At 53.9% G+C, this 94,193-nt stretch carries 88 protein-coding genes, 5 tRNA genes and 2 riboswitches; of the genes, 72 read left to right on the forward strand and 21 right to left on the reverse strand.

Translation table 11 applies throughout. The annotated features are described in order from the left end of the window. Positions 1–41: 41 nt before the first annotated feature. Entirely contained in the window at positions 42–797 is a 756-nt protein-coding gene (locus HMPREF3201_RS04950; protein ID WP_062412022.1) for an exodeoxyribonuclease III, read from the reverse strand. 202 nt (positions 798–999) lie between these two features. Between HMPREF3201_RS04950 and HMPREF3201_RS04955 the strand changes: the two genes are divergently transcribed. The 24 genes from HMPREF3201_RS04955 to HMPREF3201_RS05070 all read left to right on the forward strand — a co-directional run bounded on the left by HMPREF3201_RS04955 (position 1,000) and on the right by HMPREF3201_RS05070 (position 23,141). Continuing rightward, entirely contained in the window at positions 1,000–2,637 is a 1,638-nt protein-coding gene (locus HMPREF3201_RS04955; protein ID WP_062412023.1) for a phosphoglucomutase, read from the forward strand. A gap of 135 nt (positions 2,638–2,772) precedes the next feature. Continuing rightward, positions 2,773–3,045 carry an ACT domain-containing protein gene (locus HMPREF3201_RS04960; protein ID WP_062412024.1) on the forward strand — a complete coding sequence of 91 codons (273 nt, stop codon included), beginning with the start codon at positions 2,773–2,775 and terminating at the stop codon, positions 3,043–3,045. 11 nt (positions 3,046–3,056) lie between these two features. Next, entirely contained in the window at positions 3,057–4,415 is a 1,359-nt protein-coding gene (locus HMPREF3201_RS04965; protein ID WP_062412025.1) for a PFL family protein, read from the forward strand. A 30-nt stretch (positions 4,416–4,445) separates the two neighbouring features. Beyond that, entirely contained in the window at positions 4,446–5,483 is a 1,038-nt protein-coding gene (locus HMPREF3201_RS04970; protein ID WP_062412026.1) for a glycosyltransferase family 4 protein, read from the forward strand. Positions 5,484–5,523: 40 nt separating this feature from the next. Further along, complete coding sequence (wecB, locus tag HMPREF3201_RS04975; protein ID WP_062412027.1) at positions 5,524–6,675, forward strand: non-hydrolyzing UDP-N-acetylglucosamine 2-epimerase; 1,152 nt, start codon at positions 5,524–5,526, stop codon at positions 6,673–6,675. Between the two features lie 175 nt (positions 6,676–6,850). Continuing rightward, complete coding sequence (locus tag HMPREF3201_RS04980; protein WP_062412028.1) at positions 6,851–7,129, forward strand: AtpZ/AtpI family protein; 279 nt, start codon at positions 6,851–6,853, stop codon at positions 7,127–7,129. Between the two features lie 21 nt (positions 7,130–7,150). Beyond that, positions 7,151–7,519 carry an ATP synthase subunit I gene (locus HMPREF3201_RS04985; RefSeq protein ID WP_062412029.1) on the forward strand — a complete coding sequence of 123 codons (369 nt, stop codon included), beginning with the start codon at positions 7,151–7,153 and terminating at the stop codon, positions 7,517–7,519. Between the two features lie 19 nt (positions 7,520–7,538). Further along, positions 7,539–8,210: a F0F1 ATP synthase subunit A gene (gene atpB / locus HMPREF3201_RS04990; RefSeq protein ID WP_062412030.1), complete on the forward strand. Its 672-nt coding sequence runs from the start codon at positions 7,539–7,541 to the stop codon at positions 8,208–8,210. Positions 8,211–8,276: 66 nt separating this feature from the next. Beyond that, positions 8,277–8,534: a F0F1 ATP synthase subunit C gene (atpE, locus tag HMPREF3201_RS04995; RefSeq protein ID WP_044503966.1), complete on the forward strand. Its 258-nt coding sequence runs from the start codon at positions 8,277–8,279 to the stop codon at positions 8,532–8,534. A 39-nt stretch (positions 8,535–8,573) separates the two neighbouring features. Continuing rightward, the gene (gene atpF, locus HMPREF3201_RS05000; RefSeq protein ID WP_062412031.1) at positions 8,574–9,071 is read left to right on the forward strand and encodes a F0F1 ATP synthase subunit B; all 498 of its coding nucleotides are present in this window, start codon (positions 8,574–8,576) and stop codon (positions 9,069–9,071) included. 4 nt (positions 9,072–9,075) lie between these two features. Next, entirely contained in the window at positions 9,076–9,645 is a 570-nt protein-coding gene (atpH, locus tag HMPREF3201_RS05005; protein ID WP_062412032.1) for an ATP synthase F1 subunit delta, read from the forward strand. Then, the gene (gene atpA, locus HMPREF3201_RS05010; RefSeq protein ID WP_062412033.1) at positions 9,642–11,177 is read left to right on the forward strand and encodes a F0F1 ATP synthase subunit alpha; all 1,536 of its coding nucleotides are present in this window, start codon (positions 9,642–9,644) and stop codon (positions 11,175–11,177) included. Before atpH ends, atpA begins: the two co-directional genes overlap by 4 nt. Positions 11,178–11,180: 3 nt before the next feature. After that, positions 11,181–12,044, forward strand: coding sequence for an ATP synthase F1 subunit gamma (atpG, locus tag HMPREF3201_RS05015; RefSeq protein WP_062412034.1), 864 nt, complete (start codon positions 11,181–11,183; stop codon positions 12,042–12,044). A 58-nt stretch (positions 12,045–12,102) separates the two neighbouring features. Continuing rightward, positions 12,103–13,521: a F0F1 ATP synthase subunit beta gene (gene atpD / locus HMPREF3201_RS05020; RefSeq protein ID WP_062412035.1), complete on the forward strand. Its 1,419-nt coding sequence runs from the start codon at positions 12,103–12,105 to the stop codon at positions 13,519–13,521. 3 nt (positions 13,522–13,524) lie between these two features. Beyond that, positions 13,525–13,947 carry a F0F1 ATP synthase subunit epsilon gene (locus tag HMPREF3201_RS05025; RefSeq protein ID WP_062412036.1) on the forward strand — a complete coding sequence of 141 codons (423 nt, stop codon included), beginning with the start codon at positions 13,525–13,527 and terminating at the stop codon, positions 13,945–13,947. Between the two features lie 358 nt (positions 13,948–14,305). Continuing rightward, positions 14,306–15,184: a glycine--tRNA ligase subunit alpha gene (gene glyQ, locus HMPREF3201_RS05030; protein WP_062412037.1), complete on the forward strand. Its 879-nt coding sequence runs from the start codon at positions 14,306–14,308 to the stop codon at positions 15,182–15,184. Position 15,185: 1 nt separating this feature from the next. Beyond that, positions 15,186–17,234, forward strand: a complete 2,049-nt coding sequence (glyS, locus tag HMPREF3201_RS05035) for a glycine--tRNA ligase subunit beta (protein WP_062412038.1) — start codon at positions 15,186–15,188, stop codon at positions 17,232–17,234. Positions 17,235–17,367: 133 nt separating this feature from the next. Further along, the gene (locus HMPREF3201_RS05040) at positions 17,368–17,928 is read left to right on the forward strand and encodes a hypothetical protein (protein ID WP_062412039.1); all 561 of its coding nucleotides are present in this window, start codon (positions 17,368–17,370) and stop codon (positions 17,926–17,928) included. 183 nt (positions 17,929–18,111) lie between these two features. Then, positions 18,112–18,453, forward strand: coding sequence for a 50S ribosomal protein L19 (gene rplS, locus HMPREF3201_RS05045; protein WP_044503957.1), 342 nt, complete (start codon positions 18,112–18,114; stop codon positions 18,451–18,453). A 207-nt stretch (positions 18,454–18,660) separates the two neighbouring features. After that, a complete protein-coding gene (bioB, locus tag HMPREF3201_RS05050; protein WP_062412040.1) occupies positions 18,661–19,665 on the forward strand; it encodes a biotin synthase BioB in 1,005 nt (334 codons plus the stop codon). 354 nt (positions 19,666–20,019) lie between these two features. After that, on the forward strand, positions 20,020–20,580 hold the full coding sequence (locus HMPREF3201_RS05055; protein WP_082709396.1) for a shikimate kinase: 561 nt from the start codon (positions 20,020–20,022) through the stop codon (positions 20,578–20,580). Continuing rightward, complete coding sequence (gene pfkA / locus HMPREF3201_RS05060) at positions 20,577–21,539, forward strand: 6-phosphofructokinase (protein WP_062412041.1); 963 nt, start codon at positions 20,577–20,579, stop codon at positions 21,537–21,539. Before HMPREF3201_RS05055 ends, pfkA begins: the two co-directional genes overlap by 4 nt. Before the next feature lie 230 nt (positions 21,540–21,769). Continuing rightward, the gene (locus tag HMPREF3201_RS05065) at positions 21,770–22,435 is read left to right on the forward strand and encodes an amino acid ABC transporter permease (protein WP_044503954.1); all 666 of its coding nucleotides are present in this window, start codon (positions 21,770–21,772) and stop codon (positions 22,433–22,435) included. Further along, a complete protein-coding gene (locus HMPREF3201_RS05070; RefSeq protein WP_062412042.1) occupies positions 22,422–23,141 on the forward strand; it encodes an amino acid ABC transporter ATP-binding protein in 720 nt (239 codons plus the stop codon). The genes HMPREF3201_RS05065 and HMPREF3201_RS05070 overlap by 14 nt, the downstream gene beginning before the upstream one ends. Positions 23,142–23,243: 102 nt before the next feature. Here the strand turns inward: HMPREF3201_RS05070 and hemL are convergent, their stop codons facing one another. The 7 genes from hemL to HMPREF3201_RS05105 all read right to left on the reverse strand — a co-directional run bounded on the left by hemL (position 23,244) and on the right by HMPREF3201_RS05105 (position 30,624). After that, complete coding sequence (gene hemL, locus HMPREF3201_RS05075; protein WP_062412043.1) at positions 23,244–24,533, reverse strand: glutamate-1-semialdehyde 2,1-aminomutase; 1,290 nt, start codon at positions 24,531–24,533, stop codon at positions 23,244–23,246. Positions 24,534–24,545: 12 nt separating this feature from the next. Next, positions 24,546–25,814, reverse strand: coding sequence for a glutamyl-tRNA reductase (gene hemA, locus HMPREF3201_RS05080; RefSeq protein ID WP_062412044.1), 1,269 nt, complete (start codon positions 25,812–25,814; stop codon positions 24,546–24,548). A 3-nt stretch (positions 25,815–25,817) separates the two neighbouring features. Beyond that, positions 25,818–26,807 (reverse strand): porphobilinogen synthase, encoded by a 990-nt coding sequence (hemB, locus tag HMPREF3201_RS05085; RefSeq protein WP_062412045.1) that lies wholly within the window; start codon positions 26,805–26,807, stop codon positions 25,818–25,820. Further along, positions 26,804–28,324, reverse strand: a complete 1,521-nt coding sequence (gene cobA / locus HMPREF3201_RS05090; protein WP_062412046.1) for a uroporphyrinogen-III C-methyltransferase — start codon at positions 28,322–28,324, stop codon at positions 26,804–26,806. The genes hemB and cobA overlap by 4 nt, the downstream gene beginning before the upstream one ends. 12 nt (positions 28,325–28,336) lie before the next feature. Next, positions 28,337–29,272, reverse strand: coding sequence for a hydroxymethylbilane synthase (gene hemC / locus HMPREF3201_RS05095; protein ID WP_062412047.1), 936 nt, complete (start codon positions 29,270–29,272; stop codon positions 28,337–28,339). Further along, a complete protein-coding gene (locus tag HMPREF3201_RS05100; RefSeq protein ID WP_062412048.1) occupies positions 29,262–29,909 on the reverse strand; it encodes a precorrin-2 dehydrogenase/sirohydrochlorin ferrochelatase family protein in 648 nt (215 codons plus the stop codon). Before HMPREF3201_RS05100 ends, hemC begins: the two co-directional genes overlap by 11 nt. Before the next feature lie 151 nt (positions 29,910–30,060). Continuing rightward, on the reverse strand, positions 30,061–30,624 hold the full coding sequence (locus HMPREF3201_RS05105) for a flavodoxin family protein (RefSeq protein ID WP_062412049.1): 564 nt from the start codon (positions 30,622–30,624) through the stop codon (positions 30,061–30,063). Between the two features lie 285 nt (positions 30,625–30,909). On the opposite strand from HMPREF3201_RS05105, the gene HMPREF3201_RS05110 reads away from it, so the two are divergent. The 6 genes from HMPREF3201_RS05110 to HMPREF3201_RS05135 all read left to right on the forward strand — a co-directional run bounded on the left by HMPREF3201_RS05110 (position 30,910) and on the right by HMPREF3201_RS05135 (position 38,248). After that, the gene (locus HMPREF3201_RS05110) at positions 30,910–32,469 is read left to right on the forward strand and encodes a gluconokinase (RefSeq protein WP_062412050.1); all 1,560 of its coding nucleotides are present in this window, start codon (positions 30,910–30,912) and stop codon (positions 32,467–32,469) included. Positions 32,470–32,495: 26 nt separating this feature from the next. Beyond that, the gene (gene gnd, locus HMPREF3201_RS05115; protein WP_062412051.1) at positions 32,496–33,908 is read left to right on the forward strand and encodes a decarboxylating NADP(+)-dependent phosphogluconate dehydrogenase; all 1,413 of its coding nucleotides are present in this window, start codon (positions 32,496–32,498) and stop codon (positions 33,906–33,908) included. Between the two features lie 14 nt (positions 33,909–33,922). Then, complete coding sequence (locus HMPREF3201_RS05120) at positions 33,923–35,242, forward strand: gluconate:H+ symporter (RefSeq protein ID WP_062412052.1); 1,320 nt, start codon at positions 33,923–33,925, stop codon at positions 35,240–35,242. A 35-nt stretch (positions 35,243–35,277) separates the two neighbouring features. After that, a complete protein-coding gene (locus HMPREF3201_RS05125; protein ID WP_062412053.1) occupies positions 35,278–36,138 on the forward strand; it encodes a MurR/RpiR family transcriptional regulator in 861 nt (286 codons plus the stop codon). A gap of 431 nt (positions 36,139–36,569) precedes the next feature. Beyond that, on the forward strand, positions 36,570–37,331 hold the full coding sequence (locus HMPREF3201_RS05130) for a dihydroorotate dehydrogenase electron transfer subunit (protein ID WP_062412054.1): 762 nt from the start codon (positions 36,570–36,572) through the stop codon (positions 37,329–37,331). Continuing rightward, positions 37,331–38,248 (forward strand): dihydroorotate dehydrogenase, encoded by a 918-nt coding sequence (locus tag HMPREF3201_RS05135; protein ID WP_062412055.1) that lies wholly within the window; start codon positions 37,331–37,333, stop codon positions 38,246–38,248. Before HMPREF3201_RS05130 ends, HMPREF3201_RS05135 begins: the two co-directional genes overlap by 1 nt. Positions 38,249–38,479: 231 nt before the next feature. Here the strand turns inward: HMPREF3201_RS05135 and HMPREF3201_RS05140 are convergent, their stop codons facing one another. The 7 genes from HMPREF3201_RS05140 to HMPREF3201_RS05170 form a co-directional block, all read right to left on the reverse strand. After that, on the reverse strand, positions 38,480–39,133 hold the full coding sequence (locus HMPREF3201_RS05140; RefSeq protein ID WP_062412056.1) for a methionine ABC transporter permease: 654 nt from the start codon (positions 39,131–39,133) through the stop codon (positions 38,480–38,482). Then, the gene (locus HMPREF3201_RS05145) at positions 39,114–40,157 is read right to left on the reverse strand and encodes a methionine ABC transporter ATP-binding protein (protein ID WP_062412057.1); all 1,044 of its coding nucleotides are present in this window, start codon (positions 40,155–40,157) and stop codon (positions 39,114–39,116) included. Before HMPREF3201_RS05145 ends, HMPREF3201_RS05140 begins: the two co-directional genes overlap by 20 nt. Positions 40,158–40,240: 83 nt before the next feature. Next, positions 40,241–40,338: riboswitch (SAM riboswitch) on the reverse strand. A 59-nt stretch (positions 40,339–40,397) separates the two neighbouring features. Beyond that, on the reverse strand, positions 40,398–41,630 hold the full coding sequence (locus tag HMPREF3201_RS05150; protein WP_062412058.1) for an aminopeptidase: 1,233 nt from the start codon (positions 41,628–41,630) through the stop codon (positions 40,398–40,400). Positions 41,631–41,652: 22 nt separating this feature from the next. Then, positions 41,653–42,990, reverse strand: a complete 1,338-nt coding sequence (locus HMPREF3201_RS05155; protein ID WP_062412059.1) for an MATE family efflux transporter — start codon at positions 42,988–42,990, stop codon at positions 41,653–41,655. A 62-nt stretch (positions 42,991–43,052) separates the two neighbouring features. Further along, complete coding sequence (gene rpsT / locus HMPREF3201_RS05160) at positions 43,053–43,319, reverse strand: 30S ribosomal protein S20 (RefSeq protein WP_044503935.1); 267 nt, start codon at positions 43,317–43,319, stop codon at positions 43,053–43,055. 90 nt (positions 43,320–43,409) lie between these two features. Continuing rightward, positions 43,410–44,375 (reverse strand): class II fructose-1,6-bisphosphate aldolase, encoded by a 966-nt coding sequence (gene fba / locus HMPREF3201_RS05165; protein WP_062412060.1) that lies wholly within the window; start codon positions 44,373–44,375, stop codon positions 43,410–43,412. Positions 44,376–44,412: 37 nt separating this feature from the next. Beyond that, the gene (locus HMPREF3201_RS05170; protein ID WP_062412061.1) at positions 44,413–45,294 is read right to left on the reverse strand and encodes an RluA family pseudouridine synthase; all 882 of its coding nucleotides are present in this window, start codon (positions 45,292–45,294) and stop codon (positions 44,413–44,415) included. Positions 45,295–45,615: 321 nt separating this feature from the next. Here HMPREF3201_RS05170 and dnaG point away from each other — a divergent pair, with 321 nt between their 5' ends. From dnaG to HMPREF3201_RS05195, 5 genes are all read left to right on the forward strand, one after another. Next, a complete protein-coding gene (dnaG, locus tag HMPREF3201_RS05175) occupies positions 45,616–47,409 on the forward strand; it encodes a DNA primase (protein ID WP_062412062.1) in 1,794 nt (597 codons plus the stop codon). Between the two features lie 24 nt (positions 47,410–47,433). Next, the gene (gene rpoD / locus HMPREF3201_RS05180) at positions 47,434–48,684 is read left to right on the forward strand and encodes an RNA polymerase sigma factor RpoD (RefSeq protein WP_062412063.1); all 1,251 of its coding nucleotides are present in this window, start codon (positions 47,434–47,436) and stop codon (positions 48,682–48,684) included. A gap of 60 nt (positions 48,685–48,744) precedes the next feature. Continuing rightward, entirely contained in the window at positions 48,745–49,557 is an 813-nt protein-coding gene (locus HMPREF3201_RS05185) for a dihydrofolate reductase family protein (protein ID WP_062412064.1), read from the forward strand. Between the two features lie 12 nt (positions 49,558–49,569). Continuing rightward, positions 49,570–49,944 (forward strand): pyridoxamine 5'-phosphate oxidase family protein, encoded by a 375-nt coding sequence (locus HMPREF3201_RS05190; protein WP_062412065.1) that lies wholly within the window; start codon positions 49,570–49,572, stop codon positions 49,942–49,944. A gap of 234 nt (positions 49,945–50,178) precedes the next feature. Then, on the forward strand, positions 50,179–51,438 hold the full coding sequence (locus tag HMPREF3201_RS05195; protein ID WP_062412066.1) for a hypothetical protein: 1,260 nt from the start codon (positions 50,179–50,181) through the stop codon (positions 51,436–51,438). Positions 51,439–51,515: 77 nt separating this feature from the next. On the opposite strand, the gene HMPREF3201_RS05200 is transcribed toward HMPREF3201_RS05195, so the two are convergent. Then, positions 51,516–51,590 (reverse strand) — tRNA-Ile (locus HMPREF3201_RS05200). A 277-nt stretch (positions 51,591–51,867) separates the two neighbouring features. Between HMPREF3201_RS05200 and HMPREF3201_RS05205 the strand changes: the two genes are divergently transcribed. From HMPREF3201_RS05205 to HMPREF3201_RS11390, 4 genes are all read left to right on the forward strand, one after another. Continuing rightward, entirely contained in the window at positions 51,868–53,988 is a 2,121-nt protein-coding gene (locus HMPREF3201_RS05205; RefSeq protein WP_062412067.1) for an ASKHA domain-containing protein, read from the forward strand. 12 nt (positions 53,989–54,000) lie between these two features. Continuing rightward, on the forward strand, positions 54,001–56,472 hold the full coding sequence (locus tag HMPREF3201_RS05210; RefSeq protein ID WP_062412068.1) for a homocysteine S-methyltransferase family protein: 2,472 nt from the start codon (positions 54,001–54,003) through the stop codon (positions 56,470–56,472). Between the two features lie 17 nt (positions 56,473–56,489). Next, positions 56,490–57,470 (forward strand): Gfo/Idh/MocA family protein, encoded by a 981-nt coding sequence (locus tag HMPREF3201_RS05215; RefSeq protein ID WP_062412069.1) that lies wholly within the window; start codon positions 56,490–56,492, stop codon positions 57,468–57,470. A gap of 136 nt (positions 57,471–57,606) precedes the next feature. Next, entirely contained in the window at positions 57,607–58,530 is a 924-nt protein-coding gene (locus HMPREF3201_RS11390) for a metallophosphoesterase family protein (RefSeq protein WP_082709397.1), read from the forward strand. A 105-nt stretch (positions 58,531–58,635) separates the two neighbouring features. Here HMPREF3201_RS11390 and HMPREF3201_RS05225 read toward each other — a convergent pair whose 3' ends face one another. Continuing rightward, the gene (locus HMPREF3201_RS05225; RefSeq protein WP_062412070.1) at positions 58,636–60,246 is read right to left on the reverse strand and encodes a peptide chain release factor 3; all 1,611 of its coding nucleotides are present in this window, start codon (positions 60,244–60,246) and stop codon (positions 58,636–58,638) included. A 234-nt stretch (positions 60,247–60,480) separates the two neighbouring features. Here HMPREF3201_RS05225 and HMPREF3201_RS05230 point away from each other — a divergent pair, with 234 nt between their 5' ends. From HMPREF3201_RS05230 to HMPREF3201_RS05300, 15 genes are all read left to right on the forward strand, one after another. Further along, the gene (locus tag HMPREF3201_RS05230) at positions 60,481–60,918 is read left to right on the forward strand and encodes an RrF2 family transcriptional regulator (protein WP_062412071.1); all 438 of its coding nucleotides are present in this window, start codon (positions 60,481–60,483) and stop codon (positions 60,916–60,918) included. A 46-nt stretch (positions 60,919–60,964) separates the two neighbouring features. Then, the gene (locus tag HMPREF3201_RS05235; protein WP_062412072.1) at positions 60,965–61,429 is read left to right on the forward strand and encodes a hypothetical protein; all 465 of its coding nucleotides are present in this window, start codon (positions 60,965–60,967) and stop codon (positions 61,427–61,429) included. 143 nt (positions 61,430–61,572) lie between these two features. After that, positions 61,573–62,391 carry a Cof-type HAD-IIB family hydrolase gene (locus HMPREF3201_RS05240; protein WP_062412073.1) on the forward strand — a complete coding sequence of 273 codons (819 nt, stop codon included), beginning with the start codon at positions 61,573–61,575 and terminating at the stop codon, positions 62,389–62,391. Positions 62,392–62,500: 109 nt separating this feature from the next. Next, complete coding sequence (locus tag HMPREF3201_RS05245; RefSeq protein ID WP_062412074.1) at positions 62,501–64,012, forward strand: phosphohexomutase domain-containing protein; 1,512 nt, start codon at positions 62,501–62,503, stop codon at positions 64,010–64,012. 86 nt (positions 64,013–64,098) lie between these two features. Beyond that, positions 64,099–64,176, forward strand: a riboswitch (ZMP/ZTP riboswitch). A gap of 44 nt (positions 64,177–64,220) precedes the next feature. After that, positions 64,221–65,900: a formate--tetrahydrofolate ligase gene (locus HMPREF3201_RS05250; protein ID WP_062412075.1), complete on the forward strand. Its 1,680-nt coding sequence runs from the start codon at positions 64,221–64,223 to the stop codon at positions 65,898–65,900. Between the two features lies 1 nt (position 65,901). Then, positions 65,902–66,522, forward strand: a complete 621-nt coding sequence (locus tag HMPREF3201_RS05255; RefSeq protein ID WP_062412076.1) for a cyclodeaminase/cyclohydrolase family protein — start codon at positions 65,902–65,904, stop codon at positions 66,520–66,522. A gap of 113 nt (positions 66,523–66,635) precedes the next feature. Next, positions 66,636–67,262 carry a site-2 protease family protein gene (locus tag HMPREF3201_RS05260; protein ID WP_062412077.1) on the forward strand — a complete coding sequence of 209 codons (627 nt, stop codon included), beginning with the start codon at positions 66,636–66,638 and terminating at the stop codon, positions 67,260–67,262. 12 nt (positions 67,263–67,274) lie between these two features. Next, complete coding sequence (locus HMPREF3201_RS05265) at positions 67,275–67,820, forward strand: hypothetical protein (protein WP_062412078.1); 546 nt, start codon at positions 67,275–67,277, stop codon at positions 67,818–67,820. Positions 67,821–67,915: 95 nt separating this feature from the next. After that, the gene (gene htpX / locus HMPREF3201_RS05270; protein ID WP_062412079.1) at positions 67,916–68,773 is read left to right on the forward strand and encodes a zinc metalloprotease HtpX; all 858 of its coding nucleotides are present in this window, start codon (positions 67,916–67,918) and stop codon (positions 68,771–68,773) included. Between the two features lie 137 nt (positions 68,774–68,910). After that, a complete protein-coding gene (locus HMPREF3201_RS05275) occupies positions 68,911–70,440 on the forward strand; it encodes a cobyric acid synthase (RefSeq protein ID WP_062412080.1) in 1,530 nt (509 codons plus the stop codon). Beyond that, a complete protein-coding gene (gene cbiB, locus HMPREF3201_RS05280) occupies positions 70,437–71,396 on the forward strand; it encodes an adenosylcobinamide-phosphate synthase CbiB (protein ID WP_062412081.1) in 960 nt (319 codons plus the stop codon). Before HMPREF3201_RS05275 ends, cbiB begins: the two co-directional genes overlap by 4 nt. Beyond that, positions 71,387–72,244, forward strand: coding sequence for a GHMP family kinase ATP-binding protein (locus HMPREF3201_RS05285; protein ID WP_062412082.1), 858 nt, complete (start codon positions 71,387–71,389; stop codon positions 72,242–72,244). Before cbiB ends, HMPREF3201_RS05285 begins: the two co-directional genes overlap by 10 nt. Before the next feature lie 6 nt (positions 72,245–72,250). Then, a complete protein-coding gene (gene cobD, locus HMPREF3201_RS05290) occupies positions 72,251–73,354 on the forward strand; it encodes a threonine-phosphate decarboxylase CobD (RefSeq protein WP_062412083.1) in 1,104 nt (367 codons plus the stop codon). 155 nt (positions 73,355–73,509) lie between these two features. Further along, positions 73,510–74,850: a branched-chain amino acid transport system II carrier protein gene (gene brnQ, locus HMPREF3201_RS05295; protein ID WP_062412084.1), complete on the forward strand. Its 1,341-nt coding sequence runs from the start codon at positions 73,510–73,512 to the stop codon at positions 74,848–74,850. A gap of 18 nt (positions 74,851–74,868) precedes the next feature. After that, positions 74,869–76,263, forward strand: coding sequence for an amino acid permease (locus tag HMPREF3201_RS05300; protein ID WP_062412085.1), 1,395 nt, complete (start codon positions 74,869–74,871; stop codon positions 76,261–76,263). A gap of 50 nt (positions 76,264–76,313) precedes the next feature. On the opposite strand, the gene HMPREF3201_RS05305 is transcribed toward HMPREF3201_RS05300, so the two are convergent. Continuing rightward, complete coding sequence (locus HMPREF3201_RS05305; protein WP_062412086.1) at positions 76,314–77,213, reverse strand: fumarylacetoacetate hydrolase family protein; 900 nt, start codon at positions 77,211–77,213, stop codon at positions 76,314–76,316. Positions 77,214–77,449: 236 nt separating this feature from the next. On the opposite strand from HMPREF3201_RS05305, the gene HMPREF3201_RS05310 reads away from it, so the two are divergent. From HMPREF3201_RS05310 to gatB, 8 genes are all read left to right on the forward strand, one after another. Continuing rightward, positions 77,450–79,132, forward strand: a complete 1,683-nt coding sequence (locus HMPREF3201_RS05310; RefSeq protein WP_062412087.1) for a glutamine--tRNA ligase/YqeY domain fusion protein — start codon at positions 77,450–77,452, stop codon at positions 79,130–79,132. 95 nt (positions 79,133–79,227) lie between these two features. Continuing rightward, entirely contained in the window at positions 79,228–79,503 is a 276-nt protein-coding gene (locus HMPREF3201_RS05315; RefSeq protein WP_062412088.1) for a DUF4321 domain-containing protein, read from the forward strand. A gap of 17 nt (positions 79,504–79,520) precedes the next feature. Further along, the gene (locus HMPREF3201_RS05320; RefSeq protein ID WP_062412089.1) at positions 79,521–80,081 is read left to right on the forward strand and encodes a Maf family protein; all 561 of its coding nucleotides are present in this window, start codon (positions 79,521–79,523) and stop codon (positions 80,079–80,081) included. After that, positions 80,078–80,767: a RadC family protein gene (gene radC, locus HMPREF3201_RS05325; RefSeq protein ID WP_062412090.1), complete on the forward strand. Its 690-nt coding sequence runs from the start codon at positions 80,078–80,080 to the stop codon at positions 80,765–80,767. The genes HMPREF3201_RS05320 and radC overlap by 4 nt, the downstream gene beginning before the upstream one ends. Positions 80,768–80,870: 103 nt before the next feature. Then, positions 80,871–81,632, forward strand: a complete 762-nt coding sequence (locus HMPREF3201_RS05330; RefSeq protein ID WP_062412091.1) for an EFR1 family ferrodoxin — start codon at positions 80,871–80,873, stop codon at positions 81,630–81,632. A 196-nt stretch (positions 81,633–81,828) separates the two neighbouring features. Beyond that, on the forward strand, positions 81,829–82,119 hold the full coding sequence (gene gatC, locus HMPREF3201_RS05335) for an Asp-tRNA(Asn)/Glu-tRNA(Gln) amidotransferase subunit GatC (RefSeq protein WP_062412092.1): 291 nt from the start codon (positions 81,829–81,831) through the stop codon (positions 82,117–82,119). 14 nt (positions 82,120–82,133) lie between these two features. Further along, positions 82,134–83,591 (forward strand): Asp-tRNA(Asn)/Glu-tRNA(Gln) amidotransferase subunit GatA, encoded by a 1,458-nt coding sequence (gene gatA / locus HMPREF3201_RS05340; protein WP_062412093.1) that lies wholly within the window; start codon positions 82,134–82,136, stop codon positions 83,589–83,591. Continuing rightward, a complete protein-coding gene (gatB, locus tag HMPREF3201_RS05345) occupies positions 83,591–85,030 on the forward strand; it encodes an Asp-tRNA(Asn)/Glu-tRNA(Gln) amidotransferase subunit GatB (protein WP_062412094.1) in 1,440 nt (479 codons plus the stop codon). Before gatA ends, gatB begins: the two co-directional genes overlap by 1 nt. Before the next feature lie 265 nt (positions 85,031–85,295). Here the strand turns inward: gatB and HMPREF3201_RS05350 are convergent, their stop codons facing one another. Further along, on the reverse strand, positions 85,296–86,033 hold the full coding sequence (locus tag HMPREF3201_RS05350) for a type I 3-dehydroquinate dehydratase (protein ID WP_227163172.1): 738 nt from the start codon (positions 86,031–86,033) through the stop codon (positions 85,296–85,298). 147 nt (positions 86,034–86,180) lie between these two features. Between HMPREF3201_RS05350 and HMPREF3201_RS05355 the strand changes: the two genes are divergently transcribed. The 4 genes from HMPREF3201_RS05355 (at position 86,181) to HMPREF3201_RS05370 (ending at position 86,707) form a co-directional block, all read left to right on the forward strand. Then, positions 86,181–86,257: transfer RNA gene (locus tag HMPREF3201_RS05355), tRNA-Pro, on the forward strand. A 9-nt stretch (positions 86,258–86,266) separates the two neighbouring features. After that, a tRNA-Gly gene (locus HMPREF3201_RS05360) sits at positions 86,267–86,340 on the forward strand. A gap of 9 nt (positions 86,341–86,349) precedes the next feature. Beyond that, a tRNA-Arg gene (locus HMPREF3201_RS05365) sits at positions 86,350–86,426 on the forward strand. A 206-nt stretch (positions 86,427–86,632) separates the two neighbouring features. Then, positions 86,633–86,707, forward strand: a tRNA-Arg gene (locus HMPREF3201_RS05370). Between the two features lie 210 nt (positions 86,708–86,917). Here HMPREF3201_RS05370 and HMPREF3201_RS05375 read toward each other — a convergent pair. Both HMPREF3201_RS05375 and HMPREF3201_RS05380 read right to left on the reverse strand, forming a co-directional pair. Further along, positions 86,918–87,697: a DUF1828 domain-containing protein gene (locus HMPREF3201_RS05375; RefSeq protein WP_154254301.1), complete on the reverse strand. Its 780-nt coding sequence runs from the start codon at positions 87,695–87,697 to the stop codon at positions 86,918–86,920. A gap of 815 nt (positions 87,698–88,512) precedes the next feature. Beyond that, on the reverse strand, positions 88,513–89,013 hold the full coding sequence (locus HMPREF3201_RS05380; protein WP_062412096.1) for a hypothetical protein: 501 nt from the start codon (positions 89,011–89,013) through the stop codon (positions 88,513–88,515). A 371-nt stretch (positions 89,014–89,384) separates the two neighbouring features. Between HMPREF3201_RS05380 and HMPREF3201_RS05385 the strand changes: the two genes are divergently transcribed. The 6 genes from HMPREF3201_RS05385 to HMPREF3201_RS05405 all read left to right on the forward strand — a co-directional run bounded on the left by HMPREF3201_RS05385 (position 89,385) and on the right by HMPREF3201_RS05405 (position 93,781). Further along, complete coding sequence (locus tag HMPREF3201_RS05385) at positions 89,385–90,152, forward strand: helix-turn-helix domain-containing protein (protein ID WP_062412097.1); 768 nt, start codon at positions 89,385–89,387, stop codon at positions 90,150–90,152. 161 nt (positions 90,153–90,313) lie between these two features. Further along, positions 90,314–90,487, forward strand: a complete 174-nt coding sequence (locus HMPREF3201_RS11745) for a hypothetical protein (protein WP_154254299.1) — start codon at positions 90,314–90,316, stop codon at positions 90,485–90,487. A gap of 87 nt (positions 90,488–90,574) precedes the next feature. Next, on the forward strand, positions 90,575–90,805 hold the full coding sequence (locus HMPREF3201_RS05390; protein WP_154254297.1) for a hypothetical protein: 231 nt from the start codon (positions 90,575–90,577) through the stop codon (positions 90,803–90,805). A gap of 112 nt (positions 90,806–90,917) precedes the next feature. Further along, positions 90,918–92,252 carry an RNA-binding domain-containing protein gene (locus HMPREF3201_RS05395; RefSeq protein ID WP_062412099.1) on the forward strand — a complete coding sequence of 445 codons (1,335 nt, stop codon included), beginning with the start codon at positions 90,918–90,920 and terminating at the stop codon, positions 92,250–92,252. A gap of 37 nt (positions 92,253–92,289) precedes the next feature. Next, a complete protein-coding gene (locus HMPREF3201_RS05400) occupies positions 92,290–92,526 on the forward strand; it encodes a hypothetical protein (protein WP_062412100.1) in 237 nt (78 codons plus the stop codon). Between the two features lie 136 nt (positions 92,527–92,662). Continuing rightward, positions 92,663–93,781 (forward strand): RNA-guided endonuclease TnpB family protein, encoded by a 1,119-nt coding sequence (locus HMPREF3201_RS05405; RefSeq protein WP_195190555.1) that lies wholly within the window; start codon positions 92,663–92,665, stop codon positions 93,779–93,781. The last annotated feature ends 412 nt before the right edge of the window (positions 93,782–94,193 follow it).

A 94,193-nucleotide genomic window follows, 5' to 3' on the forward strand; every position in this document is an offset into this window, starting at 1 on the left:
ACCACCAGTTAAACTGGTGGTTTTGATTGTCATTATATACTTTATTTTATTGTCAAGCCGACGGGGCAGTGGTCGCTGCCGAGGATGTCGGTGTAAATCGATGCCGATTCCAACCGGTCGTCGAGGTCGGTCGTGGTCAGGAAGTAGTCGATGCGCCATCCGGCGTTGTTCTGACGGGCCCTAAAGCGGTAGCTCCACCACGAATAGACGCCTTCCGTGTCGGGGTAGAAGTGACGCCAGGTATCGGTGAACCCGGCCGCTAAGAGGTCGGTCATCTTCTGCCGTTCTTCGTCGGAGAAGCCGGCGTTCTTGCGGTTGGTCTTGGGGTTCTTGAGGTCGATTTCCTGGTGGGCGACGTTGAGGTCGCCGCAGACGATGACCGGTTTTTCCTGGTGGAGGGTCAGGAGGTAGTCTTTAAAATCGTCTTCCCACTGCATGCGGTAGGGCAGGCGGGCTAGTTCGCTCTGGGAATTGGGCGTGTAGCAGGTGACGAAGAAGTAATCGTCGAATTCGAGGGTGATGAGGCGCCCTTCGTGGTCGTGTTCGTCCTTATCCATGCCGTAGCGGACGGACAGGGGCTTGATGCGGGTGAAGATCGCCGTGCCGCTGTAACCCTTGCGGTCGGCGTAGTTCCAATATTGTTCGTAGCCCGGAAGGTCGATATCGATCTGACCTTCTTGGAGCTTCGTTTCCTGAAGGCAGAAGAGATCGGCGTCGAGGTCGTTGAATGTATCTAAGAATCCTTTTTTCATGACGGCCCGCAGGCCGTTGACGTTCCAAGAGATAAACTTTGTCATAAAAACCACCTTTCTTTTTCAGATATCCTCGATGATAAGCCATTTTTATCTAGGATAATGATGCGTTTTTTGTTATAATGAAAACAAACGAATTGCCGCGATGAGATGCTGTGATGACAGTATCCGCAAGGATATTGGCAGCACTCTTTCTTATTGTATAAAATCGTTGAATCCTTGTCAAAATAATAAAGCAGGTGATAGTATGGCAGTACATGAATTAGCAGGAACGAAAGTAAGACCTGAAGACTATATCGACTTGGACGCCATGACGAGGGCGTATCATTCGATTCATCCGGACGCAGCCGATCCCCATCAGCAGGTGCGCTTCGGGACGTCAGGCCATCGGGGACAGGCCCAAAGCGGCAGCTTTACGGCAGACCACGTCGCAGCCATTACCCAGGCCGTTTGTAATTTCCGCCAGGAGTTTGGTGCCGACGGACCGTTGTTTGTCGGAGCCGACACCCATTATTTGTCAAAACTGGCTTTTGAAACGGTCTTATCGGTCCTTGCGGCCAATAAGGTCACGGCCTATGTCGATGCCGACGGGGATTTTGTCCCGACGCCGTCGGTGTCACGGGCGATCCTGCGCTTTAATGACCATCGGAAGGAACACGTAGCCGACGGCCTGATCCTGACGCCGTCCCACAATCCTCCGGAACACGGCGGCATCAAATACAACCCGACGACGGGGGGACCGGCCGGCTCCGAGATGACCAAGGCCATTGAAACCGAAGCCAACCGCCTGTTGGCCGGACACAATAAGGACGTCCAGATGATTCCTTATGAAGAAGCGGCTCAGAGCGATTTTGTCGTCCCTTATGATTATAAGGGATTATATGTGGCTGAACTGGCGTCCATCCTCGATATGGAAGCTATCCGCGATGCCAATCTGCCCATTTTGGTCAATGCCCTCGGCGGTTCGGGCATGAATTACTGGCACCGTATTTCCGAACGCTACCATTTGAACCTGTCTTTTGTCAACGATACCTACGATCCGCAGTTCACCTTTATGAATTACGACCACGACGGCAAGGTCCGCATGGACTGCTCGTCGGCGTACGTCATGTCGGCCGTTACCGGTCAGGCTGCCGACTACCGCCTCATTTTGGCCAACGACCCGGACTACGACCGCTTCGGCATCGTCTGCGGCACCGACGGCATGATTACGGCCAACGCCTTTTTGACCGTCGCCGCTCACTACCTCATGACCCATCGCCATTTTGAAGGCCTGGGCATTGCCAAAACTGTCGTCACGACGGATATGCTGGCCCGGGCGGCTAAGAAGCTCGGCGTACCGCTTTATGAAGTCCCCGTCGGCTTTAAGTATTTCGGGCCCCTTTATGAAGAAGGGAAAATCGCTTTCTCCGGCGAAGAAAGTGCCGGCGCCTCCTTCATCGCTAAAGACGGCAGCGTCTGGACGACCGATAAGGACGGCATCATCCTCTGCCTGTTGGCTGCGGAAATCTACGCCGTTACGGGAAAATCGCCGCTGGCTTACTATGAGGAACTCTGTGCTGAACTAGGCCGGCCTTACACCGTCCGCAGCGACGCCCCGGCAACGCTTGAAGAAAAGGACAAGATCAGCTCCTTGACGGAAAAGGACGTCACCGAAAAGAATCTCTGCGGCAGTCCCATTACGGCTGTCCTGTCCCGTTCGCCTTACGGCAATTCGGCCATTGGCGGCGTCAAGATCACGACCGATGACGGCTGGGTAGCAGCCCGCCCGTCGGGAACGGAAGACATGTATAAGCTCTATGCCGAAAGCTTCGTCTCTGAGGAACAGGCCGGAAAGCTGCTGGAAGAAGGCAAGGCCCTCATCAGCAAAGCCTTGGGTGCATAAATTTTCTTTTCAAAGCGAAACGATTTGCTCGATTTTAGGATAATGAGGTCTTTTCATGGGCCGAAAGTGGCATTTACTGCGTTACCTGTGCTATAATGGGGGAGCGTAGAATCTAACTCAAAGGGGTGGGCAGCTGTGAAAGTTGTAATCACGGTAGTCGGCGTGGACCGCACAGGTATCATCGCCGCCGTCAGCCAGATCATGGCGGAACATAAGGTCAATATACTGACGATCAATCAGGTTATTTTAGAAGGTATCTTTAATATGGCTATGATTGTCGATATGGACTCTGCGGATATTGATTTAGATACTCTTCAGGATTTGCTCAAGCAGAAGGGTGAAGCCCTCGGCGTCGAAATCAGAGCTCAGAACCAGGCCATTTTTGACGCCATGCATCGTGTGGGCTAAGGAGAGGGACTATGCTGACAATCCATGACGTACTTGAAACGAATCAGATGATTCAAAAGAACAACCTTGACGTCCGCACGATTACCATGGGCATCAGTCTCCTCGACTGCTGTGCCAGCGACGGCAAGACGTTGTGCAACAATATTTACGATAAGATCACGCGCTACGGAGAACACCTGGTAGAGACCGGGGAAGCCATTTCCCGCGAATACGGTGTACCGATCATCAATAAGCGCGTGTCCGTTACGCCCATCAGCCTCGTCGCCGGGGCCAGCGATATGACCAGTTACGTCGATATCGCCCGGACCCTGGATAAGGCGGCTAAGACGATCGGCATCAACTTTATCGGCGGCTTTTCGGCCCTCGTCGAACGGGGCATGAGCAAGGGCGACCGGATCCTCATCGATTCCATCGCCGAAAGCCTGGCCGTGACCGATCTCGTCTGCAGCTCTGTCGCCGTCGGCTCGACCAAGGCCGGCATCAACATGGATGCCGTCGCCGAAATGGGGCGAGTCTTTAAGGATTTGGCTGAACGGACGAAGGAACAGGACGCCTTAGGCTGCGCCAAACTGGTCGTCTTTTCCAATGCCGTTGAAGACAATCCCTTCATGGCCGGCGCCTTCCACGGCGTCACCAACGGCGACTCCTGCATCAGTGTCGGCGTCAGCGGTCCCGGCGTCGTAAAAGTAGCCCTGGAACACGTCAAGGGCGAGCCTTTCGACGTCGTTGCCGAAACGATTAAAAAGACGGCCTTTAAGATTACCCGTGTCGGCCAATTGGTCGCCATGGAAGCATCGAGACGCCTCAACATGCCTTTTGGCATCATCGACTTGTCCCTGGCTCCGACGCCGGCTGTCGGTGACAGCGTCGCTTCGATCCTCGAAGAAATGGGCCTTGAAAGCTGCGGTGCCTGTGGTACGACGGCAGCCCTGGCCCTCTTAAATGACGCCGTCAAGAAGGGCGGCCTCATGGCTTCGTCCCGCGTCGGTGGCCTGTCAGGCGCCTTCATTCCGGTCAGCGAAGACAAGGGCATGCTCGAAGCCGTTGGCCGCGGCAGCCTGAGCCTTGAAAAGCTCGAAGCCATGACTTGCGTCTGCTCCGTCGGCCTCGATATGATCGCCATCCCCGGTGATACACCGGCGTCGACCATTTCGGCTATCATCGCCGATGAAGCCGCTATCGGCATGATCAATAACAAGACGACGGCCGTCCGCGTCATTCCCGTACCGGGTAAGGGCGTCGGCGACAACGTCGAGTTTGGCGGCCTTCTCGGCCATTGCCAGATTATCAATGTCAATAAATATAAGTCAGATGAATTCATTGCCCGCGGCGGCCGTATCCCGGCGCCCATGCGCAGTCTGACCAACTGATGATAGATTAACGGAAAGTAGGCGTGTGTTGTGCTCCAATATGTTGTACCCTTTATCATTGCCTTGGTGGTGTCTTACCTGTTGACGCCGGGCGTCAAGAAGGTAGCCATCAAGGTCGGTGCCGTGGACAGGCCTAATGCAAGAAAGGTACATACTCATGTCATCCCGCGGCTCGGCGGGCTGGCCATCTATATCGGCTTTATGGCAGCCGTCTTGTTCTGCGTGCCCCTGCACCATGAACTCATCGGGATGCTCCTGGGCTGTACGGCCATCGTCGCCATCGGCATTTGGGACGATATCTGCAACATCCCGGCCCGGGTCAAGCTCGTCGGTCAGATTGCCGCGGCCTGTATTCCCGTGGCCTTCGGCATTCAAATCGAATGGCTGACCAATCCCTTTGGGGATATCCTGGTCCTGCCGGAAGTCATTGCTGTGCCGCTGACAATCTTTTGGATCATCGGCTTTACCAACACGGTGAACCTCATCGACGGACTGGACGGACTGGCTGCCGGCGTGGCCTTCATCGCCTCGATTTCGATGTTCCTCTTGGCGGTAAACCTCAACCAATTCCTGCCGGCCCTCATTATCGTGTCTATGGCCGGCGCAGCCCTGGGATTTTTGCAGTACAACTTTAACCCTGCTAAAATCTTCATGGGCGATACGGGGAGCATGCTCCTCGGATATACCTTAGCCGTCTCGGCCGTTCTCGGCCTGGTCAAGACGGCGGCGACGGTGGCCCTGGTCGTGCCCATCATCGCCTTAGGGCTTCCTATTCTCGATACGACCTTCGCCATCATCCGACGCCGGATGAGCGGCGTTCCCATATTTCAGCCGGATAAGGGCCACCTGCACCATCGTCTCCTGGCCCTGGGTATGACACAGAAGCAAGCCGTACTGATCATGTATTTTGTCAGCATGATCTTAGGCATCGTCGCCCTCTTCGTAGCCAATGTAAGCTATCAGACGGGGATCGTGACTGTCTTGGTCGTTCTTGCCGTTATCATCTACTCGGCAAAGCGCATCGGCATACTGCGTAAATCAACGACCGATTCGACCCGCAAACCATGACGGGGAGAATCGGTTCGTCATATAAGGAGGAATTTGTATTATGATCAAGGTAATGACTGTATTCGGCACGCGGCCGGAGGCGATTAAAATGGCACCGGTCGTCAAGGAATTACAGAAACATGCCGACAGCATTGAGACGGTCGTTGCCGTCACGGCCCAGCATCGTCAGATGCTCGACCAGGTCTTGGAGTTGTTCCGGATTACGCCGGATTACGACCTGGACATCATGGCCAAGGGCCAGACCTTGTACGATATTACGACGAAGTCGCTCCTGGGCCTCAAGGACGTCCTGGCCAAAGAACAACCGGATCTGGTCCTCGTTCACGGTGATACGACGACGACCTTTGCCGGTGCCCTGGCTTCGTATTATCAGCAGATCCCCGTCGGCCACGTCGAAGCCGGCCTTCGGACAGGGGATATATACTCGCCGTTCCCGGAAGAGATGAACCGCAAGCTCACTGGGGCCATGGCGTCCATTCACTTTGCACCGACCTCGACGGCACGGGACAATCTCCTTCGTGAAAATGTAAATCCATCTCAGATTTATGTAACCGGGAATACTGTCATCGACGCCTTGATGACGACCGTGGCCGGCGACTATGATTTCGGCGATCAGTTGAAGTCCGTCGACTTCAAAAACCACCGGGTCATCTTACTTACGACCCACCGCCGGGAAAACCTGGGCGAACCCATGCGCCACATCTATAAGGCCTTGCGCCGGATCATCGAAGAGATTCCCGATACGGAAATCGTCTTTCCCGTCCACCGCAACCCCAAGGTGCGCAAAGTCGTCGAAGATGAACTGTCCGGCGTCGATCGGATCCACCTCATCGATCCCATGGAATATGAACCCTTTGCCAATCTCATGAGCCTCAGCTATCTGGTGCTGACCGATTCCGGCGGCATCCAGGAAGAAGCGCCGTCTCTGGGAAAACCGGTTCTGGTCCTGCGCAATACGACGGAACGGCCGGAAGCCGTTGAAGCCGGTACGGTCCGCCTCATCGGCACCCATAAGGACGTCGTCTATGCCGAAACGAAGCGTCTTTTGACCGACAAGGCCGCTTATGACGCCATGAGCAACGCCGTCAACCCCTATGGCGACGGCCAGGCATCGCGGCGCATCGTCGAAGCCATTCTCCATGTTTTTGCCGGTAACGAAGCCGTTCCGGACGACTTCAGCCGTTCAAAATAAATCTCAGTTATATTGAGAATAGTTTTTAGCTATATACTCATTTTTTCTTTCATTTTGTGTTGATTTTCCCGTTTTTCCGTGCTAAAATAAGCAATAATCGCGGCTAAACGTAGGTTTTCTATGCGCACCGTGGTTGTGGAAAGACTGCTATCGCCTGAGCAGGAGTGTGTATGCTATGAGAAAAAAGAATGATTCTCACAGTGACCAAGGGAATTCTATGAGGCTCCTGGACATCGTGGCCATCGCCGGCTCGCTCGGCTTGTCGCTCTTTGTCTGCATCTGCGTTGGCGTCGCCATCGGCCGTTTTATCGATGTCTACACGGGCACATCGCCGTGGGGCTTGATCCTATTTTCGCTGATCGGTGCCGTTTCCGGGTTTTGGACGCTTTACAAAAAAGCTGTGTCCTATGAACGGGATGAATCCCGCCGGAATCGTTCGTCATCGAGGCGGTGAGAAGCGCGGAGGGTGGAGTCTATGGAAGCTTTTTACACCTATGTAAAGGCAACAATTTGCAAACTCATTGGTTTTACATGTATCGTCACCGCTGTCCTGTTATTGGGCGGGTGGTGGCAGTACATAAGTGGCTGGTGTATCGGCAGCGGCTTGAACATCGTGTATTTCTTCATGCTCAGCAGCCGTTCGGTACGGGCCTTGAAACTGCCGCCAGAGCAGGCGGCGGCATTCATCCGCGGCGGTGCCGTGTTCCGGCTGATTTTCGTCTGCCTGGCCGTCATCGTGATCCTGCAGTTCCCGTCCATTTCGCTGGGAGCTGCCTTGGCCGGTATCTTTTCATACCGTGTCCTGATCTTTGCAGATGTGTTGACCGCACGCTTCAGACGGTAAAGGAAAGGAGGTATTGCGTATGGAATTACATGCAGGGCATCATGTGGTCGTTCAGCTTCTGGGTCTGAATGTCAACCTGGATACGCTGATGATGACCTGGCTCGTTGCAGCGCTGGTCATCATCGTCACCGTCTCTGCCACAAGGGGACGTTCCCTCGTCCCGTCGGGCCTGCAGAATGCCATGGAAATGGTCATCGAATCCCTCCTCGACCAGTTCAGGGAAACGTTGGGACCGAAATACGGCCAAGTCGTATCGGTCTTATTGACCATGTTCTTATTCATCCTGTTCGCCAACGAATTGGGCATGATTCCGAATCCGGAAATCCTGGCTTCGCCGACGAATGACTTGAATACGACTGTCGCCCTGGCACTGGTATCTTCGTTTATGGTCCATTTTATGGCCTTGAAGAACCAGGGGTTCAAAAAACATTTCAAACACTTCTTTAAACCCTTTGCGCCATTTGTTATCATCAATTTGATGGAAGAAATTACCAAACCGTTAACGTTGGCCTTCCGTCTATTTGGCAATATCCTGGCCGGGGAAATTTTGTTGGAAGTCCTGTACTTCCTGGTGCCTATCGGGATTCCGATCATCTGGCTGCTGTTCAGCCTGGTCATCGGCCTCATTCAGGCATTTATCTTTACGATCCTGACCACGTCGTATCTGGCTCCGTCTTTTGCAGACGACTAATCGTGCCGGATACTGTTTGACACTGAAAATTTCATCTTACTCACAGAAACTAGGAGGTTATTTATTATGGAAAAAGCTATCGTTTTGGCACTGTCCGCTTTTGGTGCATGCTTGGGTATTGGTTTGGCAGCTCTCGGCGCTGCTATCGGTGACGGCCACGCCGCATCGAAAATGCTTGAAGGTACGGCTCGTCAGCCTGAAATGGGCGGCAAACTCTTGGTCAACATGCTTATCTCCATCGGCTTGATCGAATCCATGCCGATTATCGCAGCTGTCATCTCCATCGTATTGGTATTTGCCAATCCGTTCGTCAGCCTGCTTTAATCTAAGTGATTCTACTATACAGCCGGGGAGGGAAGTACATTGGTTAGTATTAATGGTACCTTGCTGTTCCAGTTTATCAACTTCTTCGTCTTAGTTGCTATTTTGGCGAAGTTCGCTTACAAACCGCTGCTCAAAGTGCTGGAAGACCGCCGCAATAAGATTGCCTCCGATCTCAGCGATGCAGCTAAAGCCAAGGAAACGGCTGAAAAGATGAGAGCCGACTATGAAGCTCAAATCCGCGATGCCCGTGCAGAAGCGCAGGCCATCGTCGACAAAGCTGTAAAACAGGCCGATAAGGAAGCACAGGCCCAGCTCGAAGCCATTCGCGATCAGATCGCCCGGGAAAAACAGATTGCCCAGGCTGAAATCGCCAATGAACGGGAAGCGGCTATCCGGGAAATGCGTAAGGAAGTAGTCAATCTGTCGATGGCTGTGGCAGAAAAACTGCTCAAGAAAAATATCGATTCTGATATGAACGCGAAACTCGTAGCCGACTGCATTGACCAGATCCAGACGCATCGCGTAAAGGGGAACTGATCTTATGATACCCGAAACGATCTACAGCAAATACAGCCAGGCCATGTTTGACATTGCCAGCGAACAAAAGAAGCTTACCGAGTTCGGAACAGAATTAAAAGGCGTACGGGATGCGTTCCAGGAAAATCCCGATTTATGGAAATTCCTGAATCATCCCCTCGTACCGCCGCAGTCCAAAAAGGACACATTGAAACAGATTTTTGGGGACAGCGTGTCGCCGCTGGTCATGCAGTTCATGTACGTCATGATCGACCGGCGCCGCGAAGCGGCTTTGCTCTTGGGCATTGACGGGTTTATCGATTTGGCCCGTAAGGCTCAGAACATCGAAGTGGCTAAGATCCGCGTCGTCAAGCCGTTGTCCAAAAAAGAACAGACCAAGCTCGTAGCCAGCCTGGAAACCATGACGGGTCAGCAGATTGAACCGCTGTACTACGTCGATCCGTCGCTTATCGGCGGCATGGTCATCCAAATTGGCGACAAATTAATAGACGCCAGCCTCAAGCGGCAACTGCAGGATATGCAGAATAGCTTGCTCCAGGCTGACGCGACGAATGGGGTGACGGACGAACAATGAATATGAAGCCAGAAGAAATTACGGCTATAATCAAGAAACAAATCGAAGATTATAATGTGGAAATGAACGTCGATGACGTCGGTACTGTCCTAGAAGTCGGGGACGGCATTGCCCACATTTACGGTTTGGAAAAAGCCATGTCCGGGGAATTGCTGGAACTGCCGCACGGCGTTTACGGCATGGCCCTGAACCTGGAAGAAGATAACGTCGGTGCCGTACTGCTCGGCGATGACGCCCTCATTAAAGAAGGCGACACCGTCCGTCGTACAGGCCGCGTTATGCGTGTCCCTGTCGGCGAAGGCATGATCGGCCGCGTCGTCAATCCCTTAGGGATGGCCATTGACGGCAAAGGGGACATCAAGACGACAGAATCCCGTCTGATCGAAGTCAAGGCTTATGGCATCGCCGACCGCCAGCCGGTCAAGGTGCCCCTCCAGACGGGCCTCAAGGCAATCGACTCCATGGTTCCGATCGGCCGTGGCCAGCGTGAACTCATCATCGGTGACCGCGGTACCGGCAAGACGGCCATCGCTATCGATACCATTTTGAATCAGAAAGATACAGGCGTCATCTGCGTCTACGTCGCCATCGGTCAGAAATCGTCGACCGTTGCCCGCGTCGTACGGACCCTGGAAGAACACGGCGCTATGGCCTATACCATCGTCGTCGCCGCTACGGCTTCCGATGGGGCTCCGCTCCAGTACCTGGCTCCGTATTCCGGCGTATCCATTGCCGAATACTTCATGCTCCAGGGCAAAGACTGCCTCTGCGTATACGACGATTTGTCCAAACACGCTCAGGCATACCGCGCCATGAGTTTGCTTCTCCGTCGTCCGCCAGGACGTGAAGCTTACCCCGGCGACGTATTCTACTTACACTCTCGTCTGCTCGAACGGGCGGCTAAGCTGTCCGATAAATTAGGCGGTGGCTCGATTACGGCCCTGCCGATCATCGAAACCCTGGCCGGTGACTTGTCGGCATACATCCCGACCAACGTCATTTCCATTACCGACGGCCAGATCTTCCTCGAAACGGAAGCCTTCAACTCCGGGATCCGTCCGGCTATCAACGTCGGCCTCTCCGTATCCCGTGTCGGCGGCTCGGCTCAGATCAAGGCCATGAAGAGCATTGCCGGTACGCTCCGTCTGAACCTCGCTCAGTACCGCGAATTGGCCGCTTTTGCTCAGTTCGGCTCCGACCTCGATAAGAACACCAAAGCTCAGATCGACGCCGGCGAACGGACGATGCAGCTCCTCATTCAGCCGCAGTATAAGCCGATGGCTGTCGAAGATCAGGTCATGCAGATTTATTTGGCCGTTAAGAACTATCTGATGCCCATTCAGGTTGAAGAAGTGGCTGAATTTGCGGACGGCTTCATCACCTTCATGCACAGCAACTATCCGGAAGTCGGCGAAAGCATCAAGTCGACGAAGGAACTCGGCAAAGATGCAGAAGAAACCCTTAAGAAAGCCATTGCTGAATACATCAAGCAGTACGGTACTTCTCACGAGCTGGTTAAAGAGGAGGAATAAGCTATGCCGAGTGCACGCGAAATAAATCGACGGATTAAATCCGTTACCAATACTCAGCAGATCACCAAGGCCATGAAGATGGTCTCCTCCGTGCGACTGCGCCGTGCACAGGAACGGGCACTGGCTACTGCCCCGTATACCGAAAAAATGGAAGGCATGCTGCGCCGCTTGTCGGCCGCTTCGCCCGATTCCGGGAACCCTTTGTTCCAGTCCCGCGATGACGTCAAGAAGACGTGCTATATCATCATCGGGGCCGATAAGGGCCTGGCCGGGGCCTTCAATGCCAATATCAACAAGGCCATGGTATCGGTCTTAAAGGATAAGCCCCGCAGTGCGTCGGTCCTTTTCGTCGCCGGCCGCAAACCGGCAGAGTACTTAAAGCACCTGCGCATTACGCCGGATGAAAAATGGTCCGGTTTTTCGGATAAGCCGCAGCTCATCAATGCCCAGGAAATCGCCCACATGGCGACCCAGAAGTTCCTCGACGGCGAAGTCGATGAAGTCTACGTCATCTACACGCACTTTAAATCGGCTCTGTCCCAGGAAGCGAAAATCGTCAAGATGCTTCCCATCGATCAGGACGAACAGGGGGAAGACCACGGTCTGATGGAAGAATACTTGTATGCTCCCAACGCAGCCCAGGTCCTCAATTCTTTGCTGCCCCAGTACTTAGATCTGTTTATTTATAACAGTCTCCTTCAGTCGGCTGCCAGTGAACTCGGTGCCCGTATGACGGCCATGACGTCGGCTACGGACAACGCCGGTGAGCTGATTGAAAAACTGACTGTTACCTACAATAAAGTCCGCCAGGCTGGTATTACCAACGAACTGACGGAAATCGTAAGTGGCGCCAACGCCTTGAAATAAGACGTGATTCTCGTCACGCGCTGCTGTTACAATTCTTGAAAGAGAGGAGAACCTCTTCATGAGCAATAACATTGGGAAAGTAGTCCAGGTCATCGGCCCGGTCGTCGACGTGCGGTTTGCTTCCGAAGCAGACCTGCCGTCCATCTACAACGCCATCCACATCACGGGCGGTGAAGGCGACCAGAAGATCGACCTCATTGTAGAAGCCATGCAGCACTTAGGTGACGACGTCGTCCGCTGCGTTTCCATGGACTCCACAGATGGCCTCGTCCGCGGCATGGCAGCCGAAAACACCGGCGACCCGATTAAGGTCCCCGTCGGAAAAGGCGTCTTGGGCCGTATCTTCAACGTCCTCGGCAACACCGTGGACCAGGTCGACGCCAAAGTCGAAGCCGATGATTACTGGCCGATCCACCGCCCGGTTCCGAAATTCGAAAACCAGGCGACGGAAACAGAAATCTTCGAAACGGGGATCAAAGTCGTCGACCTCATCTGCCCCTACGCTAAGGGCGGTAAAATCGGCCTCTTCGGCGGTGCCGGCGTCGGCAAGACGGTCCTCATCATGGAATTGATCCATAACGTTGCTACCGGTCACGGCGGTTATTCCGTATTCACCGGTGTAGGGGAACGTACCCGTGAAGGCAATGACCTTTGGAACGAAATGAAGGAATCCGGCGTTATCGACAAGACGGCCCTCGTCTACGGCCAGATGAACGAACCGCCAGGAGCTCGTATGCGCGTCGGCCTGACCGGTCTTACCATGGCCGAATACTTCCGCGATAAAGAACACAAGGACGTCTTGCTGTTCATCGACAACATCTTCCGTTTCATCCAGGCAGGCTCCGAAGTTTCGGCCTTACTCGGCCGTATCCCGTCTGCCGTTGGCTACCAGCCGACCCTGGGTACCGACGTCGGCGCCCTGCAGGAACGCATTACGTCGACCAAAGACGGTTCTATCACGTCCGTCCAGGCCGTCTACGTCCCTGCCGACGACTTGACGGACCCGGCTCCGGCTGCTACCTTCGCGCACCTCGATGCGACGACGGTTCTGTCCCGTCAGATCGCCGAACTGGGGATTTACCCGGCCGTCGATCCCTTGGACTCCACGTCGCGTATCCTCGACCCGAACATCATCGGCGACGATCACTACCAGACGGCCCGTGCCGTACAGGAAATCCTCCAGAAGTACAACGACCTGCAGGATATCATCGCCATCCTGGGTATCGACGAATTGTCAGAAGAAGATAAGCTGACCGTTGCCCGTGCCCGTAAAGTACAGCGTTTCCTCAGCCAGCCTTTCGCCGTTGCTGAACAGTTTACTGGTCAGGAAGGCCGTTACGTCCCGCTGAAGGAAACCATCGAAGGCTTCAATGAAATCATTTCCGGTAAATGTGACGACATGCCTGAACAGGCGTTCTACATGGTCGGCAATATTGAAGAAGCCTATGAAAAGGCCAAGACGCTGAAAGGGGAATAGTCTATGGCAGAAGCAGGAAAGACACTCCATTTGGAAGTCATAACGCCCGATGCTGCCGTACTCCATGAAGACGTGGACTTTATCCTCGTTCGCGCCTTAGACGGCGATTTGGGCATCATGCCCAACCATGCGCCGCTCATCGCGTCCCTGTCGATTTGGCCCTTGTACTATGACAAGGATGGAAAACGCGACTGTGTTACCGTTGCCGGGGGCTTCATGGAAGTCCACAGCAATGTGGTTACGGTCATTACGCCGGCTTCGGAAAAGCCGGAAGACATCGATATCGACCGTGCTATCGAATCGGAAAAGCGTGCCGAAGCCCTCTTGGCGGAACACGCAGCCAACCTCGATGAAACACGGGCCCGCGCATCCCTGGAACGCGCTCTGCGCCGCATTGACGTAGCCCGAAAATACGGCAAGCACTAGATTTACCTGATTGAAAAGGATTGTCTCCTAAAGGTTTTATGCCTTTAGTGACAATCCTTTTTTGATGGCTGAAAAGATTGACTTTTACCTTTAAGTTTGCTATGATAAGGAACGTACAATTACATAGGCGATGCAAGAGAACAAGTACGTATCTTATCAGCGAGGCCGGGACAGTGTGAGCCGGCTGCCGATGCGGAAGGCGCTCTGAAGGCCGCGGCCGGAAGTCATTCGATGTGTATGGCCGATCAATCAAGCGGGTCTTTTGGACCAATCAGGGTGGAACCGCGGGTACGTATACTCGTCCCTGTAACATACTATCTATGTTACAGGGACTTTTTTGCATGTAGGAGGGAATACGATGAATTTTCAAGACATGATATTTGCATTGAAGAACTTCTGGTCTTCTCAGGGCTGTATCATCTACGAACCGTATGATGTAGAAAAAGGGGCAGGGACCATGAACCCGGCGACGTTCCTCAGAACGCTCGGCCCGGAACCGTGGCATGTAGCCTACGTCGAACCGTCTCGTCGCCCGGCTGACGGCCGCTATGGCGACAATCCGAACCGCCTCTATCAGCACCATCAGTTCCAGGTTATCTGCAAACCGTCGCCGGACAACATTCAGGAACTCTATTTAAAGAGCTTGGAAACGCTGGGCATCAACCCGGCCGAACACGACATCCGCTTCGTCGAAGATAACTGGGAATCGCCGACCCTCGGCGCCTGGGGCCTTGGCTGGGAAGTCTGGCTCGACGGCATGGAAGTCACGCAGTTTACCTACTTCCAGCAGGTCGGCGGCATCGACGTCGCCCCCGTATCGTCGGAAATCACATACGGCATGGAACGACTGGCCATGTACATTCAGGGCGTAGAAAACGTCTATGACCTCCAGTGGAACGAAACGGCCACCTACGGCGATATCTTCCATCAGAACGAAGTCGAACAGTCGACGTATGCCTTTGAACTGAGTAACGCCGACCTCTTGTTCCACCTCTTCGATGAATATGAAAAAGAAGCTATGCGGGTCATCAAAGCCGGCTTCGTCCTTCCGGCCTATGACTACGTATTGAAATGCTCGCACACGTTCAACCTCCTCGATGCCCGCGGCGCCATCAGCGTCAGCGAACGAGCTGCCTTCATCGGCCGCGTCCGCAATATGGCCCGGGCCTGCGCTAAGGCATACCTGGAACAGCGTGAAAAATTAGGATTCCCAATGCTTTCCAAGGAGGAAAAATAAGATGAGCAAAGATTTGTTACTTGAAATCGGCACCGAAGAAATCCCGGCTCATTATATGCCGAGTATCCTCGGTCAGGTCAAAGACTTGGCTGAAAAATCGTTTGGCGAAGCGAATATCGCCTATGAATCGGTCCGCACCTTGGGCACGCCGCGCCGTATCGCCTTGCTGATGAAAGGCGTTGCTGAAAAGCAGGCTGACGTCTCAGCTAAGCATAAGGGCCCGTCGGTCTCCATCGCTTATGACGGCGACGGAAAACCGACCAAGGCTGCCATGGGTTTTGCCCGCGGCCAGAAAATCGATGTCGCAGATTTGACCGTTGAAGACGGCTACGTCTACGCCAACGTCACCAGCGTCGGCGCTGAAACGAAGGGCCTTTTGCCGGACCTCATGAAGGGCATCGTAACGGGTCTCAACTTCCCCAAGAGCATGCACTGGGGGAGCCTCGACTTCCATTTCGTCCGTCCGATTCGCTGGTTCGTCGCCCTCTTTGATACGGAGGTCATTCCCTTTGAATTGGCCAACGTCCAGTCTGGCAAGGTCAGCCGCGGCCATCGCTTCCTCGGCACCGGCGACTTCACCATCGACGATCCGGCTTCCTATGAAAAAATCTGCGAAGAACACTTCCTCATCGTCGATCCGGAAAAACGCCGCCAGCTCATCCTCGACGGCCTCCAGAAACTGGCTGACGAAAAGGGCGGTACGGTCATCATGGACGACGACCTCCTCGAAGAAGTCGTCTACCTCGTCGAATATCCGACGGCCCTTTGCGGGGAATTCGATAAAGACTATCTGAAACTGCCCGAAGCCGCCATCATTACGCCCATGAAGGACCACCAGCGCTATTTCCCCATGCGCGACGCCGACGGCAAGCTCATGAACCTCTTCTTGACCGTCCGCAACGGCAATGACTACCATTTGGAAACGGTCCAGCACGGGAACGAACGCGTCCTCCGGGCCCGCCTCGACGACGCCAAGTTCTTCTTCGAAGAAGATAAGAAGCATACCTTGGCCGACTACACGGAAAAATTGAAGAAAATCGTCTTCCAGGACGGCCTCGGCACGCTTTCCGATAAGGCTCAGCGCCTGGCACAGATTACGGTATTCCTCAATCAGAAACTCGATCTCGGCCTCGACGATGCTAAGTTGCAGCGGGCGTCGGAACTGGCTAAAGCTGATCTGGCTACCCAGATGGTCATGGAATTTACGGAACTCCAGGGCGTCATGGGTAAGGAATACGCCCTCATCGATGGGGAAGACGAAGCCGTTGCCGAAGCCATCAACGAACAGTATCAGCCGCGCTTTGCCGGTGACGAACTGCCGGCGACCGACATGGGCCGCATCCTCGGTATTGCCGATAAATTCGACACCATTACGGGCATGTTCAGCCGCGGCTTCATTCCGACAGGCTCCCAGGACCCCTTCGCCCTGCGCCGTCAGACCATCGGCATCTTGAACATCGTCATGGATGCCGGCTGGAACATCAACTGCCACGAAGTCTTCGCCTTCATCCTGAACCTTCTCGGCGTCACCGGCGAAGATGCCGCGACGGTCATGGGGCAGCTCGACGATTACTTTACCCTGCGCCTGAAGAATATCTTCCAGGATAAGGGCATGGATTACCACATCATCGACTGCGTCCTGAGCTCGGATACGCTCAACGCCAACGAAGCCGCTCGCCGCGCCCAGGCCCTCATCGATGCCGACATCATGAGCAAGACCGACCTGCTCCAGGCCTTTACCCGGGTCAGCAACATGATCAAAGGTGCCGACGACACCGACGTCGATCCTGACCTCTTTGAAACCGATGAAGAACGGGCCCTCTACAGCGCCTGCCAGGCCATGCAGGTCAATTTGTCCCAGCAGTACGCCGTCTATGACTACCAGAGCGTTGCCGACATCTTGTCCGAAGGCATTGCCGTCATCAATGAATTCTTAGACAACGTCCTGGTCATGCATAAAGATGAAGCCGTCAAAGAAAACCGACTCCATCTCCTGGCTCTGACCTACAGCCTCATTCAGCCTCTCGGCGATATCAAAAAATTATCGTAAGCCGCCTTTCTTGTGCAGCTAAATTTGAATATGGTATAATAGATGACAGATGCAGCCTGCCTGCATCTGTTATTTATTTGAAAGCCGTCTTTTCGCAAGTTTCATCGCACCAGACAATAAAGGAGTGATATCCATGAAATTAAAGAACGTTGCCCTCTTAGTCGCTGCCTTGACCTGCATCGCAGGCTCGACGGCACTGGCTGCTGAAAAAGTCAGCATCAAGAGCGCCAATGCCGACAGTTACGACGTCGTTCAGGTCATGACGACCAAGGATAAGGACTATTACCAGTATTACAACCGCACCTATCAGTATGCCGTCGACATCCCGCGTTCGGCGACGACTGCCGATATGACCGTCGACGGGGACGGGGCTTACTTCCAGGACCCGAAGGACGATGCCGTTTTCCGGACCTATGCCGCCAAGAATACCATGGGCTTTTCCATCGATGAATTGTACAACATGGCCGTCGGCATGAACGAATCGCCGGAACTGACGACCAACATCAAGACCAAAGACAGCTACGCCATCGGCTGGACCGACGGCAAGACGTCTTACTATCACGAACTTTACCTCAACGACAAGGATAAGACCTACGTGGCCTTTACCGTAACCTATCCGACGGACAAGCGGGATAAGTACCAGGCCATCATCTCCCACATGTCCCGTACCTTCCTGCCTAACGTGCAGATGTAGGCCTTAGGTCCCTTCGTATTTGCGATTTTGCGAGAAAAAAGGCTTTACACAAAGGATTTTTTATGATATAATTCCTTTGTTATTTTAGGCAGTCCGCTGCCCGATATGATCGGTATCATATGACGATTGCCGCGTACGATGGCGGCAACGGGGTAAGAATGTCTTATAGGAGGAAAAAGAGCAATGAACATTATCAGCGTACTTGAACAGGAACAGCTTCGTGACGATATCCCGGCATTCCGCCCTGGGGATACTGTCAAAGTTCACGTAAAGGTTGTCGAAGGCAATCGTGAACGTATCCAGATCTTTGAAGGTGTCGTTATCGGCCGTCAGAACGGCGGTGTCCGCGAAACTTTCACTGTCCGCCGCATTTCCTATGGCGTCGGTGTTGAACGTACTTTCTTGGTACATTCCCCGCGCTTGGCTAAAATCGAAGTCGTTCGCCACGGTATCGTTCGCCGTGCAAAACTGCACTATCTCCGCGGTCTTACCGGCAAAGCTGCCCGTATCCGCGAACGCCGATAAGCTATTGGCAAGAACACTTGAAAAAAGGTCTGTCGCAACTGCGACGGGCCTTTTTTTGTGGCCTTCCCGCGCTTTCACAGGCGGCAGCATCGTTCCCGATTTATCCTATTGTTAACCATAATACTCGGAAAATATGGTTGACTAGAGGCGGCTCTGCGCGTATAATAATCCCATAGTCACTAATAGAAAGAGGGGCATGGGTTAACAATGAATACAATTGCAGGTTTGACCGAAAAAATTTTACGAGGCTATCGCATCAAACGGGGCGACGATCTGAGCCTCTTCCTGACGGCACCGCTGGATGAACTGAAAGAGGGGGCCGGCGTACTGCAGCGCCATTTCTGCGGCAACCACGTCGACTTCTGTACCATCATCAACGGCCGCAGCGGCCGCTGCAGCGAAGACTGTAAATACTGCGCCCAGTCGGCTTGTCACCATACGGGCTGCGATGAATACGATTTCCTGCCGAAAGAAGAAATCATGGCCAATGCCAAGGCCAATCAGGATGCCGGTGCCAACCGCTTCGCCATCGTTACCTCCGGCCGGGCCCTTTCGGGAAAGGACTTTGAAAAGGCCCTCGATACGTACCGGACCATGAAGGGCGAACTTCATATCGGCCTCTGTGCCTCTCACGGCCTGCTGACGAGAGCACAGCTCCACGCCCTTCGCCAGACGGGCGTCACCAGCTACCATCACAACATCGAAACGTCGCGCCGTTTCTTCCCACAGATCTGTACGACCCATACCTACGACGACCGCATCCGCACCATTAAAGATGCTCAGGCCGAAGGGCTCTGCGTCTGTTCTGGCGGCATCATCGGCATGGGGGAAACCTGGGAAGACCGGCTGGATATGGCCATCAGCCTTGCCGAACTCGGCATTGAATCCATTCCCATCAACGCCTTGATGCCCATTCCCGGCACGCCTTTTGAAGGACGGGAAGAACTCTCTGGCGACGACATCCTGCGGACCATTGCCTTCTTCCGCTTCATCAACCCCGAAGCCAATATCCGCCTGGCGGCAGGCCGTAAACTCCTGCCTGAAAATGGGGCTACGGCCCTCCTGTGCGGCGCCTCGGCGTCGATTACGGGCAATATGCTGACCACGTCGGGCTCGACCATCGTCGAAGACATGGCCATGATCAAGCGCCTGGGCCTGACCAATGACGCGGCAGCCGAAGGGGGAAACTGCGGCACGACCTGTGCGTCCTGATTGCCATCGGAAGGCCCGTATCCCCGCTGGGAGCGAGCTTTTGACGAAGAATAGAGATTTGCCTTTTGCCGGCAGATCTCTTTTTTTTGTAGGGGATCGCCTCTTTGGGGCAATACTTGTCCCAGGGGGTTCATATTTGCCTGACGGATCGCGGCAAGGCCCCGCATCGGCAGAATGACGGGCTCGGGCACACGTGGCTCATGGGATGGATGGGGCGATTTTTTTTGACTGTCCCGTTCTGTTTATAGTAATATGAAGAAAAAGTACGGCTTTTTTTGTGTCAACGAGAAAGAAGTATGATAAAATAGGAAGGTACATATGCAGAATAGACTAATTGGAGGAGGTGTGCCGATCATGATGAAGCGGAATATCGTCCTCGTCGGGATGATGGGGAGCGGCAAGAGTCATATTGGCCGTAAGCTGGCGCAGCGCCTCAATTGGCAGTTTGTCGATACGGATAGGCGTATCGAGCGGGCCGTAGGCATGACGATTGCTGATTTCTTTGCCAGCTATGGAGAACAGGCGTTTCGAGAGCGGGAGCTCAATATTTTACAGCAAGTCAGCCGCTATCATGAAGCGGTGATTTCTTTTGGCGGCAACTTTCCCATGAATGTCGATACGTACCGTATCTTGCATCGTCATGGCTTTATCGTGGCCCTCTTATCCGAGCCCTTCCGCGTCGAGGAAAGAGTCAGCCGCCACATTGGAAAGCGGCCGACCGTGGACTACGATAATCTTCATGATTTTGTCCATACTATGATGAAACAGTGGGAAGAGATCTATCCGTACTGCGACGGCGTCGTCGATACGACACGCGGGGGAGCGTCACAGATCGTCGAATCCATTGTCCATAAAATCAATGAAAGGCATGTGCAGTTTATTGCCAGGGAAAAGAAGGAGACTGATGTAAAATGATCAACAAAATCGGAGTATTGACCAGCGGCGGGGATGCGCCGGGAATGAATGCGGCAATCCGCGGTGTCACGCGGTACGCCATTCAGCGCGGCCTGACCGTCGAAGGGATTATTCGCGGTTATGAAGGTTTGCTGCGTCATGAAACGCGCCCCTTGGGCCGACGCGATGTCGGTGCGATCATTCATCATGGGGGGACCGTGCTTCGGACAGCCCGTTGCTTGGAATTTAAAGAAAAAGAAACACAGCAGAAAGCGGCTGAATATTTGCGGGAACAGGAAATCGACGCCTTAGTCGTCATCGGCGGTGACGGCTCCATGCGCGGTGCCGAAGCCTTGTCTGGCTTTGGTTTCCCGACGATCACCATTCCCGGGACCATCGACAACGATATGGTCGGGACCCAGTATACCCTGGGCTTCGATACGGCCGTCAATACGGTTCTCGAATCGGTCAATAAAATCCGCGATACGGCCTTTTCCCACGACCGCGTCGCCGTCATTGAAGTCATGGGCCGCGAAGCGGGCTTTATCGCCATCAGTGCCGGCATGGCCTCCGGTGCCGAAGCGGTCTTAGTCCCGGAACACAAAGTCGACTTGGCCGCCCTCTGCCAGCATCTGGAAGAATCGCACCGCATGAAGAAACTGAGCAGTATCGTCATCGTCGCCGAAGGCGCTGCCAAAGGCTCCGACGTCGTCGACTATATCAAAGAACATACCTATCTGTCGCCGAACCTGACCGTCCTCGGCTACGTACAGCGCGGCGGTGCTCCGTCGGCGTACGACGCCATCATGGCTGGCCGCTTTGCGCAGAAAGCCGTCGACAGTCTCCTGGACGGCACGCATAACTGCGTCATCGGCCTCATCGACAACAAAGTCGTGGCCACACCCTATGCGGAAGCCGCCAAACTTCGCTATCCCATCGATGAAAACCTGTTTGAACTGGTTCACCTCTTAGGCCGATAATTTCTTGGCCTTGACTGCGTCCAGTCCATACCTGCAAATAGGGGAATACATAAGGGATCCTTCCTTTATGCATTCCTTTTTTTGTCGTTTTCTGTCAAATACAGGCAAAAAAGCGACGGAAGATGAAGAAAATTTATTAAATCTGAATTGACAGCACATAAATATGCAAGTATAATAAGATAGCATGTGTTTTTGTATATTTATCTGTATCATCAAGAGGAGTGTTATTCATGTCATTTGATTTTAGCCTGATTTGGAATTCATTGCCTCTGCTGTTGGCAGGCGCCGGTGTTACCATTGAGATCACGGCCATTGCCGTCGGCTTAGGTTTTGTATTCGGCCTGATTACCAGTGTGTGCCGCTTGTCAGGAGTCAAAATATTGAACATCCTGGCTGTCTGCTACGTCAATATTATCCGCGGGACGCCGCTCTTAGTCCAGATCTTTTTGATTTACTTCGCCCTGCCCATGATCATCGGCGAACGAATCAATCCCTTCGTCGCTGCCGTCGCCGCCTGTTCCGTAAACAGTGGGGCTTATGTCGCAGAAATCTTCCGTGCAGGCATTCAGTCTGTCGATAAGGGCCAGATGGAAGCCGGCCGGTCTCTTGGCCTGTCCTGGATGCAGACCATGCGCTACATCATTTTGCCCCAGGCTTTCAAACACGTCATCCCGCCCCTTGGCAATGAATTTATTTCCATGACCAAAGAAACATCCCTGGTTTCGGTCATCGGCTTCGAAGAACTGACCCGTCGTGGCCAGCTGATCATCGCCAAGACCTACGGTTCGTTTGAAATCTGGCTGACCGTAGCCTTTATTTATTTGGTCATGACCTTTACCATCGCCCAGTTGGTAAGCTATTTGGAACGGAGGTTTGCAACGGATGATAGAAATTAAAGGGTTGAAAAAAAGCTTTGGCAAACACGAGGTTCTCCGGGGCATCGATTTGACCATCCAAGATAAAGAAGTCGTCGTCATCATCGGCCCGTCGGGGTCCGGCAAGAGTACGATTCTCCGCTGCATCAACTATTTGGAAGAACCGTCAGCCGGTGAAATCATCGTCGACGGCATCAGCATGAACGATGCCAAGAGCATCAATAGTGTCCGCAAGGAAGTCGGCATGGTCTTCCAGCGGTTCAATCTCTTCCCGCACATGACGGTGTTGGAAAACATCATCTTGTCGCCTATGAAGACCCGTGGCGAAAGCAAGGAAGCGGCTACGGAAGTGGCCATTCAGCTCCTTGAAAAAGTAGGCCTGGCCGATAAGAAAGATGCCTATCCCGAAACCTTGTCGGGTGGCCAGCAGCAGCGTGTCGCCATTGCCCGCGCCCTGGCTATGAAACCGAAATTCATGCTCTTCGACGAACCGACGTCGGCCCTTGACCCGGAAATGGTCCGCGAAGTTCTCGACGTCATCAAAGACCTGGCCCACGACGGCATGTCCATGGCCATCGTTACCCACGAAATGGGCTTTGCCCGCGAAGTGGCTGACCGCGTCTTATTCATCGACGAAGGCCAGATTCTGGAACAGGGGAAACCGGACGATCTCTTCTCCCATCCGAAGGAAGAACGGACCCAGATCTTCTTGTCAAAAATCTTATAAGGTACGGCCCACCCTGAAAGGTACGGCCTGTGTAAAAGCCCGCCTGAGCTTAGCTCAGACGGGCTTTTTGTATTGCCGTGATATAGTTTTTACTGGCTGTTCTTAGAGCGAACGGAAGGCCTTTTCCGCGGCTTCGATCGTCTTTTCGATGTCGGCGTCGCTGTGGGCGCCGGAGACGAAGTTCGTTTCAAAAGGAGACGGTGCCAGGTAGATGCCGTCATTCAGCATGGACAGGAAGTACTTTTTGAAGGCTTCAGCGTCGCAGGCTTCGGCTGCGGCGTAGTTTGTGACCGGTGCGTCACTGAAAAAGACGCTGAACATGGTGCCGGCCTGGGGAACCTGTACCGGGATGCCGGCTTTGGCGGCAACGCGGCGAATCCCTTCGGTGAGCGTTGTCGTCTTTTCCGTGACCTTTTCGATATAGGCCGGGTCTTCGGTGATGATGCGCAGCGTCTCAAGGCCAGCGGCCATGGCCAGGGGATTGCCGCTTAAGGTGCCGGCCTGGTAAACCGGACCCTGGGGCGAGACGCAGTCCATGATGGCTTTTTTGCCGCCGTAGGCTGCCACAGGTAGGCCGCCGCCGATGATTTTCCCCAAGGTCGTCATGTCGGGCTCGATGTGATAGATGCTCTGGGCGCCGTGGAGGGCCGAGCGGAAGCCGCACATGACTTCGTCAAAGATGAGGACCGTGCCGTGTTTCTTCGTTTCCTCCCGCAGGAGTTCGAGGTAGCCTTCTTGGGGCAGGACGAGGCCCATGTTGCCGGCAATGGGTTCGACGATGACGGCGGCGATGGCGTCGCCGTTTTGGTCCATGAGAGCTTTAAAGGCGGCGGCGTCGTTATAAGGGACGGTCAGGGTATCTTTGGCCGTTCCGGCCGTAACGCCCGGGCTGTCGGGTTGGCCGAAGGTCGCGGCACCACTGCCGGCTTTGACCAAGAGGCTGTCGCCGTGGCCGTGGTAGCAGCCGATGAATTTGACGATTTTTTCCCGTCCCGTATAGCCCCGGGCGGCACGGATGGCGCTCATCGTCGCTTCGGTACCGGAGTTGACCATGCGCAGTTTTTCAATGGACGGGTAGACTTTTCGGACCAGTTTGGCCAGATCCGATTCGACGACCGTCGGGGCGCCGTAGCTGGTACCGCGTTCAGCTGCTTCCTGAAGGGCTTTGACGACGCGGGGGTGGGCGTGGCCGACGATCATGGGGCCCCAGGAGCCGACGTAGTCGATGTATTCGTTGCCGTCGATGTCGGCAATGGTACTGCCCTTGGCCCAGGCGATGAACGGCGGCGGGCAGCCGATGCGGCTGTAGGAACGGACCGGGCTATTGACGCCGCCCGGCATGAGGGTCTGCGCTTCGGCAAAGGCAGCCCTTGATGTTTCTAAGGAAATCATAAGAAGGCCTCCTCACTCTTTAATATCTAACTTGAATACGTTCTGCAGCTCCCGGACGACCTGCGCTTCGTCAGGCGTATGGGCCGCTTCGACGGTGCGCTGTAAGGGCGCCCGCAGGAGCTTGCGGACTAAGATATGGGATAAGTTTTCGACGACGCGGAATTGGTCGTCCGTCAGTTCCGGCAGTTTGCTGCGAGCCTTTTTGACGAAGTGGCGCCGCGTCTGTTCGGCCTGCTGTGAGAGGCTGACGACGACGGGCCGGACCGAGAGGTAGCGGTAGCGCTCGACCATGGCTTCGACGGCTTCGTCGACGATGACCTTGGCGGCGACGGCTTCGCGCTGTCTGGCCGCTTCGTTGTCGTGGACGATGTCTTCGAGATCGTCGATATTGTATAAGGTAACGCCGGCGATGGAGGCGGCGTCAGGCGAGATGTCGCGGGGGACGGCGATGTCGATGAGCAGGAGGGGGCGATTCTTACGCCGTTCCTGAAAGCGCCGCAGGCGGGGGACGGTGACGACGTAGTGCGGCGCCCCGGTAGAGGCGATGATGATGTCGACGTCGTCGATGATGGTTTCGGCCTCTTTATAGTGGACGGCCGTACCGCCGACGTCACGGGCCAGTTCTTCGGCCCGCTCTAAGTGGCGGTTGACGATGTAGAGCTTATCGGCGCCTTTTCCGAGAAAGTTTTGGGCCGTCAGGCGGGCCATCTGGCCGGCACCGTATAAAAGCAGCCCTTTTCCCTTCAGGGAGCCGAAGACTTTTTCCGCCATTTGGACGGCGGTATAACTGACCGACACGGCGTGGTAGGCGATGTGGGTGTCGGTCCGGATCCTTTTCCCGACGGCGATGGCCTGCTGAAAGAGCATGTTCAGCATGGCCCCGGTGGCCCCATGTTCATGGGCCATGACGTAGGCCTGTTTGACCTGGCTCAAGATCTGGCCTTCGCCGACGACGAGGGAGTCCAGGCTGGCGGCAACGGTGAATAGATGGGCGATGCATTCCTTTCCTGTATAGCGGTAGAAATAGGCCGGCTCATAGGCCGGTTTTCCCGCCAAATCGAGGAAGAAGTCGCGCAGGGCCTGTTCGTTTTCCCTTATATCGTCGACGACGGCGTAGACTTCGGAGCGGTTGCACGTCGATAAGACGACGGCTTCGCGCAGGCCGCCGTAATCGTCGAGGTGCTTTAGGCCGGTGCCGATGGCGTCCGCTGTCATGGCAAATCGTTCCCGAATGGCGACGGGGACCGTTTTATGGTTGAGTCCGACGATGACTAAATCCATGGCTTAGGCCTCGATGTCGCCGTTTTTCAGCCACCGGGCGACGTCGATGGCATGGTAGGTGATGATGATGTCCGAGCCGGCCCGCTTCATGCTGAGCAGGGATTCAGTGACGATGCGCTTTTCGTCGATCCAGCCTTTTTGGGCCGCCGCTTTGACCATGGCGTATTCACCGCTGACATTGTAAGTGGCAATGGGGCGCTGGCAGCGTTCCCGAGCCTGATGGACGATGTCGAGATAGGCCAGGGCCGGTTTGACCATGATGATGTCGGCCCCTTCGTCGAGGTCGAGGTCGATTTCCTTCAGGGCTTCACGGCTGTTGGCCGGATCCATCTGATAGCCCCGGCGGTCGCCGAAGTGCGGTGCCGAATCGGCAGCGTCGCGGAAGGGACCGTAATAGGCCGAGGCGTATTTGGCGGCGTAGGACATGATGCTGATATCGGTAAAATCGTTGGCGTCGAGGGCTTTTCGGATAGAAGCGACGCGGCCGTCCATCATATCCGACGGGGCGATGATATCGGCACCGGCCTCGGCCTGGCTGACGGCGACCTTGTTTAAGAGTTCCAAGGTCGCGTCGTTATCGACTTCATGGCCGCACAGTTTGCCGCAGTGGCCGTGGCTCGTATACTGGCAGAGGCAGACGTCGCCGACGATGACCATGTCGGGAACGGCCTGTTTGATGGCCTTCATGGCACGCTGGACCGGGCTTTCCGGATCCCAGGCACTGGAACCGATGTCGTCTTTATAGGCCGGAAGACCGAAGACTTCGATGGCCGTAAGGCCGAGCTCACGGATGTCTTCGGCTAAGGCGACGGCTTTGTCGACAGACAGGTGGTAACAGCCGGGCATGCTGGGGATTTCTTCTTGGACATTCGTCCCGGGGACGACGAAAATGGGGTAGATGAGGTCATTCAGGGAGAGGTGGTTTTCCCGTATCATAGCCCGCAACGGCGCCGAGCGGCGCAGGCGGCGGGGACGGAGGGTATTTACGTTCATCGTGTGTTGAGTCTCCAATCTTTTATACAATCAGTCAGACCTGCTGTCGTGTAGGTCGAGGCTGTGAGAATCTGTGTGAGCCCCTTTTCGCGGCACGTCTGGGCCGTGATGGGGCCGATGCAGGCAAAGGTGACGGCGTCGAGTTTGTCACTAGCGTCCTGGGTGAGGTCTAAGAAGTGATGGACGGCAGACGAACTGGTGACGGTGACGACGTCGATTTGGCCGTCGGTCAATAATTTTTCCAGGCGTTCTTTGTTTTCGCTGGCGCCGATCGTTTGATAGGCTTCGCAGATCTCGACGTCGGCCCCTTTACGGCGGAGCGTATCGGGCAGGAAGGAACGGGCTTCTTTGGCCCGGGGAATGAGGATCTTTTCGCCGCCCCTAAGGTGGGGCGACAAGGCCTCAAAGAGTCCTTCGGCACAGTAGGCCCGAGGGACGACGTCGGCCGTAAGGCCGTGGGTGAGGAGGGCATCCGCTGTGGCGCTGCCGATGGCGGCCAATTTGGCCTGCCCTAAGGCGCGGCTGTCGAGCCCTTTTAAGGCCAGGCGGCGGAAAAAGGCGTCGACGCCGTTAGTGCTGGTGAAGATGAGCCAGTCGTATTCCGTGAGGCGGTCGATGGCGGTATCGAGGGCGGCGTAATCGTCGCTCGGCGGTTCGATGCGGATCGTCGGGACTTCGATACAGGACGCGCCTAAGTTTTCCAGCTGGCGGGTCAGGGCCGGCGCCTGGGCATGGGTGCGGGTGACGGCGATGCGAAGGCCAAAGAGAGGCTTCGTATCGAACCATTGCATAGACGGCCGGAGGGAGACGACGTCGCCGACGACGAAGATGGCCGGCGCCTTGAACTGCTGCTCAGCCGCCTTTTGGGCGATGTCGCCGACGGTGGCCACTAAGGTTTCCTGGATGGGCTTGGTGCCCCAGCGGACGAGGGCCGCCGGCGTGTCGGCAGCTCTTCCGTGAGCCATCAATTCTTTCGTGATCAAGGGCAGGTTGTGGACGCCCATGAGAAAGACCAGGGTATCGACGGCCGTGGCCAGTTTATCCCAGCGGATGGACGACTCTTTTTTCGTCGGATCTTCGTGGCCGGTGACGACGGCAAAGGATGAGGCTGCCGTCCGATCGGTGACGGGAATGCCGGCGTAGGCTGCGGCGCCGATGGCCGAGGTCACACCGGGGATGATTTCAAAAGGAATGCCAGCGTCGTGCAGGGCACGACTTTCTTCACCGCCGCGGCCGAAGACGAAGGGGTCGCCCCCTTTGAGACGGACGACGATGTTGCCGGCACGGGCCTTTTCGAGGAGTAAGGCAATGATGCCTTCTTGAGAAAGGGTGTGGTCGGCGGCTTTTTTGCCGACGTATATTTTTTCCGCATCAGGCCGGGCGAAGTCGAGGAGACGTTCATCGGCCAGATAGTCGTAGACGACGACGTCAGCCTCTTTGAGGACGTCGCGGCCTTTTAAGGTAAGCAGGCGGTAGTCGCCGGGGCCGGCGCCGGTGAGATATACAATGCCGTTCATGGAAAACCTCCTTTATTCGGCAGGGGTGATGCCGAGATCTGTCAAAATTTGTCGGCCTCCTTGGTCGAGGAGGGTTCGGGCGGCTTTTTGGCCGATAGCGATGCTGCCCGAGGCAGGGCCCGTCGCCTGATGGCGAAAGACGCGGCTGCCATCGGGGGCGGCGATGATACAAGACAGGGTTAGCTGTCCGTCGTTGACCCTGCCGTAGACGCCGACCGGGACCTGGCAGCTGCCGTTGATGGCCGCTAAAAAGGATCGTTCGGCTATCGTGGCGGCTGTCGTGTCGTCGCTGCAGAGAAAGGAAAGGGCACTTTTCAAGGCTTCGTCATCGGCACGGGTCTCGATGGCAAGGGCCCCCTGGCCGACGGCGGGAATCATGGTGTCCGTCGGAAGCAGCTGGGTAATGCGCTGGGAAAGGCCCAGGCGCCGAAGGCCGGCTTCAGCTAAGATGATGGCATCGTATTCGCCGTCATCGAGCTTTTTGAGCCTCGTATCGACGTTGCCCCGAAGATCAAGGACCGTAAGGTCGGGACGGTGGGCTAGGAGCTGGGCCTTTCGGCGCAGGCTCGACGTGCCGATGCGGGCACGGGCCGGCAGGGCGTCGAGGGAATCATAGCGGTTCGATACCAAGGCGTCGTGGACGTAAGACCGAGCCGTGACGGCCGCCAGACAGAGGCCATCCGGAAGGTCGGTAGGGACATCTTTTAAGCTGTGGACGGCCAAATCGATGGTGCCGTCAAGAAGCCGCGCTTCCAGTTCTTTCGTAAAGAGGCCTTTGCCGCCGATGCGGGCCAAGGGTACGTCGAGAATCTTATCGCCTTTGGTGACGATATGCTCGAGGGTGATCGAAAGATTCGGGTCATGACACTCGAGGGCTTTTTTTATGTATTCGGCCTGCCATAAGGCAAGGGCACTTTTGCGGGTGCCAATGATCAGGTTACGTTTCATGGCGGCTCCTTTCAAATTCGACCAGCTTCTGAAAGAGGCGGCGGCCGGCTTCGTCGATGTCATTTTGTTCGACCAGGTCCATGATGTCGTCCGATAAGGCCGTGCGCCAAAAGGCATGGCGGTCTTTCGAGGACGGAAGGCCTTCGCGGGCAGCTTGGCGGACGCGGGCTACTTCCTCGAGCCAGCGGCTGTAGCGTTCATCGAAGTGCCGTTCCAATCGCTGCCGCAGCCAGCGTGAGAAGGCCGGTCCCTTGCCGTTGGTCGAAATGGCCAGCTGCAAGTCACCTTGGCGGACGACGGCGGGCAGGGTGAAGCTGCATAGTTGTGGGACGTCACAGACGTTGATCGGTTTGCCTTCTTTTTCGGCGGCCTGGGACGCGGCGCGGCTTACGCTTTCGTCGTCGGTGGCGCAGATGATGAGAAAGTAGGCTTTTTCGTCACCGACCTCATAGGCACGGGCCTTCCATGTCAGTCGATGGGAGGCGGCCCAGTCTTTTATCGTGTCCGTCGCCTCCGGAGCGATGACCGTGATTACCGCGCCTTCGTCGAGGAGGCGGGCGGCTTTTCGCTCGGCGATGGTACCGCCGCCGATGACCAGACAAGGCCGGTTTCGGAGATCTACATTAATAGGATACATAGGGAATCCTCGCTTTTTTATAATATATTCCTTATTATACACAATTCTCCGAAAAAAAGCGTGGCAACGACAACACTTTTAGAAAGAGGGGAATAAGAGAAAATCCGTACAGTTGTGGAAACTGTACGGATTTTTCCTATCGCGCAGGGGCTTAGCGGATGAAGTTGGTCATGATCTTCGTTTCCGTCTGCGGTGCTTCGATACCGGCTTTTTTCCCAGCTTCGATGCACCGTAAGATCCAGGCCATGTTGCGCCCTAAGTTGCGCATGATCTGAAGGCCTTCTTCGTCGCGCTTGACTTCGTCCGGCGTATTGCCGTGGACCATGGGCCAGTAATTGGAGGCGACGCTGATCATCTGGTGGTAGGCCAGGTATTTATTGAGGACGTCTAAGGTAGCCGTTGTGCCGGCTCGGCGGGCCGAGGCGACGGTGGCGCCGACCTTATGGGCCAAGGCACTTCCGGCCATGCCGGCTAATTGGTCCATGAAGGACATGATTTCTCCTGTCGGCGAAGCCCAGTAGACCGGCGAACCGATAATGAGACCGTCGGCGGTATTCATCTTTTCGGCAACGGTGGTGACGACGGATTTGTAGGGGACGGCGTGGATGATTTCTGTATCGATCCCGTTTTCACGGAGCGTATCGGCGACGACGGACAATGCCGTATAGGTGCAGCCTTTTTCGCGGCGGCTGCCATTTAATAAAATAACCTTCATGGAAAATCCCTCCTAGATGGTGGACTGAGTGTGCTCAGCCCATAAAACGATCAATATATATCTATATATACCAAGATAACTATAGCACAGGACGGGGCAGGGAGCAAGGCAGTCATCGTCGGAAAGGCTTCTTGCTCTTTTGTCATAGAAAAGGTTTTTTCTATGAAATAAAAATATCAAAATATAGAATTAAAAATGATATTTTTATTGCATTTAAGGGATAGGCATGGTATCATAAGGGCATCGAAAAAGACTAGCCATGATTCATGAAAGGATGTATGACTTATGAATACAATTACGCCGATGGATTCGGTCAATCAGGAAGTTTGGATTGGCGTCGATGTCGGTACGACCGGTGTCCGTGCCATTGCTTATACAGAAGAAGGCATTAACGTCTGCTCTTCCGAAGCGTTTTATCCCTTATTGACACCCCATCCCGACTGGGCCGAAGAAAGCCCGCTCCAGATTCTCGAAGCCGTTCAGGATGTCATCCGCAAGACATCCGGTCAGCTCCGCTATAAGAATAAGGAACTGGCAGGCATTGCCTTGAGTACGGTCATGCACAGCTTTGCTGGCCTCGACGAAGCCTTGGAACCCCTCCACGATATGCAGACTTGGGCCGACAGCCGCAGCGCTGCCATCGTCCGCGAGATGAAGAAAGATGAAGCCCTGTGCCGCTCCTTCTACGAACGGACAGGCTGCCCGATTCACGCCTGCTATCCCTTGGCTAAGATCATCTGGCTCCGTCAGAACCAGCCGGAACTGTTCCGCCAAATGCGCTACGTCGGATCCCTGAAAGATTACTTATACTACCATCTGACCGGCCAGTGGGTTATCGATAAGTCGGCTGCCAGCACGACGGGCATGTACAATGAACATACCCTCGACTGGGACGATGAAATCATCGCCTATGCCGGCATCACCAAGGATCAGCTTCCGCCCGTCGTTTCCACGACCTACAGCAAGGGGTTGAGTGACACGGCTGCCAAGGCCCTGCGCCTCCCCGAAGGTCTTCCCGTCGTCATCGGCGCCACCGACGGCGTCTTGGTCAACGTCGGCATCGGTGCCGTCGAACCGGGACAGATCAGCGGTACCATCGGTACCAGCGGCGCTCTTCGCATGCTGACTCGTCAGCCGAAGACCGACCCGCAGATGCGCACCTGGTGCTATAACCTGACCGACGACATGTGGGTTGCCGGCGGGGCCATCAATAACGGCGGCATGATCCTGCGCTGGGTCCGCGACAAGATCTGCCATTACGGCGGCAGCGCCCTGGAAACGCTGGACATCGATCCTTACGATCTCATGACCATGAAGGCCGAACACGTCGAAGCCGGGGCCGACGGCCTCATCTGCCTGCCTTGCTTTACGGGCGAACGGGCACCTCATTGGAATTCAGAACTGCGGGGCATGTTCTTCGGTTTCTCCCTCAATCACAGCCGGTCTCATATGATCCGCGCCGTCATGGAAGGCATTTGCTACAGCTTAAACAGCGTCATGGCCGCCCTTCGGGAATTTGGCGAAGTCAAAGACATCCGCGTCAGCGGCAGCTTTACCAAGTCGAAGCTCTGGCTCCAAATCATGTCCGATGTCTTCGATGAACCGATTACCCTGCCGGACAACAGTGAAGGCGCCGCCTTCGGTGCCGCGGTCTTAGGCTTCATTTCAAGCGGGAAGTTAAAGAGCATTGCCGATACGGCCAATTTGGTCCACGCCAAAAAAGTCTATACGCCCATTGAAGAAAATGCCGCCGTATACCGCAAGCTCTACGATATTTTTATTCGCCTCTATCAAAAATTACAAGGTGAATTTGCCGATATTGCGGCATATCAACAGAAATTATAATTTTCAGCCGAAAAGGAGATGTACTTATGATGCTTCATGATATTGGTGTCGTCGGCATGGCCGTTATGGGCAGCAACCTGGCCCTCAACATGGCCGACCACGGGTATGACGTCGCTGTATACAACTACACGCCGGATCTTACGGAAAAATTCTTGAAAGAACGGCCCCACGATAAGATTCATGGTTTTTTGGAACTCGATGAATTCTTAGCCGCCCTCAAACGGCCGCGCAAAATCATGCTCATGATCATGGCCGGGGCTCCCGTCGACAGCATGATCGACCAGCTTCTCTCGCGCCTCGATGAAGGCGATATCATTATCGACGGCGGCAACTCCTATTTTGGCGATACCCAGCGCCGGTTTGAACGTTGCAAAGAAGCTGGCGTCCACTTCTATGGCATGGGCATTTCCGGTGGGGAAACGGGCGCTCGCCGCGGTCCGGCCATCATGCCCGGCGGCAACAAGGAAACATACGCTGAAATCCAGCCCATTTATGAAGCCATTGCTGCTAAAGCCTCCGACGGCAAACCCTGCTGCACCTACATCGGCTCCGACGGTGCCGGCCACTACGTTAAGATGGTTCATAACGGTATTGAATACGCCGACATGCAGCTCATTGCCGAAGCTTACTTACTGCTCAAATACGTCGGTGGCTACGACAATGCCGCCATTTCCAAGATCTTCCACGAATGGAACCAAGGGGAACTCAAGAGCTTCCTCATCGGCATCGCCGCCGACATCTTCGCCGAAGACGATGAAGACGGCGGTCAGGTCCTCGATAAGATCGTCGACGCCGCCGGCCAGAAGGGGACCGGTCGCTGGACCAGCATCGAATCGATGAAACAAGGTGTCGATATCTCCATGATTACGGCAGCCTGCAACGCTCGCGTCATGTCCAATGCCAAAAGCCGCGTCAAAGCCCAATCGGCTATCGTCCGTCCGGCCATTACGCACCAGCGCGGAGACGACTTCGTCGAAGCCGTCCGTCAGAGCCTGTACGCCGCTAAGATCGTCGCCTACGCCCAAGGGTTCTCCCTCTACAAGAGCGCTTCGGAAACGTACGATTGGCACCTCGACTACGGCGCCATCGCTTCGATTTTCCGAGCTGGCTGCATCATTCAGGCTGAATTTTTGACCAAGATCACCGAAGCCTATGGCAAGAATCCTGATTTGGACAACCTCTTATTCGATGATTTCTTCCTCAAAAAAATCAATGATAATCAAAGTGCCCTGCGCCGCATCATCGGCCTTGCCGTCAGCCAGGGACTTCCCATTCCGGCTTTCTCGGCAGCCCTTCAATACCTCGACGCTTACAGCAGTCCCCAGGCAGGGGCCAACCTCATCCAGGCCCTGCGCGATTACTTCGGGGCGCATACCTTCCAGCGTGTCGATAAAGAAGGCACCTTCCACCATCAGTGGCACGAACATTATACGAAATAAAGGGGGTTTTCATCATGCCGCTTGTCATCCTTGCCGTTGGCATTCTCATCTTATTTTTTCTCATTGTAAAAGTAAAACTCAATAGCTTTCTGGCCCTACTCCTGGTAGCGGGTATCGTAGGCCTTGCTGAAGGCATGCCCATCGATCAATTGATTCCGACCATTGAAAAGGGCCTAGGCGGCACCTTAGGCGGTCTTGCCATCGTCGTATCCTTCGGCGCCATGCTGGGCAAACTCATGGCTGAAAGCGGCGGTGCCCAGCGCATTGCCACGACGCTGATCAATGCCTTCGGCCGGGAAAAAGTCAAATGGGCCGTCTGCCTGACGGGCTTCATCGTCGGCATTGCCTTGTTCTATGAAATCGGCTTCGTCCTCCTCATTCCTTTAGTCTTTACCATTGCTGCCGAAGCCAAGATTCCTTTATTGGAAATCGGTATTCCTATGGCTGCGGCCTTGTCGGTTACCCACGGCTTCCTGCCGCCTCATCCGGCACCGACGGCCATTTCCATCATCTATAACGCCGATATCGGCATGACCTTACTGTACGGTGCCATTATTGCCATCCCGACGGCTATCGTCGCTGGCCCCTTGTACTGCATCTTGACGAGGGATATCAATCCGGAAATCCCCAAGAATTTGTACAATCCGAAAATCTTTAAGGATGATGAAATGCCAAGTTTTGGTATCTCCGTCTTCACGGCCTTGGTTCCGGTCATCCTCATGGCAGCTGCGGCTATCTCCAAATTGACCATGAGTGCCGATTTGCCCCTGCGCCATATCTTGACCTTCTTCGGTCAGCCTGACATTGCCTTGACTATTTCCGTTGCTATTGCTATTTATACCTTTGGTATCGGTCGCGGCAAATCGATGGAAGAAATTATGAAGACCGTACAGGATGCGGTCCTGGCCATCGCCATGATTTTACTCATCGTCGGCGGCGGCGGTGCCTTGAAACAGGTCCTCATCGACAGCGGCCTTGGCACTTATATCGGCAATCTGGTTGCCGGCTCCGACCTCTCGCCGCTCCTCTTGGCCTGGTTGGTTGCTGCCGTCATCCGCACGGCCTGTGGTTCGGCGACCGTGGCAGCCCTTACAGCTGGCGGCATTGCCGCACCGATTGCTGTTGCTACCGGTGCTCATCCGGAACTGATGGTTCTGGCGACCGGTGCCGGGTCCCTCATCTTCAGCCCGCCGAATGACCCTGGTTTCTGGTTGTTTAAAGAATTTTTCGGACTGACCATTAAAGAAACGGTCCGCACCTGGTGCGCCTTGGAAACGATTATCGCCGTCATGGGTCTCATCGGTGTCCTTGTCTTAAACGTATTTGTAGGGTAAAATAAGAAAGTACATAATGAGTAGGAGCGATGCTGATGGAAGAAAAGATCCAGCAAATTCCCGTCCTGCGCAGCGTATACGGCGGTCTGACGAAGTCAGAGCGCCGTATTGCCGATTATATCGCCAATCACATCGGCGTCGTCATGGAACAGACCGTCGCCGACTTGGCGGCGCAGACCGAGAGTTCGGAAATCACGATTTCCCGATTTTGTAAGAAATTAGGCTGCAGCGGTCTGAAAGAGTTAAAATTGATGCTGGCCGCAGGGATGTCGGCAGCGCCGCCCAAAGCTTTTCACGATATCGATGCCGGTGACGGCGGCCGTGACGTCGCCTCTAAGGTCTTTGCCAATATTTCCGAAGGGCTGCAGGATACGCTGAGCCTCCTCGATTACGAGGCCCTCGATGCGGCGGCAGCCATGATTTTAGCGGCCAAAAGAGTCTATGTCTTTGGCTTTGGCAACTCGGCCACGGTCTGTACCGATATGGAGACCCTTTTTTTGCGCCTGGGTCTGGCCATCCGAGCCGATGCCGATTCCCATATGCAGGCTACCGAAGCGGCCCTAGTGACGCCTGATGACGTCGTCATTGCCGTCTCCCACAGCGGGGCGACGAAAGAGCTGTTACAGTCCGTTCAGACGGCGAAAGCAGCCGGTGCCGGTATCATCGTCATTACCAGTCACGGTCAGTCCTTATTGGCCAAATTAGCCGATATCTGCCTCTGCGGCATGGGCCGCGAAGTCCAGTACATGTCGGAAGCCGGTGCCTCGCGGTTGATTCACATGGCCATTGGCGATGTCCTTTATACGCGCATTGCCATGAAAGAAAAAGGGTTTTTCCAGGACAATATCAAAAAGATGCGTAAGGAAATCAGCAAAAGACGAAAGTATCGATTTTAACACGCAAAAACAGGAAGCGCAGCCTGCTGTCCATCATCGGCAGCAGGCTGTTTTTCTCTGAGAAAAAAAGATCGGTGAAGGGAGCGTGCCTATCAGGAGGGCATAAAAAAGAAACCATGTCCACCAATACATCCTTACTGATGTACATCGAGTGGCAAACCGCAAGGGGCTGTCTGCCGTTAACAAACGACAGAACATGGTTATAGATACGTTAAGTATATCCGACTCGGTGCCTGGCGTCAAGGACCTGCGCCGTATCAGGGGGCTGCCAAAACCTTAGTGGTGCCGTAAACACTGAATGACTAAGTTCGCGGCAGGTCCTTTCTAAGCGAAAGGGGAATTTTACGTATTCCAAACTTAGATATGTACTTTTCGCCGTATTCGTGGGATAATAGAGTCGTTATATAAAGAAGAGGAAGGATGATCAGAGGGTGAAAAAATTTGTGGAAATGGCGACCATTGTCGAAAATACAGCCATCATTCCGGAAGTCTGGAAAATGGTCTTCCAAGCGCCGAAGACGGCGAGCGAAGCCAAGGCCGGTCAATTTGTCAACGTCCATCGCGATGGGGGACAGACCTTTTTGCGCCGTCCTTTCGGTATCGTCGATGCCGATGTGGAAGCCGGAACGGTGACCATTATTTACCGCCTGGTCGGTATCGGCACGGAAGAAATGAAGGCCCTTCGTCCCGGCGACGTCCTGAACGTCGAAGGCCCCTTAGGCGACGGCATCTTTACGACGACGCCCGGCAAGGTACTCCTGGCTGGCGGCGGGGTGGGCCTGGCACCGCTCATCTTCTTGGCGAAACAGCTCGATCATCCCATCGTGCTCGTCGCCGGTAAGACGGCAGCCGAAACCTTTTGGACCGAGTTTTTTGAACCCTATGCCGAACAGATTTACGTCACGACCGATGACGGCTCGAAAGGCATCAAGGGCTTTGCCGTCGACGCCTTGCCGACGATCTTTTCCGAGCATCCCATCGACCGCGTGTCGGTCTGCGGTCCGACGATGATGATGAAAACCATTGCCGAAGGATCGGCCAAAGCCGGCATCGACTGCGAAGTTTCTATGGAAAAACGGATGGCCTGCGGCATCGGTGTCTGCCTGGGCTGTACCTTTGAAAGCAAACAGGACGGTAAGCGCTATAAAGTCTGTACCGACGGTCCTGTCTTTTCGGCAAAGGAGGTTTTCTGATGATCAGTGAACGGATAGCCGTAGAATTTGCCGGCATTTCCATGAAAACGCCGGTTATGGGCGCATCAGGTACCTTCGGATTCGGCATTGAATACGCCGATTTTCTCGACCTCGACGCCGTCGGGGCCATCATCTCCAAGGGCATTACGCCCTTGCCGCGGCCGGGCAATCCCGGTGTCCGCGTCGCCGAAACGCCGGCCGGGATGCTCAACTGCATCGGCCTGGAAAACCCCGGCGTCGACGCCTTTAAAAGGGATATCCTGCCCAAGGTAGGGGCTGCCTGTAAGACGCCGCTCATCGTCAATGTCTCTGCCGGCAGTGTCGAAGAATACGGGCAAATCGCAGCCGACCTCGACGTCGACGGCGTCGCCGGCCTTGAAGTCAATATTTCCTGCCCTAACGTCAAAGAAGGGGGCATCGTCTTTGGCACCCAGCCTGAAGCCGCTGCCGCCGTTACGCGCAGCGTCAAGGACAACACGAAAAAGCCGGTTATCGTCAAATTATCGCCCAACGTCACCGATATTACGACCATGGCTAAGGCCGTCGAAGCAGCCGGTGCCGACGCCCTTTCCCTCATCAACACCCTGACCGGCATGGCCATCGACATCACGACGCGCCGTCCTATTTTAGGAAACATTACTGGTGGCTTGTCCGGCCCGGCCGTAAAGCCCATCGCCCTGCGCATGGTCTGGCAGGCGTCGAAGGCCGTCTCCATTCCCATCCTGGGTCTTGGCGGTATCGTGACCTGGCAGGATGCGGTAGAATTCATGCTGGCCGGTGCCAGCACCGTCGCCGTCGGTGCCCATAACTTCGTCGACCCCAGAGCCGTCGAAACCGTCGCCGAAGGCCTGGACCAATACTGCAAAGACCAGGGCATCGCCCATATCAGCGATATCGTCGGTCAATTAGAAGCATAAAGAAGTTATACAAACGTCTTGTGGACCCTTTCGGTTCATGAGACGTTTTTTTTGTTGCCATAACATAAAAGTGTTCGTGAAGGCTATCCCCGGTGTGTCCTAGACGATAAGACTTTTTTAGAGGCCGTTCCTTGCTGGGGAGGGATATCCGTTTTTTAGCGTGAGCGACCGACACAAAAAAAGACATGGTCATGAAATTACGCTGTTCATGACCATGTCGGATCGATACCTTTATTTCTTGTTCTTTTTATGCGATGCCAGGTCGCCGCCGTACTGGATGAGGTTGACGACGACGATGAGGATGATGATTGTCGCTAACATGACGTCGGGACGGAAGCGCTGGTAGCCGTAGCGGATGGCGATATCCCCGAGGCCGCCGCCGCCGATGGCACCGGCCATGGCCGATGCCCCGATGAGGTTGACGATGAGGACTGTGACGTTGTTGATGATCGTCGGCAGGGCTTCCGGCAGGAGGACCTTGCGGATGATCTGGAAGGGCGTCGCACCCATGGATTCAGCAGCTTCGACGAGGCCGTAATCGACGTCGCGGATCGACGTTTCGACGAGGCGGCTGAGGAAGGGGATGGCGACGATGGTCAAGGGCACGCAGGCGGCTGCCGTACCGATGGACGTGCCGGCAACGAGCCGGGTCAAGGGGATGATGGCCACCATGAGGATGATGAAGGGCACGGAACGGATGATGTTGACGATGGTGCCTAAGATCCGGTTGATGAAGAGGTTCTGCAGGATGTGGCCTTTACTGGTCGTAACTAAGGTGACCCCCAGGGGGATGCCGATGATGCCGGCGATGACCGTGGCCACGGCGACCATATAGAACGTTTCTTCAATGCCTTGGAGCATTAACTTAATGATTTCTTGGGACATAACCTAAAACCTCACTTCCTATCGGTAATGTTTTAATATACGAGAAGGCCTTGGCCTGGGTTTCCATATCGCCCATGATGACGATGATCAAGTAGCCGAAGGGTTCGTCCTGGATGTAGTCGATGTTGCCGTAGAGGACGCTGACCTTGACGTGGAAGGTGCTGACGATTTCCGAGACGACCGGTTCGTGGGTGGCCTTGCCTTTGAAGCGCAGGCGGACCAGCATATCCCGGTCTGGCGTCGGCTGATCGGAGACGCCGAGGTTCTTGATGCCCGTCGGCAGTTCCATGTTGATGACCGACGTGACGAAGTCCTTCATGGTCTGGGACTGGGGATTGGTGAAGATGTCGACGACGCGGCCCAGTTCCTTGATGACGCCGCCTTCGATGACGGCTGCCCGGTGGCAGATGTTTTGGACGACGGCCATTTCATGGGTGATGATGACGATGGTGATGCCCATGCGCTGGTTGATATCCTGGAGGAGTTCCAGGATGGATTTCGTCGTCTGCGGATCGAGGGCTGATGTCGCTTCGTCGCAGAGGAGAATCTTGGGGTCACTGGCCAGGGCCCGGGCAATGCCGACGCGCTGCTTCTGACCGCCTGAGAGCTGGGACGGATAGTTGGACGCTCTGTCGCTGAGGCCGACCAGTTCTAACAGGGATTCTACTTTTTTGTGGATGACGTCTTTCGAGGCGCCGATCAGTTCCAGGGGGAAGGCGATGTTTTCAGCTACCGTCCGCGAGGAGAGGAGGTTGAAGTGCTGGAAAATCATGCCGATGTTCTTGCGTTCTGCCCGAAGTTCGGAATCGCTCATCTTCGACAGGTCCTTGTCGTCGATGATGACTTGGCCGCTGGTCGGTTTTTCCAGCATATTGATGCAGCGGACGAGGGTCGATTTGCCGGCACCGCTCTTGCCGATGATGCCGAAGATCTCGCCGTCTTCGATGGTCAGGTTGATGCCCTTTAAGGCTTGGATTTGGGCAGCGCCGCCGTAGGTTTTGGTAATGTTCTTTAAGGTAATCACAGTATCACTCCTTGAGCCAGGCGTACAGGGAAAAAGACAATAAAAAAGGCCGTCATGCAGATGACGGCCGTCAATACGGTGTTACTTCATCTGTCGGAATGTTCCGGTGGACTTGGCACCTTCCCGAATGGGGGTTGCCGCAGCGTCATCGGGCCATTCCCTCAGCTGCTCTGGATGAAAGATATATCGTTGTTGAAACTTATAATAGCACGGCTTGGGACCGTTGTCAATAAGTAATCGTTACTCGGCCCAGTTTCCGTTCGTGAATACGGGGACGACCGTGCCGTCTTTTTTGAGGCCCGTAATGGTCAGGTCCTTGGAACCGACCATGAAGTCGACGTGGATCATGGAGTCGTTGAGTCCGGCTTTAGAAAGGCCTTCTTTGTCGAGTTCCGTGCCGCCTTTAAGGCAGGTCGGGTAGGAGGCACCGAGGGCCAAATGGCACGACGCATTTTCGTCGAATAAAGTTTCGTAGAATAAGATGCCCGAGAGGGAAATAGGAGAGGCGTAAGGGATGAGGGCCACTTCACCGAGGCGGCCGGCGCCTTCATCGACGGCGACGAGCTTCTTTAAGACGTCTTCACCGATTTCGGCAGCGGCGTCGACGACTTTGCCGTCCTTAAAGGTCAGGTGGAAGCGGTCGATAGTATTGCCGTTGTAGACGAGCGGTCTCGTGCTGTACACCGTGCCGTTTACGGCGTCGGCTTGGGGGGCGGAATAGATTTCTTCCGTCGGGACGTTGGCATTGAATAAGATGCCGCTGGCCGTTTCTTCCATGCCGCCCTGCCAGATGTGGTTATCCGGAAGGCCGACGGTGAGGTCCGTTCCCAGGCTGTTGGTATAGTGCAGGCTGGTGAAGTGCTGGTTGGTCATCCACGTCCGGCGGGCTTCGAGGTTGGCTAAATGGGCATCCCAATCGGCCAAGGGATCTTTTCCGTCCGAGCGGGACGATTGCAGGATCTGATTCCAGAGGGCGTCATAAGCCTTATGGGCATCAAGGTCAGGGTAGAGGAGTTTGGCCCAGACGGCACTCGGGACAGCAGCGACGAGCCACGTCGTCTTCGAGGCCATCATGCCGTCGATATATTCCTTCAAAGCTTGGTTATGGGCCTTCTGCTGGGCAAAGATCTTCTTGGTATCGATGCCGCTCAAGAGTTTGGGATTGGCCGAAATGAGGCTCAGGAAGGCCGCTTTTTTATGGTAGTAATGGAGGCTGAAGTCGCGGCGCCAATCGGGCAGGGTCTCGAAGGACGACAGGTCTTCGTATTCGTAGCGCAGGCGGGTCATATCGTCACTGCGCCAGTTGACGACGACTTCAGCGGCACCCATCGTATAGGCTTCTTTGGTCAGTAAGGTGACGAAGTCGTGGCCTTCGACGGGGGCATTGATGACTAAGGTCTGTTCTTTTTGAAGATTGAGGCCCTTTTGCAGTAAAACCTTAGCATAGGCCGTTAATTGTGCGGTAGTAGGCATAAGAATCAACTCCTTTATAGGGTTATGAAAATCGCCAAGCGGTCTGTTTCCACAGGCGCCAGTTTAAGGCCGCGGCGTTGATGGCCAGGCTGATGATCAGGCTGAGCCAGTAGCCGAAGGGGCCATAGGGCGTGAGATGAGCCATGGCATAGCCCATGGGGATACTGATGAACCAGTAGGTGATGAAGGCGATGTAGGTAATGATGCGGACGTCTTTGTAGCCGCGAAGGATACCCTGGACGGGCGTTCCCATGGCGTCGCAGAAGGCAAAGGCCACGGCGCATAACAGGAAGGTACGAAGAACCCGGAAGGTTTCGGCGTCGGTCGTGAAAATGGCGGAAATGTCATCGACGAAGACGTAGGTAAAGAGGGTCACGCCGACGGCGATGATGAGGGCCGTGATTTGACAGAGGACGGCGTATTGCCGGGCGCCATGGTAGTTTTTGGCACCCACTTCGTAGCCGATGACGATGGTCGCCGCCAGGCTGATGCTCCAGGGAATGGTATAGGTCAGGGTCGTGAAGCTGATGGCGGCCTGGTTGGCGGCCAGATAGAGGGTACCAAATTCAGCCATCAAGAGGCTGACGATGGAAAAGAGGCTGGTTTCACAGAAGACGGCGATGAAGATGGGAATGCCAAGCTCTAACTGATGGTAGGCGTGATACCAGCTGAAAGGGCGCAGACGGCGCCACAGGCCGTACGAGCGAAAGGGCTCCATAAAGGTCAGGACGGCGACGAAGAGCAAGAAGGACACCCAGCCGGCAATGGTAATGGCATAGCCCGTGCCGATGCCGCCCATGGCCGGAATGGGGCCGGCGCCGAAGATGAGCAGGCGAAAGAGGATGATGGTCAGGACCAGGTTGGTCATGAGGATGGCCATCGAAACCTGGGTCTTGCCGTGGGCGTCGACGACGTAGCGCATCGTCGCCTGCAGGCAGATCGGGACCAGGCCTAAGGACAGGGCTTTGAGATATCCCCAGGCGATATAATGGACCCTCGGTTCAAGGCCCATGAAGTCGAGAAAAGGCGGCAGCAGCACATAGCCGGCTAGGAAGATAACGACCGTAAAGGCCAGGCTTAGATAGAGGCCCTGCATGATGTAGACGGGGATTTCGTCCGTCTTTTGGGCGCCGCGGAGCTGGGCGATGATCGGCGAGATGCCGAAGAAGAGGCCGCACAGGCCGGCAAAGACGGGAATCCAAATGTTGACGGCGACGGCGACACCGGCCAGATCGACGGTACCGGCGCGGCCGCTGAAAATCGAGCTGAAGACCGACGTGCCGACTTGGGCCATCTGGGTCAGGAGCAGGGGAAAAAACAGGGTCAGAAAATGACGCCACTGGCTGCGGTGGGGGAACATAGAAACCTCCTTATACGAAAAAAGCGTTGGCTCAGAGGACAACGCTTTTTCTACAGTTCAACTTATTTGCCCATCGCATTGACTTTGGAAGCCAAACGGGATTTTTTACGAGCTGCCGTATTTTTATGGAGAACGCCTTTACGTGCGGCGCTGTCGATTACGCTGCTAGCTTTATCAAATGCCTGTTTAACGGCATCAGCGTCACCGCCGAGGATAGCTTCGTTCGTACGGCGGATAGCGGTATGAACCGAAGATTTTACTCGAGAGTTAGCTGCATGACGAGCTGCGTCTTTTTCCATCGTTTTCATGTTGGATTTAATCTGCGGCAATGGATTCACCTCCCTAATTTACAAGAACACTAGAAGAAATTTTACCATATGCCACAGAAAAAATCAATACTTTTTTTGCAGGACATGCGATTAGGCTTTACCTTCCGAACCGAGAACGGCTTTGATCTTGTGAGCTACGATGTCATGGACGAACTGACGGCCGTCGGTCAGGTACTGACGCGGGTCGAAGTGATCCGGATGCTGAGCCATGTGCTGACGGATGCCGGCAGTCAGGCCGAGACGGAGGTCGGAGTCGATGTTGATCTTGCAGACCGACAGGGAAGCTGCTTTACGGAGCTGATCTTCGGGGATACCGACAGCATCAGCCAGGTCGCCGCCGTTGGCGTTGATGATCTTAACGTATTCCGGTACGACGGAAGATGCGCCGTGGAGTACGATCGGGAAGCCCGGCAGGCGTTTGGAAACGTCTTCGAGGATGTCGAAGCGGAGCGTCGGCGGTACGAGAACGCCGTCAGCGTTGCGGGTGCACTGTTCCGGAGTGAATTTGAAAGCGCCGTGGCTGGTGCCGATAGCGATAGCCAGGGAATCGACGCCCGTGCGGGATACGAATTCTTCGACTTCTTCCGGACGGGTGTAGTGAGCTTCTTCAGCCGAGACGTTGACATCGTCTTCGATGCCAGCCAGCTGGCCGAGTTCGCCTTCGACGACGACGCCCTTGGAATGAGCGTATTCAACGACTTTTTTCGTCAAAGCGATATTGTCTTCGAAAGAATGTTTGGAGCCGTCGATCATGACAGACGTGAAACCGCTGTCGATGCAGTCTTTGCAGGTTTCAAAGTCAGCACCGTGGTCGAGGTGAAGGGCGATGGGGAGATCGTAATCTTCCAGGGCTGCGGCTACGAGATGTTTCAAGTACGACGGTTTCGCATATTTGCGGGCACCGGCCGAAGCCTGAAGGATGATCGGGGATTTCAATTCAGCAGCGGCTTCTGTGACAGCCTGGACGATTTCCATGTTGTTGATGTTGAATGCACCGATAGCATAGTGGCCTTCATAGGCTTTTTTAAACATTTCTGTAGTTCCAATTAATGGCATGTTTACATTCCTCCTACAAGTTACGTATAGAATAGTGTTAATGTATATAATTCCAGCCGGCCTGACGGACGAGGGCGTCCATATCTTCAGGCAGCTGGGAATTAACGGTAATGAAGCGATGCGTCATGGGGTGGGTAAACTGCAGGCAGTAGGCGTGAAGCGCCTGGCGCTGCATGAGGCGGCGCGAACCGCCGTATAGATCATCCCCGACGAGGGGATAGCCGAGATAACTGCTGTGGACCCGGATCTGATGAGTCCGTCCGGTATGCAGTACGACTTGGAGCAGACTGTATTCGTCATTCCTGGCCAGGCAGGTAAAATCGGAATGAGCCTGCTTTCCATCGGGCCGGACGCAGCGGGTAATGATGCTGTCGGGACATCTTCCGATGGGGGCGTGTACAGTTGTGACCCGCGCAGGGTATCGTCCCTGACAAATCGCGAGATACAGCCGTTTATAGCTGAGATCTTTCTTGTCGAAAGCATACTGAATCTGCGGTTCTTTGGCGACCATGCACAGGCCCGACGTGTTTTTATCGAGGCGATGCATGGGGTGGTATGAGCAGTGCTGACCGGTCTTTTCGTAGTGGTAAGCTACGGCGTTAGCCAGCGTTCCGTCTCGGACGGCCGACGTCGGATGCATTAAGATGCCTGCCGGTTTATCGATGACCATGAGGTAGTCGTCTTCGTAGACGATGCCGATGGGGATATCCTCGGGCGCAAATTCGTTTTTGACGGGAATGACGATGGAAACGACATCTCCTTCGCGGACGAAATCGCGTGTCGAGGCAGGCTGGCCGTTGATGGTACAGCTGCCGCTGTGCTTGATGCGGCGCCGCAGTGTCGATGAGACGCCGAAGTGTTTCATCGCGCCGGCTACGGTCGTAGGCCGGTGGAGCGGACCGACTGTAAAATGAATCATTGGCATATTCCTCTATCTTGGCGTTGTCTATCCTTATTATACCCAATAGAAATAAATAAATCCACACATTTCAGGAAAAGAGGTGGGCTATATTTTAGCCCGCAGCCAAGGAAATACGCTGATTCTGAGAAAATGAAGAAAAAAGTTACCTTTATAAACAGGAAACTTGACGCTATGTGTCGAAATAGTATAACATAGAAAGGCTATGTATCCGTTTTTGGCATTTATGTGAAAAGGGCCTTTCAAAAAGAAGGAATTGGACAGGTCCATAGAGAATATATAAATACATCAGCTTAATTGAAACAAAGCAGGTGATAGTGAGTGAAACGGTTTTCCAGCGAATTTATTGAACAGGTTCGCCAGGCGAATGACATCGTCAGCGTCATTTCGGACTACGTCGCGCTGAATCGGAGGGGCCGCAATTTTTGGGCCTGCTGTCCTTTCCATAATGAAAAGACGGCGTCCTTCAGCGTCACGGCCGACAAGGGATTTTTCTACTGCTTCGGCTGTCATGCCCACGGCGATGTCTTTCAGTTTATCATGAAAAAAGAAAACCTTTCCTTTTCAGACGCCGTCGAGCGATTGGCCGAACGGGCTCATATTGCCCTGCCCGTCGTCGAACGGTCGGCTGAAGAAATGGCCCGCGATAAACTGCGGGACCGACTCTATGAAATCAATGAAATGGCAGGGAATTTTTTCCATAACTGCCTGGTACAGACCCATTATGGTGAACCGGGGCTGGCCTATTTCCACAAGCGTCACGTGTCTGACGATACGATTGACGCCTTTAAGCTGGGCTTTGCACCGGACAGCTGGGATAAGCTGACCGGCGCCTTTATGAAAAAAGGCGTCACCGGCAAAGAACTGGTTGCACTGGGCCTGGCAAAAGAAAAAAACGGCCACTTTTACGACGCCTTCCGCGGCCGGGTCATGTTTCCCATCAGAGATGGCCGCAGCCGCATCGTCGGGTTCGGTGGCCGCGTCCTCGACGACAGCAAGCCGAAATACTTAAACTCCCCGGAAACGCCGATCTTCAATAAACGGCGCCTCTTGTTTGCCATGGATATGGCCCATAAAGCCATCTTCGACGAGGGCAAGGCCGTATTGGTCGAAGGCTATATGGATGTCGTCTCGGCCCATAACCGGGGCATCCACAACGTCGTAGCGTCTCTTGGGACGTCCTTTACGGATGAACAGGCGCGGCTCCTCCAGCGTCAGGCCAAAGAACTGGTCCTAGCCTACGATATGGACGGCGCCGGCCGGCAGGCGACCCAGCGGGCCATGACCATCGTAAGGGGTCTTGGCATGCGCATCCGCATCCTGTCCCTGCCGCAAGGCAAGGACCCTGATGAATACATCAATGCTGCCGGTCCGGAAAAATTCCGGGACGCCGTAAACGACGCGCCCAACGTCCTCGACTACATGCTAAACCGGGCCCTTTCCCTCTACGATGCCACGACCCTTGAAGGGAAATCGTCCATTACGGCCATGGTTCTCCCCGTCGTCGCAGCCGTCGACAACCGGGTCCTCTTAGAGGCCTTTTTGAAAAAACTGGCCGGCCAGCTGCAAATCGGGGAAGACGCCGTTCGCAGTGAATTTAATAAATACGTCGCAGCCCATCCGGAGGCAGGACAACAGCAGGTCGTCATATCCCCGTCCGTATCGCAGCACAATGCCGCCGCCCGCGGCACGGGAACCATGGCGGTCGCCGAAGAAAACATCCTGCGCTTTCTCCTGGAAAAGCCAGCTTCTTGTGAGCGCATCAGCGCCAAGGTAGATGCCTCGGTCTTTGCCGATGAACGGCGCCGCCGTATTTATCAAATTATATTAGATACATATGCACACCAAGGGATGTACACACTACATGACATCCAGCAAAAATTAACTCCTGAGGAGGCCGAAGAAGTTGCAAGAATTATGGTTCTGCAAGACGTCCCGTTGGACGAAAACGTGTTGATGGATTACGTCAAACGGTTTCGCCTGGCGGACCTGCAAAAACAGTACCTTGAACACAGTCGCCTGGCTGCCGGCTACAGCCGCACGGGCGATGCCAGATTGGCAGCTGAGCTTGCCGTCTGCAAACAAATTAACGATGAAATGAAGCAATGGTCTTAAGGAGCAGAAAGGAGCCTGTACACCATGGTGAATAAAAAGACAGACGATATGAACGAAACGAATAAAACGACAAAGAAAACCGTACGCCGCAAGACGACGAAGAAAAAAGAGGCGGCAGCAAAGCCGGCCCTCTCGGAAAAAGAACGCCAGGCCCTGGCCCTGCAGCACATACAGCAACTCCTGCAAACGGGGCAGAAGAAAGGCAGCTTGACTTATACGGAAATCATGAACCTCATGGAAGAAGACGACCTGACGCCGGACCAGATCGACAAGATGTATGAACTCTTTGCCGATAAGGGTATTGACATCATCGGTGAAGAAGATTCCATGCGCGATCGTGATGAAATAGATGACGAAGATACGGAAAAAGTACCGGATATGCACAATGTCGACCTCAGCGTGCCCGAAGGCATCAACATCGACGACCCGGTCCGTATGTACTTAAAAGAAATCGGCCGCGTGCCCCTCTTGTCGGCGACGGAAGAAATCACCCTGGCCAAGGCCATTGAACAGGGGAACGCTCCCGACGCGACGGAAGAAGACATCAAAGCCGGCACGATCGCCAAGAAGAAACTGACCGACGCCAACCTGCGCCTCGTCGTCAGCATTGCCAAGCGCTACGTCGGCCGGGGCATGCTCTTCTTGGACCTCATTCAAGAAGGCAATCTGGGCCTCTTGAAAGCCGTCGATAAATTCGACTACAGCAAGGGCTATAAATTCAGTACCTATGCTACCTGGTGGATCCGCCAGGCCATTACCCGCGCCATTGCCGACCAGGCCCGGACGATCCGAATCCCGGTCCACATGGTCGAAACGATCAATAAACTGATCCGCATTTCCCGTCAGCTCCTCCAGGACAAGGGCCGTGAACCCCTTCCGGAAGAAATCGCCGAAAAGATGGATATCCCCGTCGAACGCGTTCGGGAAATCATGAAGATCGCCCAGGAACCGGTGTCCTTGGAAACGCCGATTGGCGAAGAAGAAGATTCTCACTTAGGCGATTTCATCGAAGACTCGGAAGCCGTTGCACCTGACGACGCTGCGTCCTTCATCCTCTTGAAAGAACAGATCGAAGACGTCTTCTCGTGCCTTACGGACCGCGAACGAAAGGTCCTCTACCTGCGCTTTGGCCTGAAAGACGGCCGGCCGCGGACCTTGGAAGAAGTAGGCCAGCACTTTAACGTCACTCGTGAACGTATCCGCCAGATCGAAGGCAAGGCCTTAAGCAAGCTCCGCAACTGGGGCAAGCGGGAAAAAATCAAGGATTTCCTCTAAGCCGTTTATTTCTATATTATAGATTTATATACGTTGTCGTTTCTCTTAGGAGGTAGTTTTATGGATAAAGCCAATCGGCCCCACATCTTCTGCCATATGGAGACGTCTCTCGACGGCAAGATCATGGGTAAGTACCTTTGGATTGAAGAAACCAACGCCGAAGAAGATTCCTTCTATACCTTATTTGCCGGCCCTAAAGCGTATTTTAAGCCTCAGGCTCTCTTAAACGGCCGGACGACAATTGAAGACAATTTTACTTTTTATAAAACGCCGGCTGTCGATGAAAACGCCGCTCCCGTGCCGGGTGGAGACTTTTTAGCCGACGACGGCAAGACGGGATTCTACCTCGTCGTCACCGATTCCAAAGGGCGCGTGGCCTGGGAAACGGGGCAGCTTACTGATTTCTACGGTCATGAAAAAGCTCAGGTCGTCGAAGTCCTGTCGGAACAGGCGTCCAATGCCTACAAAGCCTACCTGCGCGACAAGGGCGTCAGCTACTTGATCTGCGGGAAGGACCAGATTGATCTCTCTCTTACGTGCCGTAAACTGAAAGAGGTCCTGCACCTCGATTCGGTCATGCTGGCCGGCGGGGGAGCGATCAACTGGAGCTTCCTTCAGGAAGGCTTATGCGACGAAGTCAGTGTCGTCATCGCCCCGGCAGCCGACGGCAGTGCCGACACGCAGACCTTATTCATGGCCCGTCCCGGTTTTTCCGACGACCAGCCCATCGTCTTTTCCGTGAAAGACTGTAAGGTCATGGCCGACGGCAAGGTCTGGCTGCGCTATGACGTACAGGGCAAGAGTCAACACGATTTTGCCGCTGACAGTGAATATCAGGCCGTTCAGGATATGTTGGCAAAAGTCAATCAGTAAAGGAGGCTACTCATGTTAACCGATATTTTCTTCGATTGCATCAAGCATGACGGCATCGTGTCCGTCGCCTCGGCCGGAAAAGACGGTCGAGCTCACATCGCCAATACGTGGAACAAGTACCTCATCGTCACCGACGATGAAAAGATCCTCATCCCTTGCTTCGGCTTCATCAAGACCGAAAAGAACGTCGATGACAATCCCTATATCGAAGTCGTCATCGGAAGCCATGAAGTACAGGGCAAGATGGGCATGGGCACGGGCTGCCTGTTAACCGGGAAAGCCGAATTCTTCAAAGAAGGAAAGCTCTTTGATGACATGAAGGCCAAATGCTCCTTTGCCAACCGGGTCCTGGTCTTTACGCCGGAAACGTGCAAACAGACAATTTAACCTAACAAACGAACTCCTCCGATACGAGGCTGCCGTGACGGTCGCCTGGCGGAGGAGTTTTTTTGTCTTGGGCCCTGATGGGGAGGGGCGCCCTCTTTATGATATAATTAATGATATAGATTATGAGAACACGAAGGTTGTAAAAAAATCTTAGCGTTAGAGGCATTTTTTGCCATGTACGGTACATCGGGATAGACGTTTTTTTACCGTTGAACGCGTTAAGGAGGATGAAGTATGACAGACGAGACGGTCAAGGCCTATACACTGCGTGCGAAAGATACGGCACTGATCGAATTTTCCCTCTATCGGCGGCAAGGGGGTGGCGACGGGAGTTTACCCGGTACCGATGAACTTGTCATCGACAAGGTACATGTAGATCAGCAGGCCTTATTTCCGGCGGCCTTAAAAACGGGAGTCCCCCTTACGGGAAAGAAGCTGGCCGATTGGATACGGAGCCGAAAACTTCCGCGGCACCGCCATTTTGCTGAGGCCATGGAGGCAGCCATTCACGACGACGGACAGCTCATGACCTACGTCGATGTGACGAAGGCCCTGTCCCTGAACGATGCTTATTGGATCACGGCTACGGATATTTCGCCTTCCTGGGCCGACTGCAATCTCTACGATCATCCCTTTGAGGAAGGGATGGCAGCCGTCGCCTTTACCGGAGAGGGCGGGCCTTTTCAGGGACCTCTGGCGACGCCGGAGCTTACGACCTGCGGGGCTTTGAAAAAATGCTGGATTCGGCGGGATGGGCGCCTCTATTTACAAAAAGGCGACGGCTTTATGCCGCGCTCTGACGGCCGGACCCAGGCGACCTTAGAATGGTATGCCGCCCAGGTGGCTGAGGTCATGGAACTACCCCACATTCCCTATGAACTGGAGTGGTACACCCAGGCCGACGGGACGAAGGAAACGGTGTGCCTGTGCGAGCTCTTTACCTGTGCCGACGTGGGCTATGTCGATGCCCATACGTATTTTTCTCAACAGGGCCTCGATTGGGCTTCCTTAGATGATGAAACCTTAGCCGCTCATGAGCGTATGGCCCAGCTCTATGGCAGAGAAGCTTACGCCGATCTCATGGTCTTTGACGCCCTTATCTGCAACAAGGACCGCCACTACGGGAATTACGGCTATCTCATCGATAATGATACGGGAGCATGGATCGGGCCGGCGCCGATTTTTGACAACGGACGCTCTCTTCTTTATGATGCCAGTACCTATGATTTGGACCACCTCGAAGACTATATGGCAGGTCCCGGCGGGAGAGGGACGTCGATGCCCTTCGATGCCCTGGCTCAATTCTTTGTGGAACCGCGCCATTTAGAGGGCCTCCAAAAATTGACGACCTTTTCCTTTGAAAATCATCCCACTTGTCCCTTGCCGGAGGTGACCCTGGCACGCCTGACAAACTTCGTTCGCCAGCGGGCAGCGCATATTATTGATTTATATGAAGCACGGGAGATGCATCATCACTTGACGGTGACGGACTAGGACTTTGGTGATACAGAAACAAAAAAATACGACGACAAGGTATGCTTAGACACCTGTCGTCGTATTTTCATATGATCTGGTGGGCCCACTTGGGATCGAACCAAGGACCAACCGGTTATGAGCCGGTGGCTCTACCGCTGAGCTATAGGCCCATGTAATCAGCGCGTAAAGTCTTACCAAGTTATTATACGCCAATCAGAAAGGGCCGTCAAGAAGGGATATGGCATGGTCGTCAGCCAGGAGACGGCCTGTATATCGGCCCGGGCGTTGGGCTTACGGCAGGAGGTACATCATCGCCTGGAACCGTGGAAGTGGGACAATTTTTAGCCTGTCAGCGGTAAAATCCGATAAATTTGCCATTATCGGTGGCAGTATCCTTATTTTTTCGTTATAATAGAGCATAAATAATTATGTAAAGGGGGAGGGCTCATGGCCGATATTCGTATTTTAAGGGGACCTAGGATCGTCCCCGACGTAGATCAGGCATTGCAATTTGCCGGCTATAAAGAGGGCGGTCTCGGAAGGGACAAGAGCCTCATTCGCTGTCAGGAACTGGTGACGATTCTGCGCCCACTGATGCAGGCCAAGGCCGCACTGGCCTTTACCGACGATACGCTCTATGCCGTCCTGACCTTAGGGGCTGCCGTCAGCCGTAAACTCGATGAGTACGAAAAAGACGGCGACGTCATGGATTCCTTGTTGTTCAATGCCTTGGCCGATACCTGCCTCATGGCCCTTGAAGAAGAGGTCCTGCAGCAGCTTCAGCTCATTTGTAAGCAAAAAGGCTGTGGCATTACCGGCCGTCACGAACCGGGCAGCGACATCCCCTTGTCATCCCAGGCCGATGCCGTAGCGGAAACGAAGGCCGGTCAGTCCCTGGGCGTGAGCGTCAATAAAGATTTGGTCCTGTCACCGGCCAAATCGATGACCCTGGTCTTTGATATCGGCTCCGATCCCAAGGTCTTTCACGCCGCCCATGACTGTGCGTCCTGCCCCAAGACCGATTGCGACCGCCGGAAGGACAGTGGCGAGGCCGTCGTGACCGTTCCGGCCGGGGTTAAGGTCGATGAGGCTATTCAGGCCCAGGGGACGGATCTTTCCATGCCCTGCGGCGGCAAGGGACGCTGCGGGAAGTGCCGCGTCCGCGTCGTGGCGGGAAAACTTGCCGTGACACCGGCCGACCGAAACGTTTTTTCCGACAGTCAATTGCGCGAAGGCTGGCGACTGGCCTGTCAGGCTGAAACGACGGAAGAAACGAAGATCGCCGTGCCCCTTCGCGAACAGCAGGGCTTTTCAGCCCTGGCCCTTCAAGAAGATGCGGAACAAGATTCGGCTTTGTTGGCCAACCATGGCTGCGGCATCGCCATCGACATCGGAACGACGACCATCGCCGCAGCCCTCGTCGACCGGACCGACGGCCGTATCGTGGCCACGGCGACGACGGCAAGCCGGCAGCGCTCCTTTGGTGCCGACGTCATCAGCCGTATCGATGCCGCCAATAAGGGCAAGGGAAAGGCTTTGCAGAAGGCCGTTCGCAAGGACATCCTGGGACTGATGGAAACCCTCTTTGACGATCACCCCGAGGGACGAACCTCGTGCCGGGCTGTAGCCATTGCCGCCAATACGACCATGCTTCACCTGCTCATGGGCTGGTCTTGTAAGGGACTGGGCAACTGGCCCTTTACGCCGGTATCCTTAGGCGGCGAGACCTACGCTTTTAAAGACGTCTTTGGGAGCGACTTTCTGTCGGACTGCCCGGTGACCCTCATTCCCGGCATGAGTACCTACGTCGGCGGCGACATTACGGCCGGCATTGCCGCTTCGGGCCTCATGGACTCCGACGAGGTTACCTTGTTCATCGACTTAGGGACCAACGGGGAATTGGTCCTCGGCAATCGGGATCAGCGCTTCATCGCCTCGGCGCCGGCCGGACCGGCTCTCGAAGGGGGCAAGCTGACCTGGGGGACGGCCAGCATTTCCGGGGCCATCTGCGGCGTCCGCATCGAAGGCAGCAAGGCCATTGTCCGCACTATTGACGGCGCCGTTCCCGTCGGCATCTGCGGGACCGGCATCATCGAAGCCATGGCCGGCCTGGTCTCAGCGGGACTGGTCGATGAGACGGGAAAATTAGAGGAACCGTACTTCAGCATGGGCTTTACCCTGGGGTCGACCCTCGATTATGAACGGATCGTCCTCAGTCAGAAGGATATCCGTGAAATCCAGATGGCCAAGAGCGCCATTCGGGCCGGGATTGAAACCCTCATCGAAGGGAGCGGCATGGACCGCCGGCGCATCGATCGGGTCTGTCTCGCCGGAGGTTTTGGCTATCGCCTCGATCCGGAGAAAGCCGCCGTCATCGGCCTCTTGCCGCCCGATTTAGCCGATAAGGCGACGGCTGTCGGCAATACGGCCCTCCAAGGGGCAGCAGCTCTGGTGGCGGGAACGCTTTCCATTCAGGATCTGCAGGACGCGGCTTCCGGAGCCGAAGAAAGGGTCCTTGGCAACGAAGAAGCATTTCAGCGCTTATACATTTCATATATGAATTTTTAGGGGGAAGGTAGATTGACCAACGAAGCATTTCAGCGGCTCTTAGACAGGGGTGTCGTCGTCCTCGACGGCGCTACGGGAACCAATTTACAGCAGGCCGGCATGCCTATCGGCGTCTGCCCGGAACAATGGATTTTGGAAAATCGCCAGGTCATGATCGATTTGCAGCGAAAATTCATTGAAGCCGGGACCGATATCGTCTATGCGCCGACCTTTACGGGCAACCGCCTGAAACTGGCGGAATACGGATTAGATCAGGACTTGAAAGCCATCAATGAGGGGTTGGTGGCCATTTCTAAAGAAGCCGCAGGGGACAAGGCTTTGGTGGCCGGCGATATGACCATGACCGGCCGCCAGCTCTATCCCATGGGGGATTTGACCTTTGAAGAACTGGTGACGGTCTATAAAGAACAGGCCAAGGTCCTTTATGAAGCCGGCGTCGACCTCTTTGTCGTCGAAACGATGATGAGCCTTCAGGAAACGAGGGCCTGCGTTTTGGCCATCAAAGAAGTCTGCGACCTGCCCATCATGGCCACTCTGACCTTTGAAAAAGACGGCCGCACCTTGTATGGCACGCCGCCGGAAGCGGCCGTCGTCGTCCTCGAACACTTAGGCGTTGCCGCCGTCGGCCTCAACTGCTCGACGGGACCGGCCGACATGGTCGATACGGTACGGACGATGTACGATTATGCCAATATTCCCATCATCGCCAAACCGAATGCCGGCCTTCCCGAACTGGAAGGCGACAAGACGGTCTATAAGACGACGCCGGAAGAATTTGCCCAAGACGGCTGCCTCCTCATCGAAGCTGGGGCCCATATCGTCGGCGGCTGCTGCGGGACGACGCCGGCTCATATGAAGGCCCTGGCTGACGCCGTAAAGGGTCTGACGCCAAAAGTACCGAAGGCCGGTCACCACCGCGTCCTGGCATCGGAACGGCAGGTCCTGGACATCCATCTCGACGGTGATTTTCAGGTCATTGGCGAACGCATCAATCCGACGGGCAAGAAGAAACTCCAGGCCGAACTGCGGGCGGGAAAACTCGATTTAGTCCGCTCCATGGCCCGCGAGCAGGAACGGTACGGGGCCTCGATCCTCGACGTCAACATGGGGACCAACGGAATCGATGAAAAAGAGATGATGCTCAAAGCCATTTATGAAGTGACCGGCGTATCGGGACTGCCCCTTAGCATCGATACCAGCTCGCCGGAAATCATGGAAGCCGCCCTGCGCATCTATCCCGGTCGGGCCCTGGTCAATTCCATTTCCTGTGAAACGGAAAAATACGAAACCCTCCTGCCTGTCGTCAAGAAGTACGGTGCCATGTTCATCGCCCTGCCCGTATCGGATGAGGGCATTCCCAAGACCTTAGCGGAAAAACACGCCGTCCTCGATGAACTCTTGAACCACGCTTATGACGCCGGCTTTAAGCCCGAAGACATCGTCGTCGATGCCCTGGTAGCGACGGTCGGTGCGGCGCCGACGGCAGCTCTTGACTGCATGGCGACGTTTTCCCACTGCAAGAACGATTTGGGTCTAGCCACGGTCTGCGGATTGTCCAACATTTCCTTCGGCCTGCCGGACCGGATGTACGTCAATGCCGCCTTCTTATCCATGGCCATTGCCAGCGGCCTTACCATGGCCATTGCCAATCCGTCCCAGGACCTTCTGATGAATACGGCGGCGGCTGCCAATATGCTCATGAACCGCGAAGGCAGTGACCTCGGCTACATCCGCCGCATGCAGTATTTCGATAAGAAAGAGGCTGAAGCCAAACGGAAGCAGGAAGCAGAACTCCTGGCCCGTCACGGCGAGTCGGCCACCGCCGCTTCGCCGGGGGAGTCTGAGGGCACGGATGAAAAACCGGTCAGTCCCGTCTATCAGGCCGTCCTGGACGGTGAAAAAGAGGCCATCGTCGCCTTAGCCCAGGCCGAAATGGCAAAAGGCACGGCTCCAGGCGCCATCATCGATGAACAGCTGATTCCGGCCATTACCGAAGTCGGCAATTTATATGACAAGCAGATCTATTTCCTGCCCCAGCTCATTGCTAGTGCCAATACGATGGAAACGGCCATTGCCTACTTAGAGCCACTCATCAAAAAGGCGCCGGGCCAGGCGGAAATGGCGACGGTCATCATCGCCACCGTCGAAGGCGACGTCCATGATATCGGCAAGAACCTCGTCGGTCTCATGCTGCGCAACTACGGGTATAAGGTCATCGACCTGGGCAAAGACGTGCCGGCCGGCAAGATCATCGAAACGGCCCTTTGCCAAAAGGCGTCCGTCGTCGGCCTGTCGGCTTTGATGACGACGACCATGATGCATATGAAAGACGTCATTGCCGAAGCCGCCGATCGGCATTACGACGGAAAGATCATCATCGGCGGCGCCGCCGTGACACCGAGCTTTTCCGATGAAATCGGCGCCGACGGCTATTCAAAAGACGCGGCAGACTGTGTCAAACTCGTCAGCCGCCTGTTATCGTAAAAGGGGGAATTTCTATCATGACATCTTATCGTTGGGCCACCTTAGGCTGCGGTGTAATTGGGAATGAATTGGCTCAGGCTATGCAGCAATTAGGCGGCAACCTGTATGGCGTCGGCAACCGGACCCATGCCAAAGCCGTTTCCTTTGCCGAAAAATACGGCATCTCCAAAGTCTATGACAAGCCGGAAGACATCTTTTCCGATCCCGACGTCGATATCGTCTACTTATCGACGCCGCACAACACGCACATCCAGTACCTGATCCCGGCCCTGGAAGCGGGAAAGCACGTCCTCTGCGAAAAATCGATTACCCTCAACAGTGACGAACTGGCCCGGGCCCGCAAAGTCGCCGAAGAAAAAGGCGTCGTCCTGGCCGAAGCCATGACCTTGTATCACATGCCGGTCTATAAGAAATTGGCCGACCTCGTCAACTCCGGTGCCTTAGGGAAACTGCGCTTCGTCCAGATGAACTTCGGCAGCTATAAAGAATATGACATGAAGAACCGTTTCTTCAACCGTTCTCTGGCCGGCGGGGCCCTCCTCGATATCGGCGTCTACGCCTTGTCCTTCGTCCGCTACTTCATGACGGCCCAGCCCGATCAGATCGCATCCCAGGTCCTGCAGGCTCCGACCGGCGTCGATGAACAGGCCGGCATCCTCCTCCAGAACAAAGAAGGGGAAATGGCCACCTTAGCTCTGTCCCTCCACGCCAAACAGCCGAAACGGGGCATGGCTGCCTTCGATAAAGGCTATATCGAAATCTACGACTATCCCCGGGCTGACACGGCGACCATCACCTATACCGAAGACGGCCGCAAAGAAGTCATCCAGGAAGGCAGCACGGCGAAAGCCCTGCAGTACGAAATCCTCGATATGGAACAAGCCGTCGCTAACGGCGGCAAGGGCATGTGCCAGGAATACACCAAGGACGTCATGGACCTCATGACCACCATCCGCAAGCAGTGGGGCCTGACCTATCCGGAAGAAGAACAGGCATAAATCACGCTGAAAGGGCCTCATAAAGGCTTCCTTTTACAGACATTTCAATCAGTCTTTGCAAAAGATATACAGGCTCTCGCTATACTGAAGATGTACAGCGAGAGCCTGTTTCTATTGGGGATGAGGAGGAGATGCCATGTTTTCGTCACTGTTTTCCAGGAATCAAGAGGGACTTGAAAGAAAAAATTATTCGCGCCTGTCGATCATTAGCGATTTCCATTATCCGTGCAAAAAATTGGTCACGCCGAAAGAACGCCTGCGCTATATGGCTGCCAAAGAAGGGGCCCTGCAGGATATGAACGACTGGCGCGACCTCGATCTGGCCGTCTTTACGGGCGATATGGTCCAGCGCAACGGCGACGCCGAAGAATACCGCCTGGTGCGGCTCGTCGTCAACGGTCTCAAAAAGCGCAAGGCCTTCATTGCCGGCAATCATGAACTGCTCTATACGGGCCACGGCGAAGACCTGCGGCCCTGCAGCAGTACCGAACGAATCCTGCATTTTGCCCGCTATACCAAGACCTTCGGGCCGCTGTATTACGCCAAAGAACAGCGGGGGTATCTCCTGGTCTTCCTGTCGCCGGACACGGTTACCGGCGGCGCTGCCGTCGAATTATCCCATCAGCAGCTGACCTGGCTCGACCAGACCCTGGCCGCCCACCGTCAGATGCCGACGATCATCTTCTGTCACGCTCCCTTAGAAAATACAGCCGTTCCCGAAAAGAATGGCGTCAGCCTGCCGACACCGCGCAATTCCGCCCAACCGGCAGCCGACATCCGCCGCATTTTGGCCCGCCACCACCAGGTCCGCCTGTGGGTATCGGGACACACCCATACCATGCCCGGCGATGCGACCTTCATGGACGATCAGAACTACTATGAAGGCCGGGTCCTCAACGTCTATAACAGCGACTGGGACGAAGACACCATTTATTCCAACTCGATCTATCTTTATTCCGACAAGATCATCATTCGGACTTATAACCATACCAAGGGCATCTGGCTGCCGGTCTTCGACCGGGTCGTCACCCTGCCGGAATGGTGCCGCGCCGTCGCCTAATCGCTGCTTGATCGAAATCTATCTTTGACACGCCTCGAGATCGGCATATAAAAAAGGCCGGGAAGAAATGAATGTCATTTCTTCTCGGTCTTTTTGGCGTGTTTCTTATTCTTCTTCGTCGTCGATGGCCAGTTGGTCCGGCGTCGTGCAGAAGGTAAAGTCAGGATTTCGTTCGACGATCCAGTTGGCCTGCCATTCGTTGGTAATGAGCAGGACGACGCGCTGTTTATGGTCTTTGACGATCATGGCGCTGTCGATGTTCTTGAGGTCCTTGTAGTCGTTTCCGTTATCCTGGATCCAGCGGGCGACGGTGTAGGGCAGGCGGTTCATTTCCAGATCGACGCCGTATTCGTGCTTCAGCCGGTATTCGAGGACTTCGAACTGCAGTTGGCCGACGGCGCCGACAATGTAGCTTTCCATGGAGCCCAGGTTTTCATAGATCTGGACGGCCCCTTCCTGAGCTAACTGGGTCATGCCCTTTAAGAACTGCTTGCGCTTCATGGAGTCCTTGGCGCGGATGCGGGCGAAGAGTTCCGGCGGGAAGGTCGGGAAGTCTTTGAAAGTGACTTTCTTCTTGCCGTCGTAGAGGGTGTCGCCGACACCCATGGTGCCGTTGTCAAAGACGCCGATGATGTCACCGGGGTAGGCGTCTTCGATGATCGTCCGTTCCGTAGCCAGGAACTGTTGGGGCTGCATGAGCCGCAGGGTCTTGCCCGACTGGCGATGGGTGACCGACATGCCCTTTTCGAACTTGCCCGAGCAGATGCGCATGAAGACGATGCGGTCGTGGTGCTGGGGATTCATGTTGGCCTGGATCTTAAAGACGAAGGACGTGAACTGATCCGATGTCGGGTCGACGGAGCCTTCGAGGCATTTTCGCGGCTGCGGTTTCGGAGCCATGCGCAGGAATTCTTCGAGGAAGGGCTTGACGCCGAAGTTGGTCATGGCCGAGCCGAAGAACATCGGTGTCAGTTCGCCGCGCTTGACCTTTTCCATATCGAATTCGTCGCCGGCTTCGTCGAGGAGTTCGATGTCGTCGATGAGGCCCTGGTGGACGTCTTCGTCGAGGAGTTCTTTAAAGATCGGATCGTCGGCCGAGCCCTTGGTCGACGCCAGTTTGCGCTGGCCGTGGGTCGTGTCCTTTTCAAAGAGTTCGATGGACGACGAGGCCCGGTCGTAAATGCCCTGGTAGCTGCCGTTGAGGCCGATGGGCCAGTTCATGGGGTAGGCGTGGATGCCGAGGATGTCTTCGATTTCATCCATGAGGTCGAAGGGGTTGCGGCCGAAGTGGTCGATTTTATTGACAAAGGTAAAGATGGGGATGCCCCGTTCTTTACAGACGCGGAATAATTTCTTGGTCTGGGCTTCGACGCCTTTGGCGACGTCGATGAGCATGACGGCGCTGTCGGCGGCCATCAGCGTCCGGTACGTGTCTTCACTGAAGTCCTGATGGCCCGGCGTATCGAGGATGTTGATGTGATGGCCTTCATAGTCGAACTGCAGGACCGAGCTGGTAACCGAGATCCCACGCTGCTTTTCGATTTCCATCCAGTCCGAGACGGCGTGTTTGGCCGTTTTCCGGGCTTTGACGGAACCGGCCAGATGGATGGCACCTCCGTAGAGCAGTAATTTTTCAGTCAGCGTCGTCTTACCGGCATCGGGGTGAGAGATGATGGCAAAAGTACGGCGATTATTTACTTCATCGGTTAATGACATAATACACCTCATCTGTTGTTAAAGCTAAAATATGCAAGTACTCCTTATTATATAATTTTTTCCACGCACTGGCAAGATTCTATTATGCATAAAACGGGTCACTGGTGTGGTAACTTATGTTTTTTGTATACATGTGAATTTTTTATCAATTCTTATGAGTAAAGTATAGCCTTACACTTGATTTCAGGTTATAATAGACTTAATCCATAGAGAATAGAGAAGGAGCATGTTGAAGTGATAATAACAAGAGAAACTGACTATGCAATCCGTATTTTACGGGCCCTGGCTGATTGGGAACAGAAGAATATTCGGGAAATCAGCGATGAACAGATGATTCCCCGGCAGTTTGCCTACAAGATTTCCAAGAAGCTGGAACAGGCCGGATACATCGAGATTGTCCGCGGCGCCCAAGGCGGCTGCCGACTGGCAAAGGATCTGCATGAATTGAACCTGATGGACGTCATCACCGTGATGGATCGGGATAACATGATCATCAGCTGCCTCGACGGTAGTTTTGAATGCTTGTACCGCCGTCGTCACGGCTCCTGCCCGACCCACGACGCCTATGCGGCCATTCAGGACAAGCTGACCGATGATTTGTCGGCCATCCCCTTACAGGACATTATTTTTGCTCCTAAAGACGATTCGATCTCGGTGGAACAGGCAGAATAACCATAGCCGTTCGGCGGCTAACCTATTGATAGAAAAGGAATTTACCATGAAGAAAAAGCTTTTTTGCGTGACTTGTCTCTTACTTCTCCAGACGGCCTTCATTACGGCGCCTGTGTACCAGCCGGTCCAAGCTGCAAAAGGCGGTATCCGTATGTCGGCCCCTCGTTCGGCACCGGCTGCGCCGGCTCCTAAAGCGACGCCGAAAACCAATACCAATAACAACACTTCATCGGCACAATCCCAGACTCGGAATCAAAGCACAGCGCCTCGGACCAACACCAATACGACGACCAATCGCTCGTCAGCCTGGGGTGGGGCCATGCGCGGCATCGGCCTCTTTGCCGGGGGCATGTTCCTCGGCAGTATGCTGAGCAGCCTCTTTGGCCTGGGCAACTTTGGCTGGGCCGCTGATTTTCTCGGCCTATTGTTTAACGTCGTCCTCATCTATGTACTGTTTAAAGCCGTGTCGGCGGTCTGGCGGGCTATCCGCGACCGTAGGCATCGTTCATAAAAAAGGAAGGGCAGAGGCCCTTCCTTTTTGCGAATCATGGGACTAATTTTGTCCCTGGGGTAGCGAAAATGCCGGGAACATGATATGTTCAGAACGTAACGAATTATCTAAAATTATTAATATTTATTGAAGGAGAGAAGCCCATGAATAACTATAAAATCATTGCTTGTGACATGGATGAAACACTGCTCAGCAGCGACGCGACGATTTGTCAGCGCAATATCGAAGCCATTGCCAAGGCGGTCGAAAAGGGCGTCAAGTTCGTGCCCTGCACGGGTCGGGGCTTTCGCTCCATTGACGGCGTCTTGAAGACCCTCCATCTTTTTGAACAGCCTGACCAGTACGTCATCGGCTTTAACGGCGGCAACATCACCGAAAATAAGGGCAGCCGCTCGCTGTTCTGGGATCCCATTCCCTTTGACCTGGCCGATCAGATCTTCCGCAAGTGCTGCACCTATGGCCAGTGCCTGCACATCTATACGCGGGACGTCGTCTATATCACCAATATCACGCCTGACGAAGAAGCCTTTTTGAAGGGCCGCATGGGCTACGTTCCCTGTGAAGAACAGACCCTCGATTTCATTCGCGGCAAGGAAGAAGTATCGAAATTGATCCTGACCAATACGGACTACGACTATTTGGAAAAAGTCCATGCCGACATGAAGCCTCTCCTCGATGACATTACGGTCAGCTTCTCCAGCAACCGCTACATTGAATTCATGCATAAAGGCGTCAATAAGGGCGCCGGCCTCTTGAAATTAGCCGACATCCTCGGCGTGCGTCCCGAAGAAACGATGGCCATTGGCGACAATATCAACGATATCGATATGCTCAAAGCGGCCGGCCTTTCCATCGGCGTCCGCAACCTGAATCCGGCTATCCGTCAGTATTGCGACGTCGTGACCGATGCTACCAACAACGAAGGCGCCGTAGCCGAAGCCATCGAAAAATACGTCTTATAAGTGACCGGTCCCTGTATGCCTTGCAGGAGGGGCCAATTTTCAGTATGATAAAAGTAGATTACAGAAAGGAAAAGCTGTCTTACCGGGAACAGGCAGCAGGAACAGGCATATGAACTCTACCGAAGCAATCTTAAAATTACAGAATGGCAGTGACGTCCGCGGCATCGCCGTCGAAGGCGTCCCTGACGAAAAGGTCAATTTGACGCCCGAAGCCGTCAACCGCATCGCCGCCGGCTATGCTCAGTTTTTAGCCCAGAAGTTGGGCAAGAAGGAAGGGGACTTACGCATCGCCGTCGGCCACGATTCGCGCATCTCGGCGGACATGATGAAAGAAGCCGTCTTTGCCGGCCTCCTCGGCCGGGGCGTCCACGTCACCGACTGCGGCCTGGCTTCAACGCCGGCCATGTTCATGTCCATCATTTTTGAAGACACGGCCATGGACGGGGCCATCATGATCACCGCCAGCCATCTGCCGTATAACCGCAACGGCCTCAAATTCTTTACGGAAAACGGCGGCCTTGAAAAGAAAGAAGTCAAAGAAGTCCTGACCCTGGCCTCGAAGCTTTCGGCAACGGCCGTATCGACGGCAGCCATCGCCTCGTTGGACCTCATCGAACGCTACGCCCTGCACCTGCGCCAGAAAATCTGCGCCGGCCTCCGCTCGGGCATGTACGATCGTCCCTTGGAAGGGATGCACATCGTCGTCGACGCCGGCAACGGCAGCGGCGGTTTCTTTGCGAAAAAAGTTTTGGCTCCGCTCGGCGCCGATACGACGGGCAGCCAGTTCCTCGAACCGGACGGCCATTTCCCGAACCATATCCCCAATCCGGAAAACAAAGAAGCTATGGCTTCCATCCGTAAAGCCGTCCTCGACAATCAGGCCGACTTGGGCCTCATCTTCGACACTGACGTCGACCGCATGAGCGCCGTATTGCCAAGTGGCGAAGAAATCAACCGCAACGCCCTCATCGCCATGATGGCCGCCATTTTGGCCCCCGACTACCCGGGCAGCACCATCATTACCGACTCGGTCACGTCCGATGAATTGACGACCTTCCTCGAAGACGAACTGCACCTCGTCCATCACCGCTACATGCGGGGCTATAAGAACGTCATCGACGAATGCATCCGCCTCAATAAAGCCGGTACCGTATCGCCCCTGGCCATTGAAACGTCAGGTCACGGCGCCTTAAGTGAAAACTACTACCTCGACGACGGCGCTTATTTGGCCGTCAAACTCCTCATCGCTGCCGCCAAAGCCAAGAAGGCCGGAAAGCCCTTAGGCGACCTCATTGCGGCCCTCGGCCAGCCTGCCGAAGGCGTGGAATATCGCCTCAAGATCAGCGGCGACAGCGACGTTCAGGCCTATGGTGCCGACGTCTTAAAAGCCTTTGAACAGCGGGCTGAAGAAAAGGGCATCTCCATTGCCAAACCGTCTTATGAAGGCGTCCGCCTCGTATTCCCCGGCGGCTGGGCCCTTCTTCGCATGTCCCTCCACGACCCCAATATGCCCCTTAACATCGAAAGCAAAGCCGTCGGCGGCTGCGAAGCCATTGCCAAAGACGTGAAAGCTCTGCTGGCCGGTTTTGACCGCCTGAATATCACCGTCCTTCCCGACTAAGGGGACGGCGTCTCGGCAGCGCGTCCATTCTTATCGTACACGAAAACAGCCCTTGACGACGAGGGCTGTTTTTTTGTATAATAAATGCACAATCATGTGACTGACGGAAGTGGAGTTACCACGGGGAGCATGATTTCTTGAAGCCGACCGTCTGGGCAACTTACCAGCGGAGCGGCCTTTTTTTATGCAGCGGACAGGAGTGACTACCATGGCAAAGGTATTAAGCGATATCGAAATTGCACAGCAGACGACATTAGAACCGATTACGACCATTGCAAAGAAGGTCGGATTGACGGACGACGATTTGGAACTCTACGGCAAATACAAGGCCAAGATTTCCTTTGACGCCATCAAGCGCCTTTCGAAAGAAAAAGACGGCAAGCTCGTATTGGTTACGGCCATTACGCCGACGCCGGCCGGCGAAGGCAAGACCTTGACGACCATCGGCCTGGCACAGGCGTTGAATTACATGGGCCATAAGGCTGTCGTCGCCCTGCGCGAACCGTCCCTCGGGCCTGTCTTTGGCATCAAAGGCGGCGCTGCCGGCGGCGGCTATTCCCAGGTCCTGCCCATGGAAGACATCAACCTCCATTTCACCGGTGACATGCACGCCATCACGGCGGCCAACAACCTCTTGGCAGCGGCCATCGACAACCACGTCCATCAGGGTAACCAGCTTCGCATCGACGTGCGCCGCATCATCTGGAAGCGGGTCATGGACATGAACGACCGGGCCCTTCGCAACCTCGTCGTCGGCATGGGCGGCAAGGTCTGCGGCTTCCCCCGGGAAGACCACTTCATGATCACCGTCGCTTCGGAAATCATGGCAGCCTTGTGCCTGGCCAGTGACCTCATGGACCTCAAGAAACGGATGGGGGACATCACCGTCGCCTACGACCTTGACGGCAACCTGGTCACGGCCCGTCAGCTCGGCGTCGAAGGCGCCATGGCCATCCTCATGAAAGATGCCATCAAACCGAATCTGGTCCAGACGATTGAACACACGCCGGCCCTCGTTCACGGCGGTCCCTTTGCCAACATCGCCCACGGCTGCAACTCCGTCGTCGCCACCAAACTGGCCATGAAGATGGGGGACATCGCCGTCACCGAAGCCGGTTTCGGTGCCGACCTCGGCGCTGAAAAGTTCATGGACATCAAGTGCCGCTTTGCCGGGATCAAACCCGATGCCGTGGTTATCGTCGCTACCGTCCGGGCCCTCAAGATGCACGGCGGTGTCGATAAGAAGAATTTACAGGAAGAAAACGTCGAAGCCTTGAAGAAGGGCTTTGAAAACCTCGCCAAACACATCGAAAACATGCGCCTCTTCGACGTTCCCGTCGTCGTCGGCATCAATAAATTCATCAGCGATACCGACGCTGAAATCAAGGCTCTTCGCGACCTCTGCGCCGACTACGGCGTCGAAGCAGCTCTCAATAACTGCTGGGCCGAAGGCGGCAAGGGCGGCGTCGAAATGGGCGAAAAAGTCCTCCAGATGCTGGAACAGCCCAAGACGCCGTACAAACCGATTTACGACGTCAATGCCTCCATTCCGGAAAAACTGACGGCCATCGTCCAGAAAGTCTACGGCGGCGACGGCGTCGTCTTTGAAGGCAATGCCAAGAAACAGATCCAGGAACTGGAAGCCTTCGGTCTCGACCACATGCCGATCTGCGTGGCCAAGACCCAGTACTCCCTGTCGGACAATCCGGCCCTCCTCGGTGCACCCAAGGGCTTTACGGTCACCGTCAAAGACGTCCGCGTCTGCACCGGTGCCGGATTCATCGTCTGCCAGACGAGCAATATCATGACCATGCCGGGCCTGCCGAAGGTCCCGGCGGCCAACCGCATGGACATCGACGAAAACGGCGTCATCACAGGTCTTTTCTAAGATGGATTATAATCAATTCCAATCGATGCCCCTCGACGAGCTCCTGACCGTGACGGCGTCTAAGGAGCCCATTCCCGGCGGCGGCGGCATCGCTGCCATGACGGCTGCATCGGCAGCAGCCTTAGTCGAAATGGTGGCCAACCTGACCATCGGCAAAAAAGGGTATGAAGAAATCGAAAAGCTCATGATCTCCATTCGCGACAAGGCGCAAAGCCTTCGTCAGCGCTATCTCGACGGCATCGCCGAAGACGCGGCGGCCTTCGACAACGTCATCCGTTCCGTCCGCCTGCCCAAGGACACGCCCGATCGAACGGCCATCGTACAGCAGGCCTTTAAGGATGCGGCGACGTCGCCCTTTGAACTGGGGAAGGACATCTTTGCCCTTCTGCAGCTGGCCGAACAAGCCGTCCGCTACGGCAACGCCTGGGTCATCACCGACGGAGCCATCGCTGCCATGAACGCCCGGGCCGCCATGCGCTCGGCCTTCTACAGCGTCCGCATCAACCTGCGGTCCATTACCGACGAGGCCTTCGTGGCCCGGATGATCGCCCAGATTCGCGAAATCGAAGAAAAAGCCGTCATCGTCGAACAGAATGTAGAATACGAATATCGTCAGCGGTAATCAAAATAGAATAACCAGAGAGAGACTGTCGTACCCCCTGTGCGGCAGCCTCTCTTGTTATATAGGGCAAGATACCGTATAATATAAAGTATACGAAAGGAGAATAGAATACAATGTTTGACTTCAATATACTCGCGATTATCGCCGGCATTCCCGGCCTGCTCATTGCCCTGGTCATTCACGAATATGCCCACGCCCAAGTTGCAGACTGGATGGGCGATGATACGCCGCGGATGATGGGGCGCCTGACCTTAAATCCCGTAGCCCATATCGATCCTGTCGGCCTGATCATGCTCCTCGTCGCCCGCTTCGGCTGGGCCAAGCCGGTCATGATCAATCCCGGCAACTTCCGCAACTGGCGAAAAGGGGAGGTCTGCGTCGCCTTAGCCGGTCCCGTATCCAATTTGATCACGGCTTTTGTGGCCCTCGTCGTCCAACTGGTATTTGCCAAACTCCAGCTCTTTTCGTCGACGGCCCTGCCCATGGTGCTGCAGCTCATCGTCTTGTACAACGTCAACTTCGCCATCTTCAACATGCTGCCCCTGCCGCCCCTCGACGGCTCGCGGGTCCTGATGTGCTTCTTGCCGACGGAATGGACGTATAAGCTGGCCAGCATCGAACGCTACAGCTTTTTGATCCTCATCGCCTTGATGATGACGCCGTTTTTCACCTATATTTTAATTCCCTTGCAGCGCCTGGTCTTTACGCTATTCTCGCTGCTCTTGGCTCCCTTTTGGTAAGGAGGGGTTACTATGATGTATAAGAAAATGATCGCTGCCGGTTTATTGTGGACGGCCCTGACGGCCTCGGCCGGCGCCTTTGACTATAACCAGTCTGTCGATGAAATCGCGGCCAATCCTTTGACGGCCTATCAGACCGTGTATCTCGGCATGCCGAGAGCCGACTTTGACGGCAACTTCTCGGTCTTGTCGGACTGGACCTTCTACGGCAGCACCGTGTCCTTTACGGAAAAGGCCGAACGGACGTCTGTCGAAAAAGGGATTTCCGTCACCGAAGGCATTGAAATCTTTTCCGCCGATACGTCGGCCAAGGGAAAGGTCTTAGCCTTTGACAACTACTTCAAGACCAAGGACAAGGCGACGGCCAAGTCGATTTACAGCCGCCTGGTGGCGACGATTTATTCCAATATGGAAAACTTCCCGGTCAAACAGAGCGACAAAGAAGTCGAATGGAAACAGGACGACGTCTCGATCACCGTCGCCTTTGACGGCCAGAAGGACCGTAACGGCGACTACATCGTCTACATCCGCCGCTACAACAATAAAATCCTGAAATAAGCCCTTTGTTGACAATGAACCTGAGAACGTATATAATAAGGTCATGATATATTTAACCTTTTGACCTTTAGATTTTTTTGAAGAGGGTGAGCTTTATGAACAGTGTGAAAACGGTATTCCTCATGACGGCCCTGGCCTGTATCCTCATGGCCCTGGGCGGCATCTTCGGCGGCCGCAACGGCGTCATGATTATGTTTATTATCGCCATGGGTATGAATTTCTTTTCCTATTGGTTCAGCGATACCATGGTACTTAGGGCTTACAAGGCCCAACAAGTCGGAGAGGACCACTATCTGTACCGCATCGTAGCCGATCTCGCGCAGCGGGCCGATCTGCCCATGCCCAAGGTCTACATCATCCCGACCGATGTGCCCAATGCCTTTGCGACCGGACGAAATCCGTCCCACGCAGCCGTGGCTGCGACGGAAGGCATCCTGCGCCTCCTCGATGAAGATGAAATCCGCGGCGTCCTGGCCCATGAAATGAGCCACGTCCTTCACCGCGACATCCTCATCAGCACCATCGTCGCCAGCTTTGCCAGCGCCATTGCCATGATCGCCAATATGGCCCAGTGGGCCGCTATCTTCGGCGGCGGCCGCGATAACGACGGCGAAGGCGGCAATCCCATCGCCCTCATCGCGACAGCGCTCTTAGCGCCTCTGGCGGCGTCGGTCATCCAAATGGGTATCTCGCGGACGCGGGAATACATGGCCGATGAAGAAGGAGGCCGCATGATTGACGATCCCATCGCCCTGGCCCGTGCCCTGGCGAAAATCGACAACTACGCCCACTATCAGGTATTGCCCGGTGCTAGCAAGGCCACGGCCCACATGTGCATCATCAATCCCTTTGCCGGTGTCCGCGGCACGCTGATGAACCTGTTCAGCACTCACCCGCCCACAGAAGACCGCATTGCCCGTCTTGAAGACTTAGACAGAAAATTACACGGATAAGCTTACACAGCCGCTCCTCGGAAATTCTTTCCGGCGAGCGGCTTTTTCCGTTTTCCGGTGTTTGCATTTTTTTGCAGAAACGATATAATTAAACCATTGCAGCCATACCGTTTTTTTAGGACAGGAGGGGATAAGGGGTGGCACAATATATCATGCTGCAGGGGACGAGTTCTCATGTCGGCAAGAGCATCCTTACGACGGCATTATGCCGTATTTTTTTACAAGACGGGCAGCGCGTCGTGCCCTTTAAGGCCCAGAATATGGCCCTCAATTCTTATGTGACCGCCGATGGCCTGGAAATGGGCCGGGCTCAGGTCGCCCAGGCCGAAGCCGCGGGCTTACTTCCCATGGTCGACATGAATCCCGTCCTCTTGAAGCCGACGGGCAACGCCTGCTCCCAGGTCATCTTAAACGGCCGTCCCGTAGGCAACATGTCGGCCCGGGAATACCATAAGGGTTACGCCATCAAGGCCTTTGACGCCGTAAAAGAAGCCCTTTCGCGCCTCGATAAGGCCTATGACACGCTGGTCATCGAAGGGGCCGGAAGTCCTGCTGAAATCAACCTCAAAGACCATGACATCGTCAATATGCGCGTCGCCAAACACCTGGGCGCTCCGGTCCTCCTCGTGGCCGACATCGACCGCGGCGGATCCTTAGCGGCCTTGGTCGGGACCTTGGAACTTCTCGACGAAGAAGAGCGGGCTCACGTAAAGGGCCTGATCATCAATAAATTCCGCGGCGACGTATCCCTCTTTACGCCGGCCATCGACTTTTTGGAAGAAAAGACGGGAAAGCCCGTCTTAGGCGTCATCCCTTATATCGGCGACCTCGGCATCGACGACGAAGATTCCGTCTCCCTCGAAGAGAAGGGGACGGGACCCTCTTCCGATAAGGTCAACATCGCCGTCGTTCAGGTCCCCAAGATTTCCAATTTCACCGACTTTGACAGCCTGTCGCGAGAAAAGGATGCGGTCCTCTATTACGCCCGCCGGCCGGAAGAACTAGACGGCGCCGACGCCGTCATCCTGCCGGGAAGTAAGAATACGACAGAAGATTTATTATTCCTCAAAGAACAAGGCTGGGACAAGGCACTTGCGGCCTTTATGAAAAAGGGGAAACCGGTCATCGGCATCTGCGGCGGCTACCAGATGATGGGCGATGCCGTCGTCGATCCCGACGGCAGTGAATCGGACTTAGGATCCGTCGAAGGCCTGCACATCCTTCAGGGTACGACGACCTTTAATCGCGAGAAGCTGACCTTTCAGGTAACGGCCGAATGCCAAGACCTGCCCTTTGTTGGCGGTTCTATCGATGCCCGAAACTTGACGGGCTATGAGATCCACATGGGCCGGACGGACGCTACGGGAAACGACCTTCATCCCTTCGTCGTCACCCGCCGCTCCGAGAAACCCTGTGAGGTCACGGTCGGGGCTGCCCGCCGGGATGGCCTGGCCTGGGGTACCTACATTCACGGCATCTTTGATAACGACGACTTCCGCCGTCAATTTATAAACGGTCTGCGCCGCCAAAAGGGTTGGCAGGCCCTGCCCGTAAGCCTCCATTACCGGGAGGAAAAAGAAGAGAAATATGATAGACTGGCTGCCGTCGTGAGAGAAGCCCTCGACATGCCGACACTTACGCGCATTATAGAGGAGGGGATACGATGATTACGGTCATCACAGCCTTTATTATCGATTTTATTATCGGCGATCCACGGACGACGCTTCATCCCGTCGCCCGGATGGGGGCCTTTATCAGTATGCTTGAGAGACTTTTTTATAATGAAAAATCGTCGAAGTGGGAGCATTTCATCTTAGGCGGCCTGTTGGTATTCATCACCCTGTTATTTTTCTATAATCTGACCCTGGCCATCGTCCTGATCCTGGAATTTCTGCCTCACGAAGGGGCCAATTACGTCATCCAGGGCCTGATCCTGTCCTTTATGATCTGCCCTCACAGCCTGGCCAAGGCCGGCCGCGATATCTATAACTATCTCCTGCGCCACCACCTGCGCATGGCCCGCATCAAAGTCGGCCAGATCGTCGGCCGGGATACGAAGCACCTCGACAGTCCGGAAGTGACGAGAGCGACGGTGGAAACGATCGCTGAAAATACCGTCGATGGCATCATTTCGCCCTTATTTTTCTTCGCCCTCGGCGGATTGCCCCTGGCCGTCGTCTATCGGGCAGCCAACACCCTCGATTCCATGATCGGTTATAAGAACGACCGCTACCTCTATTTTGGCCGCGTCGCCGCCCGCGTCGACGACGTCTTAAACTACATCCCGGCAAGACTGACAGGCCTCTTATTGATCGCCGTCGCGGCCATCCTCGGTTACGACGCCAAACAGGCTTGGGCCATCATGCGCCGCGATGCGAAAAAGCACCCCAGCCCCAACGGCGGCTACGCCGAAGCGACGGTAGCCGGGGCCCTGGGCATCCGCCTCGGCGGTCACAACCGCTATTTTGGCAAGGACACCTTTCGGGAATACATGGGCGATGCCGGCCGCGAATTGGAACCGATCCATATCAAGCAGACCATTCGCCTGATGTACGGGTCGTCCCTTTTGGCAGGGGCCCTGACGGCCCTCTTGTCCTGGGCACGGTACGGCCTATGGAGCTGATCGTCCGCGTTCCCGGTTCCTGCGGTGAAATCATGCAGGGGTCTTGGCAGGGCGAGCCCTTTTTAGTGACCTGCCCCATCGACCGCTACAGTACGGTCACGATCCGGCCGGGGACGGGACAGCTCCTGGGCGGCGGGACGAAGGCCGAAACGGCTTTTGCCCTGGCCAAGACGTACTGTAGGGCAGCGAATCTAGCCTACGACTTCATCCTGACCTCAGCTCTTCCGCAAGGGAAGGGCATGGCCTCGAGTTCTGCCGATGTCTGCGCCGTCTTGGCGGCTGTGGGCCTCGTCTCGGGACGCCAGTTAAGTGAACAAGAGATTGGCCGCCTGGCCGCTTCTATCGAGCCGACCGACGGCATTTTTTGTCGGGGTTTGGCCGTCATCAACCCCGATACGGGCATCATCAAGACCGTCCTCGGGCCGGTTCCAAAGCTCTCCATCGCCGTCTTTGATGCCGGCGGCACGGTGGATACCGTCGCCTTCCATGAAAGGGGGCGGCGAGGGCTGTCCGATTCCAAGGCCATCGAAGCCGGCATGGCCCTCCTACAACAGCCTTTGACGCCGGAAAGGGTCGGCAAGGCGGCGACGTGCAGTGCCCTGGCCAACCAGGTCCTCCTCGAAAAGCCCAATTTTCCGGCCTTCGTCAAGGCGGCCTTTGAAAAGCCCGGCGTCGTCGGCGTCAATACGGCTCACAGCGGGACCGTTGCCGGCGTCTTTTTTACCGAAGGGGAAGGCCTTGATGTCGAAGAAGGCCTCGTCCGCCCTTTGGCCGCCGCCTTTCCCGGCTGGACTTACGTCGATACGGTCCATCTTCAAGAGGGCGGCATCTTTATGGAAAGGAGGTGATATGTTGTGATCAAACGATTTGAACATGGCGGCAACATTTATGAGGCCCCGCCGCCGGGGAAGGTCTGGCTCGATTTCAGTGCCAACATCAATCCCCTGGGGCTTTCGCCGGCCGTCAAAGAAGCCATGACGGCTCACATCGGCGACGTCGTCCACTATCCCGACCCCAAGGGGACGGCCCTTCGGGAAGCCCTTGGAAAAGCTTACGGCGTCAATCCCGATGCGCTCATCCTGGGAAATGGGGCAGCTGAACTCTTTTATCTCTATATGCATACCTTTCGCCCCCGTCGGGTACTCATTCCCGTTCCGTCTTTTAGTGAGTACGAACGGGCGGCCCGGGCCGGCGGGGCTGCCGTCGACTACTGCCATCTGCAGGCGAAAGAAAACTTTGCCTATCCCTGGGACACCTTGAGGCGGGCCTGCGGCCGTGTCGACTGCATCGTCATCGGCAACCCCAATAACCCGACAGGGACCCTGGCCTTAGCCGATGAACTGGAAGCCTTGGCAGCCCTTGCGGCACGGAAGGGGACGGACATCATCGTCGACGAGTCTTTTCTCGATTTTCTCCCATCGGAAGAGGCTTATTCCGTCCGTCGTCTGGCACAGAACATGGATTCCCTGTTCGTCATCCGGTCCCTGACCAAATTTTATGCCCTGCCGGGCCTGCGCCTTGGCTTTGGCGTGACGACGCCCTTTCGGCGGGGCCTCATGGAAGGCCATAAAGACGTCTGGAACGTCAACGTCCTGGCCCAGTATGCCGGCGTCGCCGCCTTGGGCGATGGGGAATACCAGGATGCGTCGCGCCGCCTCGTCGCCGCTGAAGGCATCCATCTGTATGAAGCCCTGCAAAACATGGCTGGCCTTGAAGTATTCCGGCCCTGCGTCAATTTCCTCCTATGGCGCCTGGTCGAGGAACACCTGGCCGAACCCTTGATCGCCGCCCTTCGGGGCGAGGGAATTTTGGTTCGCTCCTGTGCCAATTATGTCGGTTTATCGCCGTCATATATAAGGACAGCCGTCCGTTCTCCTTTGGACAACAAATCGTTTATACAGATTTTACAAGAAAAACTAACGAATTTACGGAAACTACAAAAAAATATTAAACGGTAGACATTTGTCTATTAGAATTAGATTAAAGTTGATGAGTTTTTGTGATTTTTTCCTTTTTTTATGATAGAATAAATTCAAGATTAAATTATTTAATTTAATCGATTCAGCGTCCTTATTATTTATTGACACGATTAATTGTTAGGAGGAGTGTTATTATGGGAGAAAATAAGGGAAACAGAACGGTAGCCATCGGGCTTATGCTGTTCGCGCTGTTTTTCGGTGCTGGGAACCTGATCTTCCCGGCAGCCATGGGTCAGGCCGCAGGCATCAACGTCTGGTGGGCTGTCCTGGGCTTCGTCGTCACCGGTGTCGGCTTGCCGCTCGCGGGTGTCCTGGCCATGGGTTACTCGGGCTGTAAGAACCTGCAGGAACTGGCTGGCCGCGTTCATCCGGCATACGGCCTCTTCTTTACGGTCATCAGCTATCTGACCATTGGGCCGTTCTTCGCCATTCCTCGTACGGGCAGCGTTTCTTATGAAATCGCCGTTCGTCCGTTCTTACAGAGTGGCGGCAGCGAAGCCATCATGACCGGCTTCTTGGTTTTATTCTTCCTCATTTCTTTATGGTTATCCATTTCGCCGCAGAAATTAGTCGACCGCATCGGCAAAATCTTAACGCCGGCCCTGCTGCTCGCTATTTTACTGCTCATCGCAAAATCCTTCATCACGCCTCTGGGCTCGCCGCAGGAACCGATTGCCGCTTACGGCACGGCCAGCATCGCAGCGGTACAGGGGATCCTCGACGGTTACAATACGATGGACGCTATCGCTTCCTTAGTATTTGCCATCCTGGTTATTGAATTCGTCATGGAAGACGGGGCAACGACGCCGTCGGCCATTACGAGAGAAGTTTTTAAAGCCGGTGCTATCGCCGTTGGCTGCTTAGGCTTCGTCTACATCTTCGTAGCGAAGATCGGCGCTGACAGCGTGGCTGCATTTGGGATTCAGGAAACCGGTGCTCCCGTTCTTTCGAAGAGTGCTATGATCCTCTTTGGTAACGCCGGGGCAGTTATCTTGGCCATCATCGTTCTTCTGGCCTGCTTATCCACAGCGATCGGCCTGATTACGTCTTGCGCATCGTACTTCAATGAACTGATTAAGATCGGCTATAAGAAATGGGTCGTTATCTTTACCCTCATTTCCTTCTTCGTCGCTATGTTCGGTTTGAAGACGATCATCACCGCCGCCATTCCGGTTCTGATGTTCATCTATCCGCTGGTCGTTGCCATCATCATCTTGGCCTTCCTGCACAATGCTTTTGGCGGACGCCAGTGCGTCTATGCATGGACCATCGGCCTGACCTTGATTCCGGCTATCGTTACGGGTCTTCAGACTGCTGAATTCTCGCTTGGACATATTGATACTATCTTTGCTACTATGGTACCGCTCCACTCGTTGGGGATGGGCTGGGTATGCTTTACCATCGCCGGCTTCGTCATCGGCTTTATCTGGAAAAGCATTTTCTCCTCTTCGTCTAACGGTGTGACAGCGAAATAACAGACAGGGGATGAGCTTATGGACATATTACGCCGTAAATCCTTCGATGATTTGCTGGCCCACACGAAAGAAAAGAAGTTGAACAAGGCGCTGGGCGCCTTCGACATCACCATGATGGGTCTTGGCATCATTATTGGTACGGGGATCTTTGTTCTGACCGGTATCGGCGCTGCAAAATACGCTGGCCCTGGCCTGATGTTATCCTTCGTATTTGCAGCCGTCACATGTGCGTTTGTGTGTTTGGCCTATTCTGAATTAGCTTCGTTTTTGCCTGTATCAGGCAGCTCCTATACCTACGCCTATGCATCGCTCGGTGAAATCTTCGGATGGTGGGTCGGTTGGAGCTTGATTCTGGAATATTCTGTTGGTGCCAGCGCCGTTGCTGGCGGCTGGTCGGCCTATTTCGTCGGAATCCTGCATTCCATGGGCATCGACCTTCCCAAGGCCTTGACGGCCGTTCCGGCAGATGGTGGCATCATTAACTTACCGGCTGTGCTCATCGTTGCTTTAGCGACGGCGCTGCTTGTCGTCGGCGTCCGCGAAAGTGCGCGTGTCAACCGCGTCTTAGTTTATGTTAAAATCGGGACTATCTTCTTGTTCCTCTTCTTGGCAGGCCCCCATATCGAACCGATGAATTGGGAACCCTTCCTGCCGTACGGCATCCATGGCGTCTTCGCCGGGACCGCCGTCCTGTTCTTTGCTTACCTCGGCTTCGACGCCCTGTCGACAGCGGCCGAAGAAACGAAGAACCCGAAACGGGATATGCCGATCGGCATCATCTCGGCTCTGGCTATCTGTACGGTGCTCTACATCGCCGTCTGCGCCGCTATGACCGGCGTCGTCCCGTATCCCATGCTCGATACGGCAGCACCGGCATCGTTCGTCCTTGAGTACATCGGCCTTCACCTCGGTTCGGCCATCGTCGGCACCGGCGCTATCTGCGGCCTGTCGACGGTTGTCCTGGGCATGCTCTTCGCCCAGAGCCGTGCCCTCTACTCCATGAGTCGTGACGGCTTGATGCCTATGAGCCTCTACAAGGTTCATCCCAAGTTCCAGACGCCGTACATCATCCAGATCGTCATCGGTATCATCGTCGCCTGCATCACGGGCTTCACGCCGATCCATATCGTCGCTGAAACGTGCAGCGCCGGCACGATCTTCGCCTTCTTGTGCTCCAGCGTCGGCATCCTGGTTCTGCGCCGCATCTATCCGAATCATCCGCGCGGATTCCGCTGCCCGGCTGTCCACATCATCGCACCGTTGGGTTTCATCTGCTGCGCCTTCATCTTCTTTGAACTGTCGCCGCATACCCTGATGCTGTTTACGGGCTGGACCATCCTTGGCTGGTTGATCTACTTCGTCTATGGCCGTAGACACAGTGTGCTTCAGAAGAAAGAAGAAAGCCCGTCGTAAGACAGGCCGCTCTCTTTGAGATACCACAAAAAAAGGAGCTGTGTATAAGCTTATTTTACTTTGTTCTTCAAGGTGCCGATGGCCGGGATGGTGATTTCGACCGTGTCGCCGGAATGGAGGAACCGCGGCGGATTAAAGCCGACACCGACGCCGCTCGGCGTGCCCGTTGCGATGACGTCGCCCGGGAAGAGGGTCGTGCCCTGGGAGATGGTGTGGATCAGTTCGGGGATGGTGAAGATGAATTCGCCTGTCGAACCGTCCTGACGGACTTCGCCGTTGACCTTGGTGATGATGTCAAAGGTCTCAGGAGCTGCATCGCGCAGGAGCACATAGGGGCCCATGGGGCAGAAGGTATCGAGGCTCTTGCCGTGGAACCACTGGCCGTGGTTGGCCTGGAGGTCGCGGGCCGTGACGTCGTTCAAGATGGTGTAGCCGTAGACGTGGTCCATGGCTTCGCTGACCGGGATATCCGAGCCTTCTTTACCGATGACGACGGCCAGTTCGCCTTCGTAGTCGACCTGTTCGGTCACGTTCTTATGAGGTTCGATGGGATCGTCCGGCCCGATGACAGCCGACGTGGCCTTGGTGAAGATGACCGGGTATTTCGGTTTGTCGGGCATGGCCGTCTTATCGAATTCGGCGATGTGGTCGGCGTAGTTTTTGCCGATACAGAAGACGTTCCGTTCCATGTGGGGAATGGGGGCCATGATGCGGACCGTGTCGAGGGGCTTGGCCTTGACGGCGCCGGCCTTTTCATTTTGCTCTAAGGCATCGGCTAAGGCTAAGATGCCGTCGTTGCCCTGGCGGATGAATTCCAAGAGCGTTTCCGGAAGGGGCGTGAAAAAGGCTTCTTCTAAGGCAATGGCCCCGTAGACGCCTGTTTCCGATTCGTCGAGGACGCCCCATTGGACGAACCCCAGGTCTTCAAAGGTGACAAGTTTTTTTATCATGCAAGCATCGACTCCTTTATCATTGTATACGATAAATTATATCATGCCCCTTTTGGCCTGTCCAAATTTCCTTTGAGGCTGCCTAAGGGAAGGTCGATGCCGTGAGAGGGGACAGACAGCTTCTGTCAAGGCCTCGGTATTCTTATAGGCTATATGAGTTGCAAAGAGAAGGCAATACAAGGTATAATTAAATACTGAACAAGCATTCATACATAGATAAAAGGGGAGACACATCGATGGATAACGAAACGACCAAAAATTTTATTGAAACCATTATCGATGAAGACAACGAAAAAAATACATACGGCAATCGAGTACATACCCGTTTCCCGCCGGAACCGAATGGCTATCTCCACCTGGGCCATGCAAAATCGATCTGCCTGAACTTCGGCATCGCCAAGAAATACGGCGGCATCACCAACCTTCGCTTTGACGATACCAATCCGTCCAAGGAAAATATAGAGTACGTCGACTCCATCAAGCGCGACGTCAAATGGCTGGGCTTTGACTGGGACGACCGCATGTTCTTTGCCTCGGACTACTTCGACAAGCTCTACGAATACGCCAAAAAGCTGATCACCCTCGGCAAGGCCTACGTCGATGACTTGTCGGGCGACGAAATCCGCGCCTACCGCGGCACCTTCAACGAACCGGGGAAGGAAAGCCCGTACCGCAACCGCAGCGTCGAAGAAAACCTGCGCCTCTTTGAAGAAATGAAGGAAGGCAAGTACGCCGACGGCGAAAAGGTACTTCGCGCCAAGATCGACATGACCAGCCCGAACCTCAATATGCGCGACCCCATCCTCTACCGCATCGTCCACGCCGAACATCACCGGACAGGCAATAAGTGGTGCATCTATCCCATGTACGACCTGGCCCATCCCGTATCCGATGCCATTGAACGGATCACTCATTCCATCTGTACCCTCGAATTTGAAGCACATCGTCCGCTGTACAACTGGGTGCTCGAAGACTGGGAAGACCCGGAAGGGCAGAAACCCCGCCAGATCGAATTTGCCCGCCTTAACGTCACCAACATGATCACCAGTAAGCGCAAACTGCGGACCCTCGTCGAAAAGGGCATCGTCAGCGGCTGGGACGATCCCCGCATGCCGACCATTTCCGGCATTCGCCGCCGGGGCTATACGCCGGAAGCCATTCGCGACTTCTGTGAACGCATCGGCGTCGCCAAAGCCGACAACCTCGTCGAAATGGCCCTCCTCGAATACTGCATCCGCGAAGACCTCAAGATGAAGGCGCCGCGCCTGATGACCGTCATCGATCCGATCAAAGTCGTCCTGACCAACTATCCCGACGGCCAGACGGAAACGATGAAGGCCGACAACAACCAGGAAAATGAAGCCATGGGCACGCGCGACATGACCTTCAGCAAGCATTTATACATCGAACGAGGCGACTTCATGGAAGAACCGGTCAAGAAATTCTTCCGCTTGGCTCCGGGTAAAGAAGTCCGCCTGAAATACGCCTACATCATTAAATGTGAAGAAGTCGTCAAAGACGAAGCCGGCAACATCGTCGAACTGCGCTGCACCTATGATCCCGAATCGAAGAGCGGCAGCGGCGCCAACGCCGACCGCAAGGTAAAAGGCACCCTCCACTGGGTCAACGCCGAAGATGCCGTCGATGTCGAAACGCGGGTCTACGATTCGCTCCTGCGCCAGGACGATGGCAGCGACTCCAAGGATTTCCTCGACCAGATCAATCCCGACAGCCTCGTCGTCTACCACAGCAAGGCTGAAAAGGCACTGGCTGACTATAAAGCCGGCGATAAGTTTCAGTTCCTGCGCCAGGGCTATTTCGTCATCGACCCCGATACGACAGAAGACCACATGGTCGTCAACCGCATCGTCGGCCTCCGCGACACCTGGGCTAAGATGCAGAAACAGAAAAATCAATAAAGCCGATGATAAAGGGTTGTCTTTCTCCGGAAGGATTAGAATTTCCTGAGAGGGGGCAGCCCTTTCTTCTCATGGTGTATATAATGGAGGGGAACATGAAAAATCTTGGCTCGCATAATTGGCTGTCTTTATTTATCTTTCTCATCGCCGGCGGTATTCTCGGCGGCATCGTAGGCGAAGCCTTATACGCCGTTCCGGCCCTGCAGGGCGTGTTGCCGGCACTGACCCAGCACTATGAAATCTTGAACATCCAGCAGATTCACCTCAATCTCTATCTCATGGAATTGCAGTTTGGCATCCATTTGGCACCGAATCTACTGAGCATCATCGGCATTCTCTTAGCCGGCGTGCTCTTTCGCCACATTCAGTAACACACAGGAGGGATTACATGCTTATTTTAGCCTCTGGTTCGCCGCGCCGACGCGAACTGTTGACCCAGATCGGCGTGGCCTACATGGTCAATCCGAGTTCTTATCATGAAGAATCGCCGAAGAAGAAAGATCCTCAGAAGTACGTCCAGGACCAGGCCCTCGGCAAGGCCCGCGACGTCGCCCAAAAATTCCCGGGCCAGTGGGTCCTCGGCGCCGATACCATCGTCGCCCTCGATGGCGTCATGATGGGCAAGCCCAAGAACGGGACGGCGGCCATGGAAATGCTGCGCGAACTGTCGGGCAAGAAGCATTCCGTCTATACGGGCATCGCCTTGATCAACGACAAGAAGGAATATACCAAGGTCGTCGAAACGAAAGTCTGGTTCCGCCATTTGACGGACAAGGAAATCAAGTCCTACATCGCCTCCGGTGAACCCCTCGATAAAGCCGGCGCTTACGGCATCCAGGGCCGGGCTGCGGCCTTCGTCGATAAGATCAACGGTTCCTATACCAACGTCGTCGGCCTGCCCTTATCCCAGGTCTGCAAGCTGTTCCACAAGGCCAAGGTTCACGTATGAATACCCCGGTGAGGGAACTCGCCGTTTGTGAGAAACCGCGAGAGAAATTTATCCGCCACGGTCCGGCGGCAGTGACCGACCAGGATTTACTGGCCATCTTGCTGCGGACAGGGACCAAGGGCCGCTCGGTACTCCACGTATCGCGGCAGGTCATCCGTTCTCTGCCCGGTGAAAATCTCTGTTACCTCAGCAATGCCAGCGTCGCCGACCTCTGCCATATCCGCGGCATCGGCGAAGAAAAGGCAGTCACGGTCTGCGCCGCCATCGAGCTCGGCCGGCGCATTTCCCGCCAGCAGGCCCTGCGCACGGCCCCTGATTTCAGCACGCCTGACGCCGTGGCCGGCTACGTCATGGAAGACCTGCGCTTCCTGCCTCAGGAACAGTTCGGCGCCGTCTACTTATCGACGAAAAATCAGCTCATTACCTACCGCACGCTGACCATCGGCACCATCGATGCCAGCCTGGCCAAGGGGCGCGACGTCTTTCGCTACGCCCTGCGCTACAATGCGGCAGCCGTCATCTTAGTCCATAATCACCCGTCGGGCAATCCCGAGCCGAGTAACGACGATATCCGCATTACACGGCGCATCGTCGAAGCCGGTCAGATCATGGAAATCCCCGTCCTCGACCACATCATCATCGGCGACGGCATCTTCGTCAGCCTCTGCGAACGGGGATACATATAATCGAAAGCCCCTCAAGACAGAACCGGTCCTTCATGCTATAATAGATATAAATTATCGATTGTCTTCTCGTAAGAGGGGACAACTGTCTTTGAGGTGGACTTTTATGATTGGTTATTTTTCAGGAACGGGCAATTCCTTATATGCAGCGAAAAAACTGGCAGAACTGACCGGCGACAGGGCCTTGTCCCTGGCCGACATCATGAGCCAGCCCGAACACTTGCCCCATCGAAGGTTCGGCATCGTATTTCCCGTCTATTTTGGCGACGTACCGGAACCGGTACGGGATTTTATCGCCGAGGCACCCCTCGATAAGGGGACCTATTTCTTTGGCATCGCGACCTGCGGCGGAACGGGAGGGAGGACCCTTCGGACCTTGTCCCGACTGCTTCAAAAAAGGGGCTGCGACCTGGCCTACGGCCTGATCCTGCCCATGATCGCCAACAGCACCGTCGCCTCGCGCCGCCATATTAACTACGATATGAACCGCCTCGACAAGGCCGACGATATCCTTCACGACTGTGCCGACGATATTCGCCGCCAAGTCCGGGATGACTCGGAAGTTACGGGCTCTTTGGCCGCCGCTGTCATGAATTTCGGCCCCCTTCGCAGCTTTGGCAACTATTGGCTGACGCCGTCTGTCGATACGAAAAAATGCGTGTCCTGCCATATCTGCAGCAAGATCTGCCCCGTCGACAACATCCAAAGTACCCCGTCAGGCGCCGTCATCGGGCCGCATTGCAGCCGCTGCCTGGCCTGCCTGCACTGGTGTCCCCATCAGGCCGTGACCGTCCACGGGAAGACCGTTTTGCCCCAGGATCAGTACCACCATCCCGACGTGACCATCCGCGACATGATGGTGCGGTAGTGAGGGGGAATCTCTTTTCCAAGCCTTTGGCGCTTGTCTAGTCAGGCGCCTTTTTCCTTGTCCGGAAGAAGGCCTTGGGCCGCCGTGCCGCCTGCGCTTGCAAAATACAGCAAAAGGTGATTAAATGGTATATGTATGAATGTTGACAAAGCCTTTCGATTTGTCAATGCCAAATTTTTCTGCAAGGAGTGTCAGAATGAAAATCAGTGCCGAAGAAATAAAGAAAATCGCACTGTTGTCCCGACTGGAAGTCAAAGACGACCAGATCGAAACGGTCGGGAAACAGCTGAACGACATCTTATCGTACATGGATCTCTTAGGTCAGGTCGACGTGACCGGTGTCAAGCCGACGGCCCATGCCGTGGCCATGTCCAACGTCATGCGCGACGACGTGCCCCAGCCGTCCATCTCTAATGAAAAAGCGCTTCAAAATGCGCCGGAACAAGACGAAGGCTGCTTCAAAGTTCCGAAAGTCATTCAGGATTAATAGGAGGCCTATGTATGTTAACCATTCACGAACTGCATGAAAAGCTCGTCCGCCGCGACGTCTCTGCCGTCGAAGTGACCAAGGCTTTTCTTGCGCATAAAGATACTGTAGAACCGAAGGTACGGGCCTTCTTATCGGACAGCCGCGAAGGCGCCCTCAAAGGGGCTGCCGCCGTCGATGCCAAGATTGCTGCCGGCGAAACGATCGCCGATTTGGCCGGGATTCCCGGTGCCATCAAGGACAACATCTGCATCGAAGGCCAGCAGGCGACCTGCGCTTCGAAGATCCTCGAACACTTCAAAGCACCGTACAATGCCACGGTCATCGAAAAATTGGCCGTTTCCGATTACATCAGCTTAGGCAAGGTCAACATGGACGAATTTGCCATGGGCAGCTCGACGGAAAACTCGGCCTTCCATGAAACGCACAACCCGTGGAACCTCGACTGCGTCCCCGGCGGTTCTTCCGGCGGTTCGGCTGCAGCTGTTGCTTCCGGTTCTGCCGTTTGGGCCCTCGGTTCCGATACGGGCGGATCGGTCCGTCAGCCTGCCGCCTACTGCGGCGTCGTCGGCCTCAAACCGACGTACGGCCTCGTATCGCGCTACGGCCTCATCGCTTATGCATCGTCCCTCGACCAGATCGGCACCCTTACCAACGACGTCGAAGACTGCGCCATCGTCCTCAATGCCATTGCCGGCCACGATGCCAAAGACTCGACATCGATCCCGCAGGAAAAACAAGACTATAAACAGGCCTTGGTCAACGACGTCAAAGGCCTTAAGATCGGCATCCCGGAAGAATTCTTCGGCGAAGGCCTGGACGCTGCGTCCCGCAAAGCCCTCGACGACGCCATGGATACGTATAAGAAACTGGGCGCCGAAATCGTTCCCATCAGCATGCCCAACATGAAGTACGGCATCGCTGCCTACTATATCATCGCTCCGGCCGAAGCCAGCTCCAACCTGGCTCGTTACGACGGCGTCGGCTTTGGCATGCGCGTCGACGGCAAGGACATTGTCGACATGTACATCAAGACCCGTACCGAAGGCTTTGGCGACGAAGTCAAACGCCGTATCCTCCTCGGCACCTACGTCTTGAGCTCGGGCTACTACGACGCCTACTACCTGCAGGCCATGAAAGTCCGGACCCTGATGAAACAGGACTTCGACGAAGCCCTTCAGAAATGCGATATCCTCTTGACGCCGACGGCACCGGATACGGCCTTCAAGATCGGTCAGAACAGCGGCGATCCCCTGGCCATGTACCTCGGCGACGTCTGCACCGTTCCCTTGAACTTAGCCGGCCTTCCGGGCATCAGCATTCCCTGCGGCTACAAAGACGGCCTGCCCATCGGCATGCAGCTTATCGGCAAGGCCCTCGACGAAGCGACACTGCTCCGTGCGGCCTATACGTTTGAACAGAATCGGACGGATCTTCGCATGCCGTCGCCTATGGGGGAGGTTGAACTTTAATGAAATATGAATCCGTTATCGGCTTGGAAGTCCATGTCGAATTAAAAACGAAAACCAAGATTTTCTGCGGCTGCAGCACGGAATTCGGCGCTGAACCGAATACCCACGTCTGCCCGGTATGCTTAGGCCTGCCCGGTGTCCTGCCCGTACTCAATAAAGAAGTCCTGCACTATGCCGTAAAGGCAGGGCTGGCACTTCACTGCGACATTTTGCCCTTCAGCAAATTTGACCGCAAGAACTATTACTATCCGGACCTTCCGAAGAACTTTCAGACGTCCCAGTTCGACCTGCCGATCTGCAAAGGCGGCTACATCGACATCGACGTCGACGGCAAACAGCGCCGCATCCATTTGACTCGTATCCATATGGAAGAAGATGCGGGCAAACTCGTCCACAGCGGCAGCACCATCGCTACCTCTGACTCGAGCCGCGTCGACTACAACCGTACCGGCGTGCCCCTCCTTGAAATCGTCGGCGAACCGGAACTCAGAAGCGGTGCCGAAGCGCGGGCCTACCTTGAAAAACTGCGCTCCATCATGCAGTACCTCGGCGTATCGGACTGCCGCTTAGAAGAAGGCAGCATGCGCTGCGACGCCAACATTTCCATCCGTCCCGTCGGCTCGACGACCCTCGGTACCAAGACGGAAATCAAGAACATCAACTCCTTCAGCGCCGTTCAGAAGGGGATTGAATACGAAGCTGTCCGCCAGGCACAGATCCTCGAAGAAGGCGGCACGATCCAGCAGGCGACCCGCGGCTGGGATGAAGCCAAGGGCGTTACCATCCTCCAGCGTGTCAAAGAAGGGGACAGCGACTACCGTTACTTCCCGGAACCGGACCTCATTCCTATCGAAGTCTCGCCGGCTTATATCGAAGAAGTCCGAAAAGAACTGCCGGAAATGCCGGACGCTCGCTGCCAGCGTTTCCAGGACGAATTGGGTCTCTCGGAATACGATGCTAACCTCTTGACCCTGGAAAAACAGACGGCTGACTACTTTGAAACCGTCGTAAAAGAAGGCGTTGACGCTAAGGAAGCAGCCAACTGGATGCTCGGCGAATTTGCCAAGAAGCTCAACGAAGAAGGCATCGGCATCACCGATTCTCCTGTCGCTCCGACGGCTTTGGCAGGCCTCTTGAAACTCATTGCCAAAGGCACCATTTCTGGTAAGATCGCTAAGAAAGTCCTGCCGGAAATGTGGACGTCAGGCAAATCGGCCGACGACGTCGTCAAAGAACAGGGCCTGGTCCAGATCACCGATACGGGCGCCCTTGAAGAATTGGTACAGAAAGTCATCGCTGCCAATCCCCAGTCCGTTGAAGACTACAAAGCCGGCAAGAAGAAAGCCATCGGCTTCCTCGTCGGTCAGATCATGAAAGAAACGAAAGGCCGGGCTAACCCGGGCGTCGTCAATCAGTTGTTAACCAAAAACCTGCAGTAAGTCATAAAAATGAAGCCACCATCGGAGATTTCCGGCGGTGGCTTTTTTTGGATGGCTATCTGAAATTACGGCAAGGGCCCAAACACGATGACGAAATGACGGTTGACCTGCGTAGGGGAAATGTCGGAAGTGACCCGATATTTCCTGCTTGACCGAGTTTTCTCTGAAAAGCATAAAAAACAGCCCTCCGAGCGGGGGGGGCTGTTTATCGTTATGTCGTGTTTAGGTACGTTCATTCGGCCTCAGGTTACTTTTTTAGCAGGTCTTAGGCATCGGGGTGGAGCAAGGCATGGACGGCTTTGCTGGCCGGCATATCGTCCGCTCCGTCGCCGGCAGCTGCGTACAAGATCGAGGCGCCGAAGGTGTCGCCCTTGAGGAGCGCTTCTTTGGCGGCAGATCCCATGGGATGGGGGATGACGACGGCGTCGTGGTGCTGTTCTTTAAAGGCCTTGGCGGCAGCCTTCATTTCGTCGATATCGGCATCTGTTTCGACGGGGACGACGAGTTCAAAGGTCACGGCTTCCAGGTCCCAGCGCTTTTCCATCAGGGCCGTTAAATCGGCGGCCTTGGCTCCTTTTTCGCCGCGGATGACGATGATCGGCACGCAGCCAAGGTCCACGGCTTGCCCTGCAATGTCTTCGAGGCTGTCGTCGTCGAGGCTGCCTTCAATCTTGACGGCGTCGATGAGGGACGAGCGGATGGCAAAGCGCAGGATGGATCCATAGTCGCGGTCGGTCTGGTACATTTCCGGGAGCTTGCTCTTGTCACAAGAGAAGAGGACCGACGGATTGGCCCCTTCGCGGGCGATGTACAACAGGGCGTTCCACAGCTGGGATAAATTGATGGCGCCGTTAAAATAACCGGCATCGAAGGCCATCATATCGTACGGATTTTCTACAATTTTTGCAATTTGAATCTGAAGATCCTGAATCGTTTCCCCTTCGAGGGGAACGGCGATAAAGGGATGGTCCGATTCAAAGTGAAGACTCATAGCACTTGGCATACAAAATTACCTCCTACGTAAAAAGACTACCTTTATTGTACTCGGAATGAGGAGGGTTGGCAATGCCTGCCCGTTGGGGGCCCTTGTAGTCGGGGGAAGAAAAACGTTGACAAGTTATGCCATATCTTGTATAATATTTTTTGTTGGCGGGGCATAGCGCAGTTTGGTAGCGCACCTGGCTTGGGACCAGGGGGTCGCAGGTTCAAATCCTGCTGCTCCGACCATATAGAGACGCGGGTGTAGCTCAGTGGTAGAGCGCCAGCCTTCCAAGCTGGTTATGTGGGTTCGATTCCCATCACCCGCTCCATTTTTTATTGACTCAGTAGCTCAGCTGGATAGAGCAACAGCCTTCTAAGCTGTGGGTCTAGGGTTCGAATCCCTACTGGGTCACCAACTTGAATCGATACGAACTTTTCGCGGTTGCAGCAGACTGTGATTGCCGGAGAGTTCGTTTTTATCATTATATCGGGCAGTTTTCCATCTTCGGCTGCCAGCAGGAGACAACCCTGCTAGGGAAGGTCCGTGCCATAAGAAAACCTTGCATCGACCTTATGAATATGGTATTATAAATAAGTGCTCTTTAGAGCACATTTATTCATGCGCCTATAGCTCAGGGGATAGAGCACCGGTCTCCGGAACCGGGTGCGAAGGTTCGAATCCTTCTAGGCGCACCACTAAAAAAGCGGTTTCACAGCCATGTGAGGCCGCTCTTTTTTTGTCTTGATGTGCGTTTTGGGCGTGAATGGCAGGGAAATGCCTGTGCCTGCGAAATGAATAGAACCGACTCCGTAAAGCCGGACTTAAAAAAAGTCTGACTTTGGGGAGTCGGTTCATTTTAGGCAGAAATCTTTCGGATACATGATGTCTTGAACCAAGCAGGGTTGTTAAGCAGCCGATAATTTTTTTATGTTTTCAGGATTCAGGCGTTCTGAAAAAAGAATATAATCGGTGTCTTTCGCCAGCAGGGCATCTAAGTATTTTTTATCGACGCCTTTTTCATCGTTGATGATGGCTAGCCCCGTTACCTTTTTGCGGGCACTCTTTTGCCGTTCGTCCCTTATGTCCTGCCAATCGAAAAGGAAGGCGGCCAGGTTGCTGCGATTGATTGAATTGAAGGAATTGATGAGTATCTCTGAGGTTCTTCCGGCAATTTGAAAGTTAAAATTGAATTCCAGCCCCGTGCTTCCCTTGGCCAGGAAATTGGGCGTGTAAATAAGCCCTTGTTGATCAAAATAATCGGCAACATCATCCAGGAAAATAGTTTTTACCGTACTGTCGTTCAGCATAAACATATCATTGACTGTAAGCATGGCTTGAATGAACATGTGCATACTGGCCGCATAGTTTTTCGTGTCTGTGCGTATGACCATCTCATTATCTTGATTCTCAACCCCGTAAGAAAAGAGAAGTCGATTCAACATACCGGTCCGCTTAGCACCGCGCAGCGAAACGCCGTCAGCAAGCAAGTCGTTAATGATGAACCCGTCATCGGACAAGGTGATATTGTCTCCATCCCGTTTGGCATAGATTACCAGCCCGTCATTGTGACGGTCCATAAACGGCGTTCCTATTTCTGTCCAGCCATTTTTTAAAAGTCGGGCAGATAAATTTTTCTGTATCCATTGGTAATATTCGGCGGTCCAGTCGAAATTAGTATCTATCAAAAAGCACCTCCGGTTCTACAAGATGTACTTGATCTCTATTGATTACGTGCGAATAGAACGAAAATCATCACCTTATGTGTAAAAAAAGAACCTTTTTAGAAAATAATGCTGAAAGATTCTTTTTTTTTGAGGATTCTATAAACGCTGATTTCTGGGGCGCTTTAAGATGCGTATATTAAATTCCCAATTCGATTCCTTGCCTCTATCTTCTCCACGTAATCGGGCTTTAAAACCGCAGTATTCCATTGCTTCTTTAAAGCACTGCGAAGTTACATGCTCTGTGGGCGAAGCAGCAAGACGAGTGAACGGTTGCTTTAAACAATATGCGGAAGTTAACGGTTCTCTATTGAATGATTTGGTCTGACTATAACGCTCTTGGATATATTGCACCAAACTTAGTCTCATAGGTTCAGAAAGATTTTTAAAATGATATATGTTAGGCATGGTTTAGTCTCCTTTTGTTAATTCAGTATCCTATATATGTGGATGGAGAAAAGAATTTGTATAGTTAGGCTGTAAAGGTGAAATGTACATGACAAATTCCTCGGCTTTCAGAAAATGAATCGAATAATAAGTGTAGGCTTTGAGATGGCGCTCTACATGGGAATTTAATTAAGAATAGGCTGATTATACGTACCCCGGACTCTATCGGGCATCGGCGACAAAAAATTAAACTGATATAATAAAGAGGTTATTGGATCTGGGGAGAAGGGACTATAAAGCGTAACGGTGGGAGGGAGCGTATAGCGAAAAAAACGATCTTGGGTATGTAAAATATCCATTGATGGGGAAGGATAACCACTTATTTATGCTATCTATTGCCACATATCTTGAAAGAGGTCAATCTGTTTTTCGTTGTAGTCATCTCTGTAAGTGCTTGATAGGGCCGAGGATGCAGAACCCGTTTTGCTACCATCATGGTACTGAAGTCCGGGTATTGACTGCTGGTATCGGATGCTTTTAAAGGCCGCGTGCGCTCTTTTACTAAGCTTAGTAATATCTCCGTTTGAAAAATTCAACTCTTCGGCAAGCTTTTTGCAACTCATTCCGTCAACATATCGCGCCATAAGAAACCTCCGATAGAGTGCATCATCTACACGGGAAATTCGATTAATAATTTCCGTTCGTTTTTCTAGCAAGTGCTCCCGTTCTGCTATAGTCTTTTGCCGGTATGATATGATCTTTTGCAGTATATTACTTGGTATCCCAGCCTTTTTCAGGTCCTCAAGATGCGTATTTATGTCGTCTATATCCTTTTGCATAAATGCTGCCAATACCGAAATCTCTTTTATGCTTTTTAACGTTTGATTGATCATATTTCATACCCTCCATTTTCTTCATAAATCTAATAAAGTGTAAATTAGTATATTTTGAAAAATTGAAACTAACATATCTTTGCCTTTATGAATGCGCACCACTCGTAAAGCCTTTTTCCTTCTAATGCACGGTAAAGTGTCATGTTTTCAAAATCGACAGGCTCTGTCTGTAAAAGGTGTGGCTTTATCATAAGCGACTTAATTTTTTCTATATCCAATTTCATATTCTCACCTCCCCTTCTTTTTTCGGTATCGAACTTTATTAAACTTAATTGCATTATAAATAGAACTTTATTAAACGTCAAGGGCTTTGTTAAACTTTATTGAACAAAGATGAGCGCTAATGGTATAATATAAGAAGAGGTGATAGTGTGAAAATTAATAAGCAGCATCTAGCTTTTCAAATTTTTGGTATAAGGGCGAAACTAGGATTATCTATGGAACAATTTGGAGAATTATTAGGGGCAAATAAAAGTAGTGTTTCTGGTTGGGAAAGGGGAACGGTCGTTCCTAGCTCACAGCGATTAAAAAAAATTGCTGAGCTCGGGAAAATTTCACTAGCGGAACTATTAACTCCTTATCGTGGTATAGAAGAAATCCATATTTCTATATTAGAGAAAAAATTGTTTCGTGACTTTCCTTCTATTTTAAATGACTATACAGAAGAAGAGATTTTATTAATAAAAGGGGAATTGTTTATAATTTATAAATCAAAAAAAACAATTTATCCTTATACAGGTTTTGTTCAAAATAATTTTGCATCTATATCCCCTGATTATCCTATTCCTATTATGTTAGACGACTACGCTTGGGAATCCTTAGGTGAGGAAATGTTACCCGAATTCAATAAAAATCTAGAAAGTGAAACAGAAATAACTAAATTATATATAGATCCTCTGGGGGAAGAGTCCATTATATTACCAATTGAATACCCTCCTTTTGAAAAAAATCCACTTTTTAAAATTATTAAAGAGTCTATTTTAAAAGAATTGGAAGAAAACGAAATGGGTGGCAGACGCGCTATTTTAGGTCAATACTATGATTGGATTTGTAAAGAAAAAGAGAATATCGAAAATTGGGTAAAAGCACATAATGAGTCAAGTATTTTTGAACGAATTAAGAGCAAAAAAAGAGATTGAGTTGAACGGAAGGGGGAAGGAAGCGAATCCGGTGATTATGCCATCAGTCTACTGAAATAGTGAGCTTGTAGTATGTGTGTTATCTTAGTCAGCGTAGGTTAGTCGAAGCATTTTGTATCCTCTGAAGGTATTGTCCGAAAGGCACGGGAGGTGCGAGACAGATGATGGTAAGATGTCCCTTGATCGATAAGGAGATTGATGAATTCGACTGCTTTGAAACGGGTACTGTTGCCGAAGGAAGTGCTAAACTCGACTCTTCGGTAGGTGTGAAAGAAATCAAGATGGCTGAAAATTTTAGGATACGCTGCTTGGCTTGTGAACACCATATTTTGTAGCGGCTTCCCCAACATGGGACGGTTTGACGGAATGGTTGCAGGCATCGAGAAGTGCCTGATCCATCGAAGATGCGGAAGGGGGCCGGTATGATGGTGTTAACGAAACATCCCGTAGGCGTAGAGAAAAGGTTAATAGAGGTGTTGACCCGGATTTGGGATAATACAAATTTTATTCTTGGCGTACGAGCTTGCCTGCAGACCGACGAAGAACGGCAGTGGGTCCTCGATGCCATTGAAGATGAAGAAGTTACGAATCCCGGCGACATTCTCTTATATGCCTTTGACATTTATACGGATAGAGAGGCCACTCTGAAATGAGTGGCTTTTTTGCTGTCCTTTTTAGACTATTCTACCCATTCTAACCAATACATCTTGACAAGAATGATTAAAATGGTTAGAATATAGGTAGAATAGAAACGGGGTGAGCCGCATGAAGTTCTTGGAAAGTGAAAAGATTGAGTTAAAATCCATCGTCGGCGAGGACATCAAGAAGGAAATCATTGCCTTTGCCAACTGCGACGGCGGCACGGTATATGTTGGCGTTGCTGATGACGGGACCGTTTTGGGAGTGGAGAATGATGACGACTGTGTTTTGCAGATTTCTAATATGGTGCGTGATGCTGTAAAGCCCGACGTCACGATGTTCATTCACTACGAAACGCTGGATTGCGATGGCAAAGCCGTTGTGGCTGTTCACATTCAACGAGGTACGAAGCGTCCTTATTTTTTGGCCAACAAGGGACTACAGCCTGAAGGCGTTTATGTGCGGCAAGGGGATGCGACCGGCCCGACAACGAAGACGGCCATTGCCCAAATGATAAAGAACACTGCCGGTGACAGCTTTGAAGATAGACGTTCCCTCAATCAGTCTTTAACTTTTGATGCCTTGGAAAAGGAATTTGCTGCTCGGAATATGGCTTTCGGTAAGCCACAGATGCAGACCCTGCACCTTATAGACGATGACGGCCTCTATACGAATGTAGGACTTCTCCTTTCTGACCAGTGTCCCTATACGATGAGAGCAGCTGTTTTTGATGGGATGAATCAAAATGTATTTAAATCTCGTGAGGAGTTTTGCGGTTCCCTTATAGATCAGCTGAAGATAGCCTGTGCTTATATCAATTTCCACAATAAAGGCTATAAGGAAAGGGCTGTACTCCGTTATATAGATACTCTCCGGGATTACCCGGAAACCGCTCTTCGAGAAGCCCTGTTGAATGCGCTGGTACACCGTGATTATTCCTTTCATGCCGATACCTTGATCAATCTGTACGATGACCGCATGGAGATCGTGTCTGTTGGTGGTCTCCTTCCCGGATTGGCGCCGGAAGATTTGAACATGGGCGTATCCCTATGTCGCAACCCGCACCTGTACAACGTATTTTACCGCTTGCAGCTCATTGAGGCTTATGGCACGGGGATGAAAAAAATGATGAATGCCTATGCCGATGAACCGGTGAAACCCCAGATTAAGACCACCCCAAATGCCTTCAAAACCATTCTTCCCAATGTGAATTTCATGAGTAAAGCTGTCGAAGCCCCGATGATTGTGGGAGAAATGGCTGCCCCGTTTTTGACTTCTGATGAAGGGAAAATCATGCAGCTTTTGGAAGACAAACAACGGATCACTCGGAAAGATGCACAGGAATTATTGGGCGTTAGCCAATCTACAGCAGGTCGTATTCTGAAAACGCTGGTGGATAACGGCCAAATCACACAGCGTGGCGGCGGGCGCACGACGCGGTATGAGCTGATAAAGTCGTAATATGAACGGAAATTGGTTGATTGGGGAGGTGCATACTATGGAACCGAAGAGTTTTGAAGAAGTACATCCGGGGATTGAGGAATACTTCAAGGTCCAAAAAGAATATTTGGCGAAATTCGGCGAGCATTCCTTGGAGCGCACGATGCACTACGAGCCCTTGAGGCCCTCTTGTCTGAATTTTATAGAAGGGGCTAAGGAGCTACGCCGTGCCATCCGCCGGAATAAGCCGATTGATCAGATACCGCCTGAAATGTGGGAGCATATTATTTTTTAATTTAACCCGCCAGAAATCTGCCACTTCTTAGGTGGGGATGAAAGCAAATCTGGTAAATCTACATAAGCAATTGATCCAGGCAATTGCTCAGTAGTCCCATATAGACTATTTGTAAATATATAGAAAATAAAGGTAGGTGATTATCGTTAATAGAGCATACCGATACAGGCTCTACCCAACAACTGAACAAAAGATTATGTTTGCCAAGACTTTTGGCTGTGCCAGATTCATCTATAATAAAATGCTTAGTGACCGCCTTGATTACTATAAAAAAACAGGCAAAAAACTGAACAACACGCCAGCACAATACAAAGATGAATTTCCTTGGCTAAGAGAAGTAGATAGCCTTGCACTTGCCAATGCTCAAATGAATCTCAATAGGGCATATAACAATTTTTGGAGCAATAAGAAGCATTTTGGCAAGCCACGTTTCAAGTCTAAAAAAAGTGGTCATCTTTCCTATTCTACGAATAATCAAAAAGGTTCTGTCCGATTAGAAGGGAATAAGGTCAGATTGCCGAAGGTTGGCTGGGTAAAGTTACGTTTGCACCGACCAATTATGGAAAATAGTATCATAAAGACGGTTACCATTAGCAGAACCCCTTCTGGGAAATTCTACATCAGTATTTTGGTAGAGTACGAAAACCAAATACTCCCCATCATACCTGAGACATTTCTCGGATTGGATTTTGCGATGCATGGTCTGTATGTCGCCTCCGATGAAGAGGATGCGGACTATCCGAACTTCCTGCGAAAGGTCGAAAAGCGATTGGCTAAAGCTCAAAGAAAACTGTCGAAAAGGCAAAAAGGCAGCCGAAATCGAGATAAACAAAGTCTTCGTGTGGCTAAGCTTCATGAGAAGGTCGCAAACCAACGTCGTGATTTTATACATAAGAAAGCTCGCTATCTTGTAGATAAATATGATGCTATTGGTATCGAAGATATTAGCGTCAAGGCCATGGCGAAGCGTAAGAAAGGCGGTAAATTCAGTTTCGGCAAGTCCGTAGCCGACAATGGATGGAAGAAATTTGTGAATATATTGGAATACAAACTTGTTTGGCAAGGAAAACAGCTTGTTAAAATAGATAAGTGGTATCCAAGTAGCCAATTATGCCATACCTGTGGGTACAAAAAAAGTGAAATGAAAGATTTGTCTATTCGGGAATGGGATTGTCCAAAATGCGGCAGTCACCATGGCCGGGACAAGAACGCTGCCATAAATATACGAGAGGAAGCTAGACGTATATCTGCCTAATCAAAATTGTAAGAGTACCGTGGGGCGCACGGGAATCTACGCCTGTGGAGAGAGTGTAAGTCGCCGCAACTCTTCGGAGTCAGTGGTGCTGTTCTCCTTGAAGCAGGAAGCTCTCGCCGCTATGGGCGGGGGTACGTTCACACCCCTCGAATTCGAGATGTTAAGTACTGCGAAGACACAGTTATCTATGGGACGGGCAACGATAAGCTGCATAGACTGCAATCTTTTGAGTTGTCGGATCGTTGCTTTATTTGCTATAATAATTATAGAAGTCAACTTGTGAAGGATAAGGCTGGGTTCCCGAATGGGAGTAGGTGGTATCACTTAGAATCCTTTGCCCCTGGGGTTGACTTATTTAGACATGCAAAAAGGCACTCTGTTGTGATGTGACCCCAAAAAGTTAGACCTAGCC

This window comes from Megasphaera sp. MJR8396C (genome assembly GCF_001546855.1).
In the GTDB taxonomy this organism is placed as follows: Bacteria; Bacillota; Negativicutes; order Veillonellales; family Megasphaeraceae; genus Megasphaera.

Bases quoted from the DNA above. Each gene is read 5' to 3' on its own strand.
- HMPREF3201_RS11745 (WP_154254299.1), top strand. From the start codon at position 90,314: ATGATGGTAAGATGTCCCTTGATCGATAAGGAGATTGATGAATTCGAC.
- HMPREF3201_RS05150 (WP_062412058.1), bottom strand. From the start codon at position 41,630: ATGCCTACTACCGCACAATTAACGGCCTATGCTAAGGTTTTACTGCAA.
- gatB (WP_062412094.1), top strand. From the start codon at position 83,591: ATGAAATATGAATCCGTTATCGGCTTGGAAGTCCATGTCGAATTAAAA.
- rplS (WP_044503957.1), top strand. From the start codon at position 18,112: ATGAACATTATCAGCGTACTTGAACAGGAACAGCTTCGTGACGATATC.
- HMPREF3201_RS05395 (WP_062412099.1), top strand. From the start codon at position 90,918: ATGAAGTTCTTGGAAAGTGAAAAGATTGAGTTAAAATCCATCGTCGGC.
- HMPREF3201_RS05330 (WP_062412091.1), top strand. From the start codon at position 80,871: ATGATTGGTTATTTTTCAGGAACGGGCAATTCCTTATATGCAGCGAAA.
- HMPREF3201_RS05110 (WP_062412050.1), top strand. From the start codon at position 30,910: ATGAATACAATTACGCCGATGGATTCGGTCAATCAGGAAGTTTGGATT.
- HMPREF3201_RS05260 (WP_062412077.1), top strand. From the start codon at position 66,636: ATGTTTGACTTCAATATACTCGCGATTATCGCCGGCATTCCCGGCCTG.
- HMPREF3201_RS05025 (WP_062412036.1), top strand. From the start codon at position 13,525: ATGGCAGAAGCAGGAAAGACACTCCATTTGGAAGTCATAACGCCCGAT.
- HMPREF3201_RS05040 (WP_062412039.1), top strand. From the start codon at position 17,368: ATGAAATTAAAGAACGTTGCCCTCTTAGTCGCTGCCTTGACCTGCATC.
- HMPREF3201_RS05065 (WP_044503954.1), top strand. From the start codon at position 21,770: ATGTCATTTGATTTTAGCCTGATTTGGAATTCATTGCCTCTGCTGTTG.
- HMPREF3201_RS04985 (WP_062412029.1), top strand. From the start codon at position 7,151: ATGGAAGCTTTTTACACCTATGTAAAGGCAACAATTTGCAAACTCATT.
- HMPREF3201_RS05265 (WP_062412078.1), top strand. From the start codon at position 67,275: ATGATGTATAAGAAAATGATCGCTGCCGGTTTATTGTGGACGGCCCTG.
- HMPREF3201_RS05245 (WP_062412074.1), top strand. From the start codon at position 62,501: ATGAACTCTACCGAAGCAATCTTAAAATTACAGAATGGCAGTGACGTC.
- HMPREF3201_RS05140 (WP_062412056.1), bottom strand. From the start codon at position 39,133: ATGTCCCAAGAAATCATTAAGTTAATGCTCCAAGGCATTGAAGAAACG.
- HMPREF3201_RS05215 (WP_062412069.1), top strand. From the start codon at position 56,490: ATGACATCTTATCGTTGGGCCACCTTAGGCTGCGGTGTAATTGGGAAT.
- HMPREF3201_RS05195 (WP_062412066.1), top strand. From the start codon at position 50,179: ATGACAGACGAGACGGTCAAGGCCTATACACTGCGTGCGAAAGATACG.
- HMPREF3201_RS05350 (WP_227163172.1), bottom strand. From the start codon at position 86,033: ATGCCAAGTGCTATGAGTCTTCACTTTGAATCGGACCATCCCTTTATC.
- bioB (WP_062412040.1), top strand. From the start codon at position 18,661: ATGAATACAATTGCAGGTTTGACCGAAAAAATTTTACGAGGCTATCGC.
- hemL (WP_062412043.1), bottom strand. From the start codon at position 24,533: ATGATTTCCTTAGAAACATCAAGGGCTGCCTTTGCCGAAGCGCAGACC.
- HMPREF3201_RS05400 (WP_062412100.1), top strand. From the start codon at position 92,290: ATGGAACCGAAGAGTTTTGAAGAAGTACATCCGGGGATTGAGGAATAC.
- HMPREF3201_RS05055 (WP_082709396.1), top strand. From the start codon at position 20,020: ATGATGAAGCGGAATATCGTCCTCGTCGGGATGATGGGGAGCGGCAAG.
- HMPREF3201_RS05100 (WP_062412048.1), bottom strand. From the start codon at position 29,909: ATGTATCCTATTAATGTAGATCTCCGAAACCGGCCTTGTCTGGTCATC.
- atpE (WP_044503966.1), top strand. From the start codon at position 8,277: ATGGAAAAAGCTATCGTTTTGGCACTGTCCGCTTTTGGTGCATGCTTG.
- HMPREF3201_RS05235 (WP_062412072.1), top strand. From the start codon at position 60,965: ATGAAGAAAAAGCTTTTTTGCGTGACTTGTCTCTTACTTCTCCAGACG.
- HMPREF3201_RS05225 (WP_062412070.1), bottom strand. From the start codon at position 60,246: ATGTCATTAACCGATGAAGTAAATAATCGCCGTACTTTTGCCATCATC.
- HMPREF3201_RS11390 (WP_082709397.1), top strand. From the start codon at position 57,607: ATGTTTTCGTCACTGTTTTCCAGGAATCAAGAGGGACTTGAAAGAAAA.
- HMPREF3201_RS04980 (WP_062412028.1), top strand. From the start codon at position 6,851: ATGAGAAAAAAGAATGATTCTCACAGTGACCAAGGGAATTCTATGAGG.
- atpA (WP_062412033.1), top strand. From the start codon at position 9,642: ATGAATATGAAGCCAGAAGAAATTACGGCTATAATCAAGAAACAAATC.
- HMPREF3201_RS04955 (WP_062412023.1), top strand. From the start codon at position 1,000: ATGGCAGTACATGAATTAGCAGGAACGAAAGTAAGACCTGAAGACTAT.
- HMPREF3201_RS04950 (WP_062412022.1), bottom strand. From the start codon at position 797: ATGACAAAGTTTATCTCTTGGAACGTCAACGGCCTGCGGGCCGTCATG.
- wecB (WP_062412027.1), top strand. From the start codon at position 5,524: ATGATCAAGGTAATGACTGTATTCGGCACGCGGCCGGAGGCGATTAAA.
- hemB (WP_062412045.1), bottom strand. From the start codon at position 26,807: ATGAACGTAAATACCCTCCGTCCCCGCCGCCTGCGCCGCTCGGCGCCG.
- htpX (WP_062412079.1), top strand. From the start codon at position 67,916: ATGAACAGTGTGAAAACGGTATTCCTCATGACGGCCCTGGCCTGTATC.
- HMPREF3201_RS05250 (WP_062412075.1), top strand. From the start codon at position 64,221: ATGGCAAAGGTATTAAGCGATATCGAAATTGCACAGCAGACGACATTA.
- HMPREF3201_RS05205 (WP_062412067.1), top strand. From the start codon at position 51,868: ATGGCCGATATTCGTATTTTAAGGGGACCTAGGATCGTCCCCGACGTA.
- HMPREF3201_RS05135 (WP_062412055.1), top strand. From the start codon at position 37,331: ATGATCAGTGAACGGATAGCCGTAGAATTTGCCGGCATTTCCATGAAA.
- HMPREF3201_RS05390 (WP_154254297.1), top strand. From the start codon at position 90,575: ATGATGGTGTTAACGAAACATCCCGTAGGCGTAGAGAAAAGGTTAATA.
- HMPREF3201_RS04965 (WP_062412025.1), top strand. From the start codon at position 3,057: ATGCTGACAATCCATGACGTACTTGAAACGAATCAGATGATTCAAAAG.
- HMPREF3201_RS05305 (WP_062412086.1), bottom strand. From the start codon at position 77,213: ATGATAAAAAAACTTGTCACCTTTGAAGACCTGGGGTTCGTCCAATGG.
- rpoD (WP_062412063.1), top strand. From the start codon at position 47,434: ATGGTGAATAAAAAGACAGACGATATGAACGAAACGAATAAAACGACA.
- atpB (WP_062412030.1), top strand. From the start codon at position 7,539: ATGGAATTACATGCAGGGCATCATGTGGTCGTTCAGCTTCTGGGTCTG.
- HMPREF3201_RS05255 (WP_062412076.1), top strand. From the start codon at position 65,902: ATGGATTATAATCAATTCCAATCGATGCCCCTCGACGAGCTCCTGACC.
- cbiB (WP_062412081.1), top strand. From the start codon at position 70,437: ATGATTACGGTCATCACAGCCTTTATTATCGATTTTATTATCGGCGAT.
- HMPREF3201_RS05170 (WP_062412061.1), bottom strand. From the start codon at position 45,294: ATGATTCATTTTACAGTCGGTCCGCTCCACCGGCCTACGACCGTAGCC.
- HMPREF3201_RS05190 (WP_062412065.1), top strand. From the start codon at position 49,570: ATGTTAACCGATATTTTCTTCGATTGCATCAAGCATGACGGCATCGTG.
- HMPREF3201_RS05070 (WP_062412042.1), top strand. From the start codon at position 22,422: ATGATAGAAATTAAAGGGTTGAAAAAAAGCTTTGGCAAACACGAGGTT.
- atpH (WP_062412032.1), top strand. From the start codon at position 9,076: ATGATACCCGAAACGATCTACAGCAAATACAGCCAGGCCATGTTTGAC.
- HMPREF3201_RS05300 (WP_062412085.1), top strand. From the start codon at position 74,869: ATGGACATATTACGCCGTAAATCCTTCGATGATTTGCTGGCCCACACG.
- HMPREF3201_RS05155 (WP_062412059.1), bottom strand. From the start codon at position 42,990: ATGTTCCCCCACCGCAGCCAGTGGCGTCATTTTCTGACCCTGTTTTTT.
- HMPREF3201_RS05310 (WP_062412087.1), top strand. From the start codon at position 77,450: ATGGATAACGAAACGACCAAAAATTTTATTGAAACCATTATCGATGAA.
- HMPREF3201_RS05125 (WP_062412053.1), top strand. From the start codon at position 35,278: ATGGAAGAAAAGATCCAGCAAATTCCCGTCCTGCGCAGCGTATACGGC.
- glyQ (WP_062412037.1), top strand. From the start codon at position 14,306: ATGAATTTTCAAGACATGATATTTGCATTGAAGAACTTCTGGTCTTCT.
- HMPREF3201_RS05320 (WP_062412089.1), top strand. From the start codon at position 79,521: ATGCTTATTTTAGCCTCTGGTTCGCCGCGCCGACGCGAACTGTTGACC.
- HMPREF3201_RS05120 (WP_062412052.1), top strand. From the start codon at position 33,923: ATGCCGCTTGTCATCCTTGCCGTTGGCATTCTCATCTTATTTTTTCTC.
- HMPREF3201_RS05380 (WP_062412096.1), bottom strand. From the start codon at position 89,013: ATGATCAATCAAACGTTAAAAAGCATAAAAGAGATTTCGGTATTGGCA.
- glyS (WP_062412038.1), top strand. From the start codon at position 15,186: ATGAGCAAAGATTTGTTACTTGAAATCGGCACCGAAGAAATCCCGGCT.
- HMPREF3201_RS05240 (WP_062412073.1), top strand. From the start codon at position 61,573: ATGAATAACTATAAAATCATTGCTTGTGACATGGATGAAACACTGCTC.
- HMPREF3201_RS05285 (WP_062412082.1), top strand. From the start codon at position 71,387: ATGGAGCTGATCGTCCGCGTTCCCGGTTCCTGCGGTGAAATCATGCAG.
- atpG (WP_062412034.1), top strand. From the start codon at position 11,181: ATGCCGAGTGCACGCGAAATAAATCGACGGATTAAATCCGTTACCAAT.
- radC (WP_062412090.1), top strand. From the start codon at position 80,078: ATGAATACCCCGGTGAGGGAACTCGCCGTTTGTGAGAAACCGCGAGAG.
- gatA (WP_062412093.1), top strand. From the start codon at position 82,134: ATGTTAACCATTCACGAACTGCATGAAAAGCTCGTCCGCCGCGACGTC.
- hemC (WP_062412047.1), bottom strand. From the start codon at position 29,272: ATGAAACGTAACCTGATCATTGGCACCCGCAAAAGTGCCCTTGCCTTA.
- cobA (WP_062412046.1), bottom strand. From the start codon at position 28,324: ATGAACGGCATTGTATATCTCACCGGCGCCGGCCCCGGCGACTACCGC.
- gnd (WP_062412051.1), top strand. From the start codon at position 32,496: ATGATGCTTCATGATATTGGTGTCGTCGGCATGGCCGTTATGGGCAGC.
- HMPREF3201_RS05185 (WP_062412064.1), top strand. From the start codon at position 48,745: ATGGATAAAGCCAATCGGCCCCACATCTTCTGCCATATGGAGACGTCT.
- brnQ (WP_062412084.1), top strand. From the start codon at position 73,510: ATGGGAGAAAATAAGGGAAACAGAACGGTAGCCATCGGGCTTATGCTG.
- HMPREF3201_RS05105 (WP_062412049.1), bottom strand. From the start codon at position 30,624: ATGAAGGTTATTTTATTAAATGGCAGCCGCCGCGAAAAAGGCTGCACC.
- gatC (WP_062412092.1), top strand. From the start codon at position 81,829: ATGAAAATCAGTGCCGAAGAAATAAAGAAAATCGCACTGTTGTCCCGA.
- HMPREF3201_RS05315 (WP_062412088.1), top strand. From the start codon at position 79,228: ATGAAAAATCTTGGCTCGCATAATTGGCTGTCTTTATTTATCTTTCTC.
- hemA (WP_062412044.1), bottom strand. From the start codon at position 25,814: ATGGATTTAGTCATCGTCGGACTCAACCATAAAACGGTCCCCGTCGCC.
- pfkA (WP_062412041.1), top strand. From the start codon at position 20,577: ATGATCAACAAAATCGGAGTATTGACCAGCGGCGGGGATGCGCCGGGA.
- fba (WP_062412060.1), bottom strand. From the start codon at position 44,375: ATGCCATTAATTGGAACTACAGAAATGTTTAAAAAAGCCTATGAAGGC.
- atpD (WP_062412035.1), top strand. From the start codon at position 12,103: ATGAGCAATAACATTGGGAAAGTAGTCCAGGTCATCGGCCCGGTCGTC.